The organism is Nocardioides sp. JQ2195 (assembly GCF_012272695.1).
GTDB lineage: Bacteria > Actinomycetota > Actinomycetes > Propionibacteriales > Nocardioidaceae > Nocardioides.
In genome coordinates this window covers 854,986-970,328 of the sequence record NZ_CP050902.1, presented here as the reverse complement: position 1 = coordinate 970,328, position 115,343 = coordinate 854,986, and the positions used below count along the sequence as shown (strand labels likewise).

Genomic DNA, 115,343 nt, shown 5'->3' with positions numbered 1-115,343 from the left:
GATGAAGTAGACCTCCCACAGCGGACGACTGGCATCGAGCTGTCGGGTCATGATGCGGCCGACCAGCTCCCGCAACTGGTCCATGGAGCCGGGACGGGGCAGGCCCGAGCGACGCACGTGGAAGCCGAGGTCGAAGCGGGCGTCATCGACCCAGATCGGGTTGGCCACCCGGACGGGGACGTGCTGGACCCGCTGGCGGTACCGGGGCACGAAGGCGATCCGATCGGAGATCAGGTCGACCAGTGCCTGGTAGTCGAACCCGGACTCACCGGGCTCGAAGATCTCGAGCGTGGCGTTGTGCATGGGTGTCGAGGCGGACTCCATCGCCAGGAGGGACAGGTCCCTGGCCTGCAGTCGCTGGCTCATCGCGTCACCCCTGTCGAACCTGTCGCTTGTGCTTCATGCGATTCTTGCAGAGGACCCATGTCCGGCGCGGAAGGGTCCACCGTCCGGGAGTCCCGTGTCTGAAGGAGATGCAGTGCACAAGCGTCACAGGATCGTCGCCGCAGTGGCCACCACCATGATCTGTCTCACCGGAGTTTCCGCATGCGGGTCGACGTCGGACGACGACTCCTCGAGCAACAGCAGCGAGAGCACCAAGAACGCCGAGACCATCACCATCACGATCAAGGGCGACACCGTCGACCCCAACGGCAAGCGCTTCGACCTCGGCATCAACCAGCCGGTCACCCTGGAGATCGATGCCGACGAGCCCGGCGAGCTGCACGTGCACTCCAAGCCCGAGCAGGAGATCGCCTACGAGGCTGGTGAGTCCTCCCACGAGCTGACCTTCGACAAGCCGGGGATCGTGGCCGTGGAGTCCCACACGCTGGAGAAGACGATTCTCGAGTTCGAGGTCCGCTGACCGTGCAGTTCCTCGCTCACGGCGTGGGCGGCGCGAAGGATCTCCCGATCCCGGCCGAGTACGCCATTGCCGGCGCCTGCGCTGCGCTGGCTGTCTCCTTCACCGTCCTGGCCCTGGCCTGGCGCACTCCTCGCTACAACACCGGCGAGAGCGCACGGCGGGTCCCGTCGTGGCTCGCCACGACCGTCGACTCGGTGTGGTTCCGCGGTGCCCTGAGGATCTGGGGCTTCGCCTTCTTCGCCTGGGTCGCCGCTGCCGCGATCTTCGGCAAGGACCTGGACACGAATCCGATCTTCGGTGTCTTCTACGTCCTCCTGTGGGTGGGGCTGGTGCCGATGTCGTTGGCCTTCGGCCCGTTCTACAGGGCGATCAGCCCGGTGCGCTCGATCAACTGGGCCCTGGCCAAGGTCGCCGGCACCAACCCTGAGCACGGGTTGCGTGACTACCCCACGAGGCTGGGCTACTGGCCGGCCGCCGTGGGTCTGTTCGCGTTCGCCTGGTTCGAGCTGGTCTATCCGTTCAACGCCGAGCTCGGCCCGCTGCGCCTGTGGTGCTCGATCTACGTGGCGGTGATGCTGGTCGGTGGCGCGGTGTTCGGCAACAGGTTCCTCGAGCACGCGGATCCCTTCGAGGTGTTCTCCACCCTCGTCGGACACCTGTCCGTCTGGGGCCGTGAGTCCGGCCACCTCGTCTTCCGCAATCCCTTGGCCAACCTCGACCAGGTGGTGGTCAAGCCGGGCCTGCTGGCCGTCGGCTCCGTGCTCCTCGGCAGCACTGCCTTCGACTCCTTCAAGGGATCGAACTGGTGGACCCGTCACATCCAGTCGATCGACCAGGACATCAACCTGATCAACCTGGGCGCGCTCCTGGGCTTCGTGGCGGTGGTCCACCTGCTCTTCGCTGCGGCCACCATGCTGACCGGCATCCACGACGACACCCGGCGGACGCACCTTCCCGAGAGGTTCGCGCACTCCCTGATCCCGATCGTCGTCGGCTACTTCGTCGCCCACTACCTGAGCTATCTCGTCGAGTGGGGCCAGCTGACCGTCATCCGTCTCAGTGACCCGTTCAGCACCGGGGCCAACTACCTCGGCACTGGGGACCGCGCAGTCAACTTCTGGTTGACCTATCACCCGACGTTCCTGGCCATGACCAAGGTGGGAGGCGTGATCGTGGGGCACGTCGTGGCCGTGGTCGCGGCCCACGAGCGGGCCATCAGGTTGTTGCCGAAGAGGCACCAGCTGACCGGTCAGCTGTCGATGCTGGTCGTCATGGTCGGCTTCACGATCGGCGGGCTGGCACTGCTCTTCGGCGGCTGAGCCGACGACCACCGGCACGGGCGGTCCCGGGTCGCAACCCGTCGACCAGCCGGGCCACCGCCTTCGACAGAGCACTGTCGCCGAGCTCGGCGAGCATGCGGCCGCCGAGCAGCGCCCGATCTGTCGTGCCCCGATCGTCGGGGAGGAAGTGCACCCCACTCAGCTCGGCGAAGCCGTTGACCATGCCGGTCACCTCGGCCTCCGACCAGCCCACGGAGCTGCGCATCCGGTTGACCACCACGCGGACCGGCTTGCCCCCGATCGTCTCGCGCAGCTCCACGAGCCCACGCGCCAGACGCGACAAGCCGATCGGGTCGGCGTTGCCGACCACCACGACGTCATCGGCGACCGAGAGTGCCTCCAGGGTCATCCCGTTGCGGGACGGTCGACCTGAGAACTCCGCGGCCGGGTCGTCCTCGAGGGCGAAGCCGGTGTCGAGCACGACCTCGCCCTGTCTCCGGCCCAGCTCGACCAGCTGCTCGACCAGCCCGACGCGTGCCTCCACCCACCGATCGGGTCGGGGCAGTCCGGTGATGACCCGAAGACCCCCCACCCTTCTCTGCAGTCCGAGGTAGCTGCCGCCCAGCTCCCCTGCCGCCGAGGCCCGGGCGCAGGCCAGCAGGCCCGAGACGTCATCGAGGATGCCCAGGTGTTGTCCGACCGACCCGCCCCACGGGTCGGCATCGATGACCAGCGGTGCTGCTCCACGTTGCGCGAACTCCCCGGCGATGGCCAGGGCAAGAGTCGTTCGCCCCGGGGCGCCGGCCGGCCCCCACACCACCGTGCACCGTCCGTGCCCCGCCCCCATCGCCGGCCCCGGCCTGGTGGTGGGCTCCTGGCCCTGGTCGGCGGCGCCCGCAGCCAGGACCGCATCGGGCAGGTGGTCGACCTGGTCGACGCCGACCCCGAAGACCAGTCCGAGGCGGTTCATCCGATCACCGAGGTCGCCGCGCCCTGCATCGGCGAGGACGGCGACCGGCTCCACACCGTGGTGGCGCAGGTGTTGCACGGCGGGCCCGTCGAGGCCGGGCGCGTCGAGGGAGACCACCGCCACGTCGGCCTGGCCGGTGGTCGCACTGGCCAACAGATCGGTGACGTCGACACAGCGCTTGACCACCACGATGCCCGGACGCCTGGTCAGTGCGGGGAGAGCGGTGGACTCCCAGGGCGCGCCGGCCGCCAGGACGAGGATGCAGGTCTGGCCTTCCATGCCGTCACGTTCCCGTGATCAGGATGCTGTCGTCCCGCAGGCCCTGCATCACGTCGCCGAGCTTGCTGCTGTCCTCGGCCGGAACTCCGATGTCGACCTTGCGGTTCCCGCTGAACGACCACGAGTCGTCGGGCTTCGGGGCGTCGAGGACGATCACGTCCTCCAGCACCGGCACCGGCTTCTTCAGCCTCGACCCACCGTCCGAGGGCGCGACGATCCAGACATTGACCCGCTGACCGCGCTCGATGTTCGCGGGCACCAGCTCCGGTGCCAGCGTGAGGGGCACCCGTTCCAGCTGGGCGTCGTCACCACCCACCGCTGCCTTGGGCAACAGCTCCCCCGCGCCCACGCCTCGAGCCAGGGTCGCGTCGTCCGGCAGGGCCTGGTCGGCGTGGAGGTACAGATCGGTCTCGTCGCTGAGGTGGACCCGCCTGCTGACCAGGTCGTCGCTCCCGACCTGCTGGCCCTTGGCCAGGTCGGAGCGCACGGCCCAGACCTCGATCGTGTCGTCAGCTCCCCCGACCACCTTCACCCCGATCAGGATCGAGGCCGCCACCAGGGCGACGCCGATCCACAGGCGAGGGTCGCGCCAGGTGGTGCTGCTGGCTCGCTGGGCAGGAGGAGCATCTGTCTTCCCGAGATTTGTGCTCACGCCCTCATCATGGGCGAAAGTCGCCCGGTTCGTCATCTGGTTGTCCACAGGTTCCGCACGGCGCCTGTGGTGATCACCCCCGAGATGGCAGAGTTGGGCCCATGTCCGGCACTCCCCGCTTCCTCACCCTCGCCGACGTGGCCGACGTGCTGAACACCTCCCAGGCGCAGGTCTACGCGCTGGTCCGGCGCGGTGACCTGCCGGCGATCAAGATCGGCGGCCGCGGCCAGTGGCGGGTCGAGGCCGAACAGCTCGAGGACTACATCCAGCGGATGTACGCCGAGGCGCGCACCTTCGTCGAGGACCACCCGTTCGCCGAGGCGGAGGCCGACGCCGAGGTCAGCAACGACTGAGGGCGCGGACGGCTGCGCGGCCGCGAGGACCACCCGACTCCCACGGCACGCTCGACTGGTCCGAGGAGCCGAGGACCGCTTGAACGGGCCAGGGCGTGGTAGGCCGTGCAGACCGGAGCGGCCAAGTGTGGTGACCGTGCAGACCGGCTCGACCAGACCGGTTCGATCAGACCGGCTCGACCAGACCGGTTCGATCAGACCGGCTCGCCCACGGCCACCACGGTCTCTCCGCCGTCCCAGCGCGCCAGCAGGGCCGGCGCCCCCGGGGCGTCGGCCGGCTCGGGGCCGATCCCGGAAGCCACTCGTGCCCGGATCGCCGACGGCGAGGATGCCGGGTGCCTCACCTCGAGCACCACCGTCTGTGGTCGCGTCTCGACGAGTGTGTCGCCCTCCCAGATCTCGAGAGCAGCCTGGGCCTGGGCTCCCGAGAGCGCGCGCTGGTACGCGGCCAGCGCCACCCGGTCACCGTTGGCTTCATGGACCCACCGGCGCCCCAGCACCGAGTGCTCCATCGTGCCGATCAGGTGGGTTTCCGCCCCGGGCAGGGGCGCGCCGCGGTAGGTCATCGCCACCTGGACCACCGGTCCGCCGCGGGTGACCAGCAGCGCCTCGATGCCGACTTCCCCCTCGGGGTCGTCGAACCGGTAGCTGCCCACCTGTCTGAGCTCACCTTCGCCCGGCACTCCGCCCGCCCGCTCGAGCCAGATCGCGACCAGCTCCAGCTTGGTCGGAGTGATGCTTGCCCGATGGATGATCGCCATGGCCCGACAGTAGCGAGGGTCGCGGAGCACCCGCCGACTAGGGCCAATCTGGGCGTACGGCGGGGATCAGCGTCTCGAGCTGCAACGGACGCAGGGGCAACAGGGAGGCGCCGTTCGCAGTGATGGTGCGCAGGGATCCGACGTAGTCGGTGCTGCCGTGCACGACGGCCGCCGTTGCCTTCTCCGGCACCGGAACCGTCGTGGTGACGCCGGGCCGCAGGCGAACGGCGACGGGCTCTGCGTCGGTGCCCGGGAAGTCGACCTTCACCGGCCCAGCGGCGGATCCCGCAGTGAGGACGAGGACCGAGCCGGGCCCACCTGGGGCAGCGGCGGCGGCGTCACCCGAGCTGGGCTCGACTGCCGGGATGTGCACGAGGTCGCCGGCGACCACGGCGCGCAGTGAACCGACCACCGGGACGCTCGACGTCAGCTGGAGCGCGGTGTCCTCCTGGGCCAGCAGCCTCACCAGGCTCGCCGGCAGCTCGGTGGTGACCGACTGCCCCGCCGGCACCTTGATCTCGTCGACACCACTCGGCGCGAAGGTGCTGTCCCGGCCGACCACCTTGATGCCGACCTGTCCGGCATCCTCGCCGGGGTTGGCCAGCACGAGGGTCGGCTCGGTCATCCTTCGAGGCAGCCCGGGAAGGAGAAGCTGGGTGGCTGGTGCCGTGGTCGACGGCAACCAGTCGCTCACCTGCTCACCACCCCGCGGGGTGTAGGTGTCGGACATCGAGGCCGCCACCCGCCCACGCGAGACGGTCACCCGGATCGACAGCTCGTCACGGTTCGGCGCGAGCGCGGCCAGGTCGAGAACACTGCTGCGCTGACCGGGGATGGTCAGGCCGCGGGAGTCCACGTCGATCAGCTCGCCGGTGCTGCTCCACAGGCTCACGTCGGCCACCGCCGGACCCGTGTCGGGGTTGGCCAGCACGAGCTGCGACTCGTGCAGGCCGCCGCCACCGACGCCGACGAACCAGCGCTCACCGGTGGGGGCCACGCACTCGCCCGCAGCCGGACGGTCGGCGCTGCCGAACCGGGCACCGAACAGCCCCGGCGCGAGTCCACGGGTGCCGGTCACCACGACGGCCTTGCTGGATGCGGACACCGGCGCGGCACCACCCGCGCTGACGTCGAGCTGCTTGGAGTTGTCGCTGTCGGCGTCGCGCACCGACACTTCTCCGTAGGAGGCCTCTCCGTCCGCCCCGCTCCCGAGGACCACCTCGGCGTCACCGTCATCATCTGCCGGACAGAGGAGGTCGAGACGGGTCAGCGGACGACTGGACGGGGTGTCGGTGGCGACCTCCGCGGGATCGTTCGCCGGCTTCTGGAGGGCGAGGGCTCCCACGGTGACGAGGCCCAGGACGAGCCCGACCACCACGAGCGGGGACACGGAGGGCTTCGTCTCTCGGGGTGCGTCGGCCACCCGCCGGCCCTGGACGCGCTTGCCGGTCATCGCCTCTCCCTTCGCGAGGGGCCACAGAGCACGGCAACCACCAGGAACGCCGCGATCTGGAGGATCAGGAGCCACGGGTGCCACCACGGTCCGTCACCGTCGATGGCGTCGGCCGAGGCTCCCGTGTCGAACTGCCAGGCTCGGGTCGACCGGTCGGAGGTGCTGGCCTGGGTGAGCCCGGTGGCGGCATCGAGGGTCGCGGAGACCTGGGCATCCGCGGGCGCCGGCATCACGACGTAGTCGATCCCCCGGGAGGGCAGGCTGTCCACCAGGTCGGGTGTCGGGTCGGAGACCAGTGCGGCCACATCGGCGTCGAGCCCTGCGTCGGGTCCGGTCAGGGCCAGGACCTCGTCCTGGCCGACCGTGACACCCTCACCTCGGTGGACGCGCCACCGGAGGCCGTCCTCGACGTCACCACGGAGCATGAGTACGCCGTGACCTGCACCCTCGCTGGCAGCCTGGACCATGTAGGCGGGCACCTCTGACTCATCCGGGCGCTGGAGCAGGTTCTCCCCACCGCCCCACCACCACCACGACAGTCCGCCGAGAGGGACGATCAACGCCACCACGGCGAGCACGCCGGCCACGGGCTGGCGCCAGCCGAAGTTGGCACCGACGAAGCCTTCCCTCAGGCCGTGTCCGGCGATCATCACGGCGACGATCAGGGCGGCCTGGCTGACCACGAGCAGGAAGCCCAGGCCGGGACGGGTGGAGCCGGCGGGGAGCTCGATCTCGACGTGGCTCAGCACCGCCACCAGCAGGGCGGCGAGCGTGACCACCACCCAGCACCCGACCACGGCGAGTCTGCTGCGCGTGCGGAAGATCGCCATCACGGCAGGCAGCACGAGCGCGAGTCCGATCCAGTGCGGCGCGGCCGGCCCGTCGAAGCGGCCGGCGGCTATGTCGAGCGGCCCCGGCATCGGCATCACCCTCCCCGCCTCGAGGAAGAGGGCCGAGACGTCATGACCGAGCATCCCGACCGCTCCCGGGAGCAACAGCAACGGCGGCGCCAGGGACACCACGAGCAGGGGCCCCCACACCGAGCGGTCGTGCAGCACGGCGCGGGACAGGACGAGCAGCGCGCCCACGGCCAGGAGCACGAGCAGGACCGCGAAGAGCCAGGCGGCCGGGGTGAAGGCGGTGAGCATCGCGAGGAGCAGGCTCGAGCGCCAGGCAGCGCGCCACCGACGGTCGGGGTTGGGGTCGGCCAGGCCGAGCGCCGCGTGGGCCAACCACGGGAGCAGCGCGGCTGAGGCGAGCACACCGAACCGGCCCTGGCCCCAGGCACCGCTGGCCACGGGGACCGCGGCGTACGCCATCGCTGCCCAGGCCACGATCCAGCGCGAGGCAGGACGCCCCGACCCGAGCTCGGCAGCCACCAGCCCGAAGCGCCAGGCACCCCAGGCCGCGACGGGCACCGCAGCGATGAAGAGCAGGGACATCGCGGCGGAGGCGCTGCCCAGCAGGATCGACGCCATCAGGGCCATCGGCAGGAGGTAGGCCGGCGCCGGGGCGTCAGTGCCCTGCCCGATCTGGTGCCAGCCCTCGGTGGCCAGGCGCCACCAGTCGCCGGATCCGTCCGGCGACGGCGACAAGGCGCCTCCGGTGATCGAGTGGAACGCCTCGCGTGCGCCCCACAGGCTCAGCAGGAGGAACAGTGTCGTCAGCAGGGCTGTCGGGCTGGTCACGAACCGGGCGAGCAGGCTGCTGTCGGGCGCCAGCTCATCGCCCTCCTCGGCGTCCGGGCCGGGCCCCGAGGGGCCGCTCTCGGCGATGCGAGCAGCGCGACGACGCTCCGCGGAGTCGCGCCCCTCGTTGACCACAGCGGTCGAGACGTCGCTGACGAAGTCGATGCCGTGCCGGTAGGGCAACCACCACGGGGCCAACAGTCTCTTGAGGCGCTCCCCGCGCGGATCCCCGAGACCTTGCCGTGCCCTGCGCCCGGCACGGATCCGGCCGGGGTGCGCGTAGACCGAGATGAGCGCGCTGAACTCGTCCCGAACCATCCCGGGTGAACGCGCGAGCAGGTAGCCGAAGGACCTCAGGAACGTGCCCAGCAGCAACCGGATCGCCTGCAGGAACACCAGGCGGGGGGCGGCGTTGACCAACAAGGTGTGGAGTGCGGAGCGGCGCTCCTCCCGATGCGTACGCCGCCCGGTGAGCGCCGTGCGCCGCAAGCCACGGATCGCGGCCTCCGCATGGAAGACCACCGCCTCGGGAGCGACGATTGCCTTGTGCCCGGCTCGCGTCGCACGCCAGCCGAAGTCGATGTCGTTGCCGAAGACCGGCAGGGCCTCGTCGAAGCCGCCGAGCTCTTCGAGCAGCGAGCGCCTGACCAGCATCCCGGCGGTGTTGACGGCCAGCACCTCGCGGATGCTGTCGTGCTGGCCCTGGTCGTACTCACCGCGCTCGAGGCCGGTCTCACGGCGACCGGCGCCGGAGATGGTGACCCCCAGCTCGAGCAGACGCCGCAAGGACGGCCACTCACGCAGCTTGGGGCCCACGATGTCGGCGTGGTGGTTCTCCGCCGCTTCCAGCAGGGCGGCCAGCGCACCCGGATCAGGGTTGGTGTCGTCGTGCAGGAGCCAGACCCACTCGGTGGTGATCCGCGGCAGGGCGTGGGCGACTGCTTCGGGGAACGAGCCCTCGTGGACCGAGACGCAGGCCGGGTCGAGGGCCGCGTTGACCAGGTCCAGCGATTCGTCGCTGCTCCCCGTGTCGACGGCGAGCACCTGGGCGGGCCGGTGCCGCTGGTTGTCGAGACCAGCGAGCACGGCCGGCAACCAGCGTGCACCGTCGTGGCTGACCAGAAGCGCAGTGACCGTCACGGCCGACAACCCTAGTCGCCGCCGGTCAGGAAACCTTCATCCGGTCCGTGCGGGTCAGACCGCCCGCTTCTTCAGCTTTCGCCGCTCACGTTCCGACAGGCCGCCCCAGATTCCGAAGCGCTCGTCGTTCATGAGGGCGTACTCGAGGCAGTCGCCTCGCACGTCACAGGTCAGGCAGACCTTCTTGGCCTCCCTGGTGGAGCCACCCTTCTCCGGGAAGAACGCTTCGGGATCGGTCTGGGCGCACAGCGCTCGTTCCTGCCAACCGAACTCTTCCGCATCGTCCCCGTCAAGGAGAAAAAGTTCTCGCACGACATTCTCCTCTCGACCCTGGCGATGTGTGAACAACACTGATGGAATTACATGCCTGTCCTGACGCGAAGTCAAGCCCAGATCTGCTATAAACCCCCGCTGGAGCAAAGTTCTGACCGATCGGGCAAGGTATGCCCATGACGTCGAACACCCAGTCGATCACGGTCCTGTCGGGCGGCATGGGCGGCGCCCGGTTCCTGCAGGGCCTGCTGCACGGCCTGCGGTCGGGCGACCTGCCCTTCGCGTCCGACACCACGGTCAACGTCGTGGCCAACACCGCCGACGACCTCTGGGTGCACGGGCTGAAGGTCTGCCCGGACCTCGACACCGTGATGTACACCCTCGGGGACGGGATCGACCTGGAGCGCGGATGGGGCCGGCGTGACGAGACGTGGAGCGTGAAGGAGGAGCTGGCGTCCTACGGCGTGGAACCGACGTGGTTCGGCCTCGGGGACCGCGACATCGCCACGCACCTGGTACGCACCCAGATGCTCGAGGCCGGCTATCCGTTGTCCGCCGTGACCGAGGCCCTGTGCCGGCGTTGGCAGCCCGGCGTACGCCTGCTCCCGATGACTGACGAGCGGGTCGAGACCCACGTGGCGATCGCCGACCCGGAGGCGGCGTCCGGAAAGCGGGTGATCCACTTCCAGGAGTACTGGGTCCGGCTCCGCGCCGAGGTCCCCGCCGAGGCACTGGTCTTCGTGGGGCTCGACCAGTCGACTCCTGCGCCCGGCGTGGTCGACGCGATCACGGGAGCCGACCTGGTGGTCGTGCCTCCGTCGAACCCGGTGGTCTCGGTCGGCACCATCCTGGGCGTCCCCGGCATACGCGAGGCGTTGCTGGACACCGCGGCGCCGGTCGTCGGGCTCTCCCCCATCGTGGGCGCCAGCCACGTCCGAGGCATGGCCGAGCAGATGCTCACCTCGATCGGGGTCGAGGTCAGCGCAGCCGGTGTGGCCGGTCACTACGGCGCCCGCAGCCAAGGAGGCGTTCTCGACGGGTGGCTGGTCGACGAGCGGGACGCCGACCAGGTCGAGCGCATCCGTTCCGGCGGGATCGAGTGCCGTGCGGTGCCCCTGATGATGACCACGCCCGCCGCCACCTCGGCGATGGCTGCCGCAGCAGTCGCCCTGGTCCGATGACCGTCGACCCGGGGCGCCACGAGCTGGTCGTCGTCGCCCCCGACGGCATCGGCGAGGTCCTGGAAGGTGACGACCTGGCCGCGCTCGCGTTGTCCGTGTGCGACCTCGTCGACGGTGACGTCCTCACGATCACCAGCAAGGTCGTGAGCAAGGCCGAGGGGCGTCGACGCACGGGCGACCGGTTGGCCGGCATCGCCGGCGAGACCGTTCGGGTGGTGGCCCGCCGCGGGCCCACGACGATCGTGCGCAACCACCTCGGCTTGACCATGGCGGCGGCGGGGATCGACGCGTCCAACGTGACGGCCGGTGACTACCTGCTCCTCCCGGCGGACCCCGACCGCACGGCGCGAGCGGTCCGGGCCGCGATCGCCGAGCGCACCGGGGCCAACGTCGGGGTGCTCATCACCGACACCGCCGGTCGTGCGTGGCGCAACGGTCAGGGCGACATCGCCATCGGAGCAGCCGGCCTCCTGGTCCTGGAGGACTTCGCCGGCCGTGACGACGCCTACGGCAACGCACTGGCCGTCACCGCCCCGGCCGTTGCCGACGAGCTCGCCGGCGCGGCCGAGCTGGCGAGCGGCAAGCTGGCGGCCCGGCCGTTCGCAGTGATCCGCGGGCGCGCCGACCTGGTCCTCCCCTCCGGCGAGGACGGCTCCGGGGCGAGTGCCCTCGTCCGCGCGGACGGCGCCGACATGTTCGGCTACGGCACGAGGGAGGCCGTCGTGCACGCCCTGTCCGGAACCGGTGGCGAGGTGTTCGGCAGCCCGGCCCTGGCCGAGGACCTCGCGATCGCTGTCACGTCCGTGCTCGGGCAGGAGGCTGAGGTCTCGGTGCTCGAGGGCCGGGTCCGCACCAGCCTGAGCGCCTCGGCCGCCGACGTGCAGATCCGCCTCGAGGCGCTGGCCTTCGCCTTCGGGTGGCGGCTCTCCTCGACCCCCGTCCCGGACGATCCTCCGGGGAGTCGGCCGGGTGGTCGGCCGGGTGGTCGGCCAGATGGTCGGATGGTCGAGGTCACGTTTCTTCCGAGCAGTCCGTAGACTCTGCCGACGTACTCCCCCTGACGATGTGAGAGAAGCCTGATTCGTGGCCAAATCCAAGAAGGTCAGCTCCAAGAAGGTGAGCCGACACGAGGTTGCCGACAAGCTGCGCAGTGACCAGAAGCGAGCCGACAAGCGGCAGGGTGCCGTCATCATCGGAGTCTGCGCACTGGTCGCTCTCGTCATCGTCGGGCTGGCGGCCTACCAGCCGATCAAGAACTGGTGGGACCTGCGCGCCTACGAGGACGTCGCCATCGCTGACATCGGCGCCTCGAAGAGTGTCTGTCAGGACATCATCACCAAGAAGGCTGACGGCAACCAGCAGCACGTCAAGGCCGACGTCGACGTCGACTACACCGATGCTCCTCCGGCCTTCGGCACCCACGAGGAATACCCCGACGAGATGGACCGGAAGCTCTACACCAAGGACGACCGGCCCCGTCTCGAGAAGCTCGTGCACAACCTCGAGCACGGCTACACCATCCTCTGGTACGACGAGACGGCGGCTGACGACAACGACATGATGACCGAGATCCGTGCCATCGCCACCAAGCTCAAGGGCACCAGCAACCCGCGGCTGAAGTTCAAGGCCGTGCCGTGGCTCTCGTCCGACGGCAAGGCGTTCCCCGATGGCCAGCACATCGCACTGACCCACTGGTCCAAGGGCGGTCACGACGTCCCGGTCAGCCAGGTCGAGAAGCAGGTCGGTGTCTGGCAGTACTGTTCCGACGTCTCCGGCGAGGCCCTCGACAGCTTCATGAAGCAGTACGACTTCTTCGACTCCCCCGAGCCCCGGGGCATGTGACCGGTCGCTGACCGCCGCGGCGGTCAGCGACGTCGGTCAGCCGACGGCTCTATCCCTTGCTTCACCCACGATGATCGGCGCAGTCGACACGCTCTCCCACGGGGAGCGTAACGGCGGCGCCGATCGTTGCTTCGTCTCCCAGGGTGGCCTCCCTGAGCTCCGCTTTATCGCCGACCACGGCGCCCGGTCCGACGACCGAGTCGACGACTCTTGCGCCGGCCTCGATGCGGGCTCCGGTCATCACCACTGACCCGGTCACCTCGGCTCCGTCCGCGATCGTGGCGTTCGCCATCACCACGCTGCCCCCGCCGACCTCGGCCTCACCGACGGTGGCGCTGGGGTCGATGCGAGCACCCGAGTCCACGGCGGCGACCGCGGGTGTCGGCGCCACACCGAGCACGACGTCGCGTGAGGCGGCGACCAGTGCTGCCGGCGTACCGACGTCGCGCCAGTAGGCCGAGTCCACGAATCCGACGACCAGGTGCGCGTCGGCCACCAGTCCCGGGAAGGTCTCCCGCTCCACCGACACCACTGTGTCGGCCCGGATGGTGTCGATGATGTCGCGGCGGAAGATGTAGCAGCCGGCGTTGATCTGGTTGGTGACCGGATTCTCGGACTTCTCCACGAAGTCCAGCACGCGCCCCTCCTCGTCGGTGGGCACACAGCCGAAGGCACGGGCGTCGTCGACCTCCACGAGGTGCAGCGAGACGTCGACTCGGCGGCCGTTGCGGCCCGCGCGGAAGTCGGCCAGCTGGGCGGCCAGGTCGTGCCCGGAGAGCACGTCCCCGTTGAGGATGATGACCGCGCCGTTCGGGTCGTCGGTCAGGGAGTCGGCCACGTTGCGAATCGCTCCGCCGGTGCCGAGCGGCTCCTCCTCGAGCACGTAGTCGAGCCGGACGCCCCAGCGACTCCCGTCGCCGAGGACCGGCGCGAACATGTCGGCGTGGTAGGAGGTGGCCAGCACGATGTGTTCCACACCGGCCTCGGCGAGGCGTGCGACCTGGTGCTCCAGGAACGGCACTCCCCCGACGTCCAGCAGGTGCTTGGGGCGGCGTGCGGTCAGCGGCAGCAGCCGGGTGCCGAACCCACCGGCGACGATCACTGCTTCGGGGGGAGAGAGCTCAGGCATGGACCTGATCCTAGGCTGTGGGCATGGTTGCCACCTTCCCCGCCCTGCTCGCCGACATGCTCCGCAAGGACCCCGGCCGGCCCCTCGTCACGTTCTACGACGACGCGACCGGTGAGCGCGTCGAGCTCTCCGTGGCCACCTATTCCAACTGGGTGGCGAAGACCTCGAGCCTCCTCGTCGAGGAGCTCGACCTGGAGCCCGGCGACCGGGTCCTGGTCGACCTGCCCACGCACTGGCTCGGCCCGGTCTTCCTCGGCGCCGCATGGAACGCGGGGCTGGTGGTCTCCTTCCCGGGCAGCATCCCCGTGGACGACGACGTTCGTGCGGTGCTCTGCGGACCCGACGGCGTCACGACGTACGCCGAGCTGGCCGGCCGTGTGCCGGTGGTGGCCAGCGCCCTGCTTCCCCTGGGGGTGCGCTTCCCGACCGCCCTGCCGGAGGGTGTGCACGACTTCGGTGTCGAGGTGTGGGGGCAGCCCGACTCCTTCGTGCCGTTCGACCCTCCGGGCCCCGGGAGCGAGGCTGTGCACGAGTGGGGTACCCAGGCCGAGCTGGTGGCGCCCGCCGCCGGCGAGGTCACGGACCTCGTTGCCGACGGCGGGCGCTTGTTGACCACGGCGAATCCCGCTTCCCCGACGGGTTTCGCCACCTTCGTGTCACCGCTGGTCAGGGGCGGTTCCACGGTCTGGTTGAGGAACCCCGACCCGGAGACCCTGGAGCGGCGCGCCAGTGACGAGCGCACCACCGCTCGTTGGATGGCCTGAGCCTGTCCCGGGGATCACCCGGCCAGGTCGTAGCCCGCGAACCCCTCGGCCAGGAACTTCGGCGAGGAGTAGCCCTTGTTCCTTCCGGGCAGCAGCCACAACGTGCCGTCGCTCTTCCTGCGCACCACGAGATCAGGGCGTCCGTTGCGGTCGATGTCACCCGCGCTGATCACCCAGTCGTACGGCGCCAGGCTGACGCCGGTCAGGCTGCGCGGCGCACCGGAGAGACCACCCGGTCCGTTGCCGGTGTAGAGCACCATCCGGTCGCCCACCCGGAACAGGCTGTCGGGTGCGCCGTCACCTGTCCACCGGCCGCCTCCGACCTGCTCGCTGGCCGAGATCGCGCCCCTGGCGACGTAGCTGCCGCGGACGCCGTCACCCGCGCCGGGATAGATGCGCATCGCCTTGCCCTGTGGCTGCCCCATCAGGTCGGGATAGCCGTCCCCGGTGGCGTCCCCCACGGCGGCGAGGAGTCGCACGTTGCTCCACCCGGAGCCGATGGAGACCGGCTTGGCGAACTTGTCGTCACCCAGGCCCCGGAGCAGCTTCAACCGACCGGTCGAGCCGTTGCGGACCACCATGTCGCCATGGCCGTCGCGGTCCCAGTCACCGACGTTCAGGAGGAGGTTCGCCTTGCCCATCGCGCTGTTCGTGGTGGGAACCGGTGCACTCGCGTTCTGCGTCCCGCGGTGCGCGATGACCTTGAGGCTGTCGCCCTTGCGAGCGATCACGTCGGGGTCCTTGGTGCCGACGACGTTGGCGACGCTGAGGTTGGTCTTGGTCCCGAGCTTGCCGAAGGGACCCAGCCAGTGACCCAGGGAGCCGTCACGGCGTGCCGGGAACACGTACCCCTTGTGGTTGCCGGCGTTGCGGGCGTAGAGGTCGCCGATGCCGTCACCGTTGATGTCGCCGAAACCTGTGATCGTGTCGTACTGGCTCCAGCCGCCCGAGATCTTGACCGGCGCCTTCAGCTCGCTGCGCCCGGAGCCGGCGTGGAACCAGAGGTTGCCGGCCTTGTCGCGTGAGTAGACATCGGGAATGCCGTCCCCGTTCACGTCCCCGGCACCGACCGTGAGGTTGTAGGCCTGCCAGTCCTTGCTCATCAGGGTACGACGCAGCTTGGCCCCCGACACACCGCGGTAGAGGTAGAGGTAACCCGTCTTCGGGTTGCGTGCCACGAAGTCGTTGCGTGAGCGCCGGTTGAAGTTCCCGACCGCGGCGACCTGGTCGAATCCCACCATGTTCTGCTGGCTGGTCATGGCTTCACCGAACTGGCCGGCCCCGTTGCCCGGTCGGATCGAGGTGACCCCGGTGGCCGCGTTGCGGACCAGGACGTCGCTGTGCGCATCGCCGGTGACGTCAGGCGTTGCCACGATCTGGTCGTAGCGGCTCCACCCGGTCGACGAGGACGTGGCGCCCTTCCAGCGCAGCATGCCCTGGGTGGGCAGGGCGTAGCCGGCCTTGTCCGAGGCCCGCCGCAGCAGGATGTCCGGGTAGGCCGAGGAGACCACGTCCGTCGCCAGGCTGCGTCCGCTCCAGTCGGCCTGGTACTGCGCTGCCTTGCTGCGGATCGTGGGGATCTTGGCGTAGAGATACCGTCCCGGGCACGCGGTGGACCCGGCGTCACGGTGGCCGTTGATCGCCGCGAAGGTCCGGTTGCCGACCCGCTGGGAGGTGCTGGCCGCGTCGATGCCGTGCAGGGACAGCTTCCACGCGAAGAGGCGTGCGTAGGCGTCGATCATGCTCGCGGTCGGCTTGGCGGTCTCGAAGTTGCCGATCGCCGACATGGCGAAGGCGTAGTCGTTGTAGCCCAGGGTGTGGGCGCCGACGACCGGGCGGTCCACGCCGCCGTACCGGCCTTCCCAGACGCGACCGAACTTGTCGACCAGGAAGTTGTAGCCGATGTCGCTCCAGCCCCGGCTCTGGGTGTGGTAGGCGTAGATGCTGCGGATGATTCCCGGCACCTGCGCCCGCGAGTAGTCGTTGGCGTTGACGGTGTGGTGGACGAAGCCCGCGTGGATCTCGTAGTAGCGCAACGAACCGGCGTCACGCATCCGCTCGTTGGCGCCCCACTGTGCTCGGGAGTAGATCTTCGGCTTCGGGGTGTAGCTGCCGGCCTGCAGGGCCAGGTCACCGGCGTCGGAGTCCAGGACGGTGTCACCGTCGCCGGCCTCGACCTCCGTGGCTGCCCCGGTCTCCACGTCCCCCTCGGCGGTGCCGCCTGCGGTGGCCTTGCCAGCCTCCTGCTGGTCGCCGAGGTCGCCGGTGTCGATGGCCGGCTGCTCGGTCTCGGTGGTCCCGGAGCCCGGCGCGATCACGGCCAGGGACATGTCGTCGGGGACGTCGACCCCTGCGGCGAGGACGACCTTGGCCTGCACCTGGTCCACCTCACCGACCAGCAGTGCGTCCGTGCCCGGACGGGTCTGGTCGGCCTCGACGGACCCGGCCTCGGGACCGTGCTCGTCGTGGTAGTCCGTCGGCGTCCACGTCGACCACGTGTCGCCGGTGCGAGTCCGGAACTCGACGGTGATGTCGTCCTCCGCGATGGCCTCACCGTGGCTCCAGGTGACACCGACTGCGCCGTAACCGGTCACCTCCTCGACGTCGGAGAGGATCTCGGTCGGTGCGGCGCTCGCGGCGGTGCGCGGTCCGGTCGCCGGCGCCTCCGTGGCCTCGTCCTCGGGCTCGTCGGCGGTGGAGCCCGGGTCGGCCTTCCGGGGAGCGGCGGGGGCGGACGTGTCGGTGCTGGCCGCCGTGAGCGCGTACTCCTTGACGACGGGGTCGACCGGTGCGGTCTCGACCTCCGCCTCGTCCTCCTCGTCCTGGGCGACCTCGGCCCGGCGCGCGGGCGTGGCCTCGGTGCCCGGGAGCCCCAGGCCCCGGTCGGTGGCTGTGCCGGGTCCGTGCGTCGGCGCCTCGGCGCCGGGGCGCGTGCCCACGACGTCGAGCGAGATCACGTTGGCGGCCGGAGCCACGACAGCGAGGACTGCACCGAGTGCCAAGATCTGTTGGCAGGCGGTGACGAAACGGGCCTTGTTCGGGCGCATACTCGGCTACTCCAGTGCGGGGGAAGTTTCACACGAGTACCAAGTGTCACATCAGTAACAGGGGTCACCGCAAGCGTTTCTGAGTAACTACAAACGTGTAATTTCCAGTCGCCACGCCGATGAAATCAAAAAAATCAAGTTCTGGGCCCTCGGAACCGAGCAAATCGGCGCGGAATCAGATGTCGGCGCCCAAGTCCTCGTCGTCGTCCTCGACCTCCGGGGTCGAGTCGTCGTCCGGGTCGTACTTGATGTACTTGATCCCTTCGGCCACGTCGCCGTCGTACCCGACCCGGCCCTTCTCCAGCACGATCACGCGGTCGCACATCTTGCGCACCGAGCCCGCGGCGTGGCTGACGTAGAACAGGGTGCGGCCCTCTTCTCGCACTTCCTGCATCCGTGCCTGGCACTTCTTCTTGAACGGCTTGTCCCCCACGGCCAGCACCTCGTCGGCCAGGAAGATGTCGGAGTCCACGTGCACCGCCACGGCGAAGCCGAGACGGGCAAACATGCCCGAGGAGTAGTTGCCGACCGGCGTCTCGAGGAAGCGCCCGATGTCGGCGAACTCGACGATCTCGTCGAACTTGCGGCGCGTCTCCGCCTCGCTCATGCCCAGGACAGCCGCGTTGAGGAACACGTTCTCCCGGCCCGTCAGCTGCGGGTGGAAGCCGGCTCCCGTGGCGATCAGGCCGGCAATGCGGCCACGGGTCAGGATGCTGCCCCCGTCCGGACGCATCACCCCGTTGACCAGCTTGAGCAGCGTGCTCTTGCCCGAGCCGTTCAGGCCCATCAGCCCGATCGACTCGCCCTGCTCCACGGTGAAGGACACGTCGTCGAGGGCCTTGAAGGTGTCGCTGATCTCGCGTCCCTTGACCGCGGCGACCGTCATCTGCTTCAGGGTGCGCTGGTAGCGCATCGTGAAGTACTTGCTCACCCCGTCCACGACGATCGAGGTGCTGGCGGGATGGCTCACGTCAGTCGCTCCGGGATCTTGTTCTCCAGCTTGCTGAAGATGAACTGCCCGATCGCCAGTGCCACGATCGAGATCCCGAGGCCGAGGAACGAGTAGGCGAACAGGTGGTCCGGGATGTGGTGGGCCTGGACGGCTGTCGGGTCCTCGGTCGTGCCGACCCAGAAGGCCTGCTGCATCAGCAGCACGGCGTCGGCGATCGGGTTGTAGAGGTAGTAGGCCGCCGCAGATCCGAAGCGGTCCTGCACCAGGGTGAAGGGGTAGATCATCGGCACGCCGAAGCGAACGAAGTTGGTGAGGATGCTGACCACGCTGCCGACATCACGGAAGAACACGTTGGCAGCCGCGAAGGTGAGGGCGAGCGCCGTGCCCAGCACCCCCATGGTCAGCACGGCAAGGACGAACCCGAGCATGCCCATCACCGTCGGAGTCCACCCGAGGAGCAGGCAGCACGCGACCAGGATCAGGACCTGGGGCCCCATGTGGTAGAGCGAGACCATCATCGAGGCGACCGGGAACATCTCCCGCGGCATCGCCATCTTGCGCACCAGCGCCTTGTTGCGCATGATCGAGCGGGTCCCGGCACCGAAGGTCTCGATGAAGAAGTGCACCACGATCAGGCCACAGAAGACGTGGATGCCGAAGTTCTCCGTGCCTCGGCCGATGATCATCCCCATCACGACCCAGTAGATGAAGAGCTGGGTGAGCGGGTTGATGTAGGACCACATCATGCCCAGGACCGATCCCTGGTAGCGGGCGGAGACCTCGCGCCTGACCAGGAGTCGCAGCAGGTAACGACGCCGGAAGACCTCGCGCAGCCCTGACGGCGGCGCCGGGGAGACCAGCGGTGCGTCGACGACTCGCTGGGCCCTGGCCCGCGGCTCCGCCGGGGTGGGCGAATCAGCCATGGTGGTCCGCATCCGAGGGTCCGATCCCGAAGGTCTCTTCCCAGGTCTCCGGCGAGGTGATCTCGCGCAGTGCGTCGCGGTACTCGGCGGCCAGGCGCGGCCACTCTGCGTGGAACCTCCGGTGGATCGCGACGGTGCGCTTGAGCAGGTCGCGGTACTTCTCGGGGTCGCGCTTGTAGAACGCCACGGAGGTGCCGTCGTTCATCGAGACCACGGCAGAGTCGTACTTCACCAGATTGAACCAGGCCGAGTCCATCGCGGGCAGTTCGGCCTCCGGGTAGTCCTTCGCCATCGACCGGACCGGGCGCAGCTGGCGGATCGGCGCCAGCCCGGCACTGATCAGCGTGCTGAGCCGCCCCGGGATCTCGATGTCCGACTTGCCCTTCTTGGGCGGCTTCTTGCGCCGCACCGGGGGCAGGTCGTCACGGTCGGCGTGGAGCTGTGCGTCGGTGAACTGCTTGCGGAAGGCGTTGACCTCGCCGAGCTTGGTGCCGAGCTCGCCGTGCAGGGATCGCGGCCCGGCCAGCACGTCCTCCATCGCCATGTGCCGCAGCTCGGCCGTGGAGTACTGGAGGGAGGCCAGGTGCTTGACCTGGTGGTTGAAGCTCTCGCGCACCATGCGGCCACCGCGCTCGTACGGCGAGTGGAGCAGCGCCGCGATGATGCGGTTGCGGTGGTGGAAGTAGGACTGCCAGTCCACTCCGTCGTTCTTGTCGCTCCACGGGATGTGCCACACCGCGGCCCCCGGGAAGGAGACCGTCGGGTAGCCGGCGTCCTTGGCCCGCAGGCCGAACTCGGAGTCGTCCCACTTGATGAACAGTGGCAAGGAGAGCCCGATCTCCTCGAGCACGACGCGCGGGATCAGGCACATGAACCAGCCGTTGAAGTCGACGTCGGCCCGCTTGTGCAACCACCGGCTCGAGCGCAGGTTGCGCGCGCCGAAGTCCCACTGCGAGTAGCCGTCGAGGCGGGTCTGCCACCAGAACCGCCAGGACTGCACGATCTCGCCGAAGGAGTGCAGCTGGGTGCGGTTGTAGATGTTGAACATGTGGCCACCGACGATGGTCGGCCGCTTGGCCAGGTCACCGAAGGTGATCGCGCGGATCACGCCCTCCGGCTCGCACACCACGTCGTCGTCCATCATCAGCGCGTAGGTCGCGGTGCCCTTGCGCACGCTCTCCAGCTGACCGCGCGCGTAGCCGCCGGAACCGCCGAGGTTGGCCTGCACGATCACGCGCAGCCGTTCCCCCAGCGACCGCTGGGCATCCCCGAAGTGCTCGGACTCCGTGACCGGCTGGGTGCCCTGCTCCATCACCATGACGGTGTCGAGGTAGGGCGCCAGGTCGGCGTCCTCCCCGATCTGGGTCAGCAGCTTCGCGCAGAAGTCGGGGCGGTTCATCGTGGTGATGCAGATGTCGGCCGTGCCGTGCTCGGCCCGGTCGTCGGGGACCTCCGCCGTCCACTCGGCGCTGTTGACCGTGCAGCCGGCATCGCCGGCCACCACGTCGTACCAGTACCAGCCGCCGTCGACGAACGGCTTGAGCGGCAGGTCGAAGGTGAACGAGCCCGGCTCGTCACCGACGGTGACGGAGTCGACGCGCTGCGAGTGGCCGCGGGCCATCGACTTGTAGACGATGACCATCGAGCCGGGACCGGTGACGTCCACGGTCAGCGTCACGTCGGTGACCACCGTGTGGCGGCGCCAGTAGGAGGCCGGGAAGGCGTTGAAGTAGGTGCCGAACGAGAGCGTGTCGCTGGCCGGCACCTGCAGCTGGGTGCGCGAGCGGATCTGCTCGGGGTGCAGCTTGCGGCCCGTCGACGTCGACTGGCGGATGGCGGCGTTGTTGAGGTCCTTGGCCGCCTTGTTGCCACCCACGTCGTAGCGGTCGGCGTCGAGGATGGCCTCCTCGAGGTCGACGTACAACGGGAAGACGTCGGTGTCCTTGTCCAGCGGCAGGATCTGGCGCTGGAGCAGTCGTGTGGTCGTGCTCATTCGTCGACCCCTCCGCTCTTCAGCTCGGCCCCGTCGGCGAAGTGCGGCCTGAGCTTGTTCTCGAACATGCTCAGCGCCGAGCCGATCGCCATGTGCATGTCGAGGTACTTGTAGGTGCCGAGGCGACCGCCGAAGAGCACCAGCGGCTCCTGCTTGGCCAGGTCGCGGTACTTGAGCAGCTTCGCCCGGTCCTCGGCGGTGTTGATCGGGTAGTAGGGCTCGTCGTCGTCCTCCGCGAAGCGGGAGTACTCGTGCACGATGACGGTCTTGCCGGGCAGGTGGGTCTTCACCCGCTCGGGGTGGAAGTGCTTGAACTCGATGATGCGGGTGAACGGCACGTCGCCGTCGTTGTAGTTGACCACGCCGGTGCCCTGGAAGTCGTCGACGTCCTCGACGCTCTCCTTGAGGTCGACCGTGCGCCAGGAGAGCCGCCCCTCGGAGTTGTCGAAGTACTCGTCGACCGGGCCGGTGTAGACGATCGGCACCTTGCCGGAGTACTGCTCCCTGACCCCCTCGTCGTGGAGGAAGTCGACGTTCAGCCGCACCTCGATGTCGGGGTGGTCGGCCATCTTCTCGAGCCACGCGGTGTAACCGTCGGTCGGCAGGCCCTCGTGGGTGTCGCTGAACCAGCCGTTCTCGAAGGTGTAGCGAACCGGGAGACGCGTGATGATGTCCGCGCTGAGCTCCTTGGGGTCGGTCTGCCACTGCTTGCCGGTGTAGCCCTTGATGAACGCTTCGTAGAGGGGGCGACCGATGAGGCTGATCGCCTTCTCCTCGAGGTTGGTGGCGTCCTCGGTGGCGATCTCGCTCGACTGCTCGGCGATCAGCGCACGTGCCTCGGCCGGCGTGTGCGACTTGCCGAAGAACTGGTTGATCAGGCCGAGGTTCATCGGCAGCGAATAGACCTGGCCCTGGTACTTGCCGAAGACCCGGTGCTTGTAGTCGGTGAAGGTGGTGAACCGGTTGACGTACTCCCAGACCTTCTCGTTGGAGGTGTGGAACAGGTGCGCGCCGTACTTGTGCACCTCGACACCGGTCTCCTCGTTGCGCTCGGAGTAGGCGTTGCCGCCGAGGTGGTGGCGCCGCTCCAGGACCAACACCTTCAGTCCGAGGACGTTGGCGCAGCGTTCGGCGATGGTCAGTCCGAAGAATCCGGAACCGACGACGACGAGGTCGGGGTCAGACAAGGGGTGTCTCCTCAGCAGTTTGGCGCGGCGGTCAGTCTAGCGATGCGTGGTGCCCGCTCCCGGTGGGCGGCGCATCTGGCGCGCCGACCGAATGGCACGAATCACGTTGGAGGCCTCGCCCCGGCCACCGCGGACCGGGCTCAGCAGGACGACAGCGAGCACGATCAGGTAGGGCTTGAGACGGACCAGCGCGTTCTCGCCGTAGCGGAAGTGGACCGCGAAGAGGTTCCGGAACATGTAGAACCCCTTCCACGTGTCGAGGGCGTGCTGCTGGTTGAAGTCGAGCTGGCGCACCAGCACGGCATCACGCAGCGCCAGGATCGTGAAGCCCGCGCGTCGGGCGCGCACCGCGAAGTCCACGTCGTCGTAGAAGATGAAGTACGTCGGGTCGGGGAAGCCGACCTCGTCGATGACCCGTCGGTGCACCATGAAGCCCTCGAAGGCGACGTTCTCGATCGGCAGCTCGGCGGGCAGCTCCGCCCGGGAGGCGTACGCCGAGTCGATGCTGGCCGTCTTCGGGCGCAGGTGCAGGGGGTTCCTCAGGTCGAAGTGGAGCGCCGACTTCTCCACCAGGTTGCCCTCGATGTCCTCGCGCACCGCCATCAGGCACGGGTTCGGGTGCGCCATCAGCACGGCCAGGCAGTCTTCGGCGGGGACCACGTCGTCGTCCATCAACCAGATCCGGTCGAAGCCGGCGTCGTGGGCCTGGGTCATGCCGAGGTGGAAGCCACCCGCCCCACCGAGGTTCTCCTCCGTGTGCGTGACCCGCAGCGGCAGGTCGTCGCGTCCCTCGAGGACCCGGCGGGTGTGGTCGGCGCTGGCGTTGTCGATCACGAAGACAGCGTCGGGCCGGTGGGTCTGGGCGGCCAGGCCGTCGAGCATCCCGGACAACAGGTCGGCCCGGTTGAAGGTCACGATGACGACGGCAACGCTCTCCGACGGTGGTTGAGGAGCCGAGGAACGAGGCCTCTCGAAACCGCTCATGCCAAGAACCTCCCGTGACCCGTGAAGTCGTTGCGCAGCCCGGCCACGATCCCCCGTGCGCTCAACCGCAACCGTGCCGAGGACGGCCGGGTGAAGGCGTAGAACCAGACCGTCTTCACGACGAAGGCAGCGACATGGGGCAGGCCACGGTAGGTGCGCAGGTTCACCACGTTGTTGCGGGCCATGCAGTAGTGCTTCAGGTCGGACGGCGAGTGGTTGTAGGTGGTGCGGCCGAACATCATCGGCGTGCCCAGGCTGCCCACGGACGGATGCCGCACCGTCGCGTCGACGACGGTCGCGATGCGGGCTCCGGCCTCCTCGGCGCGCAGCCGGTACTCGTGGTCGTCCCCCCAGATGAAGAACTCGGCCCTGGGCAACCCGATCCGATCGGCCAGCTCCCGGGTGACCAGGACGCCGTTGAACGGGATCACGATGTCGTCGATGCGACCGTCCGAGGCGGCCTCGCGGACGTCAGCCATCGCGTGCACGACCTGGGTGCCGCCGGGCAGGCGGATCGGGAAGACGAGCCGCTCGGCATCGTCCTTGTCGACCACGACCGGGCCCCAGAAGTCGAGCTCACCGTGGTGCTCCAGGAGCTTCACCAGGCAGTCGTCGTCGGGCATGCCGTCATCGTCCATCAGCCACAGGAGACCGGCGCCGCGGGCGAGGCCGATGCGCATGCCCTCGTGGAAGCCTCCGGCGCCACCGCGGTTGTCGTCCAGGGTGACCGCGTGGACCGGCACCGAGCCGGGCGTGTCCGGCAGGGCCGCCAACCACTCCGCCGACCCGTCGGTCGAGGCGTTGTCGACGACCACGACCTCGGCCAGCTCCGGCGTACGACGCAACCGACCGACCAGGTCTTGCAGCAGCGTCAGCCGGTTGAACGTCACCACGACGGCGACGATGCGGGCAGGCTGGGACTCGGAGGGGGGCGTCGGCACGGCGCCCACCCTAGGGCCACCGTGGGCAGGAGCGGATCAACAGGCCGATGCCAGGTCCCCGGACTGGTTCGCCGCATAGCCGGTGTCGCGGGTGCCGATCGCGGCGCCGTTGGTCTGCGCGTTGGCCTTGGGCCTGCCCGGCTTGCCGGCCCTGCCCTCCGCCTTGTCGATGCCCTTCTGCACCATGTCCTTGATCTTCTGCAGGTCGGGTTCGGCGGTGTTGATCGCCGGGGGCACGATCGCCACGGAGGAGATCTTCTGGTTCTTCGCCTTGACCGCGAGGTCGATGAACGCCGGGAACTCGCTGCGCGGAAGGTTGGTCTCGACCATGGAGGCACCTGCCGAGGTCAGGTCGCTGTAGTTGGCGACGACCGTCTGCGGGCTGATCTGCGTGGCGATCGCGTTCATCACGCACTTCTGGCGCGCCATCCGGGAGTAGTCGTCGGAGCCTTCCCTCGAGCGGGCGTACCAGAGCGCGTCGAACCCGTTCAGCTTGCGGGTGCCCGGCTCGATGTAGCCGGTGACGTCGCTGCCCAGGCCGCCCACCGGGATCCGGTCCCGGACGGTGAGGGTGACCCCGCCGACGGCGTCGACCAGGTCCTTGAAGCCCTGGAGGTTGACCATCGCCCAGTAGTTGATCTTGAGCCCGGTGACCCCCTCGATCGCCGAGATCGTGGCGTCGGTACCGGGATCCTTGGACTTCGGGAAGAGGTCGGTGTGGTCGCCGGCCCAGGTCGACACGCTGTTGAGGTAGCACCCTTCGCAGTCGAAGCCGTCGGGGAACTGCTCGTCCATCACCGAGCCGGGCTTGAACTTGAAGTTCTGGAGGTTGCGCGGCAACCCGATCAGCACGGTGCGGCCGGTCTCCTCGTCGATGCTGGCAACGGTCATCGAGTCCGGTCGCAGGCCCCAGCGGCCGGCACCGGAGTCACCACCCATGAGGAGCACGTTGTAGCGGCCGTGCTCCGCGTCGCTGGAGGGCCCGTTCGCGAACAGGGCCGCGAAGTCCCGCTGCACGGTGACCAGGTGGGCACCGAAGAGCAGGGTGCCGGCCACGGAGAAGCACAGCACGCCGTTGATGCCGACCACGGCGAGCCGCTGGTTCTTCACCAGCGTGAGCGGTTGGCCCAGACGCCACGCGTCGACGAACAGCGCGGCCCAACCGATGGCTGCGGCCATCATCAGCCAGCGCACGAGGTCGAGCGTGAACAGGCTGAAGGCCATCTTGAAGGCGAGCTGGTGCCAGACCAGGGTGAGCAGGAACAGCACGGCCGCCACCCCCACGATGCCCACCCAGATGCGGATGGCGATGCGTCCGACCCGCTTGTTGCCGGCCACCAGCTGGGCTGATCCGGGGAGCAACAGGGTCATCACCATCAAGGTGACCGCACGACGAAAACGCACCTTCGCAGCGCGGTCGGGTGCTCGACTGGCTCCGTCACCGGAGCGATCGCGCAAGTCGGGGGAAGATGCGGGTGGCATCGACTTGCCTCTCTGACTGGGGAAGGAATCAGTGACGTCAGTCAGTATCACCAGTCACAGGAGTCACATCGCGTCACGACGCGCCGAAACGCCCAAGCCGCCGACCGGATCACGGCGTCGTCGAACGACCCCGCTCGATCTCCGCCTTGCCCGCCAACCGGTGCGAGCGGCGGATCTCCGCCTCCCGCATCCGCCGGACCTCGTCGGGCGTCTGCGGGGCCAGCTGCGGCACACGCCGCGCCCGTCCCTCCTCGTCGATCGCCACGAAGACGAAGTAGGCCGAGGCGACGTGCAGCGGTTGCCCGGAGGCGTCGGTCCAGGGCTCGGCCTCGATCCGCACGCCCACCTCCATCGACGAGCGCCCTGCCCAGTTGACCTGCGCGGTGGTGCGCACGATGTCGCCGACGTGCACCGGCTCGAGGAAGGCCATCTCGTCCAGCGCCGCGGTCACCGCGGCCCCGCCACTGTGGCGTTGGGCCGCCGCCCCGGCCGTGGAGTCGGCGAGCTTCATGATCTCCCCGCCATGCACGTTGCCGAGCAGGTTGGCCGAGGTCACCTCCATCATCCGGGCCAGCGAGACCCGCGAGTACGACGGTGGGCGGACGGCGCTCGCGGGATCACTCGACGACTCGGTCATGGCAGCAGATTAGCGATGGAGGGTGTTCCTGCCGGTACCGTCTCCCCATGGCCGATCGCCCCCAAGGACCCGAACCGGGCACCCCCGAGTACGAATGGCTCTACGGCAAGGGCCGGGCAACGGCGGATCCTGCCCCCACCCCGAACGACCCTGACGCCACCCAGATCATCCCTCGTGGTCCGGCCGGGAGCGCACCTTCCGGCCCGCCTCCCACTGACTCAGGACCGGAGCACACGAGAGTCATGCCCTCGGCCCAGCCCTACCGGAACCCACCTCCGGCCAACCAGTCCCAGGGACGTCCGGCCCGGTCGTCGCGCACCTCGGCCTCCGGATCCCAGCAGCAGAGCGTGCCGCCCGGCCGCCAGCACGCTCCCCCGCCCGGCCACGAGCCGCCGTCCGGCGGCGGTCGCCGGTTCCGCCCGAGACGCCCGCGGTTCCGGCCCATCCGCTGGCTGGTCCTGCTCGTGGTGCTGTGGCTGGCCTTCTTGATCGCGGTGCCGATCTTCGCCTTCCAGAAGATCAGCACGATCGACGCGTTCCCCGGTGGCGACCGACCCGGGGACCAGGACGGGACGACGTACCTGATCGTGGGCAGCGACTCGCGTTCCGACCTCACCAAGGAGCAGCGCGAGGAGCTCGGCACGGGTGGCGACGTCGGCCAGCGCACCGACACGATCATGATCCTGCACACCGGCAAGGGCCCGAACCTGCTGATGTCGATCCCCCGCGACTCGCTGGTCCCGGTGCCCGACCATGGCACCACCAAGATCAACGCCTCCTATGCGTACGGCGGTCCGAAGCTGCTGATCGAGACCATCGAGGAGAACACCGGCATCCGCATCGACCACTTCGTGGAGATCGGGTTCGGCGGCTTCGTGGACGTCGTCGACGCGGTCGGCGGCATCGAGATCTGCCCCAAGAACGACATGAATGACAAGCTGGCCAACCTCAAGATCGAGAAGGGCTGCCAGGAGGCCGACGGGAAGACCGCGCTCGGCTACGCGCGCTCGCGTCACACCTCCAACCTCGGTGACATCGACCGGGCCAAGCACCAGCGCGAGGTGGTCTCGGCCGTCGGCGACGAGGCAGTCTCGCCGTGGTCCGTGCTCAACCCTATCCGCTACTGGAAGCTGAACATGGCCGCCGCCCGCACGGTCTCGGTCAGCGAGGGCACCGGCCCGATCGACCTGGGCCGGTTCGCCTGGGCGATGACCCGGGTCAACGGTGACAACGGCCTGACCTGTGGCGTGCCGATCTCCGACCTCGCCGTGCACTGGGATCCCGAGCGCTCGGAGGAGATGTTCCAGCACATCATCGACGACGACACCGAGGGCATCTCCAACGGCCTCTGCACCGAGACCGGGCTGGCCAAGTAGCCCGGCGCCACCCGGCGTACGGCGCCCCCGGTCGTGGCAGCGGCCGGTCGGGGCCGTCGGCCCTCGGGACCGGAGGTCAGATGTCGCTCTGGACGCCCGCGAGCAGCTGACGGGCCATCACGATGCGCTGCACCTGGTTGGTGCCCTCGTAGATCTGGGTGATCTTCGCGTCGCGCATCATCCGCTCGACCGGGTAGTCGCGGGTGTAGCCGTAGCCACCGAGCACCTGGACCGCGTTGACGGTGACCTCCATGGCCACGTCGGAGGCGAAGCACTTGGCGGCCGCGCCGAAGAACGTCAGGTCCTTGTCGCCACGCTCTGAACGACCGGCAGCGGCGTAGGTCATCTGGCGCGCGGCCTCGACCTTCATGCCCATGTCGGCGAGCATGAACTGCAGGCCCTGGAAGTCGGCGATCGACGTGCCGAACTGCTGGCGCTCCTTGGCGTACTCGAGCGCGTAGTCGAGGGCACCCTGGGCGACACCGACGGCCTGGGCCGCGATCGTGATGCGGGTGTGGTCGAGGGTCTTCATCGCGATCTCGAAGCCCTGACCCTCCTCCCCGATGATGCGGTCGGCGGGGATGCGCACGTTGTCGAAGTAGACCTCGCGCGTGGGCGAGCCCTTGATGCCGAGCTTCTTCTCGGGCGCGCCGAAGGAGACGCCCTCGTCGGACTTCTCCACGACGAACGCGGTGATGCCCTTGGTGCGCTTCTCCGGGTCGGTCATCGCGAGCACGGTGTAGAACTCGGACTCGCCGGCGTTGGTGATCCACCGCTTCACGCCGTTGAGCACCCAGTGGTCGCCGTCCTTGACCGCACGGGTCTTCTGGTTGCCGGCGTCGGAGCCGGCGTCGGGCTCGGACAGGCAGTAGGAGAAGCCGCCCTCTCCCCCGGCCAGCTTGCCGAGGTACTTCGCCTTGAGCTCCTCCGAGCCGCCGATCTGGACGGGCAGCGAGCCGAGCTTGTTGACCGCTGGGATCAGGGAGGACGACACGCAGGCGCGGGCGACCTCCTCGATGATCAACACGGTGGCCAGGGCATCGGCGCCGGCGCCGCCGTACTCCTCGGGAACGTGGGCGGCGTGGAAGTCCGCGGCCTGCAGGGCCTCGGCGGCCTCCCTCGGGAAACGGGCCTCCTCGTCGACCTCGGCGGCGAACGGCGCGACCTTGGCGTCGCAGACCGCGCGCACGGCCTCACGGATCGCTTGGTGCTCCTCGGACAGGGCGTACATCGGGTACTCGGACATCACGGCTCTCCTCAGATGGTGCGGTACGGCGTACCTTACTAGTGGCACTCAGTACCACCAAGCCGGTAGGGTGCGTCCATGCCCACCTCGACCCGCGCCCGCCTCGTCGACGCAGCCTTCGCGCTCTTCGAGGAGCAGGGCTTCCACGAGACCACGGTCGAGGAGATCACCGCCCGCGCCGGGACCGGACGCACGACGTTCTTCCGGCACTTCCGCGGGAAGGAGGACGTGGTGTTCCCCGACCACGACCTCCTGCTCCCCAGGGTCGAGGCCCGGCTGGCCACCGCGACGGGGACCACCCGAGAGGTCGCACTGCGCGAGGCCGCGCGGATCGTGCTCGACCACTACCTGGAGGAGGGCGCGACCGCCCGGGCCCGCTATCGCCTGACCCGCACGGTCTCGTCGCTGCGCGACCGCGAGGACGCCAGCGCCCAGCGCTACCTGCGGCTGTTCCGCCAGCAGATCAGCACGTGGATCGGTGACGAACCGGACGGCGCCCTCCGTGCCGAGCTGCTCGCCGCGGCTGTCATCACCGCGCACAACCACGTGCTCCGGCGCTGGCTGCGCGAGGAGACCGATGACGTGGACGCGGCCTTCGACGCCGCACTCGCTCGCGCCCTCTCCGGCACCTCGCCGACCCGGGCCGTCTCCTCGACAGTCGTGGTGCACACCGGGTCCCCCGACGTCGAACAGGTCCTGCGCGAGGTACGGCGCGCACTCACGCCCCACGACTGACGCGCCGACGCGTGGCTAGGCTGGGCCCATGAGCGAGTGGCAGAACCAGGCAGCGATCGACTTCATGCTCGACGAGTGCAGGACGTGGGCGGTGGTCGGCCTCTCGGACCACCCGGAGCGTACGGCGTGGCGCATCGCCGCGCTCCTCCAGCAGCACGGCAAGAAGATCGTGCCGATCCACCCGGACGCCCCGGTGGTGCACGGCGAGCAAGGCTACGCCAGCCTGGCCGAGGTGCCGTTCGAGGTCGACGTGGTCGACGTCTTCCGACGCTCCGAGGCCGCCGGCCAGTTCGCGGACGAGGCCGTCGCCATCGGGGCCAAGGGCGTGTGGTTCCAGCTCGGAGTCATCGACGAGGCGGCCTTCACACGGGCCCGCGACGCGGGCCTGCGGGCCGTCATGGACACCTGCCCCGCCATCGAGTGGGGCAAGCGCGGGCAATGAACCAGCCCGGCGAGGACCTCGTCATCGGCGCCGGCCCGGGCCTGGGAGACGGCCTCGTGGTGCCGGCCGGTGAGCTGGTCGAGCGGTTCTCCCGCTCGCCGGGCCCGGGGGGCCAGTCGGTGAACACCGCCGACTCCCGCGTCGAGCTGGTCCTCGACGTCGCCACCAGCACTGCGCTGAGTCCGGCCCAACGTGAGCGGGCGCTCTCCCGCCTGCCCACGAGCACGGTCGTGGTCACCGCCTCCGAGCATCGCTCCCAGTTCCGCAACCGGGCCGCGGCGCGGGAGCGGCTCGGCGTACGCCTGCGCGAGCTCCTGGCGCCGCCCGCGCCACCACGACGCCCCACGAAGCCGACCCGAGGCTCGCAGCGCCGCCGCCTCGAGGCGAAGAAGCAGCGCTCGATCACCAAGTCACTGCGCGGGCGCGTCACGGAGTGAGTGTCCCTGCCGCCGGTGCTTGCACCGGCACGGCACACTGACCTGATGAACAGTGCTCCGCCGGAGGGCGACCCTGACGAGCGTGCCGGTTTCGACACCACGGAGGGATCCCGGTGGCACAGATTCCGCACCGGGTGGACCGTCTTCCGCCGCAAGCACGCCAAGGCACTGATCGCGGCGGGCGTCGTCCTGGTGGTGCTGCTCGGCTCCGGTGGCTACTACCTGTGGTCCCTGAACGCCAAGCTCGACAACATCGAGCGCTTCTCGACCGACACCCTCGGCGATCGCCCCGACCCCAACGAGGGCGACGCGGTCAACATCCTGCTCCTGGGCTCGGACGCCGGGAAGAAGATCCCGGGCGAGAGCCAGGACACCACACTGGCCGAGGACGTCGACAGCGACACGTGGCCCATCGGCAAGTACCGCAGCGACACGTTGATGGTCGTGCACATCACCGCCGACCGGAAGCACATCTACGTCACGTCGATCCCACGCGACAGCTTCGTGATGATCTACGACGAGACGGGCGAGCCGACCCACGAGAACAAGATCAACGCAGCCTTCTCCGAGTTCGGCCCCGTGGGCACGCTGTCGACCGTGGAACACCTGACCGAGATGCGCATCGACCACGTCGCGATCATCGACTGGGCCGGGTTCAAGGACCTGTCCACCGCCGTGGGCGGGGTGCCCGTAACCATTCCCGAGACGTTCTACGACGACAAGCAGAAGGTCGAGTGGAAGGCCGGCTCCTACAACCTCGAGGGCGAGCGGGCCCTGCAGTACGTCCGCACCAGGCACGGCCTGCTGCGCGGAGACTTCGACCGGATCGATCGCCAACAGAACTTCCTGCGGTCACTGATGAAGAAGGTGCTCGAGGCGGGCACCCTCACCAAGCCGCGCAAGCTCTCCGACACGCTCGAGGCGATCACGGACCACCTCACCGTCGACGACGCCTGGAAGAACGGTGACATCCGCGGTCTCGCGCTCTCACTGCGCGGCACCAAGGCCGAGGAGGTCAAGTTCCTCACCGTGCCGATCGGAGGCACCCCGACGATCGACAAGTACGGCTCGATCGTGGAGCTCGACCAGCGCCGGACCGACGAGCTCTTCGCGATGATGCGCGCGGGCCGGATGAGCGCCTACGTGGAGAAGCACCCCGACGAGCTCCTCGGCGACGAGGACGAGATCAGCTGAGTCCTGGCTGACGGCTCATCGCACCCGCACCCGCCGGGCCACCGAACGTGCTGGGAGATAGCGGTCGCTCTTCCTCACCCTCGCTCGATAGCGTCCGGTGCGCCGGACCTCCACCTTCTTGCGCCAGTCGCCGTAGGCGCCGATGCGGGTCCTGGCGATCTGGCGCCAGGACCCACCCTCGGGCTTGAAGTCGATGCGCACGCGCACGAACTTGCGGTTGTGGTAGCCGCAGTCCAGCCCGAAGCCGGTCCCGCGATCCCACCGACCACGCAGGACCACCTGGTGGCCGCGTCCGACTGCGCGCTTCGGCTTCTTCATCCGGACCCGGTCGGCGTAGCGGATCACGGTCCGCGCCGTCCCGTCCACCATCTCGTCGCCGACGTGGACGTTCACCTGCAGCTTCCCGACCCCGGCATCGTGCCCTTCGCCGCACAGCAGCAGCGGTCGCTCGATGGTCGTGCGTCCCGTCGCCGTGGCCGTTCCCGACACGGTCGAGCCATCGATCGTGTGGCCCTGGGAGTCCTGGCCGCGCAGGTTCACCCAGTAGTCCTCACCCGCGGAGACGTCGAAGGAGACCCTGATGGAGTAGTCCTCCCGGCACCCCGTGCGCAGTCGCATCCGGCTGGGTCCCCTGACCGTCACGTTGTGCTCGCCCGCGCCCGCCGCCCGGACGGTCGTCTCCGCAGCTGCGCTGGTCGGAGCTGCGCCGGCCGGCGGTGCCGCGCCGACGGTCCCCGGCAGCACCGCTGCCACTGCCAGGCACACGCCGGCGCCGATGGAGCGAACCCGTGCCGGTCGTGACCTCATGCCGGCAGTCCTACCCTGCGGGTCGGTCCACAAACCTGCGGGCAGGCTCCTACTGGCCGAAGCCCACCGTGCGTGGTCTCTGGGCGTCCCGGACAGCCTGGCCCTTGCCGCGGGCCATCTCGGCGAGTGACTCCTGGTAGGCGACCAGCTCCTGCTGCAGCGCGTCGTCCGAGGTGGCCAGGATCCGCGCAGCCAGGATGCCCGCATTCTTCGCGTTGCCGATGGCCACCGTGGCGACCGGGATGCCGCCGGGCATCTGCACGATCGAGAGCAGGGAGTCCATGCCGTCGAGATACTTCAGCGGGACCGGGACCCCGATCACCGGCAAGGGGGAGACCGCCGCGAGCATGCCGGGCAGGTGGGCAGCTCCCCCGGCTCCGGCGATGATCACCTTGAGGCCACGCCCGGCGGCCTCACGACCGTAGGCCATCATCTCGTCGGGCATGCGGTGCGCGGAGACGACGTCGGCCTCGTGGGGCACGCCGAGCTCCTCGAGGATGTCCGCGGCCGCCTTCATCACCGGCCAGTCGGAGTCGGAACCCATCACGATGCCCACACGGGCAGTGGTCTCGCTCATGTCACTCGCTCTCGTTCCCCAGGTCGCCCCGGAACCACGCGGCCGCGTGCCGGGCTCGTTCAAGGCAGTCGTCGAGGTCGTCGCCGTAGGCGTTGACGTGGCCCACCTTCCGCCCCGGACGCCACTCCTTGCCGTAGAGGTGCACGCGCAGCTCCGGGTCGCGCGCCATCGCGTGCGGGAAGCCGTCGTACAACCGCCCGGGGCCCTCCCCCTCGCGTGCCTCGGCACCGAGGATGTTGACCATCACGGTCCACCTCACCCGCGGCGCGGGCGAGCCGAGCGGGAGGTCCATGACGGCGCGCAGGTGGTTCTCGAACTGGCTCGTGACCGCACCGTCCTGGCTCCAGTGGCCGGTGTTGTGCGGACGCATGGCCAGCTCGTTGACCAGCACCCGGCCATCGGTCGTCTCGAAGAGCTCCACGGCCAAGATGCCGGTCACGTCGAGCTCCCCGGCCACCGTCAGCGCGATCTGCTGGGCCTGCGCAGCGAGGTCGGGCGACAGGTCCGGCGCCGGTGCGATCACCTCGTGGCAGATGCCGTCCTTCTGCGTCGAGGCGACGACGGGGTAGGCCGCCGCCTGGCCGCTGGGCGATCGGGCCACGAGGGCCGACAGCTCCCGACGGAAGTCGACGAGCTCCTCGGCGAGGATCTGCACGCCGCTCGCAGCGGCGGCCTCGAAGGCCTCGGCGCAGTCCTCCACGGAGCGGACCACCCAGACCCCCTTGCCGTCGTACCCGCCGCGGGTCGTCTTGAGAACCGCGGGGAAGCCGAAGGCCTCGACCTCGGCGACGTCGGCAACGAGCGCGTGCCGGGGGCACGGGATGTCGAGTGCGGTCAGGCGCTCGCGCATCACGCCCTTGTCCTGGGCGTGCACCAGGGCATCAGGTCCGGGGCGCACGGCGACCCCGGCGGCCTCGAGCGCGTGCAGGTGGTCCGTGGGCACGTGCTCGTGGTCGAACGTGACCACCGCGCACCCCTCGGTCACCGCGCGCAGGGTGTCGAGGTCACGATGGTCGCCCACCTGCTGGTCGACGATCACCTGGGCAGCGGAGACGCCCTCCGCCTCGGCGAGCAGCCGCAGCGGCAACCCCAGGGCGATGGCGGGCTGGGCCATCATCCGAGCGAGTTGTCCGCCACCGATCACGGCGAGCGTGGGGGCCAGTTCAGAAGCATTGGGCACCTGGGAACCCTATCGAGTCACAGGACGCGGACCGCGATCGGTTCGACCAGGCCGAAGCCACGCAACGGCCGAGCCGGCAGCGCCCGCGTGTCGAAACGATCCTCGGGCAGCATGGCCGACGTGGCCTCGTCCACGATCACCCGGTTGCGTCGGGCCACCGCGGTCAGCCGGGCGGCGAGGTTCACCGGCGGGCCGAAGACGTCTCCCATGCGCATCACCACGCCACCGCTGGCCAGGCCGAGGCGTACGTCGGGCATCCGGGGGTCGCGGCCGATCACCCCGATGATCCCGTCGGCGATCTCGAGCGCGCGGACCGGGTCGTCGGAGATGAACAGCACCGAGTCACCCAGGCTCTTGATGACGCGTCCTCCACGGGACGAGACGACGTCGTGGCACCGCGACTCGAACACCTCGACGAGGTCGCCGACCCGTTCCTCGCCGATCTCGTTGGACAGCGCGGTGAACGCGACGATGTCGGCGAAGCCGACGGTGACCTCCGTGGTCTTGAGCTCCTCGTCGTCCGAGCCCAGGGACTCGATCCGGGAGACCGCCGCGGCGAGGTGCCGCCGAAAGGCATAGATGAGCAGGTGCTCGAATGGCTCCCCGACGTTCGCGAGGAGGGCCAGAGCGGCCGCGAGACGCGTCTGCGCCGTTCCCTCTCCCCCGGGCAGCTGGGGCACCAACGCGGCCACCTCCCAGTCGGCCAGGCGGGCCATCGTGGTGCCGAGCGCCCGGGTGAGGTTCAGCGCGGTGTCGAAGTCGATGACCTCGGCATCGACGGTGGACTGCAGCAGGCTGAGCGCATCCACGTCCGCCCGGGTGAAGGCGACCTCGGCCTCGTCGTACTCCGGGAAGCCGAGTGCCCGCCACAGGCGGCGGGTCACATCGACATCGACCTCGGCGACCCGGGCGATCTCGTCGGAGGTGTACTCGGGGTCCGTCCCCAGGATGGCCCGCACCAGGTCGTCGCGGGTGAGGGGTCGGCCAGCGTCAGGCGCCATCGTCGTGGCGCTGCTCCGACAGGCGGTGCAGCTCGTCGGACACCTTCAGCTGGACCTGCTCGACGCGTGGGATGTCGTGGAGCTCGACCCGCCCCTGCTCGCTCGCGTCGGAGACCACCAGGGTGCCGCAGCCGAAGATGCGGTCGACGACGCCGATCTCGAAGTCGACACCGCTGATCCGGTTGAGCGGGATCGTGCGGCCCTCCTTGGCGATGAAGCCCGAGCGGGCCAGGAAGCGCCGGTTGGTGAAGGTGTAGGAGGTCGTCAGCCACGACAGGAACGGACGCACCACCCACCAGACGATGACGACTGCCGCGATCACCCACACGGCGATGTCGATCACCTTGCCGGTGGTGCCGTCGCCGAAGGTGCCGAGGTAGATCGCGAGGGCGAGCGTCACCAGCAGCACGATGATCGGCAGGAAGAGTGCCTTGACGTGGGTTCGGGTCGTCACGATGACGTGTTCGCCCTCGTTGAGGAGCTTCTGAGAGATGGCCACGGACAGATCATGTCAAACAATCGGTCACCGCACGTGGATGACGTCACCTGCGCCCACCGTGACCGGTCCGGAGGTCGACTCCACGACGAGCTGGCCACCGGCGTCCAGCCGGCTGGCACGCCCCTCCAGCGGCTCGGCCGACGGCAGCTCCACCCGCACCTCGCGGCCCAGCGTCACGCAGGCGGCGGCGTACGCCGTCCGCACCGTCCCGAGGTCGTCGAGCCCGGCCATCGTCCTCTCGAGTGACGCCAGCAGGGTGTTGAGCAGGGCGGTGCGATCGGGCACCTCCCCCGTCTCGAGGGCCAGCGATGTCGCGGTGGCGACGGGGAGCTCGTCCCGGCCCAAGGAGACGTTCAGCCCGATGCCGATGACGGCCGCCGGACCCTGTGGGGTCTCGTTGCGCTCCACGAGGATGCCGGCCAGCTTGCGTCCCTCGACCAGGACGTCGTTGGGCCACTTGAGCCCGATGCCCGGGACGGACCCGACGAGCGCCGAGTGGACGGCGACCCCGACGGCCAGCGGGATCCAGGGCCAGCTGGCGGGCGGCAGGTCGGGGCGGTGCAGGAGCGAGAAGGTCAGGCAGGCACGCGGCGGGGTCTCCCAGACCCGGTCGAGGCGTCCGCGGCCCGCCGTCTGGTGCTCGGTGACGACCACGCTCCCGTCGTCTGCACCGGCCCGGGCGCGGTCGGCCAGCTCGGCGTTCGTGGACCCGGCCGTGGCCAGGATCTCCACCCGCGACGGGAGCCGATCGGGGTCAAGGGGTGGGCGCGGGTGGGGGCTCGTGGTCATGGGCACTAGATTGGCCCACGACCACGCGAGGAGGCCAGCACCACTATGACCACAGCCGAGAATGAGCCGCAGATCGACGTCCACACGACGGCCGGCAAGCTCCAGGATCTCGAGCGTCGGCTCGACGAAGCCGTGCACGCAGGCAGCGCCAAGGCTGTCGAGAAGCAGCATGCCAAGGGACGCAAGACCGCCCGGGAGCGCATCGAGCTGCTCTTCGACGAGGGGTCCTTCGTCGAGATCGACGAGCTGGCCCGCCACCGCTCCACGGCCTTCGGCCTCGAGCAGAACCGTCCCTACGGCGACGGCGTCGTCACCGGCTACGGCACGGTCGACGGCCGCCAGGTCTGCGTGTTCTCCCAGGACTTCACCGTCTTCGGAGGCTCCCTCGGCGAGGTCTACGGCGAGAAGATCACCAAGGTGATGGACCTCGCCATCAAGACCGGCTCCCCGATCATCGGCATCAACGAAGGCGCCGGAGCCCGCATCCAGGAGGGTGTGGTCTCGCTCGGCCTCTACGGCGAGATCTTCAAGCGCAACGTGCACGCCTCCGGCGTCATCCCCCAGATCTCGATGATCATGGGCAACTGCGCCGGCGGGCACGTCTACTCCCCCGCGGTCACCGACTTCACGATCATGGTCGACGGCACCTCCGGCATGTTCATCACCGGCCCCGACGTCATCAAGACCGTCACCGGTGAGGACGTGACGATGGAGGAGCTCGGCGGCGCGCGAACCCACAACACCAAGTCCGGCAACGCGCACTACATGGCCTCCGACGAGGAGGACGCCTTCGAGTACGTGAAGGCACTGCTGGCCTACCTGCCGCAGAACAACCTCGACGAGCCCCCGGCGTTCGACCCAGAACCCGGCGCAGCGGCCGACGTCCTTGAAATCTCAGACCTCGACAAGACCCTCGACACGCTGATCCCGGACTCCCCCAACCAGCCCTACGACATGCACACGGTCATCGAGAACGTCCTCGACGACGAGGAGTTCCTCGAGGTGCAGTCGATGTTCGCACCGAACATCATCGTGGGCTACGGCCGCGTCGAGGGCCACCCGGTGGGCGTCGTCGCCAACCAGCCGATGCAGTTCGCCGGCTGCCTCGACATCGACGCCTCGGAGAAGGCCGCACGCTTCGTGCGCACCTGCGACGCCTTCAACATCCCGGTCCTCACCTTCGTCGACGTGCCCGGCTTCCTGCCCGGCACCGACCAGGAGTGGAACGGCATCATCCGCCGCGGCGCGAAGCTGATCTACGCCTACGCCGAGGCCACGGTCCCGCTGATCACGACGATCACCCGCAAGGCCTACGGCGGCGCCTACGACGTGATGGGCTCCAAGCACCTCGGTGCCGACCTCAACGTCGCGTGGCCGACCGCCCAGATCGCCGTGATGGGCGCCCAGGGTGCGGCCAACATCGTGCACCGCAAGACGCTGGCGGCCGTCGAGGCCGAGGGCGGCGACGTCGAGGCACGTCGTGCCGAGCTGGTCGACGAGTACGAGACCACGCTGGCCAACCCCTACATCGCCGCCGAGCGTGGCTACGTCGACACCGTGATCATGCCCCACGAAACCCGCACCGAGATCGTTCGCGGACTGCGCCTGCTCCGTTCGAAGCGGGAGATCCTGCCCGCCAAGAAGCACGGGAACATCCCGCTGTGAGTGGGAGCCCGCGCGGCCGGATCCCGGCGTACGACGCCACCAGGAGGGCGGAGCTGTGAGTGACGAGACCGGAGCAGGCACGACCCAGCCGATGCTGAAGGTCGTCAACCCCGACGCGACTCCGGAGGAGATCGCCGCGCTGGTGGCGGTCTTCTCGTCGCTCGGAACCGCCGAGGAACCGAAGAAGAAGCGCGGCTCGGAGTGGTCGGCGCTGCACCGTCGGGTGCGCGTCAACCACCCCCACGGACCGGGTGGCTGGCGCTCCAGCGGTCTGCCCCGCTGATCCTGGACCCACCGACGACAACGTGTGGGATCCGACGTACCTGGTACGTCGGATCCCACACGTTGTCGCATTTCAGTTGAGCTGCGCCCCGGCGCCCGCAGGCAGGGCCGGCCAAGGTCGCACCGCCTGACTCCCGGTCGTGGCCATACTGGGTGGGTGACCACGAACAGCATCACCGACGTCCCGGGCATCCGGGTGGGCCAGGCCGAGCGCATCGGCGACGGCTGGTTGAGCGGCACGACGGTCGTGCTCGCACCGCCGGAGGGTGCGGTCGGCGGAGTCGACGTACGCGGTGGTGGACCGGGCACCCGCGAGACCGACCTGCTCGACCCACGCAACCTGGTCGAGCGGGTGCAGGCGATCGTGCTCAGTGGTGGTTCCGCGCTGGGCCTGGCCTCGGTCGACGGAGTGGTCCAACGACTGTTGCGCGACGGGATCGGCTTCCCGATGGGCGGTCCGGGCGAGGTGGTGCCGATCGTTCCGGCCGCGGTGCTCTTCGACCTGGGACGTGGTGGCACGTTCGCCCATCACCCCGATGCCGAGCTGGGTGCGCGGGCCTACGACGCCGCGGCTGCCGACGTACGACTGGGCACGCACGGGGCCGGGACCGGCGCGCGAGTCGGTGGGCTGAAGGGAGGCATCGGCTCGGCGTCGGTGCGCCTCGACGACGGCACGACGATCGGCGCGCTCGTCGCGGTGAACGCCGTCGGCTCGGCGGTCGATCCCACCACCGGAGAGCTCTACGCCGCCCGCCACTGCCTGCCCGGCGACCTGCCCCCACTCCGCCTTCCTGCTCCGGCCGAGCTCGACGACGCCCGCGGGGCCGCCGCCCAGGACCCGGCGCCGGTCAAGCCGCCCCTGGCCACGACCATCGGCGTGATCGCCACCGATGCCACCCTGACCAAGGCCCAGTGCGCGAAGCTCGCCGGGATCGGCCACGACGGACTCGCCCGCGCGATCAACCCGGTGCACACCATGTTCGACGGCGACACCATCTTCGCGATGGCCACGGGCTCCGGCGAGCCCACCGGCGTGCTGGCCCTGCAGGCCATGCTCGGCCCGGCTGGTGACTGCGTGACGCGCGCCGTGGCCCGGGCCGTGCTCGCTGCCGAGTCGGCCGGTGGCATGCGCAGCTACCGCGACGCCTTCCCCTCGGCACTGCTCCCCCCTGACACTGCCTGAGCTCGCCCTCCGTTGCGCACGGCACCGGGATGCCGCGCACGCGACGTGGGAGCCGCAAGCGGGCAGGATGGTCCGCGTGATGATTCCTCGCGCGATCCAGGACGGCATCGTGGCCGGCGAGCTCGACCTGGCCTTCCGCCGGTGGAACCGGCCGATGCATCGGGTCGGCGGATCACAACGCACGCCGGTCGGAGTGATCCGCTTCGATGCGGTCGACGTGGTCGACCCCGGCCGGATCACCGAGGACGAGGCCCGCCGCTCGGGGTTGCCGCTCGACGAGCTCCTCGAGCGCCTGTCCCGCAAGGAGGGCGACGTCTACCGGATCAGGATGAGCTTCGCCGGCGCCGACGAGCGGGTGGCGCTGAGGGAGAAGAACCGGCTCGGACCGAAGCAGCGTGCCGAGCTCGTGGACCGGTTGGCAGCGATGGACGCGCGCAGCAAGCACGGTCCCTGGACCCGCTCCCACCTCGAGCTGATCGCCGCACGGCCCGGTGAGCTGGCCGAGACGATCGCCGCAGACGTCGGTCGCACGAAGCTGCCGTTCAAGGCGGACATCCGCCGGCTCAAGGAACTGGGCCTGACCGAGAGCCTGCGGCCGGGTTACCGACTCTCACCACGAGGCCGGGCCCTGCTCAGGCACCTGCGGTCGCGTGACTGACCCGACGCCGGCCCGAGAAGGACCCGAGATGGGCCCGAGATGGGATCCGGAGACCGGGTGCCACGGGTGACCGTCCCCGGCGAGCCTCGACCTGCGCGTCCGGTGGCCTCGCAGCCTCCCGGCCAGGACGTGCACCGCCCGGCCGGAATGTCGGCCGGGCGGTTCCTGCTCCCCGGGTACCCCGGAAAACGGGAGCACTAGGGTGGGCGGTGTGACTGAACAGCGACCCGTCGATGCCCTTGCCGACCGCTTCGTCGAGGAGTACGCCGCCCTCGACCCGATCAGCGCCACCTACCTCGGCATCGCCGGGCACGACGACGCGCTGACCGACCTCTCCCCCGACGGGTTCGCCGCCCGCGAGCAGCTGACCCGCACGGCGCTCGCGGACGCCACGAGTGCGTCGCCCAGTGACGAGCGGGAGGCGGTCGCGCGTGACGCGTTCCTCGAACGCCTCGGCCTCGACGTCGAGATGGTCGACGCCGGGCTCAACCGCAGCGACTTCTCGGTGATCAGCAGCGGGCTGCACGAGATCCGCCAGGTCTTCGACCTGATGCCGTCCGATGGCGAGGAGGCGTGGAGCAACCTCAACGCCCGCGTCGCCGCCGTCCCCCAGGCCCTGCAGGGCTACCGGATCACGCTGGCCGAGGAGGCGAACAAGGGCAACGTCGCTGCCGCGCGGCAGTACGCCGAGGTGGCCACCCAGGTGCGCAACTGGACCGGCCAGGAAGGCAAGGGCGGAGACTTCTTCGGAGATCTCGTGAAGGGGTGCGACGTCGACGGCGCGCTCAAGGACGAGCTCGGCGTCAACGCCCGCGCCGCGACCCGTGCGATGGCTGACTTCGGCGTGTTCCTCGAGGACGAGATGGAGCCGCGGGGCCGCAGCAACGAAGCCGTCGGCCGCGAGCACTACTCGTTGGCCTCGCGCCAGTTCCTCGGCGCCACGGTCGATCTCGAGCAGACCTACGCGTGGGGCTGGGAGGAGCTCAAGCGCATCGAGGACGAGATGACCACGACCTCGAACCTGATCCTCCCCGGGAGCAGCATCGACGAGGCCGTCGCCCACCTCGACGCCGATCCCGCGCGCCGCATCGAAGGTCGCGAGGAGTTCCGGCAGTGGATGCAACAGCTCGCTGACAGGACGCTGTCCGAGATGGCCGGCACCCACTTCGACATCCCCGAGCCGATCCGGCGCATCGAGTGCATGCTGGCCCCGACCAACGACGGCGGCATCTACTACACCGGTCCTTCGGAGGACTTCACCCGCCCGGGTCGCATGTGGTGGTCCGTGCCCGACGGCATCGACAGCTTCTCGCCGTGGCGCGAGGTCACCACGGTCTTCCACGAGGGAGTGCCCGGCCACCACCTGCAGGTCGGCCAGACCACCTACCGCAAGGAGCTGCTCAACCGTTGGCAGCGGCTGATGTGCTGGGTCAGCGGCCACGGCGAGGGCTGGGCGCTGTACGCCGAACGGCTGATGGACGACCTCGGCCACCTCGCGGACCCCGCCGACAAGCTCGGCATGCTCGACGGCCAGGGCTTCCGCGCCGCCCGGGTGATCGTCGACATCGGCATGCACCTCGAGCTCGAGATCCCGAAGGACAACCCCTTCGGCTTCCACCCCGGTGAGACGTGGACGCCGGCCCTGGGCCTGGAGTTCATGCGCCAGCACTGCCGGATGGACGACCCCACCATCGTGTTCGAGGTCAACCGATACCTCGGCTGGCCGGGCCAGGCCCCGTCCTACAAGGTCGGCGAGCGGATCTGGCTCGATGCCCGCGACGAGGCGAAGGCACGCAAGGGCGCCGACTTCGACCTCAAGGAGTTCCACACCGCCGCGCTCAACCTCGGCTCACTCGGGCTGGACCCGCTCAAGTCCGCCCTGGCCCGGATCTGAGGGACGGATGGCACAACGACTGGTCCTGGCCTCGAAGTCACCCGCCCGACTGGCCGTCCTGCAGGCCGCCGGTGTCGACCCCGAGGTGATCGTCTCCGGGGTCGACGAGTCCCAGCTCGACGGGTTGCCGCCGAGCGAGCTCGCCCTCCAGCTGGCCGAGCTCAAGGCGGCTGCTGTCGCCGGTCAGCTGACCGGGGACCGGCTCGTGCTGGGCTGTGACTCGGTCCTCGAGCTCGACGGGTTGGCCCTGGGCAAGCCCGGCTCCCCCGAGGAGGCCACGAGCCGTTGGCTGGAGATGCGCGGACGCGCCGGGGTCCTGCACACCGGCCACGCGCTGCACCACCTCGCATCGGGTCGGGTGGCCGCCGCAGCCGCAGCAACCACCGTGCACTTCGCCCACGTCACCGACGCCGAGATCGCGGCGTACGTCGCCACCGGTGAGCCACTGCACGTGGCCGGAGCGTTCACCATCGACGGCCTCGGCGGCGCCTTCGTCACACACGTCGAGGGCGACCACCACAACGTCGTCGGCCTCAGCCTGCCGTTGCTGCGCGACATGCTCGCCGAGCTAGGAGAGTCGTGGGTCGACCTCTGGCGATCCTGAGTCACCGGTCGCGTCATCGAGCTGGCGGGCAGCGCCCCGGGGCAACACGCAGTTGCCCGGCAGCGGCATCGCACTGGTGCCGGCCAAGGTGGCCGGCGCGTAGTTCTTCTGGCTGAAGATCACCTGGCGGAAGAGGTAGAACCGGGCCACCATGCCGAGACCCAGGCCGACCACGTTGGCCGCGATGTTGTCGGCGAACGCGGAGTCGTGGTCGAGCAGGTTGCGGCTGATCCACAGGCAGCCGATCGGTAGCGCCATCGTGGCCACGTTGATCACGAGGTACGCCGTGCGGCCGCCGTCCGCGTGGGCCGTCTCGCGGTTCTTGAACGCCCAGCTGCGGGTGCCGCGATAGCTGATCACCATGCCGATCGTGTTGGCCAGCACGTAGGCCATCGTCGGTTGCTCGTTCATCCACGGCTCGTCGGTGATCGAGAAACCGTGCACGAGGAAGTTGAACAGCAGGAACGCCACGAAGGTCGCCACCCCACCGACGGCGAGGAAGCGCAGTGTCTCGTCGAGGAGACGCTTCGCGCGTGGTCCCATGGTCATCGAGATTACTCGAAGGACGCGGCTTTCGTTGCCTCACCGGCCGATACGCCGAACGGCGAGCTCGATGCGGAGTCGCTGCGCGAGCCGCGGTGTGGCGGGTGGCGGGCTCAGCGCGACGACGTCACCATCCCGTCACTCGACCGGCAGGCCCAGTCCGCGTGCGATCAGCATGCGCTGCACCTCGGAGGTGCCCTCACCGATCTCGAGGATCTTGGCGTCGCGGTAGAAGCGGGCCACCGGGTACTCCTCCATGAAGCCGTAGCCGCCGAAGACCTGGGTGGCGATGCGGGTCGCGGTCACCGCCGACTCCGAGGTGTGGAGCTTGGCGATCGACGCAGCCTGCTTGAAGTCCTTCTGCGAGGCCCCGGCGTCCTTCATCGCGGCAGCCTTGTAGGTCAGCAGCCGCCCGGCCTGCAGCATCACGTCGAGGTCGGCGATCTGGAAGGCCACGCCCTGCTTGCGACCGATCGGACCACCCATCGTCTGCCGGTCGAGGGCGTACTCCACGCAGAGGTCGCGGCAGGCCTCGATCAGGCCGACGGCCAGGGCTGCGATGGCGACCCGGCCGTCGTCCAGCGTGGCCAGGAACTGGGCAAAGCCACGCCCGCGCTCACCGAGGAGGTTCGTCGAGGGGACGTGCACGTCCTCGAAGGACAGCGGGTGGGTGTCGGAGATGTGCCAGCCGAGCTTGTCGTAGGCCTTCTCCGCGGTGAACCCGGGCGTCCCGGCGGGAACGATGATGGTGCTGATCTCGGCACTGCCGTTGTCGCGGGTGCCGGTGCGGGCCGTCACCGTGACGAGCGAGGTGATCTCGGAGCCGGAGTTGGTGATGAACTGCTTGGCCCCGTTGACGACCCACTCGTCGCCGACCAGCTCGGCCTTGGTCTTGGTGGCGCCCGCATCGGAGCCGGCACCCGGCTCGGTGAGACCGAAGCCGGCCAGCTTCCTGCCGGCCACGAGGTCGGGCAGGTGGGCCTGCTTCTGCGCGTCGTCGCCGAAGGTCAGGATCGGGTTGATGCCGAGACCGACGCCGGCCTCGAGCGTGATGCCCATCGACTGGTCGATCCGGCCGAGCTCCTCGATGGCCAGGCACAGCGAGGTGAACGGGCCGTCCTCGGGAGCCAGCCCCGCTCCGCCGAACTCCTCGGGAGCGGTCAGGCCGAACAGGCCGAGGTCACCCATCTTGTGCACGACATCGACCGGGAAGTGGTGGTCCTTGTCCCACTGCGCGACGTGCGGCGCGATCTCGGCCTCGGCGAAGTCGCGGACGGACCGGCGGAACTCTTCGTGCTCACGGGACAACTCGAACGACCCTGACATCACTGCCTACCTCTTCATGGGAAATCTGTCGACGTACGTCCACCATGCTCCTACGCTTACGTTGACGTAAAGCAAGGTCGAGACCAGCTCGACGACCGAAGGACGGCGATGCCGGTGGTGACCACCTGGACGATCCGCCAGCTCGCCGACGAGTACGCCGTCAGCCTGCGCACCCTGCGCCACTACGAGGACCTCGGGTTGCTGCACCCGGTGCGTGTGGGTGTCGCCCGGGAGTACCACCAGCGCGACAGGATCCGTCTCGAGCTGATCCTGCGGGGAAAACGGGTCGGCTTCTCCCTCGACGAGATCTCGGTGATCGTCAACATGTACGACGAACCGCCGGGCGAGGCGGGCCAGCTCAACTACCTCATCGACCAGTGCGACGTACGCCGGCGCGCGCTGGAGCAGCAGCGCCGTGACATCGACGCCACGATCGCCGACCTCGACGGCATCGAGGCTCGCTGTCGCGAGGACCTCGGCCAGCTGGTCGGGAGGAAACGGCGCCGGCCCTCCCGCGACGACGAGCCACCCGCGCACGAGGCCGCGCCCCTGTGAGTCGGGGCGGGCACACCAACCGCGAGAGATCCACCACCCGGAACCGGTCATCACCCTTCGCCGCTCTGCCCCTAGACTCCGTGAGTGGTGCCCGATGCCGGTCACCCACGAACCTGTGAGCAGTCGAGGAGAATCCGTGCCCGAGATCAAGCCGTTGCAGAAGGTCCTCATCGCCAACCGAGGCGAGATCGCCGTGCGCGTCATCCGTGCCTGCAAGGACGCCGGGATCAGCTCGGTCGCCGTCTATGCCGAGCCGGATCGTGACGCACTGTTCGTGCGCCAGGCCGACGAGGCGCACTCCCTCAACGGAGCGACGCCCGCCGACAGCTACCTCGACATCGCCAAGATCATCAACGTGGCCAAGGAGTCCGGTGCGGACTCCGTGCACCCCGGCTACGGATTCCTCGCCGAGAACGCCGAGTTCGCGCAGGCCGTGCTCGACGCCGGCCTGATCTGGATCGGCCCCAGCCCCGCGGCCATCGAGGGCCTCGGTGACAAGGCCAAGGCCAAGCAGATCGCCCTCGCCGCCGGCGCCCCCTTGGCCCCCGGCCTCAAGGACGCCGTCGAGGGCCCCGACGAGATCGTCGCGTTCGCCAAGGAGCACGGCCTCCCCGTTGCCATCAAGGCAGTCTTCGGCGGCGGCGGTCGTGGCCTCAAGGTCGCCCGCACGCTCGAGGAGATCCCCGAGCTCTTCGAGTCCGCGACCCGTGAGGCGATCAGCGCCTTCGGCCGTGGCGAGTGCCTCGTCGAGAAGTTCCTCGACCGCCCCCGCCACGTCGAGACCCAGTGCCTGGCCGACCAGCACGGCAACGTCGTGGTGGTCTCCACCCGCGACTGCTCCCTGCAGCGCCGCCACCAGAAGCTGGTCGAGGAAGCACCCGCGCCGTTCCTCACCGACGAGCAGAACCAGCGCCTCTACGAGTCATCGAAGGCGATCCTGAAGGAGGCCGGCTACGTCGGCGCCGGAACGTGCGAGTTCCTGGTCGCGGCCGACGGCACCATCTCGTTCCTCGAGGTCAACACCCGTCTGCAGGTCGAGCACTGTGTCTCCGAGGAGGTCACCGGGATCGACCTGGTCCGCGAGATGTTCCGCATCGCGGCCGGCGAGGAGCTCGGCTACGACGACCCCGAGGTCAGGGGCCACTCCATCGAGTTCCGGGTCAACGCCGAGGATCCGGGCAACAACTTCATGCCCGCCCCCGGCACCCTGACCGAGTGGGCGCCCCCGAGCGGCCCCGGCATCCGCCTGGACTCCGGCTACGAGGTGGGCGAGACCGTCCCCGGCTCGTTCGACTCCCTGGTCGCCAAGCTGATCGTGACCGGCAAGGACCGCACCCAGGCCATCGAGCGCTCGCGTCGTGCGATCTCCGAGTTCCGTGTCGACGGCATGCCGACCGCGTTGACCTTCGACGAGGTCGTGCTCGACGACCCGGCGTACGTCGGCGCCTCGAACCCGTCAGGCGAGGGCGAGTTCACGGTCTACACCACGTGGATCGAGACCGACTTCGACAACCAGATCCCGGCCTGGTCCGGAGCCACGGCCGAGGCCGACGAGCCCGAGGAGCGCCAGAAGGTCACCGTCGAGGTCGGCGGCAAGCGTCTCGAGGTCGTCCTGCCCGGTGGGCTGGGAGGCCTGGCTGCAGCTGGTTCCGGCGGCGGTGCCAAGAAGCCGAAGCGCAAGGCCAAGAAGGCCGGCGCCGCAGCCTCCGGTGACGCGGTCACCTCCCCCATGCAGGGCACCATCGTGAAGGTGGCCGTCGAGGAGGGCGCCAGCGTCGCCGAGGGTGACGTCGTCGTCGTGATCGAGGCGATGAAGATGGAGCAGCCGATCAAGGCGCACAAGGCCGGAACCGTGACATCTCTCGAGGCCGAGGTGGGCGCCACCGTCACCCAGGGCGCAGTGATCTGCGAGCTCAAGGACTGACCCGTGGCCTCTGCGGCCACTGAGCAGGACTTCGCCGGCACCGTCGCCGAGATCGTGGCGCACCTCGACCAGGACCCGGTCCTGGTCGAGGAGGTCATGGGCAACGGGCACACCGAGGCGATCCGCGAGGCGCTGGGTGCCAAGGCCGCGACGAGCCCGGTCCCGGTGCACGTGGTGCTCACCAAGGCACCCGTCGGCCTCACGACCGACAACACCGCCGAGGAGCTGCTCACGTTGCTCCACGCCCGCTCGGGCGAGGACGGCGTCTGGTTCGTGGCCACCGCCGACACGGGACACACCGCACTGGCCGTCTACGGCGACATCGACCCGAAGGTCGACAACGACGAGACCGAGCTCTCCCTGGCCGTGAGCCGCGCCGAGGACCAGGTGGCTGCCGCGATCCGGTCCGACTGCGCCGACTGCTTCTCCACCCCCGTGATCGAGGCAGGGCTGGTGCTCGACTCGGTGAACGCCGGGCTGTCCGGCGGACGTGACGATCCCCTCAGCCCGGCCCAGGTCGACGCCTACACCGCCTCGACGTGGCAGGGCACCCAGACCAGGACCGGGATCCACGACGACGCGGAGATGCCGACACCGGGCCTCTATGCGGTCGTGGCCACGATGACGGCGCTGTGCGTCGCGGTGGTCGCCTATCGACTGCTGCAGGCCGTCGGAGGCGCCACGCACCCACCCCTCGGCTCCAAGGATGCCACCAGCACGCGGTCTCCCTCCCGGTCGTCCTCGTCGCCCGTCGGTCGGTCGACGGTCCGTGGTCCACGGGAGGAGCTGCGACACTGGCAGGCGAAGGCCACGGCGGAGACCCGCACGCTCGCAGGCGTGCTCGGCAGCGGCGACGAGCTCGACGACTGGCAGCGTCGCGACGTTGCCTCCACGTGCCTGGACCGCGCCGAGCCACGCATCGCGTCCGACGACTTCCTCGAGGTCCTGGGAGCACTGGTGCTGGCGCGCACCGGCATGCACGCCCTCACCCGGGAGCAGGGGCAGTACCGCTGCTGCTACGTCGACCCGCGCCATGGGTTCGCCGACACCAGGTCACCGCTCGGTGGCGGCGTCAGTGTGCCGGTGTGCCGATCCTGCGCGAAGTCCCTGGAGCGGGGCTCCGGGCTGGAGCCGCTCACCGAGGAGACGCTCGCCGGGCGACGCCCCTACTACGAGGGCTCGACGGTCTGGGCGATGAGCGGCTTCGGGTCGCTCGGCGGCGACTGGTGGAAGCAGGTCCCGCGATGACGGGCTCCGGGGTGACTGCCACGCGCCGACGAGTGCTCCGCGGGCTGGTGTCCTTGGTCGTTGCCTGCGGGCTGGGCGCCGGATCGGCGGTGCTCGCCACCCAGGTGCTGCACGACCGACGAGCCGACGCCGTGTCCGCCCGGGCTGCTGCGTTGGCGCCCGAGGCGCGCGTCGACCGGGTGCGTCATGCACTGGACGGGTTGCGCGACGACGGCGTCAACGTCGCTCCCGACGCCCGCGACCTGCTCGACCCGGCGGGGGAACGGAAGGTGGCCCGGGCAATCGCAGCCTCGACCACACCGGTCAAGGTGGTGGTCTGGACCGAGACCAGCTTCGCCGGGGCATCGCGTTTCGACCTGGTCCAGCAGCTCGAGGCCGGGTTGGCGGAAGGCGGCGGCCACGGCGTCTACCTGGTGTGGGAGGGGCCGGAGAAGGGCACCCTCGACACCTACGGCAGGAACGGCTACATCTCGTCCATCTCGACCCACGAGGACTTCGCCGGGGATCCCGCGATCACCATCCCCCGTCTGGTCAGGCAGGTCGACGAGCAGGTCGAGTGGACCGACACGAACGAGGACTTCGACTACTACGGCGGAGTCGGCGGCGGCATCGGGATCGGTGCCCTCTACGCCGTCGGGGTGCTGCTGGGCGTCGGCCTGGTCCACGGACTGATCGTCCTGGTGACCAAGCGACGCCTGCCCGGAGGCTGGCGCTGGTGAGGAGCAACGCGATGGACCAGGACGACCTGGCGAGGATCCACGAGGAGCTGGCCAAGGACGGGGTCTTCGTCCACCCCTCCCTCGCCGACCTCGTCACTCCCGCGGACGAAGCAGCCCTCGAGCAGGAGGCCGCGCGTGCCGAGCACCCGACGTACGTCGTGGTGTGGCCGCTGCGCGAGAGCGACACCTACGGCGGCAAGGCCTCGGACCTGCTGACCCGCTTGCACGACGAGTACCCGGAGCCGGGGATCTACCTCTCCACCACGACGAGGCTGGAGCCGACCGACCACACCAGCGTCGAGGTCGACGGCCGGCAGTGGGGCATCCCCGGCGAGGCCGACGGCGACCTCTCCGAGTGGGCCGTCGAGATGGTGGTCGACCAGGAGGAGCACCAAGACATCCCGTCGGCGATGGGTCGCACGCTCGAACTGCTGGACATGGATCCCGACCAGGTCGCCGAGCTGAACGACGAGCTGCTGGCACAGGGGGCGGCGACGCGCGGCGACGGACCCGAGGACGATGACGGATGGCTGCCCGGCGGCCTGACCACGGTGCTGGTGGCGGCGCTGGCGGTCTTCGTCGCCTGGCGCGTGGCGGTGTCGTTCCGCAGGAAGCCGGCACCGCTGCCGAAGTCGGCGATGCGCCGGATTCGCGCGGCTCGAGCACGCGAGCTGCTGGCCCGTGCCCGCGACGAGTCCCAAGCACTGGGTGAGCAGCTCGACCAGGCGGAGATCGAGCCCGGCGACGATGCCGACTCGTGGCAGGCAGCACTCGACCACTACGCCGTCGTGCGCCGACTGCTCACTCCCGACGAGCCCGCCGAGCTCGACGTGGTCGGAGCCCTCGTGCTCACCCAGCGCGGACGTGAGGCGTTCGCCTGCGCCCGTGGCGGGAAGGCGTGGCAGCCGACCGCCACGTGCTACCTCAACCCGCTGCACGGCCAGGCTGGGAGGGGACGGCGCATCGAGTGGCAGGGCCGCACCCTCGAGGTCCCGGTGTGCGACGAGTGCCGCGAGGCGCTCCGGAGGAAGAAGGTGCCCGACATCCTCGACGTCGTCCACAAGGGCAGGCCGGTCCACTACTTCGAGACCGAGGTCGAGCCGTGGGCGTCGACCGGCTACGGAGCCTTGGAGCCCGACCTGATGGTCCGGCTGCACGACCACCGGTGACGTGGGGCGCTGACCCGGAGGGCCGTTCTGAAAGGGCCGCCCGGTGCAACCGAGCGGCCCTCCCCTCGCTCCCTCCCAGGAGAGAGGCTCGTCGGTGCGGCGCTCGACGTCTCCGGAGCGCATCCCACCATGCCCGTGCTGAGCACTCTAGGGCATCGGCCCCCGACTCCGTCGTGGCTGCTGTCACGCGTCGACCCCGCATCTCAGCCTCCCGGCAACCGTGATCCGGCGCCAGCTCGTCGAGTATCCTCACGGACGTGTTCCCGACGACCGCCCACGAGAAGGCCGTGCCCGGCGTGGTCAGCCAGGTCGCGGCACCGTTCGTGGGCGTGGTGACCCCCCTGGTCTCCGAGGGTGACCGAGTCCGTGCGGGCGACCCCGTCGCCCTCATCGAGGCGATGAAGATGGAGGCGGTGATCACCGCACCTGTCGACGGCACGGTCTCACGGCTGGCGATCGCCGACCCCCAGTCGGTCGAGGGCGGGGACCTGCTCATCGTCCTCTGAGGACTGTTGACTCTCCTTGGGGAAAGGTGCACCGTCACCGGACCGGTGAACGTCACCGGGGACGAGGATCTCCACATGGCACTCATGAACATCGGCGACTTCGCCGGGGAGTCGGGGCTGAGCGCGAAGGCGTTGCGCCTCTACGACGAGCTCGGACTGCTGACCCCGGCCGAGGTGGACCCGTTCAACGGCTACCGTCGCTATGCGCCTGCCCAGCTCCCCCGGGCCCGGCTGGTGGCCGGCCTGCGGCTGGTCGGGATGCCGCTGGCCCGGATCCGGCAGGTCATCCTCCTGCCGGATGAAGCTGCGGCCGTGGAGATCGAGGCCTACTGGCGCCAGGCCGAGGCGGACCACGCCTCGCGCCGCACGACGCTGGTCGGACTCGTCGCCAGGATGCACGAGAGGAAGACCCCCATGAACACCACCCACCCCACCCACCCCGAGCTCACCGCCAGTGCGGCACACCGCCACCGCCAGGGTGCCCGCAGGAGCCAACAGGATGCGGTCCTCACCGGAGCCGGACTCTTCGCGGTGGCCGACGGGTTCGGCAACCACGACGACGTCTCGTCGCGGGCGTTGGAGACACTCGTGGGACTGGAGGACTGCCACACCACCGACCCTGCCGCCGAGATCGAGGCGGCGGTCGCCCGGGCGGCCGCGGCAGTCCTGGAGGAGGTGGCCGAGTCGGACGGCACGACGCTGACGGCGCTCTGGCTCCACCAGGGCAGCGCGATCACCGCACACGTCGGCGACGCGCGCATCCACCTGGTCCGCGACGGGACGGTCCGGCGACTGACCCGTGACCACACCATGGTGGCCGAGCTCGTCGCCGAGGGGCGGCTCAACGAGGAGGAGGCCGCGGCCCACCCGAAGCGCATGCTGATCAACCGGGCCCTGGCTCCCGGTGCCCCGTCCGTCCCCGACATCGGGCTGACCACCGTGCGTCCCGGAGACCGGCTGGTGCTCACCACCGACGGTGTCCACTCGGTCCTGCAGGCGGCTGAGCTGGACGAGATGCTGGTCGCACCCGGAGACCCGGACACCGTCGCAGCAAGGATCTCCGCGGCGGTCGAGGACGCAGGGGCTCCCGACAACCACACCGTGGTGGTGATCGCGATCAGCGAAGGCTGATCCGCCACGCACTCAGGGCTTGAAGGTGAGCCAGGTCGACTTGAGCCCCAGGGCGAACCGCAGGCTGTCGCCGGAGATCGTCACGTTGCGCTTGCCCCCGACCAGGGTCAGGGACTCGATGCGACCCTTCCACTGGCCGTTGCCGTCGCGGCGGGTGACCTTGATCGACCTGAGGTTGCCGATGGCCGGCCAGGCCCGCTCGATCCGGGACACGTCGACCGACGTGCGCCACGTGTGGTTCGGGTTTCCCGACCACCCGTCGTACGGATCCTTCTTGGCCGGGAGGTAGGGGAACTGGTTGGCCGAGGTCCAGCCACCGCTGCTCGAGCTGAACTGCGTGAACGCGGGTTCGTCCTGGTGCGTGAGGATGCGTCCCCGGGTCTCCCTGACGGCGGCGTCCGCGCTCGGGTGCTCGCCCGAGACCCCGCGATAGACCTGACAGGCCGTGGTGTCGCAGATCTGGTAGTGCCCGGCACGCGGGTGGGCCTTCTCGTAGGCCCCGTAGGTGCGCGCCGCGACCGCCTGCGCCTGCACCGCGGCGGGCGTCCACGTGGCTGGCATCTCGGCCGGGACCACGCCCCTGACGTAGGTGTCGAGATCCACCGAGTTCACCGTGTCCCGATCGGTCGAGCCCGGAGTCGGGATCGCCGAGATCAAGCGACCGCGGTAGGCCTGCGTGGAACTGCCGAGACGGAGCCGGACCGGCCGACCTGCCGCCGAGAAGCTGACGCTGCCGTCGAAGGCCATCCACCGCTTCCAGCCCCCGTCGTGGAACTGCACCTTCGTGCGGGACGGGTCCTTGGCCGGCACCAGCCTCCACAGGCCGTCCCCCCGGTCGGGCACCTCGTGCACCACTCCGGTCGACTCCTTGGTGACCCTGAGCCGGCTGCGATGCTCCACCACCACGTCGGGGCTGGTGTCGGCGCTGATCAGTACGGCGATCCGCCCCTTGTCCCGGGCGACCTCGGTTCCCGGGTAGTAGAAGCCGACGATCTCGCGCCACCCGAGCCCTTGCCGCGCGGCGCCCTCGGCGCCGTACTGCGACATCCCGTGCCCGTGGCCGTAGCCGTGACCCACGATGGCCACCTTGCCCCGCGCCGGCATCGGATAGGTCTGGCTGACGCTGATCCCGTCACGCGCGATCGCGACCGTCGTGGCCACGGTCGCGTGACCCGTCGAGATGCTCGCCGGGAGCGCCAGGGCAGCACTCGAGACCGCGATCAGGAACGTACGCCGCATGGAGCTCTCCGGTGACTGTGGGGCTGCTGTGTCCGGTGGGACAGTTGAGCCAAACACGGCGCACACCGCCTGTCCACAGGTTCGGTCGAACTACAGGCCTGTACTTTCCGGAGCCTTGCTAGCGTCGGGTCATGGAGTGGTTGATGGTGGCAGTGGCCGTGGCAGCCGTGGTTGCGCTGCTCCTCGTTCGTGCGCGGGACCAGCGAGCTCTCCAGCAACGCCGCGACGCCGAGCTGCAGAAGGTGAAGAAGGTCGTCGAGGAGGACGTGACCCGCTTCGGCGAGGAGCTGACCGAGCTGCACATCGACACCTTGGCCACCGAGCTCGACGTGCCGATGCGCCAGGACTACCAACGCGCCCTCGACTCCTACGAGAGCGCCAAGGCGCTGCTCCACGACGTGGACGACCCGGCCGAGGTCTCCGCCGTGACCCGTGTGCTCGAGGACGGTCGCTACGCCCAGGCTTGCGTGCTGGCCCGGCAGGACGACGAGCCGCTCCCCCAGCGACGGCCTCCGTGCTTCTTCAATCCCCGCCACGGACCGGCGCAGACCGACGTGCTCTGGGCACCGCCGGGCGGGCAGCAACGGGAGATCCCGGTCTGCCTGGCCGACGCCGACCGGCTCACCGCCGGTGCCGAGCCCGACGTGCGCCAGGTGCGCAACGGGAACCGCATGGTGCCCTGGTACCAGGGCGGGCCCGCGTACGGCGCCTACGCCGACGGCTACTACGGCGCCTATGCGATGAACGGCCTGTTCCCCGCGTTCCTGATCGGCTCGATGATGAGTGGCATCTGGGACCCGGCGATCACCTCCGGCGACGGCACGGGTGACGGCGGGGGTGACGGCGGGGATATCTCGGGGACCGGAGGCGACGGCGGTGACTGGTCCGATCCCGGCGGCGGTGACGCTGGTGGTGACTTCGGCGGCGGTGACGCCGGCGGTGACTTCGGCGGCGGCGACGCCGGTGGCGGTGACTTCGGTGGTGACTTCGGTGGCGGCGACGTGGGCGGAGGCTTCGACTTCGGTGGCTTCGACTTCTGATCCCCGCCGGCCGGCTCCACCTGTCACAGTGGCGTCGTGAAGCCGCGCCAACCACCCGTCGTGCGGGTCAGCCGGGACCCCGGGACCGACCTGGATCCCGCCACGTGGCCCCTCACGATCCCAGCCGTGGCCCACCTGCTGAAGCAGGGCCTCGTCCTCCCGGCGGGCGTGACGTTCCTGGTCGGCGAGAACGGCTCCGGCAAGTCGACGCTGGTCGAGTCCATAGCGCTCGCCTACGGTCTCTCGCCCGAGGGAGGTAGCGCCCATGGCCAGCACCGCACCCGAACGAGCGAGTCATCGCTGCACGAGAACCTTCTGATCCAGCGCGGCATCGGGAGCGGGCGGTGGGGCTTCTTCCTCCGGGCCGAGACCATGCACGGGTGGTACACCTACATGGACGAGTACGGCGACCCCCCGGTACGACGTCGACTACCACGCGATGAGCCACGGTGAGTCGTTCCTCGAGGTGCTCCGGCGCAAGTTCACCTCACCCAGCTTCTACTGCCTCGACGAGCCCGAGGCCGCGTTGTCGTTCGGCTCGACGCTGAGCCTGATCCGCACGTTGCACGACATCGCTGCTGAGGGCGGCCAGGTGCTGTGCGCAACCCACTCCCCGGTCCTGGCTGCGATGCCGGGCGCGCACATCATCGAGGTCGGCGAATGGGGCCTGCGCGAGACGACCTGGGACGAGCTGGAGCTCGTCCACCACTGGAAGGCCTACCTCGACGCCCCGATGCGCTATCTCCGGCACACCCTGGAGGACGACTGACCGCTCAGACGTTGTGCAGCCGTCGGGCCGCCTCGGCGATCGAGCCGGACATCGACGGGTAGACGGTGAACACCTGGGCCACCTGGTCGGCAGTCAGCTTCTCCGACACCGCGATGGAGATCGGGTGGATCAGCTCGGAGGCCCGCGGCCCCACCACCACGCCTCCGACCACCGTGCCGGTGCCGGGGCGACAGAACAGCTTCACGAACCCGTCGTGAACGCCCTGCATCTTGGCGCGAGGGTTGCCCGCCAGCTTGAGCATCACGACCTCGGCCACGATCTCGCCCTCGTCGACGGCCTTCTGCGAGCAACCGACCGTCGCGATCTCGGGGGCGGTGAAGACGTTGGACGAGACCTTGCGCAGGTCGAGCGGGGCCACGGCGTCGCCGAGCACGTGCCACATCGCGATGCGTCCCTGCATGGCCGCGACCGAGGCCAGCATGAGCACGCCCGTGCAGTCGCCGGCGGCGTAGACGCCGCGCGCCGACGTGCGCGAGACCTTGTCGACCTTGATGAAACCACCGTCGTCGACCTCCACGCCGGCGTCCTCGAGCCCGAGGTCGGCGGTGTTGGGGATCGAGCCGAGGGCCAGGATGCAGTGGGAGCCGGAGACCGTGCGGCCGTCGGTCAGGGTGACGGTGACCGTGTCGCCGTCGCGGGTCACCGACTCCATCCGCGACTTCGACAGCACCTGCATCCCGCGCCGCTTGGCGACGTCCTCGAGCACGGCGGAGGCGTCAGCGTCCTCGCCCGGCAGCACTCGGTCCCGCGAGGAGACCAGGGTGACGTCGATGCCGAGGGCCAAGTAGGCAGAGGCGAACTCGGCACCCGTGACACCGGAGCCGACCACGACCAGCTTCTGGGGCACCTCGGTGAGGTCGTAGACCTGCTCCCAGGTCAGGATGCGCTCGCCGTCAGGCTGGGCCGAGGGAAGGGTGCGCGGCGAGGCTCCCGTCGCCACGAGCACCGTGTCTGCGCCGAGCTCCTGCTCGGCTCCGTCGGCGGCGGTGACCACGACCCGGTGGGAGCCCTTCTGGGCAGCGCCGAGTCGTCCGCGGCCCTGGACGACCTTGACCCCTTCACGCTCGAGGCGCCGAGCGATGTCGGCGGACTGCTCGCCCGCCAGCCGCAGGACCCGCGCGTTGAGCTTGGCCAGGTCGACCTTGACCTTGCTGGCCACGTCGCCGGCCGCGTCCTCGAAGACCACACCGAGCTCGGCGGCGTCGGTCACCTCCGTCATCACCTCGGCGGTGGCGATCAGGGTCTTGCTCGGCACACAGTCGGTCAGCACCGCGCTGCCGCCGATGCCGTCGCAGTCGACCACGGTCACGTCGGCACCGAGCTGCGCGGCCACCAGCGCCGACTCGTAGCCGCCGGGACCGCCACCGATGATGACGACGCGCTCAGAGCTGGTCATCGGCTCAGAAGTTGATCATGTGGCCGGCGATGCCGTGCACGGCTTCCTTGACGGCCTCGGACAGCGTCGGGTGGGCGAACACGTTGCGCGCCACCTCGTCGGCGGTCAGGTCCCACTTCTGGGCGAGGGTGAGCACCGGGAGCTGCTCGGTGACGTCGGGTCCGATCATGTGGGCACCGAGGATCTCGTTGTGCTCGGCGTCGGCGACGACCTTGACGAAGCCCACTGCCTCGCCGAGGCCCTGGGCCTTGCCGTTGGCGGTGAACGGGAACGTAGCGGTCTTGACGTCGTACCCCTTCTCCTTGGCCTGGGCCTCGGAGTAGCCGAAGGAACCGATCTGCGGCTGGCAGTAGGTCGCCCGCGGGATCATGTCGAAGTCGATCTCGATGGTCTCGGCGTCGGCGATGGTCTCCGCCGCGACGATGCCCATCGCCTCGGCGGCGTGGGCCAGCATCATCTTGCCGGTGACGTCACCGATCGCATAGATGCCGGAGACGTTGGTGCGTCCGCGCCCGTCGACGGCGATGGCGCCGCGCTCGGTCAGCTCGACACCGGCGGTCTCGAGGCCATAGCCCTCGACGCGCGGGGCAAAGCCGAAGGCGGCCAGCATCTTGTCGGCCTCGATGACCTCCGCATCGCCGCCACCAGCCGGGCTGACCGTCACCTTGACACCGGACCCGGTGTCCTCGACCTTCTCCACCTTGGTGGAGAGCATCACGTTGATGCCCAGCTTCTTGTAGTGCTTCAGCAGCTCCTTGGACACGTCGGCGTCCTCGGTGGGCACCATCCGGTCGAGGAACTCCACGATCGTCACGGCGACGCCGAAGTTCTTCATCACGTAGGCGAACTCGACGCCGATGGCACCCGAACCACCGATCACGATCGACTTCGGCAGGTTCTCGTCGAGGATCTGCTCCTCGTAGGTCACCACGTTCTGGCTGAGCTCGAGGCCCGGCACCAGGCGCACCTTGGCGCCCGCGGCGATGATCAGGTTGTCGCAGGTGTAGGTCGTGGCGTTGCCCTCGGCGTCCTTCACCTCGACAGTCTGCTTGCCGTCGACGGCGCCCTTGAGCGTGCCGAAGCCGTTGACCTCGGTGATCTTGTTCTTCTTCATCAGGAAGTGGACGCCCTTGACGATGCCGGCCGACACCTGGCGCGAGCGCTTGTGCGTCGGACCGAAGGACATCGTGGCGTCGCCCTCGATGCCGAACTTCGCCTTCTCGTGCGTGAGCGTGTGGGCGAGCTCGGCGTTCTTGAGGAGCGCCTTGGACGGGATGCAGCCGACGTTGAGGCAGACACCGCCCCAGTACTTCTCCTCGACGACCGCGACGGACTGGCCGAGCTGGGCTGCGCGGATCGCCGCGACGTAGCCACCAGGACCGGCACCAAGGACGAGAACATTGAAGTGGGTCACGAGGCACAGCCTACGACCCTGGCGGCCGACCCACTAACCTGAACCCCGTGACTCTGTACGCCGCCTACGGGACGAACCTCGATCCCGCCCGCATGAGCGAGCGGTGTCCGCATTCCATCCTGCGCACCACCGGGTGGTTGGAGGGTTGGCGGCTCACCTTCGGCGGTGAGGAGCACGGCTGGGACGGCGCCCTCACCACGATCGTCCAGGACTCCTTCGAGCGGGTGTTCGTGGCCGTCTACGACCTGACCTCCGAGGACGAGTCAGCACTGGACGGCTGGGAGTCGGCCGACACCGGGCTCTATCGCAAGACGAAGGTCCGGGTGGCGACGCTGACCGGCGAGCTGGTCGTCTGGGCCTACGTGCTCGACGCCTTCGAGGGCGGCCTCCCCTCGGCGTACCACATCGGAGTCCTCTCCGACTCCGCCGAGGCGGCCGGAGCTCCCGACGACTACGTCAGTGCCCTCCGCGCACGCTCCTGCCGCTCCACCGGCCTCTGACCCGCTCGTCGCACCCCCGGGGTCGGGACTCGCCACGCACACCTCCCGGCGCAGCGTTCTCGAGGGCTAGAGTGCCTGCCGTGGCCCAGACTGATGAGAACCCCAACAAGGCACTGGCCGCCGACGCGGCAGCCGCACTCCGCTCCGCGACCGGCGTCGAGCAGCACGACGTCGCACTGGTGCTCGGCTCGGGCTGGTTGCCGGCCGTCGACGCCTTGGGCGAGGCGACGGCCGAGATCGACACCACCGACCTGCCCGGCTTCAACGCGGCCGCCGTGGCCGGACACTCCGGCAAGATCCGCAGCATCCGGTCGGGCGATCGCAACCTGCTGGTCTTCCTGAGCCGCACCCACTTCTACGAGGGCAAGGGCGTCGCCGCAGTCGTCCACCCGGTGCGCACGGCGGCCGCCGCAGGATGCAGGGCGATCGTGCTGACCAACGGCTGTGGCGGCCTGCGCGAGGGCTGGCGACCCGGCCAACCGGTGCTGATCAGCGACCACATCAACCTGACGGCCACCTCGCCGATCGAGGGCGCGAACTTCGTCGACCTCACCGACCTCTACAGCCCCCGACTGCGGGCCGCCTGTCGCGAGATCGACCCGTCCCTCGACGAGGGCGTCTACGTGCAGTTCCCCGGCCCGCACTACGAGACGCCGGCCGAGATCACCATGGTGCGCGCCATCGGCGGCGACCTGGTCGGCATGAGCACCACCCTGGAGGCGATCGCCGCCCGTGAGGCGGGCATGGAGGTGCTCGGGATCAGCCTGGTCACCAATCTCGCCGCCGGGCTCAGCGGCCAACCGCTGAACCACCAGGAGGTGCTCGAGGCGGGTCGGGCCGCGGCCACCCGCATGGGCGAGCTGCTCGGCCGCATCGTTCCGCGGATCTGACCGGCCGCCCCATGAAGGTCCTCGTCACCGGCGCCGCCGGCAGCATCGGCCAGGTGGTCACGCTCGGCCTCCTCGACCGCGGCCACGACGTCATCGGGTTCGACCGGTTGCCGGCGCCCGACGGCTTCGAGGGCGCTTGGCACACCGCTGACTGCACCGACCCGGATGCCGTGCTCGACGCCTTCGCCGCCCAGCCGCTCGATGCCGTCGTGCACCTGGCCGGCTTCCCGGACGAGGCCGGCCTCCGCGAGTCACTGGCCTCCCACGTGATCACCACGGCAGCCCTGCTCGACGCCATGCAGGTCCACCAGGTCAGCCGCATCGTCTACGCGTCGTCCAACCACGCAGTCGGCGGCACCCCGCGACGCGACCTCGTCTCCGACGACGCCCTCCCCCGGCCCGACACGTTCTACGGTGTCGGGAAGGTTGCCGCCGAGGCCGTGCTGCGGCTCCACGTCGACCGCTACGGCATCGACGCCGTCGCCTGTCGGATCGGTTCCTTCCTCCCCGAGCCCACGACACGTCGCCATCTGGCCACCTGGCTCTCCCACGACGACTGCGTCCGGATGGTCCACGCCGCCCTCACCGCGACGGCCCCGGGGTTCGCGGTGGTCTACGGGATCTCCGCCAACACCGAGGCGTGGTGGGACCTCGAGCCGGGGCGGCGGATCGGCTACCACCCCCAGGACGACGCGGCCGACTTCGCCGACCGGTTGCCGACGCGCGTCGAGGACCCGGCCGAGGCCGCCCACGTCGGTGGCCCGTTCGCCACCGAGCAGTTCCACCGTCCGGCCTTCGACCCGCGCTGATCCCGTCCGGGCCTTCTCTCGGGCGGCCGTGCAGCTCGTGGCTGTTGCCCGGCGCCGTGTCCTTGACCGGCGGAGTTGACTGGAGGCATGACCACCACACCGTTGGGCACCCGGACGCTGGGTACCGCCGATCCGCTCACCGTCTCCGCCATGGGCCTCGGCTGCATGGGCATGTCGGAGTTCTACGGAACCACGTCGGAGACCCATGGGCTCGCCACGATCCACCGCGCCCTCGACCTGGGCGTCAGCTTCCTCGACACCGCCGACATGTACGGCCCGTTCACCAACGAGCACCTGGTCGGCCAGGCCATCCGCGGCCGGCGCGACGACGTGCAGCTGGCCACCAAGTTCGGCAACCAGCGCAACCCCGACGGTTCGTGGGTGCGCATCAACGGAACTCCCGAGTACGTCCGCGAGGCCTGCCACGCGTCACTGCACCGGCTGGGCGTCGACCACATCGACCTCTACTACCAGCACCGGGTCGACCCGACCGTGTCGATCGAGGAGACCGTCGGCGCGATGGCCGGGCTCGTCGCCGAGGGCAAGGTCCGTCACCTCGGGCTCTCCGAGGCCTCCGCCGGAACCATCCGACGTGCCCATGCCGTGCACCCCATCACCGCACTGCAGAGCGAGTACTCCCTGTTCACCCGTGACGTCGAGGACGAGATCCTGCCGACGCTGCGCGAGCTGGGCATCGGCCTGGTCCCCTACTCCCCGCTCGGTCGCGGACTGCTGACCGGGGGCGTCACCCCGGAGACCCTGGAGTCCGGGGACTCCCGCAAGCAGGGCCGGTTCCCGCGGTTCCAGGGCGAGGCGCTGCGGGCCAACCTGGTGCTGGTGCGCCGCGTCGAGGAGATCGCGGCCCGCCTCGGGGCAACACCCGGACAGCTGGCCCTGGCCTGGGTGCTCGCCCAGGGCGACGACGTGGTGCCGATCCCCGGCACCAAGCGGATCGCCTACCTGGAGGAGAACGTCGGCGCGGCCGCGTTGTCGCTGGACGACAACAACCTGGCCGATCTCTCCGCAGCCGTCCCGCGGGACGCGGTCATGGGTGATCGCTACGTCGACATGAGCAGCGTCAACCGATGAGGGATTCCACACCGAGGAGTGACACGTGAACACAGCCGACCTGCTGATCGACGGCTTCGGACGCTCGCTCGAGGGCGGGACTGCCGCCCTCGAGGGACTCACCGAGCAACAGCTCACCCACCGTCCGGGGCCGGAGGCCAACTCGATCGCCTGGCTGCTCTGGCACCTCACCCGGGTGCAGGACGACCACGTCGCCGACGTCGCCGAGCTCGAACAGGTGTGGACGGCGCAGGGGTTCGTCGAACGCTTCGCCCTGCCGTTCCCTCCGGACGACACCGGCTACGGCCACTCGTCCGAGCAGGTGGGCGCCGTCCGCGCCGACGCCGGGCTGCTGGCGGCGTACCTCGCCGCGGTGCACGAGCAGACCGTCGGGTACGTCGCGGGGCTGGGCGACGCCGACCTCGACCGCGTGGTCGACACGCGCTGGGACCCCGCGGTCACGCTCGGTGTCCGGTTGGTCAGCGTGGTCGACGACTGCGCCCAGCACGTCGGACAGGCTGCCTACGTCCGTGGCCTCCTCGCCTGAACCCGACGCCTCCTCCGGATGTCTGCGAGGCTGGAGCCATGGTGGACTGGCAGCTGACGATCGATTCCAACGACCCGGGCGTCCTGGTGAAGTTCTGGGCGCCCGCCCTGGGGTACGAGGTGCAGCCTCCACCCGAGGGATTCGACACGTGGAACGACTACTACGCCTCGATCGGCGTGCCCGAGCACGAGCTCGATGCCAACGGTGACGGCAGTGACCGGATCCACGATCCCACCGGTGGCGGTCCACCGATCTGGTTCCAGATCGTGCCGGAGAGGAAGACCCTGAAGAACCGCTTCCACTTCGACCTCTTCCCCACGAGGCGCGACAGGTCGCTCCCCGTGGAGGAGCGCAGGCGATTGGTCGAGGCCACGGTCGAGGAGCTGCTCACGGCGGGCGCCTCGGTGATCCGACGTTTCCCCGACGACTTCTCCGACGCGGTGCGCGAGGACTCCGACGGCGCGGCTGCGGTCGAGGGCTACTTCGTGCTGATGGCCGACCCCGAGGGCAACGAGTTCTGCGTGGCCTGACCGCACCCGCCCGGCCCGTGGTCCCGCGCAGGCCCGCGGTCGGGTCATGCCCTCGACGCGGAGGCGATCCGACGCACGGCCGAGCCCATCATCCGGTTGTGGTTCCACACCAGCAACGGTCTGGCGACGTGGGCCGCCAGGCCGAGCAGTCGACCCGCGACCTCGACCTCCTGCTCGAACGCGAGCCGGGTCCGACGCTCGTCGACCGGGGTCATCCGCCAGCGGACCCAGCCGACGAGGTCACCGTCGACGGTGGTCTCGAGCAGGTCGCCTCGGCGGTGCACGGCGTGCAGGTGCAGCTCCAGGTCGTAGGGCAACCGGGAGCGGACCACGACCAACGCGTCGTCGTCTCCCAGGCTGGCCACGGCGCGGACCTCCGGCCACCAGTCCGGGTAGTGCTCGAGGTCGACCAACCGATCGTGCAGGTCCTCGTGCGGTTCGTCGACCAACCACTCGCCACCGAAGCGGAAGTGCCGGCTCATGGGTCGACCAGGTCGAGCCGGATGGCCATCAGGTCCAGGGCCCGCACCGCTGCTCGTCGTACGTTCCCGTCAGGGTCGTCCTGGGCGCGACGCACGTGGCCGACGTGCTCGGTGTCACCGACCAGCCCGAGGAACCGCACTGCCTGGGCTCGCACCCGCGCCAGCTCATGGCCGGACAACCTCGCCGCCGCGTCGCCCGCCCGAGGCAGCTCGCGCCGGCTCGACACCTTCAGGCACATCTCCGCCACCCGCCATGCAGGGTCCGCCAGGCCGGCGATGACCGCGGTGGTGGCGCGGTCGTCCCAGACATACATCAGCGCCCGGGCACCCCAGACCCTCGGCCAGTGGTCGGCCCAGTCGTCGTGCGGGTCCCGGTGACCGGTCAGGTAGACGATCTCCTGCTGGTACGCCGCCGGATCAGCCCCGCCCAGCAGGTCGCAGGCCAGCTCGACGGTCGCGTCCACCCCGAGGTGTCCGGCCAGCTCGGGGACGAGCAGGCCGATCGGCCTCGTCAGGTCGGATGGGGCGGGAATCACGTCCCCATCATGACCACAGTCGTGCCGGAGCACCTAGCCTTGGGGCATGCCCGACTCCGCGAACGCCCTGGTCACCTGCTCCGTCTCCGAGGGCATCGCCCACGTGCGGCTGGACCGGCCCGACAAGCTCAACGCGCTCACTCTCCAGACGCTGGACGAGCTGATCGGGACCGCCCGGGAGCTGCGTCGCGACCGCACCCTGCGCGCGGTGATCATCTCCGGCTCCGGCGATGCGTTCTGCGCGGGGCTCGACTTCGCGTCCGTCCTCAAGAAGCCGACCGGCATCATCGGCGCGTTCCTGCCGAACCCGCTGCTGGGCACCAACAAGTTCCAGGAGGCCTGCTGGGCGTGGCGCCGGCTGCCCGTTCCGGTGATCGCGGCCGTGCACGGCCACTGCTACGGCGGCGGCATCCAGATCGCCCTGGCCGCCGACTTCCGGATCGCCACCCCTGACTCGCAGTGGTCCGTCCTCGAGGGACGTTGGGGACTGATCCCGGACATGTCGGGGATCCGGTCGCTCTCGGAGGTCGTCGGCATCGAGACCGCCAAGCGCCTGACGATGACCGCCCAGGTGGTCTCGGGCAAGGAGGCACACGACCTCGGACTGGTCGGAGAGGTTGCCGCAGACCCGGTGGCTGCCGCCGAGGCCTTCGCCCAGGAGCTGGCGACGAAGTCACCCGACGCACTGGCCGCGGCGAAGCGCCTGTTCAACCGGTCCTTCACCGACAGCGCCCGCCGCACCTTCTCCCGCGAACGCGCCGAGCAGGTCTTCCTGCTGGCCACCGCCAACACCGCCAGGGCCCGCACGGCCGCGTTCAAGAAGGTGGCCCCTGTCTTCGGGCCCCGCGGTCGTCGCTGACCCGGCGCTGAACCTGGTCGCTGAGCCCGACCGCAGAGCCCGTCGCTGAGCCAGACCGCAGAGCCCGTCGCTGGGCCCGGCAGCGACCGCTGGGCCCGGCCCGGCCGGCTGCGCCCCGTCGCGGGAGTGCCCTGTCAGGAACGCCCGGACACCAAGGACCGGCGCACGACAGGTCATGGAACCGAGCGCCATGCCCTAACCTCGCTTGCATGACTGAACAGCTGCTGGAGCGAGCCCGCGCGTGGGCCACCGAGGACCCCGACGACGTCACCCGTGTCGAGCTCGAGAAGGTGGTCGCCGCCGTCGAGGCCGGCGACCCGGCTGCCTCGGCCGACCTGGCGGACAGGTTCTCCGGCATGCTCGAGTTCGGCACCGCGGGCCTGCGCGGCGCGCTCGGCGCCGGTCCCAACCGGATGAACCGGATCGTGGTGATCCGCGCGGCAGCCGGGCTCGCGGCGTACCTCAGGGCGAACGGCGCCGGCCCCGGCGATGCCGTCGTGATCGGCTACGACGCCCGGCACAACTCGGACGTCTTCGCCCGCGACACGGCCGAGGTGATGACCGGTGCGGGCCTCCGTGCCCTGCTGCTGCCCGGCCAGCTGCCCACGCCCCTGCTCGCCTGGTCCATCCGCCGACTGGGTTGTGTCGCCGGTGTCATGGTCACCGCCAGCCACAACCCACCCGAGGACAACGGCTACAAGGTCTACCTCGGGGACGGCAGCCAGATCGTGCCGCCCGCGGACGTCGAGATCGCCGCGCAGATCGATGCCGTCGGCGCCTTGGCCGACGTGCCTCGCGGCGAGCCCGGTGAACAGCTCGACGGGTCCGTCCTCGACGAATACCTCGCCACCGTGGGCCGCGTGGTCGACGACGCACCGGCCCACGACCGCGCGGGCCTGAAGCTGGTCTACACGCCCCTGCACGGCGTGGGCAACAGCTCGGTCCTGCGCGTGCTCGACGACGCCGGCTTCGCAGCGCCCTCGGTGGTCCCCCAGCAGGCGGAACCCGATCCCGATTTCTCGACGGTCGCCTTCCCGAACCCCGAGGAGCCGGGAGCGATGGACCTCGCCATGGCCCTCGCCTCGGAGGTCGACGCCGACCTGGTGGTGGCCAACGACCCGGACGCCGACCGGTGCGCCGCTGCCGTCGCCGGCCCCCACGGCTGGCGGATGCTGCGTGGTGACGAGGTGGGCGCGCTCCTGGGCGACCACCTCCTGCGCTCGGGCAAGCAGGGCGTCTACGCCTGCTCGATCGTCTCCTCCTCACTGCTCGGCAAGCTCGCCGCCGAAGCAGGACAGGAGTACGCCGAGACGCTCACCGGCTTCAAGTGGATCGGCCGCCTGGAGGGACTCGCGTTCGGCTACGAAGAGGCCCTGGGCTACTGCGTCGACCCGGCCCAGGTCAAGGACAAGGACGGTGTCTCCGCCCTGTTGCTGCTCTGTGACATCGCGGCCCGGGCCAAGGCGGAGGGCCTGGCGCTGTCGGACCTGCTCGACGACATCGCCGTGCGCCACGGACTGCACGCGACCGACCAGCTCTCGGCCCGGGTGTCCAACCTGGCCGAGATCGGTGCTGCCATGGCCCGCCTGCGCGACAACCCACCCGCGGTGCTCGGTGGTCTCGCCGTGGAGAGCGTGGAGGACCTCAGCCTCGGCACACCCGACCTGCCCCCCACCGATGGCCTGCGTTACCGGCTCGCCGACGGAGCCCGAGTCATCGTTCGTCCCAGCGGGACCGAGCCGAAGATCAAGTGCTATCTCGAGGTCGTCGTGCCGGTCGAGGGCGCCGACTCACCGGATGCCGTTCGCGACGCCGTCGGTGCGGCGCGCATCGTGGCCGTCGGGCGGCTCGACGCGCTGCGCAACGGCATCAAGGAAGCGGCCGGCATCTGAGCGCCCGCCGGCTGTGAACCCTCTGCACGGTCGAGTGGTTCTGAGGGCTGAGCGCCACCCGAGCGTGCGGACAGATGGCTCGGTCAGAGCAGCACGGAGGCGACCAGCACCAGGGCCAGCAGCAGGACGAGGGCGATCGGCAGCCAGGCGGGGGTGCGGGTGATCGGCTCCGTGGGCAGCTTGTCGCGTCGCGCGTTCGCCGCGAGCTCGTTGAGCTGGTCCTCGACGAGATCGGCCAGGTCAGGCCCACCGACGGTGGTCTCGCTGCGGGCGCCGTGGTGCACCACCTGCTTGCGGGTGCGTCCGATCGCCGAGGAGTGGTAGTTCCGGTCGCCGACCGAGACCACCATGAACAGGCGCACCTGCACACTGCGCACCGCCGCCAGCGGGATGGAGACGTCGCTGAACGAGTGGCGCAGCACCAGGTCGTCACCGCGCGTCATGACCGAGGGACGCAGGATGATCGCCCAGACCACTGCCATCACCAGGACGATCCCGGCGATCAGGGAGAAGCCCGAGGCGGCCATCCCGGTCGCCACCAGGACGGCGATCGAGATCACTCCGAGGAGCAGCACGAACCACCCGAGACCGACCCCGTTGTTGGCCCCGAACTTGCGGGACCGTTGCTCACTCATCGAAGTCTCCACTTTGATTGCCTGACACCACCCATTGAACTCTATGCTGGGCGGGTGACCACCAATTCAACCGCTCCTGCCTCAGCGTCGAGTGCAGCCGCGAACTTCTCCGACATCACCTCGTCGGAGAGCTCGCTGCGACGGTTCCTGCACGGCCTCCCCGGGGTCGACCAGGTCGGCGCCGACGCCCGCGCCGCCTCACTCGGCACCAGGTCGATCAAGACGACCGCCAAGGAATTCGCGATCGACCTCGCCATCCGCATGGTCGACCTGACCACGCTCGAGGGCCAGGACACCCCCGGCAAGGTGCGTGCCCTGGCCAACAAGGCGATGCGGCCGGACCCGGCCGACCCGACCTGCCCGCAGACCGCCGCGGTGTGCGTCTATCCCGACATGGTCGGCATCGCCAAGGAGACGTTGGGTGACAGCGGGATCAACGTGGCTGCTGTGGCCACGGCGTTCCCGAGTGGCCGCGCCGCCCTCGACATCAAGCTGGCCGACACCCGTGACGCGGTCGAGGCCGGCGCCGACGAGATCGACATGGTGATCGACCGTGGTGCGTTCCTCTCCGGTCGCTACCTCGACGTCTACGACGAGATCGTCGCAGTCAGGGAAGCGTGTGCCCGGCCCAATGGTCAGAGTGCCCACCTCAAGGTGATCTTCGAGACCGGTGAGCTGCAGACCTACGACAACGTACGCCGCGCCTCCTGGTTGGCGATGATGGCCGGTGGCCACTTCATCAAGACCTCCACCGGCAAGGTGCAGCCGGCAGCCACCCTGCCGGTCACGATGATCATGCTCGAGGCCGTGCGCGACTTCCGCGAGGCCACCGGGCAGATGGTCGGCGTGAAGCCGGCCGGCGGCATCCGCACCACCAAGGACGCGATCAAGTACCTCGTGACCGTCAACGAGGTCGCCGGACCCGACTGGCTCGACCCCGACTGGTTCCGCTTCGGCGCATCCTCCTTGCTCAACGAGCTGCTGATGCAGCGCACCAAGATCCGGTACACATCCGAGGGGGCCGCCCGCTATCCCGGTCCCGACTACTTCACCCTGGACTGAGGCGCACTCATGGCAACGACCACCAAGAACACCACGACCCGGGCCGCGGCCGCCGTGTTCGACTACGCACCGGCCCCCGAGTCCCGCAGCATCGTCGACATCAAGGCCTCCTACGGACTGTTCGTCAACGGTGAGTTCGTCGACGGCGCCGGCACCGCGTTCAAGACCATCAACCCGGCCACCGAAGAGGTGCTGGCCGAGGTCTCCGAGGCCAGCGCGGCCGACGTCGACACCGCAGTCAGGGCCGCCCGTCGCGCGCACTCACGCGTGTGGAGCCGGATGCCGGGCAAGGAGCGGGCGAAGTACCTCTACCGCATCGCACGCATCATGCAGGAGCGTGGACGCGAGCTCTCCGTGCTCGAGTCGATCGACAACGGCAAGCCGATCAAGGAGTCGCGCGACGTCGACGTACCCATCGCGGCTGCCTACTTCTTCTACTACGCCGGATGGGCTGACAAGCTCGAGTACTCCGGCTTCGGCACCCAGTCCCTGGGCGTCGCCGCCCAGGTGATCCCGTGGAACTTCCCGCTGCTGATGCTGTCGTGGAAGATCGCACCGGCCCTGGCCGCCGGCAACACCGTCGTGCTCAAGCCCGCGGAGACCACTCCCCTGACCGCGCTGCTGTTCGCCGAGATCTGCCAGCAGGCAGACCTGCCGCCCGGTGTCGTCAACATCATCACCGGAGCCGGCGAGACCGGACGCTCCCTGGTCGAGCACGACGACGTCGACAAGGTGGCCTTCACCGGCTCCACCGACGTGGGTCGTGCGATCGCCAAGTCCGTCGCCGGCACCGACAAGAAGGTCACCCTCGAGCTCGGCGGCAAGGCGGCCAACATCGTCTTCGACGACGCGCCGATGGACCAGGCGATCGAGGGCATCGTCAACGGCATCTTCTTCAACCAGGGCCACGTCTGCTGTGCCGGCAGCCGCCTTCTGGTGCAGGAGAGCGTCGCCGACGAGGTGCTCGAGCGGCTCAAGCGACGCATGTCGACCCTGCGCGTCGGCGACCCGCTCGACAAGAACACCGACGTGGGCGCCATCAACTCCGCGGAGCAGCTGTCCCGCATCAAGGAGCTGTCCGCGATCGGCGAGGACGAGGGCGCTGGGCGCTGGTCGCCCGCCTGCGAGCTGCCCACCCACGGCTTCTGGTTCCCGCCGACCGTGTTCACCGGCGTCACCCAGGCCCACCGCATCGCCCGCGAGGAGATCTTCGGGCCGGTGCTCTCGGTGCTGACCTTCCGCACGCCCAGTGAGGCGGTCGAGAAGGCCAACAACACGCCGTACGGCCTCTCGGCGGGGGTCTGGACCGACAAGGGTTCGCGGATCCTCTCGATGGCCAACCAGCTGCGCGCCGGGGTGGTCTGGGCCAACACGTTCAACAAGTTCGACCCGACCAGCCCGTTCGGTGGTTACAAGGAGTCCGGCTACGGCCGTGAGGGTGGCCGACACGGCCTCGAGGCCTACCTGAAGGGAGCCAACTGATGGCTCGGGTCGATGTCCGCAAGACCTACAAGCTCTACATCGGCGGCGCGTTCCCGCGCTCGGAGTCGGGCTACTCCTATGTCGTGAACGACGCGAAGGGGAAGTTCATGGCCAACGCATCCCTGGCCTCCCGCAAGGACGCCCGCGACGCCGTGGTCGCGGCGCGCAAGGCATTCGCCGGCTGGTCCGGCCGAACTGCCTACAACCGCGCCCAGATCCTCTACCGCGTCGCGGAGGTGATGGAGGACCGCCGCCCGCAGTTCGTCGACGCCGTCCAGCGGTCCGAGGGCCGCACCGCCGCCCAGGCGAACAAGATCGTCGACCAGGCGATCGACCGGCTGGTCTGGTACGCCGGATGGGCCGACAAGATCACGCAGGTCGTGGGCGGAGCGAACCCGGTCGCCGGGCCGTTCTTCAACCTCTCGACCCCTGAGCCCACGGGCGTCGTGGCCATCCTGGCCCCGCAGGAGTCCAGCCTGCTCGGCCTGGTCAGCGTGGTGGCTCCCGCCATCGTGGTCGGCAACACCGTGGTGGTCACCTCCTCCTACGAGCGGCCACTGCCGGCGGTGACCTTCGCGGAGGTGCTCGCCACCTCCGACGTGCCCGGCGGGGTGGTCAACATCCTCACCGGAAGCGCAGCGACCACCGGGCCGTGGCTGGCCGGCCACATGGACGTCAACGCCATCGACCTCACCGGGGTCGCCGGTGACACCGAGCTGGCTGTCGCCCTCGAGCAGGCGGCCGCCGAGAACCTCAAGCGCGTACGCCGCGCTCCGGCCACCGAGCCTGACTGGGCCGTGGACCCGGGCATCGACCGGATGACCGGCGTCCTGGAGACCAAGACCGTCTGGCACCCGATCGGCAGCTGAGCAGCAACCCATCTCGCGCAACGTCATACGCTCCGGTGGTCGGGGGCACCGGTGCGTATGACGTTGCGCAGGGTCAGCGGGCCAGGAGCGCCTGTGACACGACGGTGAGGATGTCACGTGGGTCGCGTGCCGCGAAGGCCTGCCCACCGGTCGCCCCGGCAATCTTCTTGAGGGCTGCCATGTCGGCGTCCTCCGAGATGCCGATGGCGATCACCCGGACCGGCTTGGCCGAGTCGAGCTCCGACCGCAGCGTGCTGAGCAGCTCCTCGAGGTCGATGGAGCCCGGGTCGTCGTTGGCTCCGTCCGTCAGCAGCACGACCGCGTTGAAGTAGTCCTCGTCGTAGTTGCGCAGGGCGTCACGGTAGGCCGCCAACGTGGTGTCGTAGAGACCGGTGCCGCCGGTGGTGAGGTCCAAGGCCTCGTTGATCCTCCGTCCGAGGACCTCTCGCTGGGTCAGGTCGCCCACTGTCCTGTCGAGTCGACGCAGGGGCGCCATCTCCCGATGGTCGACTCCGGGGCCGCCCTGGTCGACGGAGAACAACCACAGCCCGATGCGGGTGGCGTCCGGGAAGGTGACCAGCGCCTTGGCGGCGGCCTCGGCCGCCAGCTGCATCCGGGTGCCGTCACTGGTCGCGAAGTCCATCGATCCGGAGGCATCGAGGACCACCAGCATGCTCGAGGGCACCGCCAGCACCTGCCACGTGCGCAGGTCGTCCTCGACCTCCGCACGGTCCGGCACGGCCAGCTCGGTGATGCCCCCGACGCCACGGTCGGGCAGGGCAGCGCCGTCCGGGCCCCGGAAGCCGTGCTCACCCAGGGCGACGGCGCCCTGGGGACGCTGGATGAACTCGACGAGCTCGGCCATCGCGGACTGGGACTCCTGGCTGTGCCCCGGCAGGGAGAGGAGAGGGTACTTCTGGATGATGGTGCCGGTCTCGGGCAACGTCGCCTGCAGGCTCCGGTTGTCACGCCTGGCCGCCAAGAACTCCTGCTCGGAGACGGGGATCAGCCGCTTCGTGGACGCCGTGACCGACGCCAGCAGCTTGTCAGCCTCCTGACCGGGAGACTGCGCCGCGTAGTGCTGGGCCGCGGTGACCAGGCCGGCCTGCAGGTCGGAGGTGGAGGCCCCCGTCTTCGACTGCTCGGCGCGCAGCGCGATCAGGGCGAGGGCGGAGGGTGTGGAGTCCAGCGGGTGCAGCATCTCCAGCTGGCCCGACGTCGCCGCGGCCAGCCATGACGCGGGGGCCTCAGCGGCCGGTCCCCCGGCCAGGACCACAGGACTCGTGGCGAGGGCCGGCACCACGGTCTCAGCGGTCACGCCGTTGCCGGCCAGCTGTTGGGTCCACACGTCCGAGTCGGGCACCCACAGGTCGGGGATGTCACCGGAGCGGGTGGTCAACCGGGTGAACACCTCGTCGGACGGGACTGCCACCACGTCGACGGATGCGCAGCCGCCCTGATCCTCCAGGGAAGCGGCCGCTGCCGCCAGGGCAGGGGCGATGTCAGGGGAGGCGGCGAGCCGTGCATCGGCCACCGTCGCGCACGCGCTCGGGTCCTCGTCGTCGGCAAGTCCCCGCCAGACCAGCGCTGCGGCAAGCAGCAGGACCAGGACGACCAGCCCCGTCCACAACAGCCACCGGTTGCGCGGCGCGCGCTCAAGCGCGTGCGAACCACCACTCATGACGCCTCCCAAACGCACGAATTGTGCAATTTCCCCGACGTGAGGTTAATCGACGCCTGTCCGCCTGTGAAATATCCGTCCACAGGCAGGAGGCACAATGTCCTCCGTGCGTTCACGTGTCCTTGTCCTCGCCGGTCCCTCCGGAGCCGGGAAGTCCCATCTCGCCGAGCGGCTCGGCGTGCCGGTGCTGAGGCTCGACGACTTCTACAAGGACGGCTCCGACCCCACGCTGCCGCGACTGGTCTCGGGGGCCAATGCAGGCCTGGTCGACTGGGACCACCCCGATTCCTGGCTGCCCGACGACGCCCTCGCGACGATGACCGAGCTGTGCCGCACCGGCCGGGCGTCGGTCCCGGTCTACGACATCTCCCGCGACGGACGCTGCGGCACCCAGCCCTTGGACCTGGGCGGCTCGGCCTTCTTCCTGGCCGAGGGCATCTTCGCCCAGGACGTCGTGCAGCCGTGCCGTGAAGCCGGCCTGCTGGCCGCGGCGTTCTGCGTGACCCAGCATCCGGCCAGGACCTTCTGGCGTCGCCTGACCCGCGACCTGCGCGAGCGCAGGAAGCCACCGCTGGTGCTGGTGCGACGTGGCGTGGCCCTCTGGCGGGGCCAGCGCGCGGTGGTCGCTGACGCCGTGGGCAAGGGGTGTCGGCAGGTGCGCCCCGAAGAGGCGTTCCGCGAGATCAGCGCACTGGTCGCCGGCGCCACGACGACCGAGGTCGACTGAGTCCCGTGGATCCCTTCGGGCAGCCCCTGCTGCAGCCGGACCAGCGCTCGTGCGGAGCCGCCGTCGTGGTGGTGGCCCGGTTGCTGCACGACGCCGACTACGCGACGTACGTCGACACGCCCGCCCGCTTCGAGCAGGAGACGTTGGCCGTGCACCGGCGGGTCACCGGAGTCGCGGATGCGCTGGGGCGCTCGCAGCTGCCCTGGCCACAGGCGCTCGGCACTCCTCCGTGGGCGGTCGCCCGCGAGCTGTCGGTGATCACGGACACGCCGTACCACTCACGACTCGTGCTGCCCACGGCCCGCCAGCGTTGCCTCGACTCGATCGAGGCGGCGGCGGACGGCGGGCACGAGGTGGCGCTCTACGTCGGCAACGCGTGGCTGCCCCGCCACGTCGTGCTGGTGCTCGACGGGAACCTGACCACCTACGACCCGTCGTGTGGTCGACGTGTCACCTTCACCCGGGAGCGTTTCCTCGGTGCCCACCTGAGCATCGCCGGCTGGTCACACCCCTGGATCGCGGTCCTGCCGGAGCGCTGAGCTCAGCCGGCGGCGAGGGCGGCGTACCCCGGCTTGATGACGTCGTTGATGATCGCCAACCGTTCGTCGAACGGGAGGAACGCGGACTTCATCGCGTTCAGGGTGAACCACTGCAGCTCGTCGAGCCCGTAGCCGAAGGCCTCCACGAGCGAGGTCATCTCCCGGGTCATCGACGTGCCGCTCATCAGGCGGTTGTCGGTGTTGACCGTGACCCGGAACTTCAACCTGGTGAGCAACCCGATCGGGTGCTCGGCGATCGACGTCGCCGCGCCGGTCTGGATGTTCGACCAGGGGCACATCTCCAGCGGGATGCGCTGGTCGCGGACGTAGGCAGCCAACCGGCCCAGCTCGACCGATCCGTCGTCGTGGACCGTGATGTCGTCGATGATGCGGACCCCGTGGCCCAGCCGATCGGCGCCGCACCACTGGATCGCCTGCCAGATCGAGGGCAGCCCGAACGCCTCACCGGCGTGGATCGTGAAGTGCGCGTTCTCCCGCTGCAGGTATTCGAAGGCATCCAGGTGTCGGGTCGGCGGGAACCCGTCCTCGGCGCCGGCGATGTCGAAGCCGGCGACGCCGCGGTCGCGCCAGGCGATCGCCAGCTGGGCGATCTCCATCGAGCGTGCCTGGTGCCGCATGGCGGTGAGCAGCTGGCGGACCACGATGCGTTGCCCCGTCGCTGCCACGGCCTCGTCGAAGCCCTCCTGCACCGCGGCGACGACCTCGTCGAGGGTGAGACCGTTGGACACGTGCTGCTCGGGGGCGTAGCGGATCTCTGCGTAGACCACTCCATCGGCAACCAGGTCCTCGACGCACTCGCGGGCGACGCGGCTCAGGGCAGCTCCGGTCTGCATCACGGCAACGGTGTGGTCGAAGGTCTCCAGGTAGCGCACCAACGACCCCGAGTTGGCCGCGTCGGCGAACCACTGGCCGAGGTCGCCCGCATCGTCGACCGGCAGCTCGTGGCCGATCTCGGCGGCCAGCTCGGCCACCGTCGCGGGACGCAGCCCGCCGTCGAGGTGGTCGTGCAGCAGGACCTTCGGGGCCTGACGGACCTGGTCGCGCGTGGGTGACGGCTTCAGCATCTCACCATCCTTGCACCACCTCCTCCACGAGAACGACAAGCGGTACCTTCGTGACGTCACCGTGACCCCGCCCACAGGAGCCATCCATGCGCGTCTTCAACACCTTCGAGGAACTCACCGGAGCCACCGGCACCGAGCTCGGCACCAGCGACTGGGTGACCATCGACCAACGACGGGTCAATGCGTTCGCCGACGCCACCGGTGACCACCAGTGGATCCACGTCGACCTCGAGCGCGCCAAGGACGGCCCCTTCGGTGGCACCATCGCCCACGGCTACCTCACGCTGTCGTTGATCCCGTGGCTCGGCAGCCAGGTCTTCAGCCTGCAGACGCCGGGTGCGAAGCTGAACTACGGCGTGAACAAGGTGCGCTTCCCGAATCCGCTGAGGGTCGGGAAGCGGATCCGGTCCCACGTGTCGATCGCGGACGTCGCTGACATCCCCGCCGGCAAGCAGCTGACCGTCAAGCACACCATCGAGATCGAGGACGAGCCGAAGCCCGCCTGCGTCGCCGAGACCGTTGTGCTCCTGCTCCCCTGACGCCTTCTGCCGCACCTTTCACCGGGCGGACTCGCGCCGGGTACCCGGTGAACGGGTCACCTTCCGGCCGAAATTCCGGTCGGGAGGGGGCAGTTCAGCCGGGAAGAGTGCACCCGCAGGTCAGGAGACGCGGTCGATGATCAACGGCTGCGCACTGAACCCGGCTGCGTCGCCGATGTCGTAGCCGCCCTCGAGGGAGGCCAGGGCCCGCTCGAAGCGCTCCGGCTCATCGGTGAGCAGGGTGAAGAGCGGCTCACCCTCGGTGACCTCGTCGCCGGGTCGCGCATGCCAGCTGACGCCGGCGCCGTCCTGGACGGCGTCGCCGAGCTTGGCGCGTCCGGCGCCGAGGCGCCACGACGCCAGGCCCACGGACATGGCGTCGAGCCGGGTCAGCACACCGGAGGCCGGTGCGTTGACCACGTGCGTCTCGCGGGCCGTTGCCATCGGTGCGTCGGGGTCGCCGTCCTGGGCGCGGATCATCGCCTTCCACACGTCCATGGCGGACCCGTCGGCGAGCTTGTCGGCCGGGTCGATGTCGGTGACCCCGGCGCCGGCCAGCATCTCGCGGGCCAGCGCCACGGTGAGCTCGACGACGTCAGCAGGACCACCACCAGCGAGGACCTCCACGGACTCGGCGACCTCGATCGCGTTTCCGGCGGTGTACCCGAGCGGCGTCGACATGTCGGTGAGCAGTGCGACGGTGTGGATCCCGGCGTCCTTCCCGAGGTCAACCATCGTCTCGGCGAGCTCGCGGGCCTTCTCGAGATCCTTCATGAAGGCACCCGTGCCGACCTTCACGTCGAGCACCAGCGAGCCGGTGCCCTCGGCGATCTTCTTCGACATGATCGAGGAGGCGATCAGCGGGATCGCCTCGACGGTGCCGGTGACGTCACGCAGCGCATAGAGCTTCTTGTCGGCCGGAGCCAGACCGGTGCCGGCGGCACAGATCACCGCACCGATGTCCTCGAGCTGAGTCATCATCTCGTCGTTGCTGAGCGCCGCGCGCCAGCCCGGGATGGCCTCGAGCTTGTCGAGGGTGCCGCCGGTGTGGCCCAACCCGCGCCCGGAGAGCTGCGGGACCGCGACGCCGCAGGCTGCCACCAGGGGTGCCAGCGGGAGGGTGATCTTGTCGCCGACTCCACCGGTCGAGTGCTTGTCAGAGGTCCTGCGCGAGAGGGACGAGAAGTCCATCCGCTCCCCCGAGGCGATCATCGCGGCAGTCCATCGCGCGATCTCGCTCCGGTTCATGCCGTTGAGCAGGATCGCCATCGCCAGCGCCGACATCTGCTCGTCGGCCACGACACCGTCGGTGTAGCTGGCGATCACCCAGTCGATCTGGCTGTCGCTCAGCTCCTGTCCGTCACGCTTGGCGGTGATGATCTCGACGGCGTCGTGCTGGTTCACTTGCCCTCCTTGGCTGCGCTGTCCGTGGTCAGGTCATCGGGTCCGAACGGGTCGGGCAGCACCTCGTCCATGCGGCGTACGCCGGAGACGGTGAGCAGCAACAGCTCGCGCCCACCGTTCTCGAAGAGCAGCTGTCGGCAGCGACCGCACGGCATGATCACCGCGCCGTCCCCGTTGACGCAGACGAAGTGGGTGAGCCGACCGCCGCCCGTGGCGTGCAACGAGCTCACCAGGCCGCACTCGGCACACAACGTCACGCCGTACGCCGCGTTCTCGACGTTGCAGCCGACCACGGTGCGCCCGTCGTCCACCAGCGCCGCTGCGCCGACCCGATAGCTCGAGTACGGCGCGTAGGCGCGGGCAGCGACCTCGCTCGCCGCCGCCGTCAGGGCGTCCCAGTCGACGTCCACGCCGTCAGTCCTTGACGTAGGGCTGGCCGTCGGCGGCCGGCGGGCGCACGCGCCCGACGAAGCCGGCCACGGCGATCAGGGTCGCCAGGTAGGGAGCCACCGCGATGAGCTCCGAGGGCACCTTGGTGACCAGACCGAAGTCATCCTTCATGGCAGCGGTCAACGCGAAGAAGAATGCCGCCATGGTCGCCCCGATGGGGTGCCACCGGCCCATGATCACCGCGGCCAGGGCCATGAAGCCCTGCCCGTTCGCGGCGTTGTCCGTGAAGGAGCCCGACGACCCGACCGAGTAGAACGCGCCGCCGAGGCCGGCCAGTCCGCCCCCGAGCAGGATCGCCTGCCACCGCACCCGGTTGACCTTGATGCCGACCGTGTCAGCAGCCTTCGGGTGCTCGCCCACCGAACGGACCCGCAGCCCCCACCGGGTCTGGTAGAGCAGGAACCAGACCACGATCGGTGCGAGCAGCGTGATGTAGACGAGGATCGACTGGTTGAACAGCGCACGGCCGATCAACGGGATCTGCGAGAGACCGGGGATCTCGATCGGGGTGAGGGGGTCCGGCGGGTCGCTGAGCAACGTGTTGAGCGATGCGTTCTCCTGCTGGGTGGGGATCTGCCCGAGCAGGAAGGTGGTCAGCCCCAGGGCCAACGCGATGAGAACCACCCCGACGACCACCTGGTCGACGTGGTAGCGCAGGGAGAACAGCCCCAGCACCAGCGCGACGAGGACCCCCGCCAGGGCAGCACCGACCATGCCGACCCCGTTGCTGAAGGCCAGCGAGCTGATCACGTAGCCGAAGAAGGCACCCATCAGCAGCTGGGCCTCGATGGCGATGTTGATGACACCGGCCCGCTCGCAGATCACACCGGCCAGTGCTCCGAGGACCAGGGGCGGGGAGTACTTCACCATGCTGGGCAAGGGATTGGTGATCCACGCCTCGACCGCGGAGTCTTGGTCGGCGTAGTACCAGATCGTGAACGCGACGTAGAACGACAACCCGACGGCCAGGTAGACCAGCAGGGCCCACCCGTTGCGTGGGACCAGGTTGAACGCCGCCATGGCCAGCGCGATGCCGCTGATGACCACGGCGATCCAGACCAGGCGGAGCCCGTTGAACGGCTCCGGCTGGTGCTCCAGGTCGGGCGACGGAGCGTTGAGGAACAGCACGTCGGAGTTGTCGATGCTGATCGCCATCCACAGCACGAGTGCGAACGTGATGGCAAAGGTGACGACGAGCTTGACCTGCCGGAACTTGTCGGCGCGGTCACGCACCGGACGCTCGGCGGCCGGTGCCGCAGGGGTGGCTGTGGTGCTCACGCAGTCGCTCCCTTCGCTGCAAACGTGTCAGTGGGTTCCTTGCGTCGTTGTCGCACCAGCCACCGAACGGCAGCAGGTGCGGCGACGAACAGGACGATGAGGCCCTGGACGACCTGGACGATCTCGGGCGCGGTGCCAGCGGAGCTGGTCTGCATGGCGCCACCACCGACGGCGAGGGCCCCGAAGAGGAGGCCGGCCAGCACGCTGCCCAGTGGCGTGCCTCGACCTAGCAGCGCCACCGTGATGGCGTCGAACCCGACGGTCCCGACCAGGCTGGCGTTGTTCGATGCCTGGTCACCGTTGATGAACATGGTCGCCGCCAGTCCGCTCAAGGCTCCGGCGATGGCCATGGTGAGCACGAACACCTTGGCCGTGCTCATGCCGGCCGTGAGGGACGCGTCGGGATTGGCCCCGACCGAGCGCAGCTCGAAGCCGAAGGTGCTGCGGGTGAGCACCCACCACACGCCTCCCGCCGCCGCGATCGCCAGCAGCACGCCCAGGTGCACCCCGAAGACCTCGGGGAACGCGGCCGCGTCGGGGACCGGCGGGGACTGCGGCAGGCCCAGCTCGTCCCCGGGCCGCTGGAACGACTTCAGCTCGCCCAACGCATAGGCCAGCACGCCGGAGGCGGCGATGGAGTTGAGCATGATCGTGCTGATCACCTCGTGGGCTCCGGTGAATGCCTTCAGGGCGCCGGCGATGGCACCCCACACGGCACCGGCCAGGATGCCGGCGACGATCGAGGCCAGCAGCAGGATCGGCCCGGGCAGGTCCCAGGTGAAGCCGACGTAGCTGGCGGCCAGGGTGCCGAGGATGATCTGGCCCTGCGCGCCGATGTTGAACAGCCCGGCCCGGAAGGCGAGGGAGACGCCGAGGCCGGCGCAGATCAGCGGGGCCGACCGGTTGAGGGTGTGGGCGATCGCTTCTCCGGAGCCGAGGGACGCCTTCAGCAGTGCGCCGTACGACGTGGTGACCACGTCCGCGGAGCGCGTGAAGAAGTCCCACGGGTAGACGAAGAAGTAGCCCATCGAGTCGATGACTTCCTGGTTGCTCAGCGCCATCAGGACGGCACCGATGACCAGGGCCAGGAAGATCGCCGCCGCCGTGGTCAGGACGGTGTCGAGAAGCGGGCTGCTGGACCGCCCCCCGGACTTCGTCGGCTTCGTCTCGGCCAGAGGGGCCAACGTGTCCTCGCCGGGGCTCCGGGAGCCTTCCGCGGGGGTCTTGTCGTCGTGCTCGCTCACGCGGCACCTCCCTTCTTCGGGACTGCGCCGGCCATCAGCAGGCCGATCTGTTCACGCTCGATGTCGGGCGAGACGGTGTCGACGATGCGGCCGTCGTACATCACCGCGATCCGGTCGGAGAGCGCAAAGATCTCGTCGAGCTCCGTGGAGACGATGACGACGGCGGTGCCCCGGTCGCGTTCTTCGATGATGCGCTTGTGGATGAACTCGATGGAGCCCACGTCGACGCCGCGGGTCGGCTGGGAGGCGATCAACACCTTCAGTGGCCTGGAGAACTCACGGGCCACGACCACCTTCTGCTGGTTTCCACCGGAGAGCGAACCCACCGGGGTCTCCGGCGAGGTGGTGCGGATGTCGAACTCCTCGATCCGAGCATCGGCATTCTGCTCGATCGCGCCGAGCTTCAGCGCCGGTCCGGATGCGAACTCCGGGGTGCGGCAGAGGTCGAGGACCAGGTTCTCACGCACGCTGAACGACGCCACGTACCCGTCGTGGGAGCGGTCCTCGGGGATGTAGCCGATGCCCGACTCCAGGGAGCGCTTGGGACCGAAGCTGGTGATCTCGGTGCCGTCGAGGAAGATCTCGCCGGCGGACAGCTTCGTCAGGCCGAGGAGGGACTTGATCAGCTCGGTCTGGCCGTTGCCCTGGACCCCCGCGATGCCGAGGACCTCCCCGGCGCGTGCCTCGAACGAGACGTCCTTGACCACCTGGTGTCCGCGGGGGTCGATGATCGTGACGCCACGCGCCTCGAGCACCGGCTTGCCGACCTCGGCGGCGTCCTTGTCGACGACCAGCTTCACGGCTCGACCGACCATCATCTCGGCCAGCTCTGCCTCGCTGGCCGACGGGTCCGCCGTGCCGACGATCCTGCCTCGTCGGATCACGCTGATCTTGTCGCCGACCGCCTTGACCTCGCGGAGCTTGTGGGTGATGAAGATGATCGAGGTGCCCTGCTCCTTGAGCTGGCGCATGATGCCCATCAGCTCGTCGATCTCCTGCGGGGTCAGCACGGCAGTGGGTTCGTCGAGGATCAGGACTTGGGCCTCGTTGGCCAGCGCCTTGAGGATCTCCACGCGCTGCTGCACGCCCACGGAGATGTCCTCGACCAGCGCCTTGGGGTCCACCTGGAGCCCGTAGCGGTCGGACAGGTCGCGGACCCGCTGGCCGGCCGCCTTGCGGTTCAGCACCGGGCCGCCCTCGCGACCGAGCATGACGTTCTCGGCGACGGTGAAGACCGGGATCAGCATGAAGTGCTGGTGGACCATGCCGATGCCGGCCTTGATCGCGTCACCCGGGGTGCCGAAGCGCACCGGCTCGCCATCGAGCAGGATCTCGCCCTCGCTGGGCTCGAGGAGCCCGTAGAGCATGTTCATCAGGGTCGACTTGCCGGCGCCGTTCTCCCCCAGCAGGCAGTGGATCTCGCCGGGTTCGATGGTCAGGTCGATCGCGTCGTTGGCGACGAAGTCACCGAACCGGCGGGTCAGTCCCTTGATCTGCAACTGCATGGCACTCCCTTGTGCGATGGCGGTCGTAGGAAGGATAGATGAGACGGATCGGGGCGGGAACCGTGGTTCCCGCCCCGATCATCGTGCTGCTGGAGCCATCAGGAGACGGTGACTTCTCCCGAGATGATCTTCTCCTTGAGAGCTTCGATCTCGTCCTTGGTCTCCTGGTCGATGTCGCCGTCGAACTCGTGGTACGGAGCCAGCGAGACGCCGCCGTTCTCGAGCGTGCCGGTGTACGGCTCGTTGGTGAACGACTCGTCGATGGAGGACTTGATGGCATCCTCGACGGCCACGTCCATGCCCTTCATGACGGAGCTGAGCAGGATGTCGCAGTACTCGGCGGCGGAGACGCAACCGTCGGTGTCGACCCAGATCGCCTTCTTGTCAGCCTGCTTGACGGCCTGCAGTCCACCGAGCCCGGCCGGGCCGGCGACCGGCATGACGATGTCGGCGCCCTGGCGGATCAGCGCCTCGGCCAGCGACTGGCCCTTCGACTGGTTCTCGAAGTCGTCGGTGAACGAACCGTTCTGCTTGTCGACGTCCCAGCCGACGACCTTGACGTCGGTGCCCTTCTCCTGGTTGTGGTACTCGACGCCCTTGACGAAACCGTCCATGAAGATGGTCACGGTCGGGATCTTGGCGCCACCGAAGGTGCCGACGATCCCCGACTCGGTCTGCGAGGCAGCCAGGTAACCGGCCAGGAAGGCCGGCTGGTCGGTGGCGAAGCCGAGGCCCTTGACGTTCTTCGGAGGCTTGGCGTAGCCGAAGTCGACGATCGAGTAGTCGATCTTCTTGTGCTTCTTCGCGGCGGCCTCGGTCGCGTCGCCGAGCAGGAAGCCGACGGTGCTGATGTGGTTGCAACCAGCCTTGGCGAGGTTCTCCAGGTTGGCGGCGTAGTCGGAGTCGGACTTCGACTCGGCCTCGGCGGTCTGGATGCCGAAGTCCTCCTTGGCCTTCACGAGGCCGTCGTGGGAGGTCTGGTTGAACGACTTGTCGTCGAAGCCGCCGGAGTCGGAGACCATGCACGCCTTGAAGTCGGGGTGGCTCTCCTTGGGCGTGGTCGAGGATTCACTCGAGCTCGAGCTGGGCTCACCCGAGGCGTTCGAGTCGTCGTCGCCGGGGCGCTCCCCACACCCGGCGAGCGCAAGCGCGGCCAGGCTCAGCGCTACTGCAATGCGTGCCGTCTTCTTCACGGCGTCCTCCTGAGTTCGGTTTCGGCCCCGCGGATCCCGGGCCACCGGGTCACACTAAGCCCACCGTCGGCGAAAAAGATGGATTCCCGGAGAACTGTTACCTGCCGGTGATCGACCACTGCCGCGGGCGAAGTGTCCGGGCCGTGACGTCCTCGGCACCGGCGTTCAGCCGAAGGACTCCAGCGCAGCGCCGGCGAGGACTGCGGCGCCGATGCCGATGGCGCGCTCGTCGATGCGCAGGTCGCCCTGGTGGAGGTCGTACGTCGGACCACCCGGCGTCCGTGTCCCGAGGCGGCCCATGGCACCGGGGACGTGCTCGAGGTACCAGCCGAAGTCCTCGCCTCCGAGGCTCTGCATCGTCGCGACTGCCCCGTCGGGTCCCAGCACCTTGGCCACGGACCGACCGAGCGCGCCGACGGCTTCGTGGTCGTTGACCACCGGTGGGACGCCGCGCACGTAGCCGATCTCCGCCGCGACGCCGTACGGCGCGATGATCTGGTCGACGAACTGGCGGACCAGGTCCTCGGCTCCGTGCCAGGCCACCGCGTCGAGCATCCGCACCGTGCCGGCGACCCGCCCGGTCGACGGGATGACGTTGTGGATGGCGCCGGCGTGGACCAGGCCCCACACCACACTGACGCCGGCCCGCGGGTCGAGTCGGCGCGACAGGACTGCGGGCAGCTCGGTGACCAGCTTGCCGAGCGCGAAGGTCAGGTCCTCCGTGAGGTGGGGGCGGGAGGTGTGCCCGCCCTTGCCGACCAGGCGCACGTCGAGCGCATCGGCGGCTCCGGTCAACGCCCCCTCCCGGAGGCCGACGCTGCCGACGTCGAGCGTGGGGTCGCAGTGCAGGCAGAAGATCCGGTCGACGCCGGTGAGCGCCTCGCGCGCCAGCATCTCGAGCGCGCCCCCGGGCATGACTTCCTCGGCCGGCTGGAACAGGAGTCGCACTCGGCCGGCCAGCATGCCGCGGTCGGCGAGCTCGGTCAGGGCGAGTCCGGCGCCCAGCAACGACGTGGTGTGGACGTCGTGCCCACACGCGTGTGCGACGCCGGGGACCGTGCTGGACCACGGGTCGCCGCTCCGGTCCTCGACCGGGAGGGCGTCGAGGTCAGCGCGGAGCGCCACCACGGGACCGGACTCGCCGACCTCGGCGATCAAGCCGTTGCGCGGCAGCCGACGCACCCGGACCCCGGCCTGCTCGAGGCGTCCGGCGACGAGCTCCGTCGTGCGTGCCTCGCTCCAGGACAGCTCGGGGTGGGCATGCAGGTCGCGCCGGAACTCCAGGAGCTCGGTGGCGTACTTCTCCAGCACGGTGGCGATGATCTCGTGGGCCTCAGACATGTCCCTCCGAGCATATCCGTCGGGAACGGTCCAGCACGTCGGCGTCCACGCCCTCCCCGGTCAGGTCCCGTCGTACGCCGCGAGGATGCGGTCGGCGGCCTCCGGCGCGGCCATCTCGCCGTCCAGCACCGAGCGGCGTACGTCGTCACGCACCGCTGCCACGCCCGGGGAGCGACGCAGCCGGTCGGCCAGCTCGTCACGCACCAGCGCCCAGGTGAACTCGAGCTGCTGGTTCGCACGCTTGCCCGCCAACCCGTCCTCGCCGAGGTGCTCGCGGTGACTGAGGATGCGCTCCCAGACGTCGTCGATGCCGACGTCGGTGAGCGCGGAGCAGGTCACCACCGGTGACGCCCACTCCCCCCTGCCCTGCACCAGGCGCATGGCCCCGGCGAGCTCGCGGGCCGCGACCCGGGCCTCTCCCTCGTGGTCCTGGTCCGCCTTGTTCACCGCGATCACGTCGGCGATCTCGAGGATGCCCTTCTTGATGCCCTGCAGCTGGTCACCGGTGCGGGCCAGGGTCAGGAACAGGAAGGTGTCGACCATGCCGGCCACGGTCACCTCGGACTGACCGACTCCGACGGTCTCGACCAGCACCACGTCGTGCCCGGCTGCCTCGAGGATGATCATCGCCTGGGTCGTCGCACGGGCCACGCCGCCGAGGGTGCCGGCCGAGGGCGACGGCCGGATGTAGGCCCCCGGGCTGGCGGAGAGCCGCGACATCCGGGTCTTGTCGCCGAGGACGGAGCCACCGGTGCGCACCGAGGACGGGTCGACCGCCAGCACCCCCACCTTGTGGCCGCCGTCGACCAGCTTCGTGCCGAGCGCCTCGATGAAGGTCGACTTGCCGACGCCGGGCACCCCGGAGACACCCACGCGCACCGCGTTGCCGGAGTCCGGGGTCAGCGCGGCGAGGAGCTCGCGCGCGGCGAGTCGGTGATCCGGACGTGAGGACTCCACGAGCGTGATCGCCCGGGACACCGCCGCGCGTCGTCCCTCACGGACGCCCGCGACGAGCTCCGGGACGTCGACCTCTCGCCGGCTCACGAATCGGTCCGTGGGTCTCGATGCGCTCGCCGGCGCTCGCTGCTCGACCACCCAACAGAGGCGCTGGTCGAGTGCCCGCGACGAAGGAGCGGGTGCCTCGAGACTCCGCCCCCCGACCGAGGTTGAGGACAGGTCACGACGAGAGCTTCGCCAGCAGGTCGATCGCGGAATCAGCGATCACCGTGCCGGGGAGGAACACGGCAGCCGCGCCCATCTCCTTGAGCGTCTCGACGTCGTCGGGCGGGATCACACCACCGATGACGATCATGATGTCCGGACGCCCGAGCTCGGCCAGCGCCCGCTTGAGGGCTGGCAGCAGCGTGAGGTGGCCCGCGGCGAGCGAGGAGACACCGACGATGTGCACGTCGGCGTCGACAGCTTGCTGCGCGACCTCCTCGGGCGTGGAGAACAGCGGGCCCACGTCGACGTCGAAGCCCATGTCGGCGAACGCGGTGACGACGACCTTCTGGCCACGGTCATGGCCGTCCTGGCCCATCTTCGCGACGAGGATGCGGGGGCGACGGCCCTCGTCCTCCTCGAACTTCTCCGTCGCGGCGACGACGGCGGCGACGGCGGAGTCGCCGCCCTCTGCTGCTTCGGACTTGTACACACCGCTGATCGTACGGATCACGGCCTGGTGACGTCCGTAGACCTTCTCGAGGGCCTCGGAGATCTCACCGACGGTGGCCTTGGCATGAGCCGCGTCGACGGCCAGGGCCAGCAGGTTGCCGTCGAGCGAGCCCTTGGCGGCACCGCGCTCGGCGGAGTTCGTGAGGGCTTCGAGCGTACGGCGTACCGCGTCGTCGTCGCGCTCGGCACGGAGCCGCTCGAGCTTGGCGATCTGCTGGCGGTAGACGTCGTCGTTGTCGACCTTGAGCACGTCGAGCTTGTCCTCGACGGGCAGCCGATAGGTGTTCACGCCGATCAGCTTCTGGGCACCCGAGTCGAGTCGCGCCTGGGTGCGCGCGGCCGCTTCCTCGATGCGCATCTTGGGGATGCCCTGCTCGATCGCGGCGGCCATGCCACCGGCGGCCTCGGCCTCCTGGATGTGCTTCCAGGCACGCTCGGCCAGGTCGTGGGTGAGCTTCTCCACGTAGTAGGAGCCGGCCCACGGGTCGATGATCTCGGTGGTCCGCGACTCCTGCTGCAGCAGCAGCTGGGTGTTGCGCGCGATGCGGGCCGAGAAGTCGGTCGGCAGCGCGATCGCCTCGTCGAGGGCGTTGGTGTGCAGCGACTGGGTGTGGCCCTGGGTCGCGGCCATCGCCTCGATCGCCGTACGCCCCACGTTGTTGTAGACGTCCTGTGCGGTCAGCGACCAGCCGGAGGTCTGCGAGTGCGTGCGCAACGAGAGCGACTTCGGGTTCTCCGGGTTGAACTGGCGCACCAACCGGGCCCACAGGGCCCGGGCCGCGCGCATCTTGGCGACCTCCATGTAGAAGTTCATCCCGATCGCCCAGAAGAAGCTCAGACGAGGCGCGAACTGGTCGATCGTCATCCCGGTCTCGAGGCCCGCGCGGATGTACTCCACACCGTCGGCCAGCGTGTAGGCGAGCTCGAGGTCGTTCGTGGCCCCGGCCTCCTGGATGTGGTACCCGGAGATCGAGATCGAGTTGAAGCGCGGCATCTTCGCCGAGGTGTAGCTGAAGATGTCGGAGATGATCCGCATCGACGGGGCCGGCGGGTAGATGTAGGTGTTGCGGACCATGAACTCCTTGAGGATGTCGTTCTGGATGGTCCCCGCGAGCTGTTCCGGCTTCACCCCCTGCTCCTCGGCGGCGGCGATGTAGAGCGCCAGCACCGGTAGCACGGCGCCGTTCATCGTCATCGACACCGACATCTCGTCGAGCGGGATGCCGTCGAAGAGGGTGCGGGTGTCGTAGATCGAGTCGATCGCCACGCCGGCCATACCGACGTCGCCGCGCACCCGCGGGTGGTCGGAGTCGTAGCCACGGTGGGTGGCGAGGTCGAACGCGACCGAGAGCCCCTTCTGGCCGGCGGCCAGGTTGCGGCGGTAGAACGCGTTGGACTCCTCGGCGGTGGAGAAGCCGGCGTACTGCCGGATGGTCCACGGCTGGGTGGTGTACATCGTCGGGTAGGGGCCACGCAGGAACGGGCTGAGTCCCGGCAACGTGTCGAGGGCGTCGAGGCCGTCGAGGTGCTCGGGGCCGTAGACCGGCAGCACCGCGATGCCCTCGGGGCTCTGCCACGGCTCGGCGCGGCTGGTGCCCTGGTCTCGGGACGGTCGCTGCGCGACCTCCTCGACCGACGAAGACTTCGCGGTGGTTGAGGAAGGCGCGCCAGCGCCTGTCTCGAAAACACCGTCACCGTTCAGCGGGAGGCCGGCGAAGGATTCAGGAATGCTCATGCCAGCTTCTCCCTGGTCGTGGTGAGGAAGGTCAACGCATCGACTCCCACCGCAGCGGAATCGTCAACCAGGTCAGGCGAAACGGTCTTGTCACCGGGCTTTCCGGCAAGCACGACGTGGCGGGCACCGGCTTCACGCAGCCGGGCGACGAGCTCGGCGCCCCAGGCGGCGTACGCCTTGTCTGCACCGGCGAGGCAGACCACCGGCTGGCCGTCGTAGGCCGCCAGCACGGCGTCGGCGTCCTCCGTGGCGCCGGCAGCCACCACACTGATGCCACCGGCCGCGAAGAGGTTGCTGGCGAAGGTGGCGCGAGCCGTGTGGGCGGCGATCGTGCCCATCGTGGCCAGGAACACCGGGGTGGTCGCCGGTTCGTCACGCAGGTCCTCGAACGGGGCGCCGTAGCGGCGCACGGCGTTCGCGCTCGGGTGGGCGGGCCGCTCGGGCAACGTCTCCGTGAGGTTCGGGAACTCGCTCACCCCGGTCAGCGGGCGGGTGCGGTGCGCGACCTGGTCGTCGCGCTCGGCGACCACCGCGTCGATGCGCGACTGCAGCGACCCGTCCTCGAGGGCGGCCACGATGCCGCCCGCCTCCTCGATCCGGCCGAACTCGGCCCAGGCCGCGTTGGCCAGGTCGTCGGTCAGCTTCTCGACGGCGTAGGAGCCGCCCGCCGGGTCGACCACCTTCGCCACGTGGGACTCGGAGATCAGCAGGGAGCTGGTGTTGCGGGCGATCCGGCGTCCGAAGGCGTCCGGAACCCCGAGCGTCGAGTCGAACGGCAGCACCGTGACCGCCTCGGCGCCACCGACGCCCGCGGCGAACGCGGCGACGGTGGTGCGCAGCATGTTCACCCACGGGTCGTACTTGCTCATCATCGGGCGCGACGTCACCGCGTGCTGGCGCTGCCCGCCGGCCTCGGGAGCAGCACCGGACAGCTCGGCGACGCGCGCCCAGAGCCGACGGGCCGCGCGGAACTTCGCGATCGTCGGGAACTGCTCGTCGGTGGCCGCGTAGCGGAACTCCATGAGCGCCAGGGCGGCATCGACGGAGCGTCCCTCGGCGGTCAGGCGGCGCAGGTAGGCGGCGCCCACGGCCAGGCTGTAGCCGAGCTCCTGGGCGTCGGAGGCACCCCGGTCGTGGATCGCGGTGGCGTCGACGACCAGGCCGAGCGCACCCATCTCCTCGGCCCTGGTGGCGACGAGCTCGAGCACGTCGAGGTTGTCGTTGTCGGTGGTCGAGCTTGTGCCCTCGGTGGTCGAGCTTGTGCCTTCGGTGGTCGAGCTTGTGCCTTCGGTGGTCGAGCTTGTCGAGACCCCGCGCACCTGCGCGGCGATCGGGTCGGCGCCGAGGTTGGTGCCGGCTGCGGGATCGACTCCACGGTCGGCGAACACCGCGGCGAGGGCATCCGCTGCCGCAACCGGGTCCTCGGGGGCGTCGAGCACGACAGGAGCCAGGTCGATGAACACGCCGTCGAGCGCCGCGGCGAGGTCGTCGGCACCGAGCGTCGTGCCCACCTCCAGCCACAGCGACGTGGAGCCGTTCTCCAGGTCGGCGAGAGCGGCCTCGTTGAGCGGCTTGGCCTCGAGGCCGAACAGGTGCGGCCGGATGTCCCAGCCGATCTCCGGCTTGTCCGCCAGACGACCTCGGGTGTACGGCGCTGCGCCGGGCTGGCCCACCGCCGGCAGGTCGGCGACGGAGTCACGGGTGCCCAGCGGGGCGACGCCGATCCCGTCGAGGGTGGTGCGGGTCAATTGCTCCCACACCGCGGAGTCGGGGGCGTCGTCGCCCAGCTGTCGGGTCTTGCGCAGCACGGCCGCGGTGGCCTTCTCCCAGTCCGCGGTGGAGTGCTGGTCCTCGGGACCGGCCAGGCTCAACGAGTCCTGTGCGGTGTCCGGATCAGGGCCAGAAGTCATGGATCGCACAATAGGGAACGGCGCCGGACTCGGCCACTCGATGTGAGATCTCCCATCTGGTGGACAGGTGTGGGAGCGACGCGACGGGGAAGGCTGCCTCCCATGAAGGTGAGGGACCACACCGGCCAGACCTGGCGAGTGACCCGGCGCTGGGTGCCGTGGCGGCGACGGCTCAAGGGGTTCGTGGACGCCGGTCCGAACCTGCCCAGCGGCCTGGGTGACGACCCGATCAGCCTGGTCATCGGACTGATCGGCCTGATCATCATGCTGCCGTTCGTGATCCTGGCCCTGGTCGCGGGTCTCGAGCTGCTCCTGGTGCTGCTGGTGCTCCCGTTCGCCATCCTGGGTCGTGTCCTGCTCGGCCGGCACTGGACCGTCGAGGCGCGCAAGGGCTTCCGGCCGTGGTCCGAGGTGAAGGCCGGCGGCTGGTCGGACAGCCGGCAGAAGATCCAGGACCTGGCCGCAGCGATCGAGCGCGGCGACGTTCCGCCCCGGACGCTCGGTGAGGATCGAACCTCTCCCTGATGGACAAGGGCCGGCTGATGGGCAAGGGCCGGCTGGGCAAGGGCCGGACACCCCACCGAGTGGGCCCCGCCCGGAGTTCCCCGCACGTTCACGCCGCTGCCACCGTGACGACGTCCGGTCGGGCGAGGCTGGCGCCATGGAAACGCGTCGGATCTCTGTCGTGACCGAGTCGTTCTATCCCTCCGTGGACGGCACCACACGGACCGTGAAGCACGTCGTCGACCGACTGGTCGACCTCGGGCACGAGGTGCAGGTGATCGCCCCGGGGCCCGGTCTGTCGACCTACCGCAGCTCCCCCGTCGTCCGGATCCGGCCGTTCGACAGGCCCGGACGTCAGGTCGCCGCCGCGCTCACCGACTTCTCGCCCGACCTGGTGCACGTGGCCTCGCCCGGAATCCTCGGCCGCAAGGCGCTCGAGCATGCCGGCCTCCAGGGCCGCCGCAGCCTCGTGGTCCAGCAGTCACCCGTCCCACCGGTCACCGCCGATCGCTGGCTGCGCAAGGTCGGCGCTCGGGCCGGCCAGGTCCTGGTCACCTGCGCTTGGATGCGCGACCGGCTGGCAGCGCTGGGTGTCGACGCCCCTGTCTGGGCACCCGGAGTCGACGTCGCGGCGTGGAGTCCGAGCCTGCGTGACCCGGGTCTGCACGCCGCCTGGTCACGGCGCAAGCTCGAAGCCACTCCTCGGGTCGTGGTCGGACACGTCGGCAGCCTCCACCGCCGTCACGGCGTACGACGCCTGGCCGAGCTCGCCCCGGTGCCGGGCATCCGCGTGGTGGTCATCGGGGACGGACCGCAGCGCAAGTGGCTCACGGACCGACTTCCCGCCGCGAAGTTCCTGGGCGCGCTCGCGCCGGGAGACCTGTCCACCGCGATGGCCTCGCTCGACGTGCTCGTGCACCCGGGCGAGCAGCAGACCTGCGCCCATGCCCTGCGTGAGGCAGCCGCGAGCGGGGTCCCGGTCGTGGCACCGTGGGCAGGCGGGGCCACCGACGTGGTGCGACCACTGGAGAACGGGCTCCTCTTCGACCCACGCTCCCCGTCGGGCTTCGCCGAGGCCGTGTCCCGCGTGGCCGGCGACCGGCAGCGCGCCCTGCTCGGCGGCCGGGGTCGCGAGCTCGCCATCGCTCGCAGCTGGGCGACGGCCGTCGACGAGCTGGTCGGCGAGCACTACGGGTGGCTCCGAGACGGCCACGGGGCGACCTCGGCCACCAGGGTGACGGGCCCCCACGCCGCCTGACCACGCATCCGGCAGGATTCCCGCATGGGCGGCGCACACTCCCGGTCTCGTGGACCGGTTCCAGACCAGGGTCCCGGCCCCGGGCACTCGCACGGCGGGGAGGTCCCCGACGTCGAGGTCGGCGCCCTCCCCCGCATCCTGCTCCTCGGCGGGCTGGTGCTCGTCGCACTCGGCACGGTCGTCGGCCTCGTGATGATGTGGCCCGGCGACGGCGACCGCCCCGAGGCCGTGCAGTACGCCGCCGAGGGCACCACCTTCCCGTCGGCCAAGGTGGTGTCGGTCAGCGAACCCTGCCCGGTGATCATCGCGGACCCGTCCATTCCCCCAGGGGAGAACGAGCCCTTCCCGGAGCACTGCAACGAGCTCACGGCCACCGTCGACGGGGACGAGGTGGTGGTGCAGGTGCCGCCGTACGTCGCCAAGTCGGGGCTGGGTGCGGGCGACGACGTGAAGCTGGCGAGGATCCCGACGGGCGCCGGCGAGGCGACGTACGGCTGGGTCGGCACCCAGCGCGACTTCCCGCTCGGTGCCATGACGCTCGTCTTCGTCCTGGTCGTGGCGCTGGTCGCTCGGCTGCGCGGCATCATGGCCCTGCTCGGCCTGGGCTTCGCCGGGTTCGTGGTCGCCAGGTTCATGCTGCCGGCGCTGCTCGAGGGCGGCTCCGGCGTGGGTGTCGCACTCGTCGGGGCGAGCGCGATCATGTTCGTGGTGCTCTACCTGACGCACGGGCTCTCGACCAGGACCAGCACCGCCCTGGCGGGAACCCTGGTCGGCATCGGCATCATCACGGCCCTGGGCATCTGGGGAGTCCGGGCCGCCCGGCTCAGTGGCGTGAGCGACGAGGGCAACGAGTACCTCATGCTCAATGCGCCCGACCTGGACTTCCGCGGCCTGCTCACCTGCGCGGTGATCATTGCCGGTCTCGGCGTGCTCAACGACGTCACCATCACCCAGTCGTCGGCGGTGTGGGAGCTGCGCGCCGCGGCTCCGCGGATGAGTCGCATGCAGCTCTTCACCAGCGGCATGCGCATCGGGCGCGACCACATCGCCTCGACGATCTACACGATCGTCTTCGCCTATGCCGGCACCGCGCTCGCCGTCCTGATGCTGCTCTCCCTCTATGACCGGCCGTTGCTGGACACGTTGTACGACGAGAACATCGCTGCCGAGGTGATGCGCACTCTCGCCTCGGCGATCGGCCTGGTGCTGGCGGTTCCGGCCACCACCGCCATCGCGGCGCTGACGGTGAGCGGCCCCGTGGTGGACGACCGTGGTGGACGACCGCGGGGTGAACGGTGACTGACGGGTAACGAAACGGATCTCACACGGGGTTAGGTTCACCTTCGCAGCAAAGAGGCCCTTTCGGGCGGTACCGTGCCTTCGTGGCAACTCCGACTCTCGTGAAAGGCAGCCGGTCGACGCGATCCACGATCGCGCTGAAGCTCCTCATGGCCGTCACCGGCCTGGTCTTCATCGGCTATGTGCTGCTCCATATGTACGGCAACCTCAAGGTCTTCGCCGGCCAGGAAGCCTTCGATGAGTACGCGCACCACCTGCGCACCTTCGGGGAGCCGATGCTCCCCTACGAAGGTCTGCTGTGGGTGATCCGCGCGGTGCTCCTGCTGTCGCTCGTCGGTCACGCCTACGCGGCGTTCACGCTCTGGGCCCGTGCCGGCAAGGCACGCACCCAGAAGTACGTCGTGAAGAAGGCCGTGGCTGCGACCCTCAGCTCGAAGATGATGCGTTGGGGCGGGGTGACGTTGCTGCTGTTCGTGATCTTCCACCTGCTGCACTTCACCACGCGGACCATCAACGTGAACGGCGACAAGGACTCGCCGTACGACCGGGTGGTGAGCTCCTTCCAGCCCGAGACGTGGTGGGTCACCGTGATCTACCTGCTCGCGATGGGCGCCCTGGCGATGCACCTGCGCCACGGCGTGTGGAGTGCCTGCCAGACCCTCGGCCTCACCAACAACGCGAAGAGCCGAGCCCGTGCGAACTTCGCCGGCGTATTCCTCGCCGTGGTGATCGCCGGCGGCTTTGCGCTGGTCCCGCTGTCCATCCTCCTCGGCATCGTCGACTAAGGGCTGATCCAAGAACATGACTGAAACCCAGACCCATGCCCCGTCCAGCGACGCCGCTGGCTTCTTCACCCTCGGTGACGCGATCGCGGACACCAAGGCACCGGCCGAGGCCTCCGTCCCCACCCGCTGGGAGGAGCGCAAGGCCCACGCCAAGCTGGTCAACCCGGCCAACCGTCGCAAGATCAAGGTGATCATCGTCGGCACCGGGCTTGCCGGCGCCGCCGCAGGCGCCACGCTCGGCGAGGCCGGCTACCAGGTGGAGAGCTTCTGCTACCAGGACTCCCCGCGCCGGGCCCACTCGATCGCCGCCCAGGGCGGCATCAACGCGGCGAAGAACTACCGCAACGACGGTGACTCGGTCTACCGCCTCTTCTACGACACGGTGAAGGGTGGCGACTTCCGCTCGCGGGAGTCGAACTCCTACCGTCTCGCGGAGGTCTCGGCCAACATCATCGACCAGTGCGTCGCCCAGGGCGTCCCGTTCGCCCGCGAGTACGGCGGCCTGCTCGACAACCGCTCGTTCGGTGGTGTGCAGGTCTCCCGCACCTTCTACGCCCGCGGCCAGACCGGCCAGCAGCTGCTGATCGGCGCCTACCAGGCGCTCGAGCGCCAGGTCGCCGCCGGCACCGTCACCACCCACACGCGCCACGAGATGCTGGAGCTGGTTGTCGTCGACGACGATTCTGGACAGCCCCGGGCCAAGGGCATCATCGTCCGCGACATGGTCACCGGCGAGATCGAGACGCACCTCGGTGACGCGGTCGTGCTGGCGACCGGTGGTTACGGCAACGTCTACTTCCTCTCCACCAACGCGATGGGCTCCAACGTCACCGCTGCGTGGCGTGCGCACCGCAAGGGCGCCTACATGGGCAACCCCTGCTACACGCAGATCCACCCGACCTGCATCCCGGTCTCCGGCGAGAACCAGTCGAAGCTGACCCTGATGTCGGAGTCGCTGCGCAACGACGGTCGCATCTGGGTGCCGAAGAAGAAGGAAGACTGCGCCAAGGACCCGCGCGACATCCCCGAGGAGGACCGCGACTACTACCTGGAGCGGATCTACCCGGCGTTCGGCAACCTGGTCCCCCGCGACATCGCCTCCCGCCAGGCGAAGTACATGTGCGACGACGGCCGCGGTGTCGGTCCCGAGGTCGACGGCGTACGCCGTGGTGTGTACCTCGACTTCGCCGACGCCATCAAGCGCCTCGGCCGTGATGCTGTCGAGACGAAGTACGGCAACCTGTTCGACATGTACGCGCAGATCACGGCGGAGAACCCGTACGAGGTCCCGATGCGCGTGTACCCGGCGGTGCACTACGTCATGGGTGGCCTGTGGGTCGACTACGACCTCGAGAGCAACGTCAAGGGCCTGTTCGTGGCCGGCGAGGCCAACTTCTCCGACCAGGGCGCGAACCGGCTCGGTGCCTCGGCGCTGATGCAGGGCCTGGCCGACGGCTACTTCGTGCTGCCCTACACGATCGCGAACTACCTGGCCGACAGCCACGAGCGGATCGACGAGTCACACCCCGCCGTGGTGGAGGCCAAGAAGGACGTGGAGGAGCGGATCAACCACTTCCTCACCGTCAACGGCACCCGCTCGGTCGACAGCTACCACAAGGAGCTCGGGCACCTGATGTGGGAGTACTGCGGCATGGAGCGCACGAAGGAGGGGTTGACGCTCGCGATCGAGAAGATCCGCGCGCTGAAGGCCGACTTCTGGAAGAACGTGAAGGTGCTCGGCACCGCGGAGAGCCTCAACCAGAGCCTCGAGCGGGCCGGCCGGGTGGCCGACTTCTTCGAGCTCGGTGAGCTGATGTGCATCGACGCCCTCAACCGGCGCGAGTCCTGTGGCGGGCACTTCCGTGCCGAGTCCCAGACGGCGGACGGCGAGGCCGAGCGCATCGACGAGGAGTTCGCCTACGTCGCCGCCTGGGAATGGGCTGGCGAGGACGGCCACATGCCGGTGCTCCACAAGGAGTCGTTGTCCTACGAAGCCATCGAGATGAAGGCACGGAGCTACAAGTGAAGATCACTCTCAACATCTGGCGCCAGGCCAACGCGGCCACCAAGGGCGCGATGCAGAAGTACGAGCTCGACGGAGTGTCCGAGGACATGTCGTTCCTCGAGATGCTCGACCTGCTCAACGAGAACCTCAACGAGCAGGGCGAGGACCCGGTCGCCTTCGACTCCGACTGTCGCGAGGGCATCTGCGGCATGTGCAGCCTGATGATCAACGGCCAGGCGCATGGTCCGGAGGTCACCACGACCTGCCAGCTGCACATGCGCTCGTTCAAGGACGGCGAGACGATCACCGTCGAGCCGTGGCGCGCGGAGCCGTTCCCGGTGCTCAAGGACCTGGTGGTCGACCGTTCCGCGTTCGACCGGATCATCCAGTCGGGCGGCTACATCTCGGCGAACACCGGTTCCGCCCCTGAGGCCAACAACCTGCCGGTCGAGAAGGCCAAGGCCGACCGCGCGTTCGACGTCGCCACCTGCATCGGCTGTGGCGCCTGCGTGGCCGCCTGCCCGAACGGTTCGGCATCGCTGTTCCTCGGTGCGAAGATCACCCACCTGGGCTCGCTGCCCCAGGGCCAGCCGGAGCGCGACACCCGCGTCGTCGACATGGTTGCCCAGCACGACCACGAGGGCTTCGGCGGTTGCACCAACATCGGTGAGTGCACCGCTGCCTGCCCGAAGGAGATCCCGCTCGACGTGATCTCCCAGCTCAACAAGGACCTGCGCACGGCCATGCAGCACGGCCTCTGAGCAGAGTTCCCTGGTCTCACCCTCGACGGGGCGTTCCGGCTGTCGCCGGAACGCCCCGTCAGGCATTTCAATGCCCCTCCTCGAGCACTACCCGCTCCGCCCCGCTTGGGCCATACCACTCTTCACACTCGGCCCACCCGATCCATTCACTCGCGCCACTGGGTCCAATCGAGCCTTCTGTGGCCGGGAGACGGCCCGACCGAGTTGAGTCCCCGATAGTGGTGTAGCGCGGTCGCCGAGATTGTCCCGGTCGTGGACGTAGACGCGGCCACCGCGTGATCCTTCGAGTTCACCTTCCACAGATCTCTCGAACGGAACATCACGATGACCGCTCCACACATTGTCGACCCTGCCGGCCTGCTCAGCGAAGCCCTGACCGAAGCCAGCCCGGACCTGATGCGGCAGATGCTGCAGACGATGATCAACGCCCTTCTCTCTGCTGATGCCGACGCCGTGGTCGGTGCCGAGTGGGGACGGCCTAGCCCGGGCCGCACGACCCAGCGCAACGGCTACCGCCACCGCGACCTCGACACCCGCGTCGGCACGATCGATGTCGCGATCCCCAAGCTGCGGCAGGGCTCCTACTTCCCCGAGTGGCTCCTCGAGCGCCGCAAGCGTTCCGAAGCTGCCCTGATCACCGTGGTCGCGGACTGCTACCTCGCAGGGGTTAGCACCAGGCGGATGGACAAGCTGGTCAAGACGTTGGGCATCGACTCCCTGTCGAAGTCCCAAGTCAGCCGAATGGCGACCGACCTCGACAAGACTGTCGAGCAGTTCCGCCACCGCCCCCTCGACGATGCCGGCCCGTTCACCTTCGTAGCGGCCGACGCGCTGACGATGAAGGTCCGCGAAGGCGGCCGAGTCATCAACGCCGTCGCCCTGGTCGCCACCGGCGTCAACGCCGACGGCCACCGCGAAGTCCTCGGCATCCGAGTCGCCACCGCCGAAACCAGGACCGCCTGGAACGAGTTCTTCGCCGACCTGGTCGCCCGCGGCCTGAGCGGCGTCCGGCTCGTCACCAGCGACGCGCAAGCCGGTCTGGTCGAGGCCGTCGCCGCCAACCTCCCGGGCGCATCCTGGCAACGCTGTCGCACCCACTACGCGGCGAACCTGATGAGCATCTGCCCGAAGTCGATGTGGCCGGCGGTCAAGGCGATGCTGCACTCGGTCTACGACCAGCCCGACACCACGGCGGTGCACGCCCAGTTCGACCGGCTGCTGGATTACGTCACCGAGAAGCTACCCGTTGTCGCTGAACACCTCGATGCTGCCCGGGCCGACATCTTGGCGTTCACCAGCTTCCCGAAGGACGTGTGGACCCAGATCTGGTCCAACAACCCCGCCGAACGGCTCAACCGTGAGATCCGTCGTCGCACCGACGTGGTCGGGATCTTCCCCAACCGTGACGCCATCGTGCGCCTGGTCGGTGCCGTCCTGGCCGAGCAGAGCGACGAATGGGCCGAGGGCCGCCGCTACCTGGGACTCGAGGTCCTGACCCGCTGCCGGGTCACCATCGTCCCCACCACCGAGCCCGAGATCGGAGCTGATGACCTGCCCGTATTGACTGCCTGATCCTTCAGCAAGGAGAACGCAGCGCTACACCACTACCTGGGACTTGACCCCCGACCGGACCCAGTGATAGAGGACGACGGCCCAGTTGGGCCGGCGCGGTCAGGGCGCGGGAGGCTTCGGTCTGGAGCACCGGGCGACCCGTCCACGACGGTCTGGGCGGGGATCCGCATCTGGTTGCACGGAATTCACGCCTGTTTCCACAGGCTGGCTCAGGTGGACCCACACCCTGCGCTACACCGCTCTACGCTCGCCGATGACGCAGCGAGCGGAAGTGGAGGACTCAGACATGGGCATCGAGCGGCATCCCTACGCGACCGCACGGGAGGCTGCTGACATGTTGGCCGTCACGGGACTGCCACGAACCTCGGTACGTCGCGCATTGGCCGCAGGCGTCGCGGGTGAAGCCATCCGCACGCGGGGCTCCTTGCTCTACCGACGCCGGACGATCCGCGACCTGATCCGCGAACCGCTCACCGAGGGCACGCTCCCCCACCCCCTGGACAAGGGCACCTTCGTGCTGCGGTTGTGGTTCGGTGCTCCGGACATCGTCCGGTTCACCGCCCACCAGGAGGACGACGCACGTCGCGACTCGATCTCGGATGGCTGGCACATGGGGTGGCAGACCCGCCTGGTGCTGGTCGCGCGAGCCACCTACGGCGTCCCGATGCCCCTGCTCGCCACCTGCGGTGGCTTCGTGGTCGTCGGCGCCACGATTCTGGGCGCCCGACAATCGGCCACCGACACCTCCACCAGCCTGCGCCTCGGTCCACCGGACGACTGGTACGAGGGGCTGCACCACCGCATCCTCATCACCCCACGGGGCCGACCCTGGACGATCCTGCCTCGCGCGCGGTTGAACAATCCGTGGGTGGGGGTCAACGAGCGCGACGGCAGGGCCTGAGCCGACTGAGTCGGCTCGTCCGACCGTGTCTGTGGCTGCCTAACCCTTCGGACGTCGGCGTACGGCCGCGATCACGGCCAGCATGGCGGCTCCCCCGGCCGCGAAGGCGGCCTTCGGGCTGACGCCCCTGCCATCCCGGGCGCCAGGCGCACTCCCGCCCGCACCGCGCCCGCCCACACCGCGCCCGCCCACACCGCGCCTGTCGGCGCCCGCTCCGACGAACTGTCCGACGGGGCCACCGGCACCGCCAGACGGTCCCCCAGGCACGTCGGGTGCTGCGACCACCTTGGCGACGTGGCCCTGCTGCATGCCCGATCGGGAAGCACGCGCCCGACGCGACGTGTAGGCCCAGGCGGCGGCATACATGACGACACGGGAGAAGTAGTTGATCCAGACCACCAGGATCAACGCGATGCCGAATGCCTGGAATGCCGGTTGCGACTTCGTGGAGGCGATCAAGAACGTGGACAGCTGCTTGAGGATCTCGAAGCCGAGGGCGCCGAGCAACGCGCCCGACCACAGCGACGCGCGGGGAACGTCCGGATCCGCCAGCAGCTTGAACAGGGCGAAGAACAGCACCGCGCTCGCGCCGACGCCGACCGCGACCGAGATCACCAGCAGGAGCGGGGAGAGCCCGACACCGAGGCCGAGCAGGTCGAGCAGCTGCTCGGAGAAGCGCGAGATGATCCCCGACACCGCGACGCTGACCATCATCACCAGCCCGATCAGGCCGAGTGAGACCAGGTCACGCACCTTGCCCACCACGAAGTTGGGTTGCTCGCGCTGCGGAGTCTCGAACATCACGAGCAGCGCCTCGCGCATGCCCGACAACCAACCCAGGCCCGCGTAGAGAACACCGACCAGACCGATCATCCCCACGGCTCCGGCGGAGTCCTGGATCGACTCCAGGGAGATCTGACCCTTGCCGTCACCGAGCATCCCGGGCAGCACCTCGCCGATCGCCTCGGTGAGGTTGTCCTGGGCGTCGGGGTAGACCTTCGCCACCCAACCGATCACGAAGAAGGCGAGCGCGAGGATCGGGAAGAACGACAGGAAGCCGAAGTAGGTGACCGCCCCGGCCTGCAGGTTCCCCTTCACCTCGCCGAAGTGCTGGACCATCCGCACGACGTGGTCGAAGATCGGGCGTTGGGCACGCAGGCGCGTGATGCGAACGTCAAGTCGTTCCTTCAGTGAGGCCACAGGGGTCAGATCACCACGTCATCGCCGGTGAGGGCAAACGAGCGGTCCACCTGCCATCCGATCTCGTCGTCGTGGACGTAGAGGTGGAACTCCTCAGCGGTGAAGCGGCACTCGAACCCCGCCAGCTCGGTGAACGCACGATCGAGGGCGACGTCGTCGAGGTGATGGGCGATGGTCACGTGCGGGTGGTAGGGGAAGGCCAGCTCGCTGGCCAGCGGCCCCCGGCGCACGGCGTCGGCCAGGCGCTCGCAGGCAGAGATGCCCTCGACGACGCCGACGAAGACCACGGGCGACACCGGGCGGAAGGTCCCGGTGCCACGCAGGTGCACGGGGAAGTCCGTCGTCTGCGCAGCGACGCCGGAGAGGTGCTCCTCGACCAGGTCGAGGTCATCGCACTCGGTCGGAGGGACCAACGTGATGTGCGTCGGGATGCGAGTGGCGGTGGTGTCACCGATCGCCGTCCGGTAGTCCTGCAGCTGCGAGGCCCAGGGCTCCGGGATGGCGATGGCAACTCCGATGGTCGACACGCCCATGACCCTAGCGTGTGACGGGCTTGACGAAACCGACCCGGTCATAGACGTCGGCCAAGGTTCGCTCGGCGACGGCGGCTGCCTTGTCCGCGCCGCTGGCGATGATGTCGTCGAGCATCGTCTGGTCCTCGAGCAGCTCCAGGGTCCGGTCACGGAACGGTGTCACGAACTCGACGACCACCTCGGCCAGGTCCTTCTTGAAGTCGCCGTAACCCTTGCCGGCGTACTGCCCGACGAGGTCGTCGACAGCGGTGCCGGTCAGCGCCGAGTAGATGGTGAGGAGGTTCGAGACTCCGGGCTTCTCCTCCACGTCGAAGCGGACCTCGGAGCCGGAGTCGGTGACCGCCGAGCGAATCTTCTTCGCACTGACCTTGGGGTCGTCGAGCAGGTCGACGATGCCGCTGGGCGACGACGCCGACTTCGACATCTTCGAGGTCGGGTCCTGCAGGTCGGTGATCTTCGCGGTGGCCTTGAGGATGTAGGGCTCGGGCAGGCGGAAGGTCTTCTTGTAGCGGTGGTTGAACCGCTGCGCGAGGTCGCGGGTCAGCTCGAGGTGCTGGCGCTGGTCCTCCCCGACCGGCACGTAGTGCGGTCGGTAGAGCAGGATGTCGGCGGCCTGGAGGATCGGGTAGGTGAACAGCCCGACGCTGGCGGCTCCCTCGCCACCCTTCGCGGACTTGTCCTTGAACTGGGTCATCCGGCGCGCCTCACCGAAGCCGGTCAGGCACTGCAGGACCCAGCTCAGCTGGGCGTGCGCGGGCACCTGGCTCTGCATGAAGATGGCGGCACGGGAGGGGTCCACGCCCATGGCGATCAGCTGGGCGGCAGCACGCAGGCACCGCTGGCGCAGCACCTTGGGGTCCTGCTCGACGGTGATCGCGTGCTGGTCGGCGATGAAGAAGAACGGCTCGTAGTTCTCCTGGAGGTCCACCCACTGGCGCAAGGCACCGAGGTAGTTGCCGAAGTGGAACGAGTCAGCGGTCGGCTGGATGCCGGAGAGGACCCGGGGACGGGCGGTGCCCGTCCCGGATTCGGACGCAGAGACCTGGGGCGCGGTCGAGGTGGACATGGCGGCATTGTTCCACTGGGCATGCGCGTGCTGCTGACGGGTACCCGGAGGGACCACGAGATCGGGAGGAACATGTGGAATCACTCTGGCAGGACGGCGCCCCGTCCTTCGTCGACGACTCCTCGGTCCCCGCGAAGGTGGACGACCTCGTCGTGGGTGCGGGTCTCACCGGGTTGACCACCGCCGTCCTGTTGGCACGTGCCGGTCGTCGGGTGGCCGTCGTGGAGGCGCGCCGGGTCGGCGCGGTGACCACCGGCAACACGTCGGCCAAGGTGAGCCTCCTGCAGGGAACCAAGCTCTCCGTTCTGCTCCGCAGCCACGACCGTCGTGTCGCCGAGGCGTACCTGGCGTCGAACCGCGGGGGTCAGCAGTGGCTGACGGACTTCTGCGCCGACCACGGCGTGCCCGTGCAGATGCGTGATGCCGTCACCTACGCGTCGACTGCCGACGAGCGTGACGTCGTACGCCGTGAGCACGAGGCCGCGCGCTCCCTCGGCCTCGGGGTCCGCTGGCAGGACCGTCTCGACGTGCCCTTTCCGAACCACGGGGCCACGGTGCTCGCCGCGCAGGCGCAGTTCAACCCGCTCGACGTGCTCGCCGCGCTGGTGGAGCAGCTCCGCGAGCACGGCGGCACCCTCCACCAGGGCCACCGGCTCACCGGGGTCAGCTGGACCGGCCCACCCGTCGCCACGCTTCGCCTCGAGGGCGCCGGCGGGGACGGCGACGAGGACCGCGACGAGGACCGCGACGAGGACGGCGGCCAGGACGGCTGCGGGGACGGCGGCCGGGACGGCATCCCCACGGAGGTGAGCGTGGAAGCCGCTGAGGTGGTCCTGGCCACGGGCGTCCCCGTGCTCGACCGAGGCCTCTACTTCGCCAAGGTGGAGCCCCAGCGTTCCTACGTGCTCGCCTTCGCGTTCGCCGAGAGCCTGGGCGGCATGTACCTCTCGGCGGGAACCTCCTCCCGGTCGGTGCGCGACGCTCCCGGTGCGGCTGGGGCCGCGGGTCATCTCCTGGTCGGCGGCAGCGGCCACGGGGTGGGCCGAACCCGGTCGGAGCAGGCACATGTCGACGAGCTGCACCGCTGGACGGAGGAGCACTACCCCGGGGCCCGCCTCACCCACCAGTGGTCAGCGCAGGACTATTCACCCAGCGACGGGCTCCCCCGCGTCGAGCTCCTCCCCCGCGGACGTGGCAGGATCCACGTGGCGACCGGGTTCGACAAGTGGGGCATGACCAACGGTGTGGCTGCGGCCCGGACCATCGCGAGCAGGATCCTCGGGGACGCCCCCCAACGGTCGACCGCACCGGGTCGCCCGGGTCTGGCTCGTCCGGGACTGGCTCGCCCGGGTCTGACTCCCCCGGCTCTGGCACCGCGTTCGGCCGCGCGAATGCTCGAGATGAACCTGCGCGGAGTGGCCGCCAATCTCAGCACCTTCGTCCGGGCCGAGATCGGCAGCGAGCCGGAGCAACCACCCGAGGGCCAAGGACGTGTCGGCCGGTCCGGCCTGCTTCCCCGAGGGGTGTCGACCGTGGACGGCCGTCCCTGCTCGGTGACGGCCGTGTGCACCCACGCCGGAGGGACCCTCACGTGGAACGACGCCGAACGCACCTGGGACTGCCCGTGGCACGGCTCCCGCTTCTCTCCCCACGGGAGTGTGCTGGAAGGACCGGCCACGCGGCCACTCAACCGACCCGACCGAGCCGACCGAGCCTAGGCCACTCGGCCGGGCTCGAGGGATCTGCGGTGGTGGAGGGCGGCCAGGACCAGCACCAGGAAGCCGGCCAGGGACAGGCCGACACCGACCAGTGCCGGTGCCCGGTAGCCCCAACCGGCAGCGATCACCAGCCCGCCGAGCCAGGCGCCCAGCGCGTTGGCGACGTTGAGGGACGCATGGTTCATCGCGGCGCCCAGGGTCTGCGCGTCGCCGGCGACCTCCATCAGGCGCAGCTGCAGGTTGACCACCAGCACGGAGCTGATCGCCGAGATCGCGAAGGCGAACGGCAGCGCCCACCAGCCGTACGGCGTCACCGCGGCGAAGGCCAGCAGGACCACGCCCATGCCGATGGCCGACCCGAGCAGCGAACCGAAGACCGACCAGTCCGCCAGCTCCCCTGCCAGCCAGGTGCCGAAGGTCATCCCGAGGCCGAACATCAGCAGGAACACCGGCACGGCCGACTCGTGCAGGTCCCCGACCTCGGTGACGGTCGGCGAGATGTAGGAGTAGACCGCGAACATGCCGCCGAAGCCGATCGCACCGGCGACGAGGGTGAGCCACACCTGCACCCGGGAGAACGCGGCCAGCTCACGTCGACCGGTGGCACTCGGGTCGGCGGGCAGTGCCGGCACGTAGGCCATGATCATCGAGACGGTGACGATGCCCAGGACGGCGACCGCGACGTACGCCGTGCGCCAGCCGAGGTTCTGGCCCATCCAGGTGGCCGCGGGCACCCCGATCACGTTGGCGATCGACAGCCCCAGCATGACCAGCGCCACAGCACGTCCCTTGCGCCCCCGCGCGGCGAGGTTGGCGGCAACCAACGACGCGACACCGAAGTAGGCACCGTGCGGGAGGCCGGACAGGAATCGAGCCGTCGTGAGCAGCCCGTAGTTGGGGGCGATCGCGCTGAGCCCGTTGCCGATCGCGAATGCGACCATCAGCGCGAGCAGCAGGGCTCGCCGGGGCAGGCGGGCACCGAAGAAGGCCAGCAGCGGAGCACCCACGACGACTCCGAGGGCGTACGCCGAGATGACGTGCCCGCTCGTCGGGATGCTGACACCGACGCCGTCCGCGATCTGTGGGAGCAGGCCCATGGTGACGAACTCCGTCGTACCGATCGCGAAGCCACCCATGGCCAGCGCGAGGACGGCGAGGCCGAAGTGCGCGGCGTGGGGCCTGGACTCGTCCGGGGTTGGCGCGTCCCGGTGCTCGGCGGTTGCTGGCATGCTCATCGCATTGTGCAACCAGAGCTCACCGCACGCCTATTCCGTGGTTCGTGTCACCCGGCCAGGTGTCCCCAACGCGGGGCGAGCTGGGTCCACGGCCCGATCTCGGCCACCTCACCGTCGACGAGAACCACCACCCGATCCGCCCGGGACAACGCGGCCCGCTTGGCAGTCGCCCCGATCACCGTGGCGCCGCGCTCGCGCAGCGAACGCCACAGCTCGATCTCCGTGCTGGCGTCGAGCGCGCTGGAGACGTCATCGGCGAGGGTCAGCTCGGCGTCGGTGGCCAGGGCGCGGGCGAGCGCCAGGCGCTGCACCTGGCCTCCGGAGAGGCGTACGCCGCGGTGCCCGACGAGCGCGTCCCTGCCGCCCGCCTCCTCGACGTCGGCATCGAGTCGGGCCACCCCCACCGGTGCATCGAAGGCGCGGTCGTGGCCGAGCCGGACGTTGTCGTTGAAGGTTCCCGACAGCACCCGCGGCACTTGGGCGACGTGGGAGACCTGGCCGGGGCGCAGGAACCGCTGCGGGTCCCGGACCACGTCGTGGTTCCAGAGGACGTCACCGCGGTAGTCGATCAGGCCGGCGAGCGCAGCCAGCAGGCTCGACTTGCCCGAGCCCACCTGTCCGACCAGCAGCACCAGCTCGCCCGCCTCGACGGTGAGGTCGACGCCCGAGACACCGATCGTGCCGTCGTCGTGCACGGCGGAGAACCCACGGAGCTCGAGTCGGTCGAGCGGAACTCTCGGCACGGGTTCCGGGTCGGGGGCGGCGCCGCTGACCAGGTCGACGCCCGGCGGGAGGTCCATCAGGTCGACACCGCCGGCGAACCTGGCGGTCTCGACCTGCCACGCGCGGGTGCCGGGGGCCTCGGTGACGACCATGCCGGCCACCCTCCCGAACCAGTCGAACCCGGCCACGGCGTTGCCGACCAGCAGGGCGATGGCCAGGCTCCAACCGCCTGCGAAGTAGACCGCCCAGGCGGTCACCACGCCACACTGCACCATCACGATCGGGACGCCGTCGAGGAACGCCTGCACCCGGTGCTCCTTGACCGCAGCGGCAACCCGGCCGGAGTCGACGTCGCGCAGGTGGCGGCGTACGGCCGGGGTGGCCGCGGCCAGCTTGACCGTGCGCGCCGACTCGAGCGCCGAGACCAGGGCCCGGCCGAAGCCGGCACGCGCGGTGGACGCCTCGGCGGCCGACCGACCGGCGATCGGGCGACCCACCGCGGAGGCGAGCGCCGAGGTCACCATCACCGCGAGCAGGACGGCACCGGCGATCCACGTGCCGGCGATCAGCGCGGTGAAGGCGGCGATGATCATGCCGTTGAGGAAGTCGACCCAACGGTCGGCGTACCGGGCGTAGCGGTCTGCGTCCATGGAGCGGGCCACCACCTCGCCGGGCGGGGTCCGGGTCAGCCGCTGCTGCGACGTCTGGCCGTGCAGCACGGACATGCGGACCCGCAGCATCACCTCGATCCACCAACGCGGGTAGCGCCAGAACGCGTCGGCCAGCATGAACGGCATGGCCAACAGGCACAGCACGAGCGCGACGCTGAGCAGTCCCGGGGACCTGCCCACCTGGAGGTCCTCGACGATGCGGCCCCACACCAAACCGGTGATCGCACCCTGCGCGCCGATCACCGAGATCATCAGGAAGAGGGCGGCTCCCCAGATGCCCCAGGTCGGACGCACCGAGAGCGCGTGGGCGATGCCGCGAGCCAACGACGGCCCGTTGCCGACGTCGGGGACATCGGGCGGCGGACCGACGCGCCGGCGTCCCCCCACCGACGATCCGCCGGCCGGGTCACCGACCATCGCGTCGTCGAGGGTGGCGTGCGCAACCGGCTCGTCGTCACCCCGGTCCTGGGTGGTGCCGTCGATGCTGTCGTCGGCCCGCCGCTGCTGCCGCTGCTCGACACGGCTGGCGTGGAGCAGGTCACGGAAGGCCCCGGGCTCTCGGGCCAGGACGGCCCGCAGGCCCTCCTGGACCACGCGACCGTGGTCGAGCACGGCCACGTGCGGAGCTCGCTCGATGGTGCTGAGCCGGTGGGCGATCAACACGCCGGTGCGACCGCGGAGCAACCGGTCGGCGGCTGCCACGACACGGTGCTCGGTCAGCGGGTCCATGCGGGCGGTCGCCTCGTCGAGCACGACGACGCGCACGTTGCGGATCAGCAGCCGGGCGAACGCGACCAGCTGCTCCTCCCCCGCCGACAGCCTGGTCCCCCCGGGACCCAGCAGTGTGTCGAGCCCGTCCGGAAGGCCGGCGACCCATCCGTCGAGCCCGAGCTCGGCCACGGCCTGCTGCACCCGCTCCCGGGTGACGTCCCCGAAGAGAGTGATGTTCTCGGCGAGGGTGCCGGCCAGGATCTCGGTGCGCTGGGTGACCACGCCGACGCTGGCGCGGAGCTGCTGCAGGTCGATGTCGAGGATGTCGACACCGCCGAGCAGGATCGTGCCCCGGGGCGGCTCGACGGCCCGGGAGACCAGGGACGCCAGGGTCGACTTGCCCGAGCCGGTGCGCCCGACCAGGGCCAGCGTGTCCCCGGCCGGGAGGAAGAGGTTGATGTCGCGCAGCGCGAAGGTGCCCTCGTCGTAGGCAAAGGCGAGATCGCGGATCTCCAGCTCGAGTGCCGCCTGCTCCGGCACCGGCCGGCCCCCTTGGGGCTCCGGCTCGACAGCGAGCATCTGCCGGAGCCGGATGACCGCACCCAGGCCGGCCTGGAGGTCAGGCAGGTGGTTGGCCAGCATCGCGATCTGCCCGACGAAGGTGGAGGTGACCAGGAAGAGGGTGACCAGCCGGGCGACGGAGAGGTCGCCGTTCATCGCGAGCGCGATGCCCGCGAGGCCGATGCCGGCCAGCAGGGCGTGGAGCAGGAGCCCGGCTCGAAGGGCCAGTCGCCGCTCCACGTCGAGGACGGAGCGGAAGCGCTCGTGCACCACGGCGGAGAGGCCGGCCACTCGTTTGACGACGTGTGCCTGCCCGAGGCTGGTGCGCAGGTCGTCGCGTCCTGCGATGCCTTCCTCGAGCGCTGCCGCGTGGTCGGTCCAGGCCATCTCCTCGATGACCTTGCGCCGGGAGATCTCACCCAGCAGGGAACGGATCGCGAGCCACGTGACCAGTCCCAGGGCTGGGAAGAGCACCCAGGCGGGCCACCAGGTGAGGCCGGCCACGATCCACATCGGCACCACTCCGAAGACGGTGCGGGCGAACATCCACAGCTGCCAGCGGATCAGGTTGCCGACCTCGTGGGTGTCGTCGTCGACGCGGTCGAGGATCTCGCCGACGGCCTGCTCGGAGAGAGTGGCCAGGGGTTGCCCCAGGGCGGCGTCGAGGAGGTCCTCCCGCAGGCGGCCCTCCGCCCGGTCGGAGAGGCCGACCCAGACGATCTTGCCGAACGTGTCGATCAGGGACGCACCGATCACGCAGCCTGCCAGGAGCCCCACGAGGGAGCTGGTGGGGTGCTCGGCGAGTCGGCCGATCACCACGGTGCCCACGGTGGTCGAGACCGCTGCGATCGCGGCGCACAGCAGCGCACCCGCAGCCATCGGCGACCGCATCCGCTGCCAGTCGACCCGCCGGGTGGGATCAGCCGGGGGGACGGGCAGTGGCGTCTTCTGGGGGCGCTCCGGCGGCCGCGTGAGGGTGTCTGTCATGGCCTGTCGAGACTACGCCGCCGGACCGACAGTCCTCACCTGGTTTTCCGGTCGCTCCACTGCCCCCCAAATGCCGATAGTCCCCAACGCGTCGCATGTGGAGAACCGGTTTCCGGGTGCGAGGCGTTAGGGACTATCGGGAGATCAGGTCAGACGCTGAGGCCGTCGATCAGGCCGTTGAGGGTGGCGGACGGGCGCATCACGTCGTCGGCCTTCGTCTCGTCGACCTTGTAGTAGCCACCGATGTCTGCCGGGTGGCCCTGGACGCCGATCAGCTCGGAGTTGATGGCCTCCTCGTTGCTGCGCAGGTCTCCGGCGAGCTTCGCGAAGGCCGCAGCGAGCTCGGCGTCGTCGGTCTGCTTGGCCAGCTCCTCGGCCCAGAAGAGGGCGAGGTAGAAGTGCGAGCCACGGTTGTCGATCGAGCCGACCTTGCGTGCCGGGGACTTGTTCTCCAGCAGGAACGTGCCGGTGGCGCGGTCGAGGGTGTCGGCCAGGATCTGGGCACGGGCGTTGTCGTTGGTCTGGGCGAAGTGCTCGAAGCTGACCGCCAGGGCGAGGAACTCGCCGAGGCTGTCCCACCGCAGGTAGTTCTCCTTGACCAGCTGCTGCACGTGCTTGGGGGCCGAGCCGCCGGCGCCGGTCTCGAAGAGCCCACCGCCGTTGATCAGCGGGACGATCGACAGCATCTTGGCCGACGTACCGAGCTCGAGGATCGGGAACAGGTCGGTGTTGTAGTCGCGCAGCACGTTGCCGGTCACCGAGATGGTGTCCTCGCCCTTGCGGATCCGCTCGACCGAGAACTTGGTCGCCTCGACGGGCGAGAGGACCCGGAGGTCCAGCCCGTCCGTGTCGTGGTCCTTGAGGTACTTCTCGACCAGGGAGATCAGGTTGCGGTCATGGGCGCGTGTCTCGTCGAGCCAGAAGACGGCCGGGGTCTGTGAGGCGCGGGCGCGGTTCACGGCCAGCTTCACCCAGTCCCGGATCGGCACGTCCTTGGTCTGGCAGGCGCGCCAGATGTCACCGGGCTCGACGTCGTGCTCGATCAGCACCTCGCCGGCCCTGTTGACGACCTGGACCTTGCCGGCGGACTCGAGCTCGAAGGTCTTGTCGTGGGAGCCGTACTCCTCGGCCTTCTGCGCCATCAGGCCGACGTTGGGGACGGTGCCCATCGTGGTCGGGTCGTAGGCACCGTTCGTGCGGCAGTCGTCGATGACGGCCTGGTAGATGCCGGCATAGCTGCTGTCGGGGAGTACGGCGAGGGTGTCGGCCTCGTTGCCGTCCGGACCCCACATGTGGCCGCTGGTGCGGATCATCGCCGGCATCGACGCGTCGACGATCACGTCGCTCGGCACGTGCAGGTTGGTGATGCCCTTGTCGGAGTCGACCATGGCCAGGCGGGGGCCGTCGGCGATGGCCTTGTCGAAGGCCGCCTTGATCTCCGCACCGTTCTCGAGCTGGTCGAGACCCGCGAGGATCCCGCCGAGGCCGTCGTTGGCGGACAGGCCCGCGGCGGCGAGCTGGTCGCCGTACTGGGCGAAGACGTCGGCGAAGAACGCCTTGACCACGTGGCCGAAGATGATCGGGTCGGACACCTTCATCATCGTGGCCTTGAGGTGCACCGAGAAGAGGACGTCGTCGGCCTTGGCCTTCGCGATCTGCGCCTTGAGGAACTCCTCGAGCTGGGCCACGTGCATGACGGTGCCGTCGACGACCTCGCCGGCCAGGACCGGCACGGAGTCGCGCAGCACCGTCGTGGCGCCGTCGGCGGCGACGTGCTGGATGCGCAGGTCGTCGTCGCCCTCGATGATCACGGACTGCTCGTTGTCGCGGAAGTCGCCGGCGCCCATGGTGGCCACGTTGGTCTTGGAGTCGGCGGTCCAGGCACCCATCGAGTGGGGGTTCTTGCGGGCGTAGGCCTTGACCGAGGCAGGCGCACGACGGTCGGAGTTGCCCTCGCGCAGGACCGGGTTGACGGCGGATCCCTTGACCTTGTCGTAGCGCGCCCGGATGTCCCCCAAATTGTCAGCGTCGTCGCCCGAAATATTTTCCGGGTAGTCCGGCAGGTCGTAGCCAGCTGCCTGCAGCTCCTTGATCGCGGCCTTCAGCTGCGGGATCGAGGCGCTGACGTTGGGCAGCTTGATGATGTTGGCCTCCGGCGTCCTGGCCAGGGCACCGAGCTCGGCCAGCGTGTCCTCGACCTGCTGGTCAGCAGGGAGGCGGTCGGTGAACTGGGCGAGGATGCGCGCAGCGAGCGAGATGTCGCGGGTCTCGACGTCGACGCCGGCGGTGGAGGCGTACGCCGAGATGATCGGGAGGAAGGAGTGAGTCGCCAGCATCGGCGCCTCGTCGGTGTAGGTGTAGAAGATCTTGGCCATGGGTGCGGCAACTCCTGATCGGTCTGTGCCTGGGCGGACTGTGCTCAGATGATTGTTTCTTGACGTCAAGATACCTGACGCGCGGTCAGGAACCAGCCTCGCACCCGGCCTCGCTTCGGTCTAGAGTTCTGGGCGGCCCCTGAACTGCAGGGGATTCCGGACTGCACAAGGGGATCTCGGATGACCGACACACCAATCACACCTGAACCGACACTGGTCCAGAAGATCGGCGCAGAGGTGCTCGGCACCTTCGTCCTCGTCTTCATCGGCGTCGGCGCCGCGATCAACCTTGATGGCATCGGTGTCACGGGCGTTGCACTGGCCTTCGGAATCGCCGTGCTGGTGATGGCCTACGCCGTGGGTCACATCTCCGGCGGCCACTTCAACCCCGCCGTCTCGGTGGGTGCAGCCTTCGCCGGCCGCCTCTCCTGGGTCAACGCCGGCATCTACGCCGCCGCCCAGCTGGTCGGCGCCGTCGTGGCGGCCGCAGCCTTGTTCCTGGTCTACAAGAGCATCGACGGCTGGGACGCGGAGGGGGCGATGGGCCAGAACGCCTTCGGTGACGAGGCCGCCAGTGACATCGCCCTGTGGGGCGCGCTGATCGTGGAGATCATCGGAACCGCGATCTTCCTCTACGTGATCCTCGCGGCGACCGACAGGCGCAACCCGAGCGCTGCGGCGGCTCCGATCGCGATCGGCCTCGCCCTGGCCGGCGTCCACCTGGCCCTCATCCCGCTGACGGGTACGTCGGTCAACCCGGCCCGCTCCATCGCCCCGGCCCTGTTCGCCGGCACGGACTCGCTGATGCAGGTGTGGCTCTTCATCGTCGCCCCGCTGATCGGTGCCGCGATCGCCGGCCTCACCTATGCACTCATCTTCGGCAGCGACGGCGAACCCGTCCCCGGCTCCGGCCTGAACTTCGGTGGAAACGCCCAGGCCACTGCCTTCGCCGGCGGTTGGGACCCGAACGCCCAGCACCAGGGTGGTCAGTTCCAGGGCGGCTATGACCCCCAGGCCCAGCAGTGGGGCCAGCCCGAGCAGCAGTGGGGCGGTCAGGCTGCCCCGGCGCAGCAGCAGTGGGGCCAGCAGGCGCCCGAGCAGCAGCAGTGGGGCCAGCCCGCCCAGGACCAGTGGGGCCAGCCGGCCCCCGAGCAGCAGTGGGGCCAGCCGCAGACCGACCAGCAGCAGTGGGGCCAGCCGCAGACCGACCAGCAGCAGTGGGGCCAGCCGCAGACCGACCAACAGCAGTGGGGCGAGCAGCAGGCCCAGCAGGGTGGCCAGCACGCCGCTCCGCAGCAGCCCGAGCAGCAGTGGGGCCAGCCCGACCAGGCACCGGAGCCCTGGACTCCCCCGGAGGACGACGGCTCACGCACCCAGATCCGGCCGTCGGACGACACCCCGTCCTGACCCGATCAGACCCGAACGGAGGCCCCGCCACGTGCTGTGGCGGGGCCTCCGTCGGTTCCCGCCCGGCGTGATCCGGTCCGGTGCGTGTGACCTGGTCCGGGCCGCTGAGACCCGGGCCGACGAGTCACTCGTCGATCGAGGCCAGACGCAGGTCGACACCCTCGATCGCGCGCTGCTCGACCAGTCCGATCCCGGGCGCGTAGGACAGCACCGTCGACCTGCCCTCGGACACCGGCAGCTCCTCGATCTCGACCACGTCGTCGAAGTCGCCGTACGGCGTGGCGGCGGAGCCGTCGGTGAGCAGGACCTCGGCCGTCCGCACGACCCTGCCCCCGACGAAGGCAGCCGCATATCCGTCCCCGTGACGCGGCGCCGCGGCCATCGCCAGCGTCGCCTGTGCTCCCGCCACCCCGGCCTCCCAGCCACCCGGCCCGGTCCGCCCGAAGAGCCACACGTTGCCGGCCGTGTCCTGGGCGAACCAGGACTCCGTGTCGGAGATGACGCGATCCTTCCGGCTCCGGGTGAGCGTGCGTACGACGGTCGTGGAGACACCGTCGACCGTGCGCGTCTCGTCGAGCACCGTCACGGTTCGCGATCGTGCCCGGCCGCCCGACGCGTCGTACGTCCATCGACGACCCGTCTCCAGCGGGAGCCAGCGATTGGTGACGGACTCGACGAAGTCGTCGGGGTCGGGCGACGGGGTCGGAATGGTGAGGTCATCGGTGCCGGTGGCCGCGATCCGCTCCGGGGCCGAGCCACACCCGGCCAGCAGGAGCAGTCCGACCAGCAGGGCGAGCAGGCAGCGCATGGCACCCAGCATTCCATCCCTGCGACCCGCGCGGCCGAGGCGGCCCGAACGCTGCTAGCGTCAGGAACGATCACCCTCATCTTCGAAGGAGTCCCCCTGTGAGCACACCGCTCAAGGTGGCCGTGACCGGCGCAGCCGGCCAGATCGGCTACAGCCTGCTCTTCCGTCTTGCCAGTGGCGCCCTCGGCGACCGTCCCATCGAGCTGCGCCTGCTCGAGATCACCCCTGCGCTGAAGGCGCTCGAAGGTGTCGTCATGGAGCTCGACGACTGCGCATTCCCCGGCCTGGCCGGCGTCGAGATCGGCGACGACGCCGAGAAGATCTTCGACGGCGTCAACCTCGCCCTGCTCGTCGGCGCCCGCCCGCGCGGCCCCGGCATGGAGCGCGGTGACCTGCTCGAGGCCAACGGCGCGATCTTCACCGCCCAGGGCAAGGCGCTCAACAGCGTCGCCGCGGACGACGTCCGCATCGGCGTCACCGGCAACCCGGCGAACACCAACGCGCTGATCGCGATGACCAACGCGCCCGACATCCCCGACGAGCGGTTCTCGGCGCTGACCCGCCTCGACCACAACCGGGCGATCTCGCAGCTGGCCGCGAAGACCGGCTCCTCGGTCAACGACATCAAGAAGATGACGATCTGGGGCAACCACTCGGCCACCCAGTACCCCGACATCTTCCACGCCGAGGTCGGTGGCAGGAACGCCGCGGAGGTCGTGAACGACCAGGCTTGGTTGGCCGACACGTTCATCCCGACCGTCGCCAAGCGCGGAGCGGCGATCATCGACGCCCGTGGCGCCTCGTCTGCCGCCTCCGCCGCGTCCGCGACCTGCGACGCCGCCCGCGACTGGCTGAACGGTTCCCCCGAGGGTGACTGGGTCTCGATGGCAGTTCGCTCCGACGGTTCCTACGGCGTGCCCGAGGGCCTGATCTCCTCGTTCCCCGTGACCACCAAGAACGGTGACTGGGAGATCGTCCAGGGTCTCGAGATCGACGAGTTCTCGCGCGGCAAGATCGACGCCTCGACCGCCGAGCTGGCCGAGGAGCGCCAGGCCGTCACCGACCTGGGCCTCATCTGACACGAAGCTCCACAGACCGCCTCGAGGGGCCAGCCGTCGCAGGACGGTTGGCCCCTCGCTGCGTCTGGACGGCTGGCTCGCTGCTTCTGCGGGGCCGGTCGTCCGGGTCGCGTGGTCAGCTGGGTTGGTCGGGGATCGTGGCGACCAGCACCAGCAGCACCACACCCATGCCGATCAGGACCACGGCGTCGAAGAACTTGCGCCGCACCTGCAGCATCCCGGCGTCGTCGTCGGGCAGCGCCAGGCGCGTGCCGGCAGCGACCAGGAGGGCGAGGGCGAGCCAGCTGACACCGGTGCGCCAGGCGCCGGTGGCCGCGACCACGACGCCGATCAGGGCGGCGGCGAGCACGGCAAGGTAGACCACGCCACCCAACGTCGACGGCTTCCTGATCTCGGTGACCGAGCGCAGGCCTGCCGGGTCGCTCGCGTCGACCTTCACGGGGACGACGTCGTTGGGATCGATCCGTGCCAGCGGCTCTTCGGCGCCGGGGCGTGGGGATCCGTCGGCCTCCGGGTCAGGTCGGTCGGACGCCTCGCCGCGCTCGGTCACGTCAGGCCAGTCCGTTCTCAGCGATCGAGACCACGTTGGCCAGCAGCATCGCCCGGGTCATCGGCCCGACTCCGCCGGGGTTCGGCGAGATCCAGCCGGCGACGTCCCACACGTCCGCGGCCACGTCGCCGGCGATCTTGCCGTCGACCCGCGAGACACCGACGTCGAGCACGGCGGCACCTGGCTTGACCATGGCGGCGGTGATGATGCCGGGCACGCCTGCCGCGGCCACGACGATGTCGGCCTTCCTGACGTGCGCGGCCAGGTCGACGGTTCCGGTGTGGCACAGCGTGACCGTGGCGTTCTCCGAGCGGCGGGTCAGCAGGAGCCCGAGGGGTCGACCGACGGTGACACCACGGCCGACCACCACCACGTCGGCCCCGGCGATCGGCACGTCATGGCGGCGCAGCAGCTCGACGATGCCGTAGGGGGTGCACGGCAGGGGCGCTTCGTTGCCCAGGACCAGCCAGCCGAGGTTCGTCGGGTGCAGCCCGTCGGCGTCCTTGGCGGGGTCGATCAGGCCGAGCACGCGGTTCTCGTCGCGCCCGCGCGGCAACGGCAGCTGCACGATGTAGCCGGTGCACCTCGGGTCCTCGTTGAGGGTGCGGACCGCATCCTCGATCTCCGCCTGGGAAGCGGTCTCGGGGAGGTCCACGCGAATCGACTCGATGCCGACCTCGGCGCAGTCCTTGTGCTTGCCGTTGACATACCACCGCGAGCCCGGGTCGTCGCCGACGAGGACGGTGCCCAGCCCGGGCGTGACGCCCTGCTCCTTGAGCGCCGCGACCCGCGAGCGGAGCTCGTCCTTGATCGCGGCGGCAGTGGCGGTTCCGTCGAGCTTCTGTGCAGTCACCCGCCCATCCTAGGGAGCGCCCCCTCCGCTCGTGCAACGCGGGGTTCCGGTCGCTGCCCCCGTGCTGTGACGCGCGATTTCGTCATCGCGACCACGCAGGTGCCGGCGTCCGGCGTGGCCGCACGGGTCGGCGTACGGCGCGCCAGCCGGCCCTGCGGACGGCGGGGCCGCGAACGTCGCTCAGGCGGCGACCGGCGTGGCCGCACCGGTCGGCGTACGGCGCGCCAGCCGGCCCTGCGGATGGCGGGGCCGCGAACGTCGCTCAGGCGGCGACCGGCGCGGCGGCATGCCGCGCGAGGTGACGCTCGGCCGCTCGGGCGGCCGGGTGCGAGACCACCGCGGCGACCACCCCGATCGCTGCGATCACCGCCCAGCCCGGCGCGCCCCACGACAGGGCGAGGAACGTGTAGAGGGCCGGGAACACGATCGGCTCGATCTGGTAGCCCATCCCCCACACGCCCTGGTAGTCGCCGAGGCGTCTCGGGTCGGAGAGCTCGGAGGTGAAGCCCCAGTCGGAGGCGGACTGCCACAGCTCGGCGCCGGTGATCGTGATGTGACCGACCCAGATCAGCACGATCGACACCCAGCCGACGGTCTCGTGGGTCACGCTCAGCACCACGCAGGACAGCACGAAGGCCCACCCCGACCACCGCACTGCGCGCAGCGCACCGTCGACGGTCTCCGCACCACGCGAGGCGCGGACCTGCAGCAGCACGGCCAGCACGGTGTTGGTGCCGAACAGCCAGGCCAGCAGGACCTGCGGTGCATCGGTGCGCTCGACCAGCCACAGCGGCACCACCACGTTGAGCAGGACCTGGTTCGACGACAGCACGCCGTTGCAGATCCCGAGGACGACGAACCCCTTGTTCCGGAAGGCACCCGGTGACAGGTGGTGCTCCTCGCCGTGCGCGGGCACCTGGCGCACCAGCTCCGGCAGGAAGCTGATCATCCACGCGTTCAGCAGCAGGAG

General features: G+C 69.6%; 107 protein-coding genes (2 of these 107 only partly in view). 53 read left to right on the top strand and 54 right to left on the bottom strand.

What is annotated here, in order from left to right; translation table 11 throughout:
* A protein-coding gene (locus ncot_RS04550) for a wax ester/triacylglycerol synthase family O-acyltransferase (protein WP_168616539.1) crosses the window boundary here: on the bottom strand, nt 1-366 show its 5' end (the start). It extends 1,116 nt beyond the left edge of the window; only the first 366 of its 1,482 coding nucleotides appear in the window; its start codon is at nt 364-366; its stop codon lies off the left edge, out of view.
* A gap of 112 nt (nt 367-478) precedes the next feature.
* On the opposite strand from ncot_RS04550, the gene ncot_RS04545 reads away from it, so the two are divergent.
* Both ncot_RS04545 and ncot_RS04540 read left to right on the top strand, forming a co-directional pair.
* Nucleotides 479-865 (top strand): hypothetical protein, encoded by a 387-nt coding sequence (locus ncot_RS04545; RefSeq protein ID WP_168616538.1) that lies wholly within the window; start codon nt 479-481, stop codon nt 863-865.
* Nucleotides 866-867: 2 nt separating this feature from the next.
* Nucleotides 868-2,184, top strand: a complete 1,317-nt coding sequence (locus ncot_RS04540; RefSeq protein ID WP_168616537.1) for a hypothetical protein — start codon at nt 868-870, stop codon at nt 2,182-2,184.
* On the opposite strand, the gene ncot_RS04535 is transcribed toward ncot_RS04540, so the two are convergent.
* Nucleotides 2,147-3,394, bottom strand: coding sequence for a hypothetical protein (locus ncot_RS04535; protein WP_168616536.1), 1,248 nt, complete (start codon nt 3,392-3,394; stop codon nt 2,147-2,149). The genes ncot_RS04540 and ncot_RS04535 overlap by 38 nt on opposite strands.
* 4 nt (nt 3,395-3,398) lie before the next feature.
* Nucleotides 3,399-4,046, bottom strand: a complete 648-nt coding sequence (locus ncot_RS04530) for a hypothetical protein (RefSeq protein ID WP_168616535.1) — start codon at nt 4,044-4,046, stop codon at nt 3,399-3,401.
* Between the two features lie 101 nt (nt 4,047-4,147).
* Between ncot_RS04530 and ncot_RS04525 the strand changes: the two genes are divergently transcribed.
* Nucleotides 4,148-4,399 carry a helix-turn-helix domain-containing protein gene (locus ncot_RS04525; protein ID WP_168616534.1) on the top strand — a complete coding sequence of 84 codons (252 nt, stop codon included), beginning with the start codon at nt 4,148-4,150 and terminating at the stop codon, nt 4,397-4,399.
* A 194-nt stretch (nt 4,400-4,593) separates the two neighbouring features.
* Here the strand turns inward: ncot_RS04525 and ncot_RS04520 are convergent, their stop codons facing one another.
* The 4 genes from ncot_RS04520 to ncot_RS04505 are packed head-to-tail and all read right to left on the bottom strand — an operon-like array spanning nt 4,594 to nt 9,753.
* The gene (locus ncot_RS04520) at nt 4,594-5,160 is read right to left on the bottom strand and encodes a hypothetical protein (RefSeq protein ID WP_168616533.1); all 567 of its coding nucleotides are present in this window, start codon (nt 5,158-5,160) and stop codon (nt 4,594-4,596) included.
* Between the two features lie 37 nt (nt 5,161-5,197).
* Nucleotides 5,198-6,613 carry a DUF5719 family protein gene (locus ncot_RS04515; protein ID WP_168616532.1) on the bottom strand — a complete coding sequence of 472 codons (1,416 nt, stop codon included), beginning with the start codon at nt 6,611-6,613 and terminating at the stop codon, nt 5,198-5,200.
* Nucleotides 6,610-9,441: a glycosyltransferase gene (locus ncot_RS04510; protein ID WP_168616531.1), complete on the bottom strand. Its 2,832-nt coding sequence runs from the start codon at nt 9,439-9,441 to the stop codon at nt 6,610-6,612. The genes ncot_RS04515 and ncot_RS04510 overlap by 4 nt, the downstream gene beginning before the upstream one ends.
* 54 nt (nt 9,442-9,495) lie before the next feature.
* On the bottom strand, nt 9,496-9,753 hold the full coding sequence (locus ncot_RS04505) for a WhiB family transcriptional regulator (RefSeq protein WP_056681540.1): 258 nt from the start codon (nt 9,751-9,753) through the stop codon (nt 9,496-9,498).
* A gap of 137 nt (nt 9,754-9,890) precedes the next feature.
* Here ncot_RS04505 and cofD point away from each other — a divergent pair, with 137 nt between their 5' ends.
* The 3 genes from cofD to ncot_RS04490 are packed head-to-tail and all read left to right on the top strand — an operon-like array spanning nt 9,891 to nt 12,737.
* Complete coding sequence (gene cofD, locus ncot_RS04500) at nt 9,891-10,895, top strand: 2-phospho-L-lactate transferase (protein ID WP_168616530.1); 1,005 nt, start codon at nt 9,891-9,893, stop codon at nt 10,893-10,895.
* Nucleotides 10,892-11,932 carry a coenzyme F420-0:L-glutamate ligase gene (locus tag ncot_RS04495; protein WP_168616529.1) on the top strand — a complete coding sequence of 347 codons (1,041 nt, stop codon included), beginning with the start codon at nt 10,892-10,894 and terminating at the stop codon, nt 11,930-11,932. Before cofD ends, ncot_RS04495 begins: the two co-directional genes overlap by 4 nt.
* Nucleotides 11,933-11,978: 46 nt before the next feature.
* The gene (locus ncot_RS04490) at nt 11,979-12,737 is read left to right on the top strand and encodes a DUF3105 domain-containing protein (RefSeq protein ID WP_240938064.1); all 759 of its coding nucleotides are present in this window, start codon (nt 11,979-11,981) and stop codon (nt 12,735-12,737) included.
* A gap of 61 nt (nt 12,738-12,798) precedes the next feature.
* Here the strand turns inward: ncot_RS04490 and ncot_RS04485 are convergent, their stop codons facing one another.
* Nucleotides 12,799-13,866 carry an NDP-sugar synthase gene (locus ncot_RS04485; RefSeq protein WP_168616528.1) on the bottom strand — a complete coding sequence of 356 codons (1,068 nt, stop codon included), beginning with the start codon at nt 13,864-13,866 and terminating at the stop codon, nt 12,799-12,801.
* A 23-nt stretch (nt 13,867-13,889) separates the two neighbouring features.
* Here ncot_RS04485 and ncot_RS04480 point away from each other — a divergent pair, with 23 nt between their 5' ends.
* Nucleotides 13,890-14,630 carry a TIGR03089 family protein gene (locus ncot_RS04480; protein ID WP_168616527.1) on the top strand — a complete coding sequence of 247 codons (741 nt, stop codon included), beginning with the start codon at nt 13,890-13,892 and terminating at the stop codon, nt 14,628-14,630.
* A 14-nt stretch (nt 14,631-14,644) separates the two neighbouring features.
* Here ncot_RS04480 and ncot_RS04475 read toward each other — a convergent pair whose 3' ends face one another.
* From ncot_RS04475 to ncot_RS04435, 9 genes are all read right to left on the bottom strand, one after another.
* On the bottom strand, nt 14,645-17,677 hold the full coding sequence (locus ncot_RS04475; RefSeq protein WP_168616526.1) for an FG-GAP-like repeat-containing protein: 3,033 nt from the start codon (nt 17,675-17,677) through the stop codon (nt 14,645-14,647).
* A gap of 175 nt (nt 17,678-17,852) precedes the next feature.
* Nucleotides 17,853-18,647: an ABC transporter ATP-binding protein gene (locus ncot_RS04470; RefSeq protein ID WP_240938063.1), complete on the bottom strand. Its 795-nt coding sequence runs from the start codon at nt 18,645-18,647 to the stop codon at nt 17,853-17,855.
* Nucleotides 18,644-19,552 carry an ABC transporter permease gene (locus tag ncot_RS04465; RefSeq protein WP_168616525.1) on the bottom strand — a complete coding sequence of 303 codons (909 nt, stop codon included), beginning with the start codon at nt 19,550-19,552 and terminating at the stop codon, nt 18,644-18,646. Before ncot_RS04465 ends, ncot_RS04470 begins: the two co-directional genes overlap by 4 nt.
* Nucleotides 19,545-21,545, bottom strand: a complete 2,001-nt coding sequence (locus ncot_RS04460) for a glycosyltransferase (protein ID WP_168616524.1) — start codon at nt 21,543-21,545, stop codon at nt 19,545-19,547. The genes ncot_RS04465 and ncot_RS04460 overlap by 8 nt, the downstream gene beginning before the upstream one ends.
* Entirely contained in the window at nt 21,542-22,732 is a 1,191-nt protein-coding gene (gene glf / locus ncot_RS04455) for a UDP-galactopyranose mutase (RefSeq protein WP_168616523.1), read from the bottom strand. Before glf ends, ncot_RS04460 begins: the two co-directional genes overlap by 4 nt.
* A gap of 36 nt (nt 22,733-22,768) precedes the next feature.
* The gene (locus tag ncot_RS04450) at nt 22,769-23,716 is read right to left on the bottom strand and encodes a glycosyltransferase family 2 protein (protein ID WP_168616522.1); all 948 of its coding nucleotides are present in this window, start codon (nt 23,714-23,716) and stop codon (nt 22,769-22,771) included.
* Entirely contained in the window at nt 23,713-24,657 is a 945-nt protein-coding gene (locus tag ncot_RS04445) for a glycosyltransferase (RefSeq protein WP_168616521.1), read from the bottom strand. The genes ncot_RS04450 and ncot_RS04445 overlap by 4 nt, the downstream gene beginning before the upstream one ends.
* 36 nt (nt 24,658-24,693) lie before the next feature.
* Complete coding sequence (locus ncot_RS04440; RefSeq protein ID WP_240938062.1) at nt 24,694-26,028, bottom strand: LCP family protein; 1,335 nt, start codon at nt 26,026-26,028, stop codon at nt 24,694-24,696.
* Nucleotides 26,029-26,248: 220 nt separating this feature from the next.
* Entirely contained in the window at nt 26,249-26,776 is a 528-nt protein-coding gene (locus ncot_RS04435) for an acyl-CoA thioesterase (RefSeq protein WP_168616519.1), read from the bottom strand.
* A gap of 47 nt (nt 26,777-26,823) precedes the next feature.
* Here ncot_RS04435 and ncot_RS04430 point away from each other — a divergent pair, with 47 nt between their 5' ends.
* Nucleotides 26,824-28,152, top strand: coding sequence for an LCP family protein (locus ncot_RS04430; RefSeq protein WP_168616518.1), 1,329 nt, complete (start codon nt 26,824-26,826; stop codon nt 28,150-28,152).
* Between the two features lie 76 nt (nt 28,153-28,228).
* Here the strand turns inward: ncot_RS04430 and ncot_RS04425 are convergent, their stop codons facing one another.
* Entirely contained in the window at nt 28,229-29,398 is a 1,170-nt protein-coding gene (locus tag ncot_RS04425) for an acyl-CoA dehydrogenase family protein (protein WP_168616517.1), read from the bottom strand.
* A gap of 78 nt (nt 29,399-29,476) precedes the next feature.
* Between ncot_RS04425 and ncot_RS04420 the strand changes: the two genes are divergently transcribed.
* From ncot_RS04420 to ncot_RS04405, 4 genes are read left to right on the top strand one after another with little or no spacing between them, the layout of a single operon-like run.
* Nucleotides 29,477-30,133 (top strand): TetR/AcrR family transcriptional regulator, encoded by a 657-nt coding sequence (locus tag ncot_RS04420; RefSeq protein WP_168616516.1) that lies wholly within the window; start codon nt 29,477-29,479, stop codon nt 30,131-30,133.
* Between the two features lie 28 nt (nt 30,134-30,161).
* A complete protein-coding gene (locus ncot_RS04415) occupies nt 30,162-30,575 on the top strand; it encodes a CoA-binding protein (protein WP_168616515.1) in 414 nt (137 codons plus the stop codon).
* Complete coding sequence (gene arfB, locus ncot_RS04410) at nt 30,572-31,012, top strand: alternative ribosome rescue aminoacyl-tRNA hydrolase ArfB (RefSeq protein ID WP_168616514.1); 441 nt, start codon at nt 30,572-30,574, stop codon at nt 31,010-31,012. Before ncot_RS04415 ends, arfB begins: the two co-directional genes overlap by 4 nt.
* 45 nt (nt 31,013-31,057) lie before the next feature.
* Nucleotides 31,058-32,206: an LCP family protein gene (locus tag ncot_RS04405; protein ID WP_168616513.1), complete on the top strand. Its 1,149-nt coding sequence runs from the start codon at nt 31,058-31,060 to the stop codon at nt 32,204-32,206.
* A gap of 15 nt (nt 32,207-32,221) precedes the next feature.
* Here ncot_RS04405 and ncot_RS04400 read toward each other — a convergent pair whose 3' ends face one another.
* From ncot_RS04400 to ncot_RS04375, 6 genes are all read right to left on the bottom strand, one after another.
* On the bottom strand, nt 32,222-33,013 hold the full coding sequence (locus ncot_RS04400) for a hypothetical protein (protein WP_168616512.1): 792 nt from the start codon (nt 33,011-33,013) through the stop codon (nt 32,222-32,224).
* A gap of 49 nt (nt 33,014-33,062) precedes the next feature.
* Nucleotides 33,063-33,590: a 5-(carboxyamino)imidazole ribonucleotide mutase gene (purE, locus tag ncot_RS04395; protein ID WP_168616511.1), complete on the bottom strand. Its 528-nt coding sequence runs from the start codon at nt 33,588-33,590 to the stop codon at nt 33,063-33,065.
* Nucleotide 33,591: 1 nt separating this feature from the next.
* Nucleotides 33,592-34,707 carry a 5-(carboxyamino)imidazole ribonucleotide synthase gene (locus tag ncot_RS04390; RefSeq protein ID WP_240938159.1) on the bottom strand — a complete coding sequence of 372 codons (1,116 nt, stop codon included), beginning with the start codon at nt 34,705-34,707 and terminating at the stop codon, nt 33,592-33,594.
* A gap of 80 nt (nt 34,708-34,787) precedes the next feature.
* Complete coding sequence (locus ncot_RS04385) at nt 34,788-35,771, bottom strand: adenylate/guanylate cyclase domain-containing protein (protein ID WP_168616510.1); 984 nt, start codon at nt 35,769-35,771, stop codon at nt 34,788-34,790.
* Nucleotides 35,761-36,270, bottom strand: coding sequence for a PH domain-containing protein (locus tag ncot_RS04380; RefSeq protein ID WP_168616509.1), 510 nt, complete (start codon nt 36,268-36,270; stop codon nt 35,761-35,763). The genes ncot_RS04385 and ncot_RS04380 overlap by 11 nt, the downstream gene beginning before the upstream one ends.
* A 24-nt stretch (nt 36,271-36,294) precedes the next feature.
* Complete coding sequence (locus ncot_RS04375) at nt 36,295-37,059, bottom strand: biotin--[acetyl-CoA-carboxylase] ligase (RefSeq protein WP_168616508.1); 765 nt, start codon at nt 37,057-37,059, stop codon at nt 36,295-36,297.
* A 45-nt stretch (nt 37,060-37,104) separates the two neighbouring features.
* Here ncot_RS04375 and ncot_RS04370 point away from each other — a divergent pair, with 45 nt between their 5' ends.
* The 6 genes from ncot_RS04370 (at nt 37,105) to ncot_RS04345 (ending at nt 43,345) form a co-directional block, all read left to right on the top strand.
* Nucleotides 37,105-38,724 (top strand): acyl-CoA carboxylase subunit beta, encoded by a 1,620-nt coding sequence (locus tag ncot_RS04370; protein WP_168616507.1) that lies wholly within the window; start codon nt 37,105-37,107, stop codon nt 38,722-38,724.
* A 55-nt stretch (nt 38,725-38,779) separates the two neighbouring features.
* Nucleotides 38,780-39,007: an acyl-CoA carboxylase subunit epsilon gene (locus ncot_RS04365; protein ID WP_206065145.1), complete on the top strand. Its 228-nt coding sequence runs from the start codon at nt 38,780-38,782 to the stop codon at nt 39,005-39,007.
* A gap of 156 nt (nt 39,008-39,163) precedes the next feature.
* Nucleotides 39,164-40,189: a P1 family peptidase gene (locus ncot_RS04360; protein ID WP_168616506.1), complete on the top strand. Its 1,026-nt coding sequence runs from the start codon at nt 39,164-39,166 to the stop codon at nt 40,187-40,189.
* A 79-nt stretch (nt 40,190-40,268) separates the two neighbouring features.
* Nucleotides 40,269-40,847 carry a hypothetical protein gene (locus tag ncot_RS04355; protein WP_168619160.1) on the top strand — a complete coding sequence of 193 codons (579 nt, stop codon included), beginning with the start codon at nt 40,269-40,271 and terminating at the stop codon, nt 40,845-40,847.
* 211 nt (nt 40,848-41,058) lie between these two features.
* Nucleotides 41,059-42,741 (top strand): DUF885 domain-containing protein, encoded by a 1,683-nt coding sequence (locus tag ncot_RS04350; protein WP_168616505.1) that lies wholly within the window; start codon nt 41,059-41,061, stop codon nt 42,739-42,741.
* A 7-nt stretch (nt 42,742-42,748) separates the two neighbouring features.
* Entirely contained in the window at nt 42,749-43,345 is a 597-nt protein-coding gene (locus ncot_RS04345; RefSeq protein ID WP_168616504.1) for a Maf family protein, read from the top strand.
* Here ncot_RS04345 and ncot_RS04340 read toward each other — a convergent pair.
* On the bottom strand, nt 43,310-43,894 hold the full coding sequence (locus ncot_RS04340; protein ID WP_168616503.1) for a GtrA family protein: 585 nt from the start codon (nt 43,892-43,894) through the stop codon (nt 43,310-43,312). The genes ncot_RS04345 and ncot_RS04340 overlap by 36 nt on opposite strands.
* A gap of 132 nt (nt 43,895-44,026) precedes the next feature.
* Nucleotides 44,027-45,214, bottom strand: coding sequence for an acyl-CoA dehydrogenase family protein (locus tag ncot_RS04335; RefSeq protein ID WP_168616502.1), 1,188 nt, complete (start codon nt 45,212-45,214; stop codon nt 44,027-44,029).
* Between the two features lie 108 nt (nt 45,215-45,322).
* Between ncot_RS04335 and ncot_RS04330 the strand changes: the two genes are divergently transcribed.
* From ncot_RS04330 to ncot_RS04300, 7 genes are all read left to right on the top strand, one after another.
* Nucleotides 45,323-45,769, top strand: a complete 447-nt coding sequence (locus tag ncot_RS04330) for a MerR family DNA-binding transcriptional regulator (protein WP_168616501.1) — start codon at nt 45,323-45,325, stop codon at nt 45,767-45,769.
* Nucleotides 45,770-45,905: 136 nt separating this feature from the next.
* On the top strand, nt 45,906-47,693 hold the full coding sequence (locus ncot_RS04325; protein ID WP_240938061.1) for a biotin carboxylase N-terminal domain-containing protein: 1,788 nt from the start codon (nt 45,906-45,908) through the stop codon (nt 47,691-47,693).
* A 3-nt stretch (nt 47,694-47,696) separates the two neighbouring features.
* Nucleotides 47,697-48,941 carry a hypothetical protein gene (locus ncot_RS04320; protein ID WP_168616499.1) on the top strand — a complete coding sequence of 415 codons (1,245 nt, stop codon included), beginning with the start codon at nt 47,697-47,699 and terminating at the stop codon, nt 48,939-48,941.
* An 11-nt stretch (nt 48,942-48,952) separates the two neighbouring features.
* Nucleotides 48,953-49,660, top strand: a complete 708-nt coding sequence (locus ncot_RS04315; RefSeq protein WP_168616498.1) for a hypothetical protein — start codon at nt 48,953-48,955, stop codon at nt 49,658-49,660.
* An 11-nt stretch (nt 49,661-49,671) separates the two neighbouring features.
* The gene (locus ncot_RS04310) at nt 49,672-50,829 is read left to right on the top strand and encodes a hypothetical protein (RefSeq protein WP_168616497.1); all 1,158 of its coding nucleotides are present in this window, start codon (nt 49,672-49,674) and stop codon (nt 50,827-50,829) included.
* 257 nt (nt 50,830-51,086) lie between these two features.
* Complete coding sequence (locus ncot_RS04305; RefSeq protein ID WP_240938060.1) at nt 51,087-51,335, top strand: biotin/lipoyl-containing protein; 249 nt, start codon at nt 51,087-51,089, stop codon at nt 51,333-51,335.
* Between the two features lie 75 nt (nt 51,336-51,410).
* Nucleotides 51,411-52,466, top strand: coding sequence for a MerR family transcriptional regulator (locus tag ncot_RS04300; RefSeq protein ID WP_168616496.1), 1,056 nt, complete (start codon nt 51,411-51,413; stop codon nt 52,464-52,466).
* A gap of 12 nt (nt 52,467-52,478) precedes the next feature.
* On the opposite strand, the gene ncot_RS04295 is transcribed toward ncot_RS04300, so the two are convergent.
* On the bottom strand, nt 52,479-53,705 hold the full coding sequence (locus ncot_RS04295; RefSeq protein WP_168616495.1) for a SpoIID/LytB domain-containing protein: 1,227 nt from the start codon (nt 53,703-53,705) through the stop codon (nt 52,479-52,481).
* Nucleotides 53,706-53,836: 131 nt separating this feature from the next.
* Between ncot_RS04295 and ncot_RS04290 the strand changes: the two genes are divergently transcribed.
* The 3 genes from ncot_RS04290 to ncot_RS19590 are packed head-to-tail and all read left to right on the top strand — an operon-like array spanning nt 53,837 to nt 55,514.
* A complete protein-coding gene (locus tag ncot_RS04290) occupies nt 53,837-54,745 on the top strand; it encodes a hypothetical protein (protein WP_168616494.1) in 909 nt (302 codons plus the stop codon).
* A gap of 36 nt (nt 54,746-54,781) precedes the next feature.
* Entirely contained in the window at nt 54,782-55,198 is a 417-nt protein-coding gene (locus tag ncot_RS19595) for an AAA family ATPase (protein ID WP_240938059.1), read from the top strand.
* Nucleotides 55,185-55,514, top strand: a complete 330-nt coding sequence (locus tag ncot_RS19590) for an AAA family ATPase (RefSeq protein WP_240938058.1) — start codon at nt 55,185-55,187, stop codon at nt 55,512-55,514. Before ncot_RS19595 ends, ncot_RS19590 begins: the two co-directional genes overlap by 14 nt.
* Before the next feature lie 4 nt (nt 55,515-55,518).
* Here ncot_RS19590 and ncot_RS04280 read toward each other — a convergent pair whose 3' ends face one another.
* Both ncot_RS04280 and lpdA read right to left on the bottom strand, forming a co-directional pair.
* Entirely contained in the window at nt 55,519-56,931 is a 1,413-nt protein-coding gene (locus tag ncot_RS04280; protein WP_168616493.1) for an NAD(P)H-quinone dehydrogenase, read from the bottom strand.
* A gap of 4 nt (nt 56,932-56,935) precedes the next feature.
* Complete coding sequence (lpdA, locus tag ncot_RS04275) at nt 56,936-58,354, bottom strand: dihydrolipoyl dehydrogenase (RefSeq protein WP_240938158.1); 1,419 nt, start codon at nt 58,352-58,354, stop codon at nt 56,936-56,938.
* A 38-nt stretch (nt 58,355-58,392) separates the two neighbouring features.
* On the opposite strand from lpdA, the gene ncot_RS04270 reads away from it, so the two are divergent.
* The 6 genes from ncot_RS04270 to ncot_RS04245 all read left to right on the top strand — a co-directional run bounded on the left by ncot_RS04270 (nt 58,393) and on the right by ncot_RS04245 (nt 62,689).
* Nucleotides 58,393-58,845: a gamma-glutamylcyclotransferase gene (locus tag ncot_RS04270; protein WP_168616491.1), complete on the top strand. Its 453-nt coding sequence runs from the start codon at nt 58,393-58,395 to the stop codon at nt 58,843-58,845.
* Between the two features lie 80 nt (nt 58,846-58,925).
* On the top strand, nt 58,926-59,735 hold the full coding sequence (locus tag ncot_RS04265) for a purine-nucleoside phosphorylase (RefSeq protein WP_240938057.1): 810 nt from the start codon (nt 58,926-58,928) through the stop codon (nt 59,733-59,735).
* An 11-nt stretch (nt 59,736-59,746) separates the two neighbouring features.
* Nucleotides 59,747-60,544: an NAD(P)-dependent oxidoreductase gene (locus ncot_RS04260; protein ID WP_168616489.1), complete on the top strand. Its 798-nt coding sequence runs from the start codon at nt 59,747-59,749 to the stop codon at nt 60,542-60,544.
* Nucleotides 60,545-60,631: 87 nt separating this feature from the next.
* Nucleotides 60,632-61,633 carry an aldo/keto reductase gene (locus ncot_RS04255; protein ID WP_168616488.1) on the top strand — a complete coding sequence of 334 codons (1,002 nt, stop codon included), beginning with the start codon at nt 60,632-60,634 and terminating at the stop codon, nt 61,631-61,633.
* A gap of 25 nt (nt 61,634-61,658) precedes the next feature.
* Nucleotides 61,659-62,159, top strand: coding sequence for a DUF664 domain-containing protein (locus ncot_RS04250; RefSeq protein ID WP_168616487.1), 501 nt, complete (start codon nt 61,659-61,661; stop codon nt 62,157-62,159).
* 38 nt (nt 62,160-62,197) lie between these two features.
* Nucleotides 62,198-62,689: a VOC family protein gene (locus ncot_RS04245; RefSeq protein ID WP_168616486.1), complete on the top strand. Its 492-nt coding sequence runs from the start codon at nt 62,198-62,200 to the stop codon at nt 62,687-62,689.
* Nucleotides 62,690-62,733: 44 nt separating this feature from the next.
* Here the strand turns inward: ncot_RS04245 and ncot_RS04240 are convergent, their stop codons facing one another.
* A complete protein-coding gene (locus ncot_RS04240; protein WP_168616485.1) occupies nt 62,734-63,171 on the bottom strand; it encodes an SRPBCC family protein in 438 nt (145 codons plus the stop codon).
* Entirely contained in the window at nt 63,168-63,707 is a 540-nt protein-coding gene (locus tag ncot_RS04235; RefSeq protein WP_168616484.1) for a HEAT repeat domain-containing protein, read from the bottom strand. The genes ncot_RS04240 and ncot_RS04235 overlap by 4 nt, the downstream gene beginning before the upstream one ends.
* Before the next feature lie 46 nt (nt 63,708-63,753).
* Between ncot_RS04235 and ncot_RS04230 the strand changes: the two genes are divergently transcribed.
* Together ncot_RS04230 and ncot_RS04225 are read left to right on the top strand one after the other, a co-directional pair.
* Entirely contained in the window at nt 63,754-64,566 is an 813-nt protein-coding gene (locus tag ncot_RS04230) for a crotonase/enoyl-CoA hydratase family protein (RefSeq protein ID WP_168616483.1), read from the top strand.
* A 209-nt stretch (nt 64,567-64,775) separates the two neighbouring features.
* Nucleotides 64,776-66,458, top strand: a complete 1,683-nt coding sequence (locus ncot_RS04225; protein ID WP_168616482.1) for a phospho-sugar mutase — start codon at nt 64,776-64,778, stop codon at nt 66,456-66,458.
* A gap of 83 nt (nt 66,459-66,541) precedes the next feature.
* On the opposite strand, the gene ncot_RS04220 is transcribed toward ncot_RS04225, so the two are convergent.
* Entirely contained in the window at nt 66,542-67,093 is a 552-nt protein-coding gene (locus ncot_RS04220; protein WP_168616481.1) for a hypothetical protein, read from the bottom strand.
* 54 nt (nt 67,094-67,147) lie between these two features.
* Between ncot_RS04220 and deoC the strand changes: the two genes are divergently transcribed.
* The 3 genes from deoC to ncot_RS04205 are packed head-to-tail and all read left to right on the top strand — an operon-like array spanning nt 67,148 to nt 70,506.
* Nucleotides 67,148-68,155: a deoxyribose-phosphate aldolase gene (deoC, locus tag ncot_RS04215; RefSeq protein WP_168616480.1), complete on the top strand. Its 1,008-nt coding sequence runs from the start codon at nt 67,148-67,150 to the stop codon at nt 68,153-68,155.
* 9 nt (nt 68,156-68,164) lie between these two features.
* On the top strand, nt 68,165-69,637 hold the full coding sequence (locus ncot_RS04210) for an aldehyde dehydrogenase family protein (RefSeq protein ID WP_206065143.1): 1,473 nt from the start codon (nt 68,165-68,167) through the stop codon (nt 69,635-69,637).
* On the top strand, nt 69,637-70,506 hold the full coding sequence (locus tag ncot_RS04205) for an aldehyde dehydrogenase family protein (protein WP_168616479.1): 870 nt from the start codon (nt 69,637-69,639) through the stop codon (nt 70,504-70,506). The genes ncot_RS04210 and ncot_RS04205 overlap by 1 nt, the downstream gene beginning before the upstream one ends.
* 73 nt (nt 70,507-70,579) lie before the next feature.
* Here the strand turns inward: ncot_RS04205 and ncot_RS04200 are convergent, their stop codons facing one another.
* Entirely contained in the window at nt 70,580-72,187 is a 1,608-nt protein-coding gene (locus tag ncot_RS04200) for a substrate-binding domain-containing protein (protein ID WP_168616478.1), read from the bottom strand.
* Nucleotides 72,188-72,293: 106 nt separating this feature from the next.
* On the opposite strand from ncot_RS04200, the gene ncot_RS04195 reads away from it, so the two are divergent.
* Nucleotides 72,294-72,914, top strand: a complete 621-nt coding sequence (locus ncot_RS04195; RefSeq protein ID WP_168616477.1) for an ATP-binding protein — start codon at nt 72,294-72,296, stop codon at nt 72,912-72,914.
* Nucleotides 72,915-72,919: 5 nt separating this feature from the next.
* Entirely contained in the window at nt 72,920-73,453 is a 534-nt protein-coding gene (locus tag ncot_RS04190) for a hypothetical protein (protein WP_168616476.1), read from the top strand.
* A 2-nt stretch (nt 73,454-73,455) separates the two neighbouring features.
* Here the strand turns inward: ncot_RS04190 and ncot_RS04185 are convergent, their stop codons facing one another.
* Nucleotides 73,456-74,538, bottom strand: a complete 1,083-nt coding sequence (locus ncot_RS04185) for an adenosine deaminase (protein ID WP_168616475.1) — start codon at nt 74,536-74,538, stop codon at nt 73,456-73,458.
* A gap of 86 nt (nt 74,539-74,624) precedes the next feature.
* Here ncot_RS04185 and ncot_RS04180 point away from each other — a divergent pair, with 86 nt between their 5' ends.
* A complete protein-coding gene (locus ncot_RS04180; RefSeq protein WP_168616474.1) occupies nt 74,625-75,077 on the top strand; it encodes a MaoC family dehydratase in 453 nt (150 codons plus the stop codon).
* Between the two features lie 120 nt (nt 75,078-75,197).
* On the opposite strand, the gene ncot_RS04175 is transcribed toward ncot_RS04180, so the two are convergent.
* The 10 genes from ncot_RS04175 to ncot_RS04130 all read right to left on the bottom strand — a co-directional run bounded on the left by ncot_RS04175 (nt 75,198) and on the right by ncot_RS04130 (nt 88,811).
* Entirely contained in the window at nt 75,198-76,481 is a 1,284-nt protein-coding gene (locus ncot_RS04175; RefSeq protein WP_168616473.1) for a thymidine phosphorylase, read from the bottom strand.
* A complete protein-coding gene (locus ncot_RS04170) occupies nt 76,478-76,891 on the bottom strand; it encodes a cytidine deaminase (protein WP_168616472.1) in 414 nt (137 codons plus the stop codon). The genes ncot_RS04175 and ncot_RS04170 overlap by 4 nt, the downstream gene beginning before the upstream one ends.
* 4 nt (nt 76,892-76,895) lie before the next feature.
* Nucleotides 76,896-78,209, bottom strand: a complete 1,314-nt coding sequence (locus ncot_RS04165) for an ABC transporter permease (RefSeq protein ID WP_168616471.1) — start codon at nt 78,207-78,209, stop codon at nt 76,896-76,898.
* Complete coding sequence (locus ncot_RS04160) at nt 78,206-79,453, bottom strand: ABC transporter permease (RefSeq protein ID WP_240938056.1); 1,248 nt, start codon at nt 79,451-79,453, stop codon at nt 78,206-78,208. Before ncot_RS04160 ends, ncot_RS04165 begins: the two co-directional genes overlap by 4 nt.
* Complete coding sequence (locus ncot_RS04155; protein WP_168616470.1) at nt 79,450-80,958, bottom strand: ABC transporter ATP-binding protein; 1,509 nt, start codon at nt 80,956-80,958, stop codon at nt 79,450-79,452. Before ncot_RS04155 ends, ncot_RS04160 begins: the two co-directional genes overlap by 4 nt.
* Before the next feature lie 98 nt (nt 80,959-81,056).
* Nucleotides 81,057-82,151, bottom strand: a complete 1,095-nt coding sequence (locus tag ncot_RS04150) for a BMP family ABC transporter substrate-binding protein (protein ID WP_168616469.1) — start codon at nt 82,149-82,151, stop codon at nt 81,057-81,059.
* 165 nt (nt 82,152-82,316) lie between these two features.
* Nucleotides 82,317-83,492: an amidohydrolase gene (locus tag ncot_RS04145; protein WP_168616468.1), complete on the bottom strand. Its 1,176-nt coding sequence runs from the start codon at nt 83,490-83,492 to the stop codon at nt 82,317-82,319.
* 60 nt (nt 83,493-83,552) lie between these two features.
* Nucleotides 83,553-84,536 carry a methylmalonyl Co-A mutase-associated GTPase MeaB gene (meaB, locus tag ncot_RS04140; protein ID WP_168616467.1) on the bottom strand — a complete coding sequence of 328 codons (984 nt, stop codon included), beginning with the start codon at nt 84,534-84,536 and terminating at the stop codon, nt 83,553-83,555.
* A gap of 133 nt (nt 84,537-84,669) precedes the next feature.
* Nucleotides 84,670-86,901, bottom strand: coding sequence for a methylmalonyl-CoA mutase (scpA, locus tag ncot_RS04135; RefSeq protein WP_168616466.1), 2,232 nt, complete (start codon nt 86,899-86,901; stop codon nt 84,670-84,672).
* Complete coding sequence (locus ncot_RS04130) at nt 86,898-88,811, bottom strand: methylmalonyl-CoA mutase family protein (RefSeq protein ID WP_168616465.1); 1,914 nt, start codon at nt 88,809-88,811, stop codon at nt 86,898-86,900. The genes scpA and ncot_RS04130 overlap by 4 nt, the downstream gene beginning before the upstream one ends.
* Before the next feature lie 102 nt (nt 88,812-88,913).
* Here ncot_RS04130 and ncot_RS04125 point away from each other — a divergent pair, with 102 nt between their 5' ends.
* From ncot_RS04125 to ncot_RS04090, 8 genes are all read left to right on the top strand, one after another.
* The gene (locus ncot_RS04125; protein WP_168616464.1) at nt 88,914-89,336 is read left to right on the top strand and encodes a hypothetical protein; all 423 of its coding nucleotides are present in this window, start codon (nt 88,914-88,916) and stop codon (nt 89,334-89,336) included.
* 160 nt (nt 89,337-89,496) lie between these two features.
* Nucleotides 89,497-90,573, top strand: coding sequence for a glycosyltransferase (locus ncot_RS04120; protein WP_240938055.1), 1,077 nt, complete (start codon nt 89,497-89,499; stop codon nt 90,571-90,573).
* Nucleotides 90,574-90,597: 24 nt separating this feature from the next.
* Nucleotides 90,598-91,872 carry a YibE/F family protein gene (locus ncot_RS04115; RefSeq protein ID WP_168616462.1) on the top strand — a complete coding sequence of 425 codons (1,275 nt, stop codon included), beginning with the start codon at nt 90,598-90,600 and terminating at the stop codon, nt 91,870-91,872.
* Between the two features lie 83 nt (nt 91,873-91,955).
* A complete protein-coding gene (locus tag ncot_RS04110; RefSeq protein ID WP_168616461.1) occupies nt 91,956-92,657 on the top strand; it encodes a succinate dehydrogenase cytochrome b subunit in 702 nt (233 codons plus the stop codon).
* Nucleotides 92,658-92,673: 16 nt separating this feature from the next.
* Nucleotides 92,674-94,683 (top strand): fumarate reductase/succinate dehydrogenase flavoprotein subunit, encoded by a 2,010-nt coding sequence (locus ncot_RS04105; protein ID WP_168616460.1) that lies wholly within the window; start codon nt 92,674-92,676, stop codon nt 94,681-94,683.
* Complete coding sequence (locus tag ncot_RS04100; RefSeq protein ID WP_168616459.1) at nt 94,680-95,423, top strand: succinate dehydrogenase/fumarate reductase iron-sulfur subunit; 744 nt, start codon at nt 94,680-94,682, stop codon at nt 95,421-95,423. Before ncot_RS04105 ends, ncot_RS04100 begins: the two co-directional genes overlap by 4 nt.
* A gap of 324 nt (nt 95,424-95,747) precedes the next feature.
* Nucleotides 95,748-96,995 (top strand): IS256 family transposase, encoded by a 1,248-nt coding sequence (locus ncot_RS04095; protein WP_168616458.1) that lies wholly within the window; start codon nt 95,748-95,750, stop codon nt 96,993-96,995.
* Between the two features lie 286 nt (nt 96,996-97,281).
* Complete coding sequence (locus tag ncot_RS04090) at nt 97,282-97,896, top strand: hypothetical protein (RefSeq protein ID WP_168616457.1); 615 nt, start codon at nt 97,282-97,284, stop codon at nt 97,894-97,896.
* A gap of 39 nt (nt 97,897-97,935) precedes the next feature.
* Here ncot_RS04090 and ncot_RS04085 read toward each other — a convergent pair whose 3' ends face one another.
* Genes ncot_RS04085 through trpS form a run of 3 tightly spaced genes read right to left on the bottom strand, consistent with a single transcriptional unit; the run spans nt 97,936 to nt 100,695 of the window.
* The gene (locus ncot_RS04085) at nt 97,936-99,096 is read right to left on the bottom strand and encodes a YihY/virulence factor BrkB family protein (protein ID WP_168616456.1); all 1,161 of its coding nucleotides are present in this window, start codon (nt 99,094-99,096) and stop codon (nt 97,936-97,938) included.
* Between the two features lie 5 nt (nt 99,097-99,101).
* Nucleotides 99,102-99,623 carry a 2'-5' RNA ligase family protein gene (locus ncot_RS04080; protein ID WP_206065140.1) on the bottom strand — a complete coding sequence of 174 codons (522 nt, stop codon included), beginning with the start codon at nt 99,621-99,623 and terminating at the stop codon, nt 99,102-99,104.
* 10 nt (nt 99,624-99,633) lie between these two features.
* Nucleotides 99,634-100,695 (bottom strand): tryptophan--tRNA ligase, encoded by a 1,062-nt coding sequence (trpS, locus tag ncot_RS04075; protein ID WP_168616454.1) that lies wholly within the window; start codon nt 100,693-100,695, stop codon nt 99,634-99,636.
* Nucleotides 100,696-100,769: 74 nt separating this feature from the next.
* On the opposite strand from trpS, the gene ncot_RS04070 reads away from it, so the two are divergent.
* Nucleotides 100,770-102,413, top strand: coding sequence for an FAD-dependent oxidoreductase (locus ncot_RS04070; protein ID WP_168616453.1), 1,644 nt, complete (start codon nt 100,770-100,772; stop codon nt 102,411-102,413).
* Here the strand turns inward: ncot_RS04070 and ncot_RS04065 are convergent.
* The 3 genes from ncot_RS04065 to ncot_RS04055 all read right to left on the bottom strand — a co-directional run bounded on the left by ncot_RS04065 (nt 102,410) and on the right by ncot_RS04055 (nt 109,676).
* The gene (locus tag ncot_RS04065) at nt 102,410-103,648 is read right to left on the bottom strand and encodes an MFS transporter (RefSeq protein ID WP_240938054.1); all 1,239 of its coding nucleotides are present in this window, start codon (nt 103,646-103,648) and stop codon (nt 102,410-102,412) included. The genes ncot_RS04070 and ncot_RS04065 overlap by 4 nt on opposite strands.
* Nucleotides 103,649-103,695: 47 nt before the next feature.
* The gene (locus tag ncot_RS04060; protein WP_168616452.1) at nt 103,696-107,301 is read right to left on the bottom strand and encodes an ABC transporter ATP-binding protein; all 3,606 of its coding nucleotides are present in this window, start codon (nt 107,299-107,301) and stop codon (nt 103,696-103,698) included.
* Between the two features lie 149 nt (nt 107,302-107,450).
* Nucleotides 107,451-109,676, bottom strand: coding sequence for an NADP-dependent isocitrate dehydrogenase (locus ncot_RS04055; RefSeq protein ID WP_168616451.1), 2,226 nt, complete (start codon nt 109,674-109,676; stop codon nt 107,451-107,453).
* A gap of 180 nt (nt 109,677-109,856) precedes the next feature.
* Here ncot_RS04055 and ncot_RS04050 point away from each other — a divergent pair, with 180 nt between their 5' ends.
* Complete coding sequence (locus ncot_RS04050; protein WP_168616450.1) at nt 109,857-111,083, top strand: MIP family channel protein; 1,227 nt, start codon at nt 109,857-109,859, stop codon at nt 111,081-111,083.
* A gap of 124 nt (nt 111,084-111,207) precedes the next feature.
* On the opposite strand, the gene ncot_RS04045 is transcribed toward ncot_RS04050, so the two are convergent.
* Nucleotides 111,208-111,891 (bottom strand): hypothetical protein, encoded by a 684-nt coding sequence (locus ncot_RS04045; protein ID WP_168616449.1) that lies wholly within the window; start codon nt 111,889-111,891, stop codon nt 111,208-111,210.
* Nucleotides 111,892-111,989: 98 nt separating this feature from the next.
* On the opposite strand from ncot_RS04045, the gene ncot_RS04040 reads away from it, so the two are divergent.
* On the top strand, nt 111,990-112,970 hold the full coding sequence (locus ncot_RS04040) for a malate dehydrogenase (protein ID WP_168616448.1): 981 nt from the start codon (nt 111,990-111,992) through the stop codon (nt 112,968-112,970).
* A 115-nt stretch (nt 112,971-113,085) separates the two neighbouring features.
* On the opposite strand, the gene ncot_RS04035 is transcribed toward ncot_RS04040, so the two are convergent.
* From ncot_RS04035 to ncot_RS04025, 3 genes are all read right to left on the bottom strand, one after another.
* Complete coding sequence (locus tag ncot_RS04035) at nt 113,086-113,520, bottom strand: DUF3017 domain-containing protein (protein ID WP_168616447.1); 435 nt, start codon at nt 113,518-113,520, stop codon at nt 113,086-113,088.
* A gap of 1 nt (nt 113,521) precedes the next feature.
* Complete coding sequence (locus ncot_RS04030) at nt 113,522-114,373, bottom strand: bifunctional methylenetetrahydrofolate dehydrogenase/methenyltetrahydrofolate cyclohydrolase (RefSeq protein ID WP_168616446.1); 852 nt, start codon at nt 114,371-114,373, stop codon at nt 113,522-113,524.
* Nucleotides 114,374-114,635: 262 nt separating this feature from the next.
* Nucleotides 114,636-115,343, bottom strand: the 3' portion of a protein-coding gene (locus tag ncot_RS04025) for an MFS transporter (protein WP_168616445.1). The gene runs 540 nt beyond the window's last position; the window shows 708 of its 1,248 coding nt (coding positions 541-1,248); its start codon lies off the right edge, out of view; it ends in the stop codon at nt 114,636-114,638.

Coding starts and splice junctions, on each gene's coding strand:
- ncot_RS04370 (WP_168616507.1), top strand. CDS start 37,105: ATGACCACAGCCGAGAATGAGCCGCAGATCGACGTCCACACGACGGCC.
- ncot_RS04060 (WP_168616452.1), bottom strand. CDS start 107,301: ATGACAGACACCCTCACGCGGCCGCCGGAGCGCCCCCAGAAGACGCCA.
- ncot_RS04415 (WP_168616515.1), top strand. CDS start 30,162: ATGAGCGAGTGGCAGAACCAGGCAGCGATCGACTTCATGCTCGACGAG.
- trpS (WP_168616454.1), bottom strand. CDS start 100,695: ATGTCCACCTCGACCGCGCCCCAGGTCTCTGCGTCCGAATCCGGGACG.
- ncot_RS04055 (WP_168616451.1), bottom strand. CDS start 109,676: ATGGCCAAGATCTTCTACACCTACACCGACGAGGCGCCGATGCTGGCG.
- ncot_RS04090 (WP_168616457.1), top strand. CDS start 97,282: ATGGGCATCGAGCGGCATCCCTACGCGACCGCACGGGAGGCTGCTGAC.
- ncot_RS04125 (WP_168616464.1), top strand. CDS start 88,914: ATGAAGGTGAGGGACCACACCGGCCAGACCTGGCGAGTGACCCGGCGC.
- ncot_RS19590 (WP_240938058.1), top strand. CDS start 55,185: ATGAGCCACGGTGAGTCGTTCCTCGAGGTGCTCCGGCGCAAGTTCACC.
- ncot_RS04425 (WP_168616517.1), bottom strand. CDS start 29,398: ATGTCCGAGTACCCGATGTACGCCCTGTCCGAGGAGCACCAAGCGATC.
- ncot_RS04095 (WP_168616458.1), top strand. CDS start 95,748: ATGACCGCTCCACACATTGTCGACCCTGCCGGCCTGCTCAGCGAAGCC.
- ncot_RS04520 (WP_168616533.1), bottom strand. CDS start 5,160: ATGGCGATCATCCATCGGGCAAGCATCACTCCGACCAAGCTGGAGCTG.
- ncot_RS04045 (WP_168616449.1), bottom strand. CDS start 111,891: ATGCGCTGCCTGCTCGCCCTGCTGGTCGGACTGCTCCTGCTGGCCGGG.
- ncot_RS04430 (WP_168616518.1), top strand. CDS start 26,824: ATGGCCGATCGCCCCCAAGGACCCGAACCGGGCACCCCCGAGTACGAA.
- ncot_RS04480 (WP_168616527.1), top strand. CDS start 13,890: ATGGTTGCCACCTTCCCCGCCCTGCTCGCCGACATGCTCCGCAAGGAC.
- ncot_RS04295 (WP_168616495.1), bottom strand. CDS start 53,705: ATGCGGCGTACGTTCCTGATCGCGGTCTCGAGTGCTGCCCTGGCGCTC.
- ncot_RS04225 (WP_168616482.1), top strand. CDS start 64,776: ATGACTGAACAGCTGCTGGAGCGAGCCCGCGCGTGGGCCACCGAGGAC.
- ncot_RS04435 (WP_168616519.1), bottom strand. CDS start 26,776: ATGACCGAGTCGTCGAGTGATCCCGCGAGCGCCGTCCGCCCACCGTCG.
- ncot_RS04310 (WP_168616497.1), top strand. CDS start 49,672: ATGGACCAGGACGACCTGGCGAGGATCCACGAGGAGCTGGCCAAGGAC.
- ncot_RS04300 (WP_168616496.1), top strand. CDS start 51,411: ATGGCACTCATGAACATCGGCGACTTCGCCGGGGAGTCGGGGCTGAGC.
- ncot_RS04280 (WP_168616493.1), bottom strand. CDS start 56,931: ATGACCAGCTCTGAGCGCGTCGTCATCATCGGTGGCGGTCCCGGCGGC.
- ncot_RS04375 (WP_168616508.1), bottom strand. CDS start 37,059: ATGACCACGAGCCCCCACCCGCGCCCACCCCTTGACCCCGATCGGCTC.
- ncot_RS04475 (WP_168616526.1), bottom strand. CDS start 17,677: ATGCGCCCGAACAAGGCCCGTTTCGTCACCGCCTGCCAACAGATCTTG.
- ncot_RS04220 (WP_168616481.1), bottom strand. CDS start 67,093: ATGAGTGAGCAACGGTCCCGCAAGTTCGGGGCCAACAACGGGGTCGGT.
- ncot_RS04355 (WP_168619160.1), top strand. CDS start 40,269: ATGATTCCTCGCGCGATCCAGGACGGCATCGTGGCCGGCGAGCTCGAC.
- ncot_RS04385 (WP_168616510.1), bottom strand. CDS start 35,771: ATGGCGCCTGACGCTGGCCGACCCCTCACCCGCGACGACCTGGTGCGG.
- ncot_RS04345 (WP_168616504.1), top strand. CDS start 42,749: ATGGCACAACGACTGGTCCTGGCCTCGAAGTCACCCGCCCGACTGGCC.
- scpA (WP_168616466.1), bottom strand. CDS start 86,901: ATGAGCATTCCTGAATCCTTCGCCGGCCTCCCGCTGAACGGTGACGGT.
- ncot_RS04255 (WP_168616488.1), top strand. CDS start 60,632: ATGACCACCACACCGTTGGGCACCCGGACGCTGGGTACCGCCGATCCG.
- ncot_RS04115 (WP_168616462.1), top strand. CDS start 90,598: ATGGGCGGCGCACACTCCCGGTCTCGTGGACCGGTTCCAGACCAGGGT.
- ncot_RS04105 (WP_168616460.1), top strand. CDS start 92,674: ATGACTGAAACCCAGACCCATGCCCCGTCCAGCGACGCCGCTGGCTTC.
- ncot_RS04260 (WP_168616489.1), top strand. CDS start 59,747: ATGAAGGTCCTCGTCACCGGCGCCGCCGGCAGCATCGGCCAGGTGGTC.
- ncot_RS04400 (WP_168616512.1), bottom strand. CDS start 33,013: ATGAGGTCACGACCGGCACGGGTTCGCTCCATCGGCGCCGGCGTGTGC.
- ncot_RS04050 (WP_168616450.1), top strand. CDS start 109,857: ATGACCGACACACCAATCACACCTGAACCGACACTGGTCCAGAAGATC.
- ncot_RS04185 (WP_168616475.1), bottom strand. CDS start 74,538: ATGCTGAAGCCGTCACCCACGCGCGACCAGGTCCGTCAGGCCCCGAAG.
- ncot_RS04390 (WP_240938159.1), bottom strand. CDS start 34,707: ATGATGGCCCAGCCCGCCATCGCCCTGGGGTTGCCGCTGCGGCTGCTC.
- ncot_RS04155 (WP_168616470.1), bottom strand. CDS start 80,958: ATGCAGTTGCAGATCAAGGGACTGACCCGCCGGTTCGGTGACTTCGTC.
- ncot_RS04180 (WP_168616474.1), top strand. CDS start 74,625: ATGCGCGTCTTCAACACCTTCGAGGAACTCACCGGAGCCACCGGCACC.
- arfB (WP_168616514.1), top strand. CDS start 30,572: ATGAACCAGCCCGGCGAGGACCTCGTCATCGGCGCCGGCCCGGGCCTG.
- ncot_RS04460 (WP_168616524.1), bottom strand. CDS start 21,545: ATGAGCACGACCACACGACTGCTCCAGCGCCAGATCCTGCCGCTGGAC.
- ncot_RS04340 (WP_168616503.1), bottom strand. CDS start 43,894: ATGACCATGGGACCACGCGCGAAGCGTCTCCTCGACGAGACACTGCGC.
- purE (WP_168616511.1), bottom strand. CDS start 33,590: ATGAGCGAGACCACTGCCCGTGTGGGCATCGTGATGGGTTCCGACTCC.
- ncot_RS04240 (WP_168616485.1), bottom strand. CDS start 63,171: ATGAGCCGGCACTTCCGCTTCGGTGGCGAGTGGTTGGTCGACGAACCG.
- ncot_RS04205 (WP_168616479.1), top strand. CDS start 69,637: ATGGCTCGGGTCGATGTCCGCAAGACCTACAAGCTCTACATCGGCGGC.
- ncot_RS04420 (WP_168616516.1), top strand. CDS start 29,477: ATGCCCACCTCGACCCGCGCCCGCCTCGTCGACGCAGCCTTCGCGCTC.
- ncot_RS04335 (WP_168616502.1), bottom strand. CDS start 45,214: ATGTCAGGGTCGTTCGAGTTGTCCCGTGAGCACGAAGAGTTCCGCCGG.
- ncot_RS04065 (WP_240938054.1), bottom strand. CDS start 103,648: ATGAGCATGCCAGCAACCGCCGAGCACCGGGACGCGCCAACCCCGGAC.
- ncot_RS04465 (WP_168616525.1), bottom strand. CDS start 19,552: ATGGCTGATTCGCCCACCCCGGCGGAGCCGCGGGCCAGGGCCCAGCGA.
- ncot_RS04330 (WP_168616501.1), top strand. CDS start 45,323: ATGCCGGTGGTGACCACCTGGACGATCCGCCAGCTCGCCGACGAGTAC.
- ncot_RS04145 (WP_168616468.1), bottom strand. CDS start 83,492: ATGTCTGAGGCCCACGAGATCATCGCCACCGTGCTGGAGAAGTACGCC.
- ncot_RS04290 (WP_168616494.1), top strand. CDS start 53,837: ATGGAGTGGTTGATGGTGGCAGTGGCCGTGGCAGCCGTGGTTGCGCTG.
- ncot_RS04495 (WP_168616529.1), top strand. CDS start 10,892: ATGACCGTCGACCCGGGGCGCCACGAGCTGGTCGTCGTCGCCCCCGAC.
- ncot_RS04210 (WP_206065143.1), top strand. CDS start 68,165: ATGGCAACGACCACCAAGAACACCACGACCCGGGCCGCGGCCGCCGTG.
- ncot_RS04535 (WP_168616536.1), bottom strand. CDS start 3,394: ATGGAAGGCCAGACCTGCATCCTCGTCCTGGCGGCCGGCGCGCCCTGG.
- ncot_RS04130 (WP_168616465.1), bottom strand. CDS start 88,811: ATGACTTCTGGCCCTGATCCGGACACCGCACAGGACTCGTTGAGCCTG.
- ncot_RS04485 (WP_168616528.1), bottom strand. CDS start 13,866: ATGCCTGAGCTCTCTCCCCCCGAAGCAGTGATCGTCGCCGGTGGGTTC.
- ncot_RS04230 (WP_168616483.1), top strand. CDS start 63,754: ATGCCCGACTCCGCGAACGCCCTGGTCACCTGCTCCGTCTCCGAGGGC.
- ncot_RS04440 (WP_240938062.1), bottom strand. CDS start 26,028: ATGACCCTGTTGCTCCCCGGATCAGCCCAGCTGGTGGCCGGCAACAAG.
- ncot_RS04525 (WP_168616534.1), top strand. CDS start 4,148: ATGTCCGGCACTCCCCGCTTCCTCACCCTCGCCGACGTGGCCGACGTG.
- cofD (WP_168616530.1), top strand. CDS start 9,891: ATGACGTCGAACACCCAGTCGATCACGGTCCTGTCGGGCGGCATGGGC.
- ncot_RS04245 (WP_168616486.1), top strand. CDS start 62,198: ATGGTGGACTGGCAGCTGACGATCGATTCCAACGACCCGGGCGTCCTG.
- ncot_RS04450 (WP_168616522.1), bottom strand. CDS start 23,716: ATGAGCGGTTTCGAGAGGCCTCGTTCCTCGGCTCCTCAACCACCGTCG.
- ncot_RS04200 (WP_168616478.1), bottom strand. CDS start 72,187: ATGAGTGGTGGTTCGCACGCGCTTGAGCGCGCGCCGCGCAACCGGTGG.
- ncot_RS04405 (WP_168616513.1), top strand. CDS start 31,058: ATGAACAGTGCTCCGCCGGAGGGCGACCCTGACGAGCGTGCCGGTTTC.
- ncot_RS04515 (WP_168616532.1), bottom strand. CDS start 6,613: ATGACCGGCAAGCGCGTCCAGGGCCGGCGGGTGGCCGACGCACCCCGA.